This window comes from Paenibacillus caui, from assembly GCF_019904135.1.
Lineage (GTDB): Bacteria > Bacillota > Bacilli > Paenibacillales > Paenibacillaceae > Fontibacillus > Fontibacillus caui.
This window is the reverse complement of sequence record NZ_JAIOGQ010000001.1, coordinates 115,343-230,685: the sequence shown is the minus strand read 5'-3', so window position 1 is coordinate 230,685 and position 115,343 is coordinate 115,343. Positions and strand designations below refer to the sequence as shown.

Genomic DNA, 115,343 nt, shown 5'->3' with positions numbered 1-115,343 from the left:
GGTGACGCCGCCTACGGTTACCCAACTGATCAAGAACCTGGAAGCGGAGGGGCTGGTAGAGCGGATTAACGACCGTAAGGACCGGAGGGTTGTCCGGGTGCTGCTGACCGAGCAGGGTAAGAACCTGGTGCAGAGAGCACAGGCCAATTTTGTACAGAGATTGAAAGGGCTGACTAATTACTTGGGAGAAGAGCAGACGGAGCAGCTCACGACTTTGCTTGAGAAGGCTTTGAAGTACTTGAACCAGAACAAGAACGAATCTGAAGTCTGAAGAAAAAGAGTGGAGATGATTGAGAATGTTTAAGCTGTTCCGCCTTTTGAGGCCATACCGGATTCCCGTATTTTTCACGCTGGTGCTGGTGTTCATTCAATCCTTGGCTGAATTGTATTTGCCGACCTTGATGTCCGATATTGTGGACGAAGGGGTAGTGAAAGGGGATACGGGGTACATCTGGCGCTACGGGATGTTTATGCTGCTCGTCGCTTTAGGCAGTATGGCCTGCTCCATTATAGCCAGCTATTACTCCTCCCTGTCTGCGGCCGGCTTCGGGAAGCTGCTTCGGGGGCGCGTGTTCAAGCACGTGACCAATTTCTCGCTTGAAGAGTTCGACAAGATCGGCACAGCCTCCCTGATTACTCGCACCACCAACGATATCACCCAGGTTCAGCAGGTGCTGGTCATGATGCTAAGAATTATGGTCATGGCGCCGATGATGGCGATTGGCGGCCTCATTATGGCGCTGTCCAAAGATAGCGGGCTCAGCCTGATCTTTGTTGTCATTATTCCGCTGATGGCCGCCTTGATTATCTCGGTGGGAAGCAAGGGAATGCCGCTGTTCAAGGTGATTCAGAAGAAAATCGACAAGCTAAACCTTGTTTTGCGTGAAAGCCTGACCGGCATTCGCGTGATCCGTTCATTCAACCGGATTGATTACGAGAAGAAGAAGTTTGAACAAGCGAACCTTGACCTAACGGATACATCGATTCGCGTAAATAAAATTTTTGCCGTCATGATGCCGGCGATGATGCTTCTGATGAATGTAACCCAAATTGCCATTGTCTGGTTCGGCGGACACCGGATCAATACCGGCCATATGGCCGTCGGCGATTTGATGGCCTTCATCCAGTACGCGATGCAGATCATGTTCTCGCTGATTATGGTGACGATGATCTTTATCATGATTCCCCGCGCTTCGGCATCGGCGGACCGGATCAATGAAGTGCTTGACCTTCAGCCGGTTATCAAAGACGCGGAAAGTACAGAGCAGCCTGCGGATCAAAAAGGACACCTGGAATTCCGTGGCGTCACCTTCAGCTACCCGGGAGCGGAGCAGCCCGCCATTCAGGATGTGTCCTTCTCGGCAAGACCGGGTGAGGTCACGGCCATTATCGGCGGAACGGGAGCAGGGAAAACAACGCTCGTCAGCCTGATCCCAAGGTTCTATGATGTTGACAGCGGAGAGATTCTGATCGACGGTATGGACATCCGCAATATGACCCAGTCCGAACTGCGGTCCAAAATCGGATTTGTTCCGCAGAAGGCGGTGCTGTTTACCGGCAGCGTAACGGATAATATCCGCTACGGCAAAGAAGATGCGACTGACGAGGAAGTTCTGCATGCCGCTTCAATCGCCCAGGCGGACGATTTTGTTTCGCGGATGGAAGAAGGCTACAATTCCTTGATCTCCCAAGGCGGCTCCAACGTATCCGGCGGGCAAAAACAACGCTTGTCCATTGCGCGCGCGCTGGTCAGAGAAGCCGGAATTTACATTTTTGACGACAGCTTCTCCGCCCTGGATTTCAAGACCGATGCCAAGCTGCGAGCGGCGCTTAAGAAAGAGACGGCTAACGCTGCCTTGATCATTGTTGCCCAGCGGGTCAGCACGGTTATGGACGCCGACCGGATCATTGTGCTGAATGACAGCCGAGTTGCCGGAATAGGCTCCCATCACGAGCTGATGGAGACATGCGACGTCTATCGTGAAATTGTTAGCTCACAGCTGTCAAAGGAGGAGATCGCATGAGCCAGACAAGCGGAAACAGCAGACCGGCAGCCGGGATGAACCGGGGACCGGGACCGGGCGGCCCGATGGGCCCTGGAATGAGCATGCCCGTGCAGAAAGCCAAAGATTTCAAAGGCACGCTGCGCCGCCTGATTCAATATTTGAAGCCTTACCGGGTCAAGCTGACCATTGTTGTTGTAACGGCGATCCTCAGTACGATATTCAGCATTTACGGACCGAAGGTTCTGGGGCGCGCTACGACCAAGCTATTTGATGGCCTTATGGGTATAAAGCAAGGCGTGCCGGGCGCGCATATTGATTTTGAATTCATTTGGCGCATCGTGCTGGAGCTGGTCGGCCTTTATGTAATCAGCGCGCTGTTTGGATACATCCAGCAGTATTTGATGGCGGGGGTCGCCCAGCGGACTGTTTATCAGCTCCGCCGGGATGTGAACGAGAAGCTGACCCGTCTGCCGCTGAAATATTTCGATTCGCACTCAAACGGTGAAATTCTAAGCCGGGTAACGAACGATATCGACAATATCAGCACGACGCTGCAGCAGAGCTTGACGCAGTTAATCACATCCGTTGTAACCATTATTGGCGTTATCATTATGATGCTGACCATCAATCCGTGGATGACGCTGATTGCCCTCGTCACCTTGCCAGTCAGCGTGCTGGCGATTACCCAGGTAGCCAAACGGTCCCAAAAGCAGTTCGCCCAGCAGCAGAAGGAACTGGGGATACTGAACGGCCATGTGGAAGAAATGTATACAGGCCATAAAATTATCAAAGCGTTCGGCCGGGAGCAGCATTCGCTTGCGAAATTTGATGAAGTCAATGAGCGATTGTTCAGTGCCGGCAGCAAAGCGCAGTTTCTGTCAGGCATGATCATGCCGATCATGAACTTTATCGGCAATATCGGCTATGTGCTGGTTTCGGTAGTCGGGGGCATATTTGTTACGAAGAAACTGATTGCGATCGGCGATATTCAGGCCTTCATTCAATACATGCGGCAGTTTACGATGCCGATTACCCAGACCGCCAACATCGCCAATATCATTCAGTCCACCGTCGCTTCCGCGGAGCGCGTTTTTGAAGTGCTGGACGAAGAAGAGGAAGTGCCGGAAGCGGCGAATCCCAAGAAGCTTCAGAATCCGCGCGGCGATGTTGTTTTCGAGCATGTCGGTTTCGGATATGACGACAAGCCTGCGCTGATCGAGGATATGAACATCGATATCAAGCAGGGCCAGACCGTTGCCATTGTCGGTCCAACCGGCGCCGGAAAAACAACGCTGATCAATTTGCTGATGCGGTTCTACGAGCTTAGAGGCGGCAAAATCAAAATTGACGGCGTTGACGTCACAGATATGAAGCGCAGCGATTTGCATCAACTGTTCGGCATGGTGCTACAGGACACATGGCTCTTTAACGGGACCATCCGGGATAATATCGCTTACGGCCGGGAAGGGGCATCCGAAGCGGAGGTGGTCCGTGCCGCGAAAACCGCTCACGCCGACCATTTCATTCGTACGCTGCCGGATGGCTACGATACGATTCTGAATGAGGAAGCGTCCAACATTTCGCAGGGCCAAAAGCAGCTTCTTACGATTGCCCGGGCGATCTTGGCTGATCCGGCCATCCTGATCCTGGATGAAGCGACAAGCAGCGTCGATACACGCACCGAAGTGCATATCCAGAATGCAATGAATGAGCTGATGAAAGGCAGAACCAGCTTCGTCATAGCCCACAGGCTGTCAACAATTAAAGGCTCTGACCTTATTCTGGTCATGAATCAGGGTCAGGTGATTGAGAAGGGAACGCATGAAGAACTGATGAAGCGGGGCGGATTCTACGCCGATCTGTACAACAGCCAGTTCAGCGATGACTCGCAGGCAAGCGCCGGTTAAATTGATGAACAATTGATGGACGGGGCTGTCCCAAAGGCAGTTCTCGCAGAAACGGAAACCGTCTTTGTAAAGGACGCCTTTGCCGTTTCTACTTGCTGCTGGAGGACAGCTTCTTTTTTTGGCAGTTGGCACATCAGGTAATGATCGAAATACGATAGTATTGTATGATATCGAAGAAGCTAAAATAAGCAATCAGTAAGGAGCGATTGAATTGTCATTACAAAATGTGCTGGATAAGGGATATGTAAGACTGGTGAATCATATGGGGTCCGATTTGACAGTAGTCAATTCAGCCAGAGTCTCTTATGCTAAGGAATCCAAAGAATTAAATGAAAAAGATATTCGGCTGTTAAAATTTCTGGCCAGAGAAGGGCACACCTCTCCCTTTAGGCATGTCATTTTACAATTTGAAATCTATGCTCCTTTAATGGTTGCGAGACAGTGGTGGAAATATATCGTTGGATCGGCTCATTACGAAGGTACGGGAGATAGCTTGGAAGCATGGAATGAATCGAGCCGGCGATACATTACCGAGGAACCCACGTTTTATGTTCCCGCATTCGACGAGTGGAGAAGTCAACCCGAGAATTCAAAACAGGGCAGCGGCGATATTGTCTCTTGGGAAATCGGAAAGAAATATACGGATGAATTATTTAAATACATAGAGTCCGGAGTTCAGAAGTATGAAGAAGCGCTAAAGGATGGAATATGTGCGGAACAAGCAAGATTGTTTCTTCCGGCATATGGCATGTATGTACGGTGGTACTGGACAGCTTCTTTACAGTCTGTGAGCCACTTTCTGAATCAACGTCTTGAACACGATGCTCAAAAAGAAATACAAGAGTATGCCAAAGCCATTCTTGAACAAAGTAAATCCATTTTCCCCAATGCGTTAAATGAACTTATAAAGAACAACCAAATCTGAAATAGTCGCTTTAAAATATATCCTGATCATCGCCGAAAAAAATCCTAGCCAGAATTCAAAGAAGAAGGTTCCCATGGAGGAGAGAACCTTCTTCTTGTTCAATGTCCCTTGTTTTCATGTGGCATCGTCAAAAATAGACGAAGATTTATTGCTCATCCGCCTGTCCGTATTCATCCAGACCCAAGCCGGAATCGACGAGCCCCCGATTGATCGATTCCCATAAGTAGAGAGAGGCGATTGTACCGTAAGGGCTCCACCGATGAAGCAGATGCTGCAAGTATTTCCGGTCCTTTCGCGGCTCCAGCTCATAGAGCCAGAGGGCTGCGCGCTGCAGCCCGGCATCGCCGCAGGACACGACATCCTCGCGCCCGAGGGCAAAGATAAGGAACATTTCGGCGGTCCAGCGGCCGACCCCTTTGACGGAGGTAAGCGAGGTGATCACGTCCTCGTTGCTCATGTCCGGGAACGCGGTGAAATCAACTTCCCGCAACAGGACCTTTGCGCTGAGGTCGCGCACATAGGCCGCTTTGGAAGCGGACAGGCCGGCTCCCCGCAGCGCTTCATCCTCCAGCCGGGACAATGCCTCCGGCGTGAACTCGCCGGCCAGCGCCCGCACGCGCTCCCGGATCGACGCGGCGGCCTTGACGGAGATCTGCTGGCTGATGATCGAGCGGACCAGCGATTCGAACGGATCGCGTTCAAGGCTGATCGTCAGTTCCCCGAGGCGCGCGATCAGCGCTCCCAGCCGGGGATCGGCTGCGCATAGCCAGGCTATGCGCGGTTCTTCCGGATGCAGGCGCAGCTGCTGTGTTTCCATACACTGTCAAACTCCTCTCCAATTGGTTTGATCATGCTTCCAGCATGGCGAAGTATCGGCGGTACATATCGTCGGCTTGGGACTTCAGCGCTTCCCGCTCCTGCTGCAGCTCCTGAAGCTTGCCGGCGTCGCAGGCGGTTTCGGGCTGCATCATCGCCTCGTCCAGACGCGCTATTGCGGCTTCCGCTGCTTCGATATCGCGTTCCAGCCGGGCGATGGAAGAAGCATTCGCTGCGGAGCGGCTGTTCTTGCCGGCTGCCTGTGGACTGCCGGCTTGGGCCGATTGCTTCCGGGATGGTCCGATGCCCGAGCCCGCAGCGGAAGCGGAGGCAGAAGAGGAAGAGGGCTTTGCCGCTGTAATGCTGCCGGTTTGCCCGGTTTGTCTGCCTGCCCCCTGCAGCTTCTCCCGCTGCTCCAGATAATCGTCATAGTTTCCGGCATAATCGCTTAGGCGGCCTTCCTCTAGGCTCCATATCCTTGAGGCGATCCGGTTGATGAAGTAACGGTCGTGCGATACGGCCAGCATGGAGCCGCCGTACTCCTCGAGCGCTTCCTCCAGCGCTTCCCTCGATTCGATGTCCAGATGGTTCGTCGGCTCGTCAAGCAGGAGCAGATTCGGCTTTTGCCGCATCAGCACTGCCAGCCTGAGCCGCGTCCATTCGCCGCCGGACAAATCGCCGACCCGCTTGAATACGTCAGCGCCATAGAACAGGAAGCGGGCGAGCTGTCCCCGGGCTTCCCCGCTCTCCATCGCGGCCTCGCGCCGGAAATAGTCCAGCACCGTATCCCGCATATGAGCCGGGACGCTTTCCTGGGCCAGATAGCCGATGTCCGCGCGGGAGCCGGCTTGGGCACTCCCCTCGTCCAAAGCCTCCTGGCCGACGACGCATTTCAGCAGGGTGCTTTTCCCGGTGCCGTTGCCGCCGATCAGCACGGCGCAGTCGCCGTAAAACAGGGTCGCGTTCAGCCCGCCAAACAGCCGGCGGTTTCCGTAGCTTTTGGCAGCATCCTGGATCACAAGCGCAAGCTTTCCGGTCCGGTCGTGCTGCTCCAGGCGGAGGTCGATGCTTTTACGCTCCAGTATCGGCTTCTTAAGCTTGACCATACGGTCCAGCGCCTTTTGCATCGAAGCCGCCCGGCGGTGAAAGCCGGCATTGGGCGGATTGGAGCGATTGCCCCATTCGATCAGTTGCTTGATCGCTTCCTGCATTTTCTTGATCTTCTTCTGCTGCTCCTGGTAGTCGGCGAACTGGCGGAGCAGCATCGCCTCTTTCTCTTTTTTGAAGTGCGTGTAATTCCCATGATACGTCAAAGCTTCTCCGTCCTCAATTTCGACGGTTTTGCCCGTAACGGCGTCCAGAAAGTACCGGTCGTGAGAGATGACCATTACGGTCCCGCCAAAGCTGCGGAGATATTCCTCCAGCCAAAGCACCGCCGGCAGGTCCAGATGGTTCGTCGGTTCGTCCAGCACAAGCAGATCCGGGTTTTGCAGCAAAACAACCGCAAGCCCGACTTTGGTTTTCTCTCCGCCGGAGAGGGAGGCAAAGGGCTGTTCATATTGCTCTTCCGGGATGCCGAGCCCCCTCGCCACACGGTCGATGGCGGACTCGATTTCGTATCCGCCGCCGCGCTCAAACGCATCCAGCAGTTGGCCGTACCTGCGCAGCATTTCCTGGGATGCCTCCGCGTCTTCGTCAGCCCCGCTCATTTCGGCGGCCAGCCGGTTCATTTCCTCCTGGCAGCACAGCAGATCCTCGAAGGCCTCCTGCAGCTTGCTGTAGACGGTCTGGCCCGGGCGGCCGGCAGGCAGCTGCGCCAGTACGCCGATCCGGGTTCCTTTCTGAATGGCAAGCTGCCCGCCGTCCGGCTTCTCGATGCCGGAGATGAGGCGGAGCAGCGTCGTTTTGCCGGCTCCGTTACGGCCGATCAGGCCTACTTTTTCGCCGCTGCCGACTTCAAACGATATATCGCTCAGCACCAGCTCGGCTCCGTAATATTTTTGGATATGTTGACATTGAATGATCATGGTTTCAGGTTTCTCCTTCGTCCCATGCCGACTACCCGGGAAAAGAACCCAAAAAGGCTGCAGGAAATCCTGCAGCCTCTTCACCACGTGCTGTTGCAAAAGTTATACCCGTGAGGTTCAGATAGGAGCGGCATTTCGCAATTTTGGTATGGATATCGGTTTCAGGAAAATAGGCAGACTACCCCCTTTAACGGAACCTCTGTAAAAAATGCCGGATAAAATCATGGGAAGACACTTTATCCGACTCCATACCAGCTTGCGATCCATTCCTACCCTCACCACCTTTCCAAATTCCAGATATTTTGATTCTATAGAGATAGCTCTGCAATTGCAAGCAGAAGATGAAAAACTCCGTATTTGCCCGCACGCAGCAAGACATTAGCATCCCGTTCATAGCTGTTTGAAACGACCGATACGGGTCATAAAGGGTTTGTGGTTTTATCAGCCTTTGTTGTCCAGTATAATAAAACATACACAATATATAGAAATCAGGGATTGCATTTGGAGAGAACAACAGCAAAACGCATGGTGAAGCAGTTGGTGGAGCGTTCAGGCAGCAAAGTGGCGCTGAAGATGGAGTCGAGGTTCCCGGGGGGCCGGAATGTTGGCGGCAAATATACGATGAAGGATCATTCAATAACCCTGTATCTCGAAGAAATCGACAAGCAGGCCTTGCGAATTTTCGGTACGCTTGACGTAGCGCAGGATGTTCTCAAAATTATCGCGGCTCATGAGCTTGGTCATGCCGAGGACAAGGAATTGTCCGCGCTGTCTGAGCAGCTCGATACGTGCGAGAGTGAGCTTGAAGGAAAAAGGATCGCTTTGCGCATTGAAGAGAATGCCTGGGGCTTCGCGCGGGAATTGGTGCCGGAAGTTGACCCCGTCCTGATGGACACGATGGTCTATTGTTCGCTCCATTCATACCGTGAAGCCATTGCGGAAGGTATTGCGTAAGAGTTTAATTTCCAACTTTTGTCATAATAAGGACATGGAGACGAACGTACTGAAACGAATCTTTCTGGGGTACTGGCCCATGCCCATTAAGCTAATGTTTTCTAGTACCCCAAAAACAAAAATTTTGTGCAATTCTCTCCACGATTTATGAATCTATGTCCACTTAGTTCTTTGGCGTTTTTCACCAAATCACCCATTAGTTTGAGTGGACTCCTTCACAAAGGGAATCAGTAATTTTTACATTTTTTGTATACTAATGGTGTCATGTTCATCGACTTTCGGAATTTATCAATGAAATAGCTTGTGCTATTAAATCCTACTTGATAGGCAACATCTGTGACATTGGATTCTGATTGTTGTAGTAAAATTAAGCTTTTTTGAATTCGATAATCGGTTACGTAATTCAAAGGTGTTGTCTTTAAAATTCGCTTGAAATATCGACAGCATTCGGAACGGCTTAAGGCATTTTGTGCATCTTGCGCGGTGACCAAGTTGTTCTCCTTGATGAAAGCCCGTAGTTGTTCTTTTGACCAAAGTCCCATGTATTCTCCCAACCTTTCTATGACTTCCATTTTACTGGGTTTAGGAGTTTACACAAACTATTTTACAGACTCCTACATTTATGCAAATTTCAATCCCAAATACGCTCAATATGCATTGACAATTCTGCGAACATTCTATAATTTTTGTCTTCCATTCCGTTCGTGGGATAAGCAAAAACTGACTCCTGCTCAACGTTTGGGTTTAACAGATAAACAATACACCATTAAGGATATTATTTATTTTATGTAAAGAAAGAAAACTGTGACATTCTTCCTCTACGTGGGAAGTCGTGGTAAAATTTACTTGTGTTTCTGAAAATGCTAATATTGGCATATATCCGAAAGGTAAAGGTGAGGATTTCAATGTTGCCTATGAAATTTACGACAGAAGAAGCAATTCTATTTTCCAAAAATGGATGTATCGAAGAATGGGTGCATATTTTTTTGAAAACTATTGGAAATAATCCGCCTTTTTCTGATGGTTTGAAACTTCAAAAAAGGTATTGGCTTGGTCCCATATTACTATCAATAAATGAACTTCAAAGATGTTGTGGTCCTGAAGAAAATATGGAATATCATAATCCGTTAGATGATTGGGAAAAACGTATTGGAAAGTTATCTGATTTAATTCAGAAGGGTTGGGAATACCCTCCCTTAATAGTTCAACACCATGAGGGGAAATTGATTATTAGTGATGGGAACGGCAGACATGAAGCGTTGAAAAGACTTAATCACAAAAATTGTTGGGTAATTCTGTGGGATAGTGATAATCTGAGTAATTTAAGCAGATGGAGTCAATTGGATGGTAGCTTGTAATGGAATATATTTATGAAAGAATCCAAAAAAACTATGAAGACTTTGCAAGTGGAAGGGTACTGTATAATGCACATGGAACAACTGCGTTTCCTGTAAGGCTTGCAAATGAGATTATTCAACGGTGCTTTCAAATACTCGAAGCAAAAGGAAGCAAAGGTCCATATTCGCTATACGACCCTTGTTGTGGCGGGGCATATTTACTCACAGTAATTGGAATACTTCATAGCGATAAAATTAGAAGTATCTTTGCATCCGACATTAATTGCGATGTGCTTGGGGTAGCTGAAAAAAACTTGTCTTTGCTTTCAGCTAATGGGTTAAATAAACGGAAAGAGCAAATTAAAGAATATATCCAATTGTACAATAAAGTATCTCATATTAAGGCTTTGGAAAGTGCAGAAAGATTAAGCGATTTTATTTTAGGTTCGATTATTGAGAAGGTGACTACGTTTCAGAGTGATGTCACTATTTCAAATCATAAAAGTGAAATAAGCAATAAAATTAATATTGTCATTACAGACCTTCCTTATGGTGACATTGTTACTTGGAGAAGCAATAGCTCAGACCCGTTAATAGACTTTTTTGAAAATGTGTTTGAGATTTTAGACCATTCGCATTCTGTCTTAGCAGTAATTGCGGATAAAAGTCAAAAGTTAAAACACGAAAAGTTCAAAAGAATCGAATTAGTCAAAATAGGGAAAAGGCAATTTGGAATTTTTGAACCCATAATCCATTCGAATTGAAATAACTATAAAAGGACAGCCGATTGGCTGTCCTTTTATTTGGTTTTCTCCACCAAAAACACGGTCAATTTCATTGTCAAAACAAATTTTGCACCCGAAAAGAGAACCCGTTAGGTATTTCCGGACGGTTTGTCTTACTACTTCACCGTGATATTGCCTGAATTCGTACGAATTTTGATGACATCATTGGTCTTTTGCGGAGCTTCGGGAGCGTGAACGCTGCCGTCATCGGCCCGAAGGTCGTACAAGCCTTGAAAAGCTTCGTCCTCGGACAGCTTCACGTTGCCGTCAACTACGGTGATATCAAGCTCATCCGAACGCTGGTTGCTGAGTGTCACATTGCCTGAAAAGGTTTTAAGCACGCCCTCCCCGGTAAAGTGGTCCATCGTGATGTTCCCATCGGTCGTTTCCATGTTGATATGACCCGAAATAAAGTCGGTTTTAATGTTGCCGGACATAACCTTATACGTGCCTTCGCCGGTAATCTGTTTCAAGGTCATGTTGCCGTCTTGCACGCTGGCGTCAAGGGCTGCCTGAATATTTTCGGCGGTAACATTACCCGAGGCTGATTCGAGTTTCAACTGCTCCGCCGCGGCATCCGATATATTTAAGCTGCCCGAGTATACTTTAAGTTCCGCGTGCCGCGCCTTTAAGCCACTGACTTTGCCGCTGCCGGAATGAAAGTCGAACTGAACATGATCGAACTGTCTGGAATCGGGGAGGGCTACAGTAATATGCGGATTGGCTGTTTGGAAGTCGAGTGAAAGAAACTCAAAATTACGATCTGTTAAATCCAGTTGGAATCCATTTCCGGCCGGTTCAGCTTTTTGCAGTTTGTCGATCATTTCCTGTTTCAGATTGCCGCTAAGTTCGATATAGCTGCTTCCGTCCCCGCTAACAATGAATTCGATGTCGGTAGGGGAATCGGTGTCTACATTCAAGGCGCCTAACTGGGAAGCATCAAGGCTCCAGCGGTGCTGATAGGACTTAAGCGGCTCACCGAAGCTGAAATTTTGATAGGCCATTCCGGCGAGTCCAATAACAATGAGAATGATGGCGAGCAAAGACCATTTTCTAGTCACGATTCACGTTTCCCTTCATGAGACGGACATTCCATCCCCTATAGTTTAATGTTAATTTCAGCAATCCTTTAAAAATATACCGGGAAGACAAAAGAAGCAGAATGCCGATGCCGACGAGGGCAACCGAAGCAAAAGCTTTGGCCGGGTAAAATACAGGGTCTTTCAGATAGTCGAGCAGAAGCAGCACGGGACTCAGGATACCGCTTGCGGCTCCGGCTGCAATCCCAACCCCTGCCGACCAGAAAGCGATCAGCAGCGGGATCATCACCAGATTGAGAAAGAACAGGCCGGTATGTAGGGCTGCCGAAACCCATGCGATTCGCCGCCGCAAGGGAGTTTCAGGCCCTTGACCGGTTTGGCCGGCATATCCTTGCGCCTGCTTCTGTTCCTGACCGTAGAACCAGTATAAGGGCTGCTCGTTTTTTGGCTCGGCGCGGTCTCCGAGCACCTCTTTGGCGAGCTCGGCGGGATCGCCAAGCTCGGTGACGATTTCTTCCTCGGTCTTGCCGCTTTGCAGCCCAAAGGCAAAATGGGCTTTGTAGTCGTCCATCAATTCGTCCCGTTCTTCAGGGGGCAGTGCCGTCAAATGAGACTCCATCACGGACAGAAATTCATTTTTTGTCATGGCTGGATTCCTTTCTGAATTAATCTCGTAACCCCGATGGAAAATTTGTTCCATTCTGCGACGAGCCTGTGCATATGGACTTCTCCTTCGGGAGTAAGCTTGTAATATTTCCGCGGGGGGCCGCCGCTCGATTCCTGAAGATAGGTCATGCAGTAGCCTTCCTTGACAAGCCTGCGCAGCAGCGGGTAAAGCGCCCCTTCAGCGACCTCGATATATTCCGAAACCGATTGGGCAAGCTCGTATCCATAGCGTGCCTGCTGATGGATGAGCACCAGCACGCAAAGCTCCAGCGCGCCTTTCTTGAACTGGATACTGATATCCAAATAGCATCCCTCATTTGCAATTGTTAAGTGATGTATCGCTATTATCGCTATGTTCTGTACTGAATATTAATTAGTACTGAAGTAAGATTAACATGTAGTATTGAATAATGCAAGATAGTAAGTGATATAATTCTGAAAAATAGGCTGCCCCTTCCCTTGAAAGGGTTTGCTGCTAGGCAAGTGCTTGGCTCTATGCCGCAAACCTGATCCTTAAGGGCAGAAAGACCCCGGCCCAGCCTTGAATTCTGAAGGCTAAGGGCCGGGGCCTTTCAACAGCAGTGTTATTCTTTTTCCTGAGCCAGGGAAGTCAGCGGCTTTGTAGCCGGTCCCTCAATCACTTCGCCTTTATAATTGTACCGGGAACCGTGGCAGGGGCAGTCCCAGGTACGTTCGCCGGCATTCCATTCCACCTCGCAGCCCATATGCATACATGTCGTATCGACAAGGAACAGCTGCCCCTGCCCGTCTTTGTAAGCGCCGGCCCGCTTGCCATGGTGCCGGACGACGGCGCCTTCATCGTTTTGCAGCTCGCTGGCTTTCCGTTGGACGAATTCCACCTTGCCGGTCACCAGTTCCATGGCGACCTCGGCGTTCTGGACGATGAAGTTTTTAAGGGTTGGATCGGCTTTAAACCTTTGCGGGGTGAACAGCTCCTCGTACCGGTTCTCCCGTTTCATAATCCGGTCCCGGATCATGTTGGCGGCCAGAGTCCCGGTGGTCATGCCCCATTTGGCAAACCCAGTGGCGATTAGAATATTGGGATCATCCTTGGTGGCGGAGCCGATATACGGTACCCGGTCCAGCGTGGTCAGGTCCTGGGTTGACCAGCGGAAAGGGATGCTTTTGATGCCGAACAGCGAACCGCCAAACTGCTCAAGCTCTTCATAATTTTTGATGGTGCACTTGCTTTGGCCAGTTTTGTGGTTTGCGCCGGCGACCAGCACAAGGTTCCGGCCATTCCAACTGGCCGCCCGCAGCGATCTTCTCGGCGATCCGCAGTTTACATACATGCCGCCTTCAAAGGGAGTCTCCGGCTCCATGGCGACCACGTAGGAGCGCTCGGAATACAGGCGGGAGAAATACATGGCCCCGTCATAGAAAGGAAAATGGGAGGCGGACACAGCGTAGGCGCATTTGATCGTATCGCCCTGCTCCGTACGAAGAACGAGGCGTCCGTTCTCCTTCTCTACCTTTTCTCCGACCATGGTGTTCTCGTAAACTTTTGCGCCGCCGGCCACGATTTCATTCACCATGAACTGGAGATACTGAAGCGGATGGAACCGGGCCTGGTTCTTCATCTTGATCGCCCCCTTAACCGAAAGCGGAAGGGACAGTGTATCGAGCCACTCTCCGGGGAGCCCCAGCTTCTCATAGGCTTTCCATTCCTGCCCCAGCTTCTTCAAATCCTGATCGGAGTCGGCATACAAATAAGCATCTTCCTGCAGCATGCCGCAGTTGATTCCGTGTTCTGCTGCGAAGCTGCGGATGAACTGCAGCGCCTCTTCGTTGGCCTCAAAGTAGGCCCTTGCCTGCTGCTCGCCGAAATGGCCGATTAACGAATCATAGATCAGCCCCTGCTGGGACGTTATTTTTGCGGTTGTATAGCCGGTTGTTCCGTTCAGAATGGGGCCCATATCTATCAATGCGACAGACATGCCTTCCTTCATAAGCAGATAGGCAGTCGTAATGCCTGTAATGCCGGCGCCGACGATGGCTACATCGGCTTCCGTGTGTCCCTTTAGCCTAGGAAACTCGGAAAACTGGACGGTATTTCGCCAAAGCGATTCCGGAAATTGCGGGAGCTCGCTCTCGCGGGGAATTTGGCTGCTGGTCATAGAGAATCCTCCTAAAGGTTTGGTTGAAGCATAGGCTTCCGTCGGAAGCTTAAGCTATATGGAAATCGAATCGTTCATGATTGGCTGCCCGTAAACCACGGGTTGCGATCGCCGGGGTACCTTTTCAATTATTGCCACTTAAGCGGGAATAAAAACGAAGGGATGGGGAGAAGGAAGAGGCTGGGTCTCTTTTTCAACTAAGGAGCAAATTGACGAAATCTAAATCAGGATTTATACTTATTCTAAAATCAAATTGAAGGACGGGTTTAACCATGAAAGGTTTAAATTTAACGACACAACGGAAAGCTGTTTACGATATAGTGCGAAATTCGAATGACCATCCGACGGCTGCGGAAGTAATGAACCGTCTTGTTGAACAGGGTTACAATTTTGCATATGGTACGGTGTACAACTCTCTGCGTTATTTGACGGACAAGGAACTGATCCGGGAACTGAAGCTGGGGGAATCGGCCAGCCGATATGACGCGAAGCTTGATGAACACCAGCATATTATTTGCGTTTCCTGCGGTCGTGTGGATGAGGTTATGTCATCGGTTCCTGAGGATTGGAAGCAGGCGGTAGCCAAAGAAACCGGCTATGATGTGCATCACGCAAACGTAGTATTCGGAGGGATGTGTCCACAGTGTTTGAAGAAGAGAACAAATTAAGAGCTGTTACCCCTGACGAAGATTTCCCGCCTTATGCGGAAGCCTGCCCGGTGACCCAAAGGGTCATTGTGGTCAGCCCGTTTCCAAGCGCTATTCATGAGCTTGTCCGCGATCTGTCGGAGGGCTGTTTTGACGTAATGGTGTTTCATCACCGGGAAGAGGGGATCCGGAATGCCCTCTCGGCGGATTTGCTGATCTTTGATCTGACCCGGTACAGGGAGCAGGATTCGGTGGTGATCAAATCGGTGTTATCCCAGGATACGGGCGGTGTGCCGGTTTTGTATCTGATCAAGGAGCAGATGCTCTCGCGTCTGGATGCCGATCTTAGCCGGCAGGAGCTTTTGATATGGCCTTCGCGGCCTCAGGAGCTGGTCTACCACGCCCAGCGCATTATCCGCAATTATGCGGGCAAGCGGCCTGTGGCTTCACGCCTGCTGGCAGGCACTTCGCCGGCTATATACAAGGATTTGTGGATCGACCGCAAGAAGATGGCGGTATACCGCAAAGGCGAGCAAATCGATCTGACCAAGACGGAATACGATCTGTTCGTGCAGCTTCTGGAAAGCGAAGGCAGCGTAATGACCCGCGAGGATCTGCTGTCGGCCGTTTGGGGCACGACTTTTCTGGGAGGCAGCAATGTGGTGGATGTCCATATCAAAAGCCTTCGCAAAAAGCTGGGAGACCGCGCAGCATCACCGGAATATATCGCTACGGTCCGGGGCGCTGGATACCGGCTCGCCGATTGATTGTTCCTTATCGTTAGATACATGCCGAGGAAGGTTTGCGGATTTACAGGCGCTCGGTCTGTCCTATAAGCTAGGAATCATAATGCTAGATCGGCTATGCCGCATCACTGGGAGGATGAAAGATGGGTGGAAGACTGGAAGGAAAGCGGATTGCGTTAACGGGTCCGCGCCGTTCTCAGGAGCTGAGCAAGCTTGTAGAAAATATGGGAGGAATTCCTCTGCTGCGTCCAAGCCAGGGTACGGTTTTCCTGGATGACACCCGGCTGAGGGACGGGATCGTATCCTGGTTGTCCAAACGTCCGGAATGGGCGGTGCTTACGACAGGCATGGGTCTGGAAGCGTTGTTTGGCATGGCTGAGGATATGGGGCTTGCAGCGGATTTATGGGATCTCCTAAGAGACTCGCGTATTGCAGCAAGAGGCTATAAGACCGTTAACGCCTTGAAAAAGAGGAAGCTCGAACCCGTGGTCAGGGACGATGACGGAAGCTCGGAAGGCTTGATCCACTCGTGGGAGAGCTTGGGCCTCGCAGATTCTCTTCAGGGCGCAAGCGTGATGCTTCAGCTTCACGGCGACCCTGCGCCAAGGCTTAACAGCTGGCTGGAGGAGAAAGGCGCAAGCGTCATACAGCTCCTGCCCTACCGACATGTTTCCCCACCGGAAGAGAGCCTGGAGCAGCTGCTTAAGGATATTCTCGGCGGCGCTGTCGATGCCGTTACGTTTACAAGCAGCCCCCAGGTGCGTTTCCTGCTGGAATATGCGGCGAAATCGGGACGGTCGGGGCAGTTGCTTGAGGCTTTGGAGGGTCCGGTTGTCGCCGTATCCGTGGGCAAAGTGACTGCGCAGGGACTGAGGGAAGCGGGCCTTACGCGGGTTATTGCTCCGCGGGAAGAACGGATGGGCAGCATGATGGTTGAGCTTGCGCGGTATTATGCCGGACAAAATGGAAAAGAGTAAGCGAGGGACCGTTTGAGGAACCTGAAGCTAAGCAGTCATACAATAGAACTAAGCCGTTAACGGAACAATAACGCTTCGATTGGGAGGCCGGAACGCTGGAAAGCGACCGGCCTTTTGATTTGGGACATTCCTTGTTACAATGTTTCTACGGGCCGGAAGGTTCAAACCATAATGAGGTGAAGTGATTGTCAACTTTTGAAGCATTCGGGTTATCGCCCGAGATACTTAATAATTTGAGAAGCCAGGGAATTGTGCAGCCAACGCCTGTTCAGGAAGCGGCGCTTCCGCCGCTGCTTGCGGGCGAAGACGTCATTGCGCAGGCCCAGACGGGAACCGGGAAAACGCTGGCTTTTCTGCTCCCGATCATGGAGCGGATTCAGCCGCAGAAAGCACATCCGCAGGCGCTTGTCATTATGCCGACGCGGGAGCTTGCGATCCAGGTCACGGCTGAAGCCCGGAAGCTTGCGGCGGGGAAACCGGGAATTCACATCCTGGCCGCATACGGCGGGCAGGATGTGGAGCGGCAGCTGCGGAAGCTGGAAGGCGGAAGCCAGCTCGTCATCGGGACGCCGGGCCGGCTGCTGGATCATATGAGGCGCGGGTCGCTTGCTCTTGGCGGCGTGACCATGCTTGTGCTGGACGAAGCGGACCAGATGCTGCACATGGGCTTTCTGCAGGAGGTCGAAGAAATCCTCCATGCGATTCCGCGCAGACGGCAGAGCATGCTGTTCTCGGCGACGATGCCGGACGGCATCCGGCGGCTGGCTAAAAACTACATGAACGCTCCCCGGGATATCCGCATTTCTTCGGATTCGGACATTCCGCTGGACAACATCCGCCAGCTGGTGGTGGAATGTACGGACCGCACGAAGCAGGACGCTCTGATCGCCATGATTGAACGGGACCGTCCTTACCTGGCGGTCATCTTCTGCCGCACGAAGCGCCGCGCCAAAACGTTGAACGAAGCTTTGCAGAGCAAAGGCTACGCTTCGGACGAGCTGCACGGCGATTTGTCGCAGGCGAAGCGCGAGCAGGTGATGCGCGCCTTCCGCAGCGCGAAGCTGCAGCTGCTGGTTGCCACGGATGTGGCGGCGCGCGGCATCGATGTCGAAGGCGTGACGCATGTGTACAATTACGATATTCCGCAGGATGTGGAATATTACATTCACCGCATCGGCCGGACAGGGCGCGCCGGCGGCAAGGGCCTGGCCGTCACCTTCGTTGCGCCGAAGGATCTGCCGGAGCTGCGCGACATTGAGCGCGGCATTTCGCAGCGGATCAAGCGTCAGCGCTACGAAGCTTCCGGCTTCGCCGAGCGGGAGAAGCCCGGCGAAGAGGCTGCCGCCAAGAGCGGCAGACGCGCGGGCGAGCGCGGAGACGGCCGCCCCAAGAAAGGCGGGGCGGCTTCGCGCGCCGGCAAATCCGGCGGCCGGGCTGCCGGAGGCGGGCGTGCCGAAGGACGCCGCGGCGAGGAACGCGCAGGCGGAGGCCGCCGCGAAGGCCGGTCCGCAGGCGGCAGAGGCGGCCGGCAGGACAGCCGCCCTCAGGGGCGGAGCGGTTCGCCCGGCGGCCGTGGCCGAAGCGGGGGGCGCCGCGGGGGACGGCAGCGCTAAACGCCCGGCATAACTAGCGGGCGGGTGCTACCGGCAGCTCCATCAGCAGCCTCGGCGGGAGGGAAGGCCGGTTGCCGTTCCTGCCCTGCCTTGCTTGCCTGCGCTTTGGGCTGCTGGAACCAAATGGGGCTGTGCTGCCGCAACATTTTACCGGCAAGATCCGTTATATCGTTATAGAAGATAGAAGGTAACGTAACGACCGCCTGGAACGGTCGCTTGGAAAGAGGAGGAACACTAACGCATGAACCGAACATCAGGGAGAGCAAAAGCCGCTTTGGCAGCTTCAACTCTTACGCTGCTGCTGACAGCTGTATTGTTGGCTGCTTGCGGCAATGGGGAATCGACTACGGCTACGAGTAATAACGTGGGGGAAGCTTCTTCAAGTCAGGGAGGTATCACTGATCCGGCCACGGTTTCAAGTGATCCCGTAACGGATTCGGGCAATCCGGACGAAGCTGTTTCTTCGGACGGGACAAGTGGTGCAAGCCCATCGGCAAATACCGGCATCACCGATCCGGGAACAAGTACGGAGAGCCCTCCAGTTTCGGGAACAGGTGGTGGGAGCCCTCCCGCTTCGGGAGAAGCGCAGCCGGATCAGGCTGTGGCAACGGATCCCGACAGTATCGCGGTGCTTGTCAACAAGCAGTTAGGACTTCCAAAGGATTACGAGCCCAAGGATCTCGTTTATCCGGATGTGACGTTCACGTTTAAGGAGAAAATCGAAAAGCGCATGATGCGCAAAGAGGCGGCTGAGGCGCTCGAAGAGATGTTCGCAGGCGCCAAGAAAGACGGGATCTATCTGGCGGGCGTTTCGGGCTATCGCTCTTATGCCAGACAAAAAGCTTTGTTTGAGAGCTATGTGAAGAAAGATGGCGAAGAGAAGGCGAAGACCTATAGCGCCGTTCCGGGATACAGCGAGCATGAAACAGGGCTTGCGATCGACGTATCGGGCAGCGACGGCAAATGTGCGGCGGAGGATTGTTTTGCAGACACGGAGGAAGCGGCCTGGATTGCCAAACACGCGCATGAATACGGATTTATTGTGCGTTTCCCGAAAGGTAAGGAAGACATCACCGGTTATAAATACGAAGCTTGGCATATCCGCTTTGTCGGAAAAGAGATTGCGAAAGACATCGCAGAGCGGGGAATTACGCTTGAAGAATACTACAACGCGATCCCGGTTTCGAAATAACGTGGTCTGTTTGAAAGAAACGGCTGTACGGTCCTGAAAAGGACGGGGCAGCCGTTTTTCTTGTCCGCCGCAATCATAAAAAAACTACAATAATTTGAAATAAGTGTTGACAAATGATAATGATTATCAGTATCTTTATACATAGAGATTGATAATGATTATCAAAGGGAATTTGTTGAACTTGAATAAATACAGATTTTAATGGGGAAGGAAGTTGTGCCATGGTTTCTCTGCGGACGGCCCGTCTTGATATTGCTTACGAAGACCGGATGATTGTCGAGGATCTGAATATTCAGATTCCGGATGGCCAAATTACAGCGCTGGTAGGGGCGAACGGCTCTGGTAAGTCCACTATCCTCAAGACAATGGCCCGGATTATTCAGCCGAAAGGCGGAAGCGTTCTGCTGAACGGCAAGTCTATTCACAAGCAGTCCACACGGGAGGTAGCGAAACAGCTCGCTATTCTGCCGCAGAACCCGACGGCTCCGGACGGGTTGACGGTATACGAGCTTGTGTCTTATGGCCGTTTTCCTTACCAGAAGGGCTTTGGAAGCCTGAACGCGGAGGACCGGCGGGTGATTGAGTGGGCTATCGAGGTGACCGGAATGTCCGAATTCGCGGATCGTCCGACCGAGCAGCTGTCAGGCGGACAGCGTCAGCGCGCCTGGATTGCCATGGCACTGGCACAGGAAACGGGAATCCTGTTCCTTGACGAACCGACCACCTTCCTCGATATGGCCCACCAGCTTGAGGTGCTTCAGCTGCTGGAGCGGCTGAACGTGGAACAGAACCGGACGATCGTCATGGTCGTGCACGATCTGAACCACGCATCAAGATATGCCCAGCATATGATTGCCATCAAATCCGGCAAGGCTGTGGCTTCAGGAACACCGGCGGAGGTCATGACCCCGGAAGTGATGAGGGATGTTTTTGGCATTGAAGCCGATATTATCATAGATCCCCGTACAGGTGTGCCTCTGTGCTTGCCGTATGAACTGGCCGGCCGCAAGTCCGAGGTACGCGTTAAAGCGGCAGACAGGGAGCTGCGTCCCGCACCCCAGGTAGCTGCAGCGTTTCGTTAGTCATCCAAAGCTTGCGACACTTGGCTGCCGCTCTGTCGAAGGAGGATACCCTGCTTGAGCATAAATTTCGAACTGTTTGATCAGTATTTATGCCTGGTCAGATGTGACCCAGGCGGCTCCGCTTACAGCGTAAACGCCAAGGAACTGCTGCAGCCGGAGGCAATGGAAACTTTTCTTGAAGCCTTCCGATTGCAGATTAAAGGGACGGATGTTCAGGTGGCGGGCACTTATTTTGCCGCATGGTGGCGAGGGGTCTGTGTCGCTCTACAGTATATGATCTCTTTGACGGACCGAATGCTTGACCTTTCACTTGATAATATCAAGCTTCATCTTGCGTTTCGCGACAAGTATCCAAAGATCGTGTTCAGGCTGGCAGGTCCGGAGGAACTGCCTTGGCCGGCCGGAAGCCATGAAGAGAAGAGGGCTGCCGTACTGGAGCATTTCTACGCGGGTCAGCTTCGGCCGCTGTTTCAGACCCTCGCCGCTTCTACCGGCCTTTCCTTGGGTCAGCTTTGGGGACAATTGCCGCTCGGCATTGAATATTATATGAAGCTGATAGAGGGAATGCTCGAAAGCGAGGGTGACAAGCTGCGCCTTCGCGAAGACCACCGCTTCCTTGCGGAGAGTCTCGATCCGGCGTTGTTCGGGCTAAAACGGAACCCTTTTACATATAAAAAGGTCATGATCGACGATCCCCGCGAGCCCGGCAAACAGCTGGTGATGAAACCGACATGCTGTCTTGCTTACCGTACGGATACAGGCTACGGCTGCTGCATCACATGCCCCAAGCTGACCGAGGAACAAAGAGCCCAGAAGTTTGCGGATATGGCAAAGCCCTCTACCTGAACTGAAGCAGAACTTGGCACATTGCCTTTTCGGTTGGCTTTTCATACAGCGTCAAAAATCAGGGTTAGAAGCTGCCGGGCATAGGCTAGCCTTCTTTCTTGTACCTAAAATTCTCAGTATTCCGCTATATAAACTATTATTTGCGTTGTTGATTATTATATTTGGAGGGATTCATTTATGAAACGATTGGGAAAATGGCTGCTGCCGCTTGCAGTCCTTGTCATATTCAGCTTTGCGCTATCCGCTTGCGGAGGGAAATCAGCCGTCAATAACGAAAGCGGGAAGGGAAACCAGGCTGCGAAGGCAAACGCCTCATCAGCAGCGCCGTCCTCGCAGGAACCTGCGGCTTCCGGGGAGACAGCAACTTACAAAAATCCGCTGGGAGAGGCCGTCATTAAGGGGACCCCGAAACGAATCGTAGCTTTGGATTGGACCTACGCGGAAGACCTTATAGCTTTGGGAATCCAGCCGGCGGGGGTTGCCGATATAAAAGGGTATAAGCAATGGGTTAACGGTGACACGCCGCTTGGCAGCGATGTTGTCGACGTAGGGACGCGTCAGGAACCGAATCTGGAGGCCATCGCCGCACTTGAGCCGGATTTGATTATTACGGCCGATTACCGGGCTGAGTCCATCTATGACAAACTGAATGCCATCGCGCCGACACTGGCGTTCAGCCCTTATCCGAATGACCCGAATGTTGACCAATATCAGGAAATGATTGATACCTTCAACACGATCGCAAAAAATTACGGGCAAGCAGTCTGAAGCAGGCAAGGTTCTGGCGGACCTGGACCAGACCTATGCCGATGTGGCGGAAAAAATGAAGGCGGCCGGAAAAGAAAACGCGGAATTTACGCTGGTGCAGGCCTGGAGCAGCGATAACGTGCCGCAAATGCGGATCTTTACGAACAATTCCCTCGCCGTCAAAACGCTGAATAAAATCGGTCTGAAAAACGCCTATTCCGATCCGGCCTTTGAGCCATACGGATATTCCGAAAAAACGGTTGAGGCTCTGCCTGCCCTGCAGCAGTCCAATTTGCTCTACGTAGTACCTGACAATGACAATGTGTTTGCGAGCCAGCTTAAAAACAACGCGGTATGGAAAAATCTGCAGTTTGTCAAAGAAAATCGTACCTATTCGCTGGGCGGCGACACGTGGTTTTTTGGAGGACCGCTGTCGGCCAAGGTGCTTGTCGATAAAGCGGCCGAAGTTCTTGCGCCATGATCCGGCGTAAGCTCGAAGTTGCTGCGGCATCCGGGACTCCTGAACAGGCACAGACTCCGTCTGTGCCTGCAGGTCATGCGTCACGCGGCGTTCTATTTATTGTATTTCTTGCGGGTCCCTTGCTGCTGTTATTGATCGGCATGGTTCAAATCACGCAGGGAACGGCGGATGTGCGTCTTGGTACCATCCGGGAAGCCCTCTTCCATCTGGATCCGGAGGACCCGCTTCAGCAAATTGTCCGCGGCGTTAGAATGCCGCGCGCCGTAATGGGACTTGTGGCGGGAGCGGCACTGGCCGTATCCGGCGTCCTGCTTCAGACGCTTACCCGCAATCCGCTAGCTTCAGCCGGTACGCTAGGCATAAACAGCGGGGCTTATCTGGCCGTGATCGTATCGGCGATCTTTTTCCCTTCGCTTGGCAGCTCATCCCCGCTGCTCTCTGCTTCGCTGGGCGGTCTGCTGGCCGGAGGGATCGTGTTCCTGCTAGCCGGGAGCAAACGAATATCCCCCATACGGCTTGCGCTCGGGGGCATGGCCCTTTCTCTCGTGCTTTCGTCCATCACGGGCACATTGCAGCTTCTCTATGAGAATGAAACATCCGGTTTGTTCCTGTGGGGTTCGGGGACGCTTGTGCAGAATGACTGGCACAATCCTGCCTCCACCTGGGGGTGGATCGCCGGGGGGATCGCGATATCCTTGGGGTTTAGCCGTAATCTGGACATTCTGCTCATGGATGAGGCGGTGGGGCGCTCCCTTGGCCAGCGCATCGCTCTGACCCGGACCTTGAGCGTCCTGCTTGCCGTGCTGCTGGCTTCGGTGGCGGTAAGCGCGGTTGGCCCCATCGGGTTTGTCGGCCTGCTCGCTCCGCATCTGCTGCGGCTGATGGGCATCCGCCGCCACCTGCTGCTCCTGCCGGCGGCCGCCATCTGGGGCGGGGTCGTCCTGATGACGGCCGACCTTGGCGTCCTTGTGCTGGAGCCTGTCTTTGGCATTCTTCCCGCAGGGGCAGTGACGGCTTTGCTTGGCGCTCCCTGGCTGGTCTGGCTCGTTTACCGGATGAAGCCTTCCCGGGGAGACGTCCAGGGCAGCGGCTCCGGCATGACCCTCGGCTGGCTGCGCCGCGTGCCTTACGGCGCTGCCGTTCTGACGGCAGTGTTGCTGCTCGCTGCCGGATTTCTGGCTGGCCTCATGCTGGGCAGCAAAACGTTAACGCTCCCCGAGACACTCTCCGCTCTGACGGGAGGCGGCAGCAAGCTGGTTCGCTACATGGTGATCGATACCCGCCTCCCGCGGCTGCTTGTCGCCTGCCTGGCCGGCGCCTCGCTCGCGGTCAGCGGGGCTCTGCTGCAGGGCGTCGTCCGCAACCCGCTGGCGGATCCCTCCGTCATCGGGATTACATCCGGCGCCGGTCTCGGCGCGCTCACCGTCATGATGCTGGTTCCGGGACTCTCCGCGGCGTTTGTTCCCGGAACAGCATTTCTGGGAGCAATGGCCTGCGCGGCCGCGATCTATCTGTTCACCCGAAAGGGAGGGGTGGAACCGGCCAAGGTGGCCCTGATCGGCATGGCCATCTCAGCCTTTTGCGCCGCCGGCATTCAGGCGCTGGTCGTGAAGGCGCAGCTGCGCGTGGCGTCGCTCCTGGTCTGGCTATCCGGCAGCACCTACGCTCGCAGCTGGGATGAACTGCAGATGCTGTTTATCTGGCCTCTTGCCCTGCTGCCGCTCGCCTGGTGGATCGCCCGCCGGCTGGATCTGCTGGCGCTCGGGGACGCGGCGGCCATCGGCCTAGGCGTAAAGCCGGACCGTGTGCGGGCACTGGCCGGGCTGATCGGCGCTGCGCTGGCCGCTTCGGCGGTGGCGACGGTCGGCACCGTCGGCTTTGTCGGCCTGCTCGCACCGCATGCCGCCAGAGTGCTGGCGCCATCCGGCACCCGCAAGCTGACCGTGCTGGCGGCGCTGCTGGGCGCGCTGTTCCTGCTTCTGGCGGATCTGGTCGGCCGCACGGTCCTGGCGCCGAAGGAGATTCCCTCCGGGCTCGTGGTAGCCGTACTCGGCGCGCCTTATTTTCTGTGGCTGATGAAGAGCGCGGGCAGCCGCCGCACCTGATCTTCCGCCTGCCAAGCGGCGGAAAGCCCTCTGGACGAATCGCCGCCCCGGTTTTATCATAGGAAGCGGAAGCGTAAAATCACGGTCCGGTTGGTAGTCCGGACGTACCTGGCTTAAGGACGCAAAAAACCGCATTTCCGGATTTTGGCGCGCAGCCGGGTATCAGTAACCTTCCCCCTCGGGATGTCCGTCGCTTCTGTATGTAGACAGAGGGGGATTGACTATGAAGTTGATCGTGTATTATGAAAATCCGTACTGGGTTGGCGCAGTTGAGGCCGAGGAGCAGGGAATCGTGAAGGCCGCACGGCATATTTTCGGTCCCGAGCCCACGAATCCGGAGCTGCTTGCTTTCGTCCAGAGCGGGGAGTTCAGCAGACTGATTGAAGGCATGAATTCCGTTGTTGCGACAGGAGCGGGGCAGATCCGCAAAATCAGTCCGAAACGGCTTCAGCGCGAGGTTTCCAAGGAGATGAAAGCCAGAGGCATCGGCACCTTTGCCGAGCAGGCAATCAAGCTTCAGTACGAGGAGTGCAAGCGGGAACGGAAGAAGGAAAGCCGCGAAATGCGCGAGGCGCTGAAGGAGAGGAAACGGGAGCTTGCCCGCCAAAAAGCGAAGGCCAAGCACAAGGGCCGTTGATGGCAGGACCCTGCGATGCGAGCTTTGCCGCCCGAGCCCCGAGCTGAGTTTAGAACGGATCGCTGAAAGAATCTTCAAGCGAGCTCTGCCGAATAGGAATTGAATACAAGCGAGCGGCTGCGCTGTACCTTCAGAAGGAGCGCGGCCGTTTCTTTTTCTCCCGAAATATACAAAAGTTGGCATTCTATCCTTTGGATAAGTATACTGGTTTTAGTCATGATAGATTAATCTATCACTTATCAGATCATCCATTAAACAAGCTCAGAATCCCCATAAATACTGACTTTTCTCCACTCACCTTTCAAATTTATGATTGCAAATTTTTATTTTACGATTAACTAAATGCCAAACCTTTATGATACATTTATACTTCCAAGAAGTTACTCAATTACAGTTAAACCTATAATATATCTGACTGTAGGGTATATCTTAGAAATAATAGAATACTCATATTTAGTTCATTGCAACTAAATTCCAGTTATATACATTAGTTCTTGATTGTTGTTTAAACCAAATGATATAATACAATTAATCGGCCGGTTAATATTTTGCAAATTAGGAGTAATTATGAAAAAATAGCACTTCTATCCATACTATCTATTTTGCTCCTTATTCCTAATGCAACTTTTGCCCAAAATAATGCACCTCTTAAGAACGATAAAAAAGTAGTAAGAGCCTTTGTTTCTACTGATGGATTTCTCAAAGAAATATCTCTGGAAGAATACGTCAAGATGAAAGAAGATGCAGAAAATCTCGAAACAGAAAAAGCAAAAAACCTTGCAAAAGAAGCAATAAAATCTCTTTATTCTCCTTTAGCATTTGGAGATCAAGTGCTTTATAGATCTTATGTATATAATGAATCCGGTTATATCTATGCTACTCCTCGCCCAACGCTAAATAAAAGAATTTCTGTTGCTGTTCGCAATCCAAACAATTCGGCAGTTGATAGAACAATTAACTATACAGCTTCCCAATCATTTTCTGCCAACATAGGTGTTACTGCAAGCTCCGATATTGGTAAAGCAATTTCACTTGGTATAACAGGCGGTGCTTCTTGGTCTGAAACGTATTCTTCTTCAGATTCTGTTGTGCATCATATACCTCCTCTAACATATGCATGGATGGATTATTATCCCATTATGAATAATACTTATGGATATACACAAGAAACAATTCATTATTATAATCTTTATACAGGGTTCCAACATTCAGAACCAGGAAGCAATATCTGGACTGATATATTTGTCGCAAGGGAAATGGCTGGTGGACTACCAGATGGTGTTTACACTGTAGTGGAAAGCGGCTCTCTTCCAGATTATTAAAAAATATTGAAGAGGAGGATTGAACATTGAATAAGCGAGGAGCTGGAATGGTATTTATTACATTAGGAGTTTTATCCTATATAGTACGGGAATCTCTACATCATTTAGTTGCTTCCATTCTTTTACTACAGGGAAAATCCTTTAGTAATACCATTTATAAGACAGCATTAGAATGGACAGAGGTTCCTTATTCTATGTTCATCATCTATCTCTGTTTAATACTTGGTTTAATATATCTGATATGGGAAGAGATTTCCAAGAAGAATAAGAACTAAAAAACTAAGTTCAAAGAATGTAGCGAGGCGTTTATTTGCGCCTCGTTCATAGTATTCCTAACTCAGTTGGATTTGGTAAAATATTTGTCTCCGAAATATGCTGAACATTCGGATTCGCTTCTAATCTCCTCATATTCTCTTCCGTAAATAATGTACAATTTAAATTCCCTATCTTCTTCTCTCGCTCCCTCATCGTTACTCTGATTAAAACACTAATGACCCACAAGAGGGTCATTTTTTCAAAGTGTCCTTCTTGTGGGTCGCTATACCTTCAGAAGGAGCGCAGCCGTTTCTTTTTCTCCCGAAATATACAAAAGTTGGCATTCTATCCTTTGGATAAGTATACTGGTTTTAGTCATGATAGATTCATAGTTTCATAGAGCGAGGGGACAATAAGATGAAGTTGCAATCTGCAAGCCTGCGGCGTCTGCTGCTGGCATCTGCAGCCTCCTTCCTGCTGCTTGGGGGGAGCATGGGGAATATTGTTGGAGTGAAGAGCGCAGCCGCGGCTTCGGCTACCGCGAAGGCAGCTCCGGCAATACTGCTCGACGGCTATCCGCTGCCGTTGTCAGCGTCGCCGGTGGTCAGAAACGGCACGACGATGGTGCCATTCAGAGTCATTGCCGAAGCCCTGCATATTACCGTTTCGTGGGATGCCAAGACGAAATCAGTAATCGCTTCCAAGAAAGGCAGTGACGGTACCGTGCGGAAGATTGTGCTGCGTCAGGGCAGCAAGCAGGCGCTGGTGGGCGGGCAAACCGTGCCGCTGGCGGTAGCGCCGTTTGTTCAGGGCGGAAACGTGTTGGTGCCGCTGGGCTTTTTCAGCAGCCAGTTTGGGGCGACAGTGAGCTGGAATGGCGCGGCCCGGACGGTGTCCATCGTGTCGCCGGCCGAAGATCTGTACACGCAGGTGTTCTATGCGATCGATTCTTTCTCCAAACGAAGCTACATCCCGCGTTTCGATGCCGTTTCTTTCGGATGGGCCCGGATTGGGGAGGACGGGAAGCTGACTCTGCAAGGAAGGGACTTCTACTGGCCTAAACCGGCCGGAGACGTAACACCGGAGTCGATTGTTGACGACGCGGCGGCAGCCGGACAAGAGACGCAGCTTATGGTTGTGTCGACAGACGGCAAAGGCGAGCTGACGAAGCTGTTAGGGGATGAAACGCTGCGCTCCGCGGCTATTTCCGAAATGGTGGGCCTCTCGGTAGACAAGCATTTTTCCGGGATAACTCTTGATTTCGAGGGCCTGGGATTAACCGGGGACTCGCTTGCCGTGCAGCAATCTTACAATTCTTTCGTCAAGGAGCTTTCGACTGCCGCCCGGCAGGCGGGCCTGAACCTGACGCTTGCCCTCCATCCGCTGAACGGCTCTTATAAAGGCTATGATTACAAAACGCTCAGTTCTTATGCTGATGAAATTATCATTATGGCCTATGACTTCAAAAGCGAACGAGGGCCGGAGCCGCTGAAGAGCATTGACGCCGCCATTAAGCTGGCTTTGCAGCAGGTGGATAAGAGCAAGCTGGTGCTCGGGATTTCCCTGTGGAGCGAAACGGCTCAGTCGCTGAACGGACCGGTTGGACTCGCCAAGCGGTATGGCTTGAAAGGCATTGCCCTGTGGCGGCTTTCGCTGGTTGGCGATGATACGGTGAAGGCGCTGGAGAAGAGCGTTGTTTTGAACTAGAACCTAAAATGTGATTTTTATAGCCGAAGTTATATTCTTCTGTAAAAAGTTTAGGGGCCATGCGGCTCCTTTTTTTTGCGCTCGTTCGCGCCCTGCTGAGTGGATTGTCCGCTTAGGTAAAGTATTGACCCGAAGTCCTCCTTTTATGAATTTTCCAGTAAACGCTTGAACAGGATATAAAAAAGCCGTTTCCGAGAGGATACTGCCGCCGCCGGAAGGGAAAAATTATTACGATCACTTCCGCTCTTAATTAGCATCGGCAATGATTTTATTCACAGCCTAATCGATTTGAATGTGAACAAATTGTGAAAAGTGAAAAAAATCACTTGATATGTGAAAAATGTCACACTATAATAGCGGTATAAGGTGAACATTTTCACAAAGTAAACAATGTAGTCCATTCATTGCTTTTAGCGATTTTTGAATTTTATATTTTTGAGGAGGAATTGATAATGAAAGTAGCGGTTATCGGATGTACCCATGCAGGAACGGCGGCGATTATCAATACGGCGAAATTGTATCCTGAGGCTGAAATTACCGTGTATGAACGCAATAACAATATTTCATTCCTCTCCTGCGGGATAGCTCTTTATGTAGGCGGAATGGTCGAGGATCCTCATGACTTGTTCTATGCTACGCCGGACCAGCTTAAAGAGCTTGGCGTCACAACGAAAATGCTTCATGAAGTTGTAGCTGTAGACTCGGACAACAAAGTGTTGACCGCGCGTAATTTGAACACCGGAGAAACCTTTGAAGATACGTTCGACAAGCTGATTGTCACCACCGGTTCGTGGCCGATCGTTCCCAAGTTTGAAGGAATCGAGCTGGACAACATCCTTCTCTCGAAGAACTGGACCCATTCCAACACCATTATCGAAAAATCCAAGCAGGCGACCAACATCGTCGTCGTGGGCGCCGGGTATATCGGCGTTGAGCTGGTGGAGGCGTTCCAACTAAACGGAAAGCAGGTCACTTTGATTGATGCCGAACAGCGCATCCTCAGCAAATATCTGGACCCTGAATTTACAGACAAGATCGAAGCATCTTTGCAGGAACACGGGATCAAGCTGGCCCTTGGCGAGAAAGTGACCCGTTTTGAAGGCGAAGGCGGAAAAGTCAGCAAAGTCATTACCGATAAGGGTACCTATCAAGCGGATATGGTCATAATGTGCATCGGTTTCCGGCCGAATACGGAGCTCCTGAAAGGCCAGGTCGACATGCTCGAGAACGGAGCCATTATGGTCGACGAATATATGCAGACCAGCAAGAAGGACATCTATGCGGCCGGCGACAGCTGCGCGGTATTTTACAATCCGACAAGAAAACATGCGTACATTCCGCTTGCCACCAACGCCGTACGCATGGGTACGCTCATTGCCCGCAACCTGCTCAAGCCTACGGTTTCTTATATGGGAACACAGGGTACCTCGGGGATCAAAATTTATGAGGATAACATTGCCACAACCGGCCTGACGGAAATTTCGGCCAAGGATGCGGGACTGAATGCGGACTCGGTAACCATCAAAGAACATTATCGTCCGGTGTTCATGCCGACACATGAGGAAGTCACGCTTAAGATTGTATTTGAACAAGATACACGCCGCATTCTGGGCGCCCAGCTCATGTCGAAGGCGGAATTAACCCAGTCGATCAACACCCTCTCGGTATGCATTCAGAACAATATGCGGATGGAAGAGCTGGCCTTTGTTGATTTCTTCTTCCAACCGCACTACAACAAGCCTTGGAACTTCCTGAACACGGCTGGACTTCAAGCACTTCCCAAAGTTCCTTCTCTTGAGAAAGTATAAATAAACAGGCCGAATAGGCCGCAGAAAGCATCGGCATCGTGAGGATATTGCTCCTCGCGATGCCGTTTTTTGCTCTTTGGCGAACTATTTTTTGACTGCTGAACGGGCAGGTTATATGATTAGGACTGCAGAAAATCTAATAATGTGAATGGAGCTTATCATGATCATCGATCACCATGAATTTGATGTTAATGGGTTACATTATACGGTTAGATCGGCAATCGAGAAGGATGCAAAAGATTTGTCTGAACTACGATTACAGATTGATGGAGAGACCGAAAATTTGGACAGGGAAAAAGGGGAGGCGTTCATTGATACACCAGGGTTTGAAAAGCTTATCAAAACGGACACTGAGAAGCGAAGAAACTTATTTTTAGTTGCTGTAGTTGATGATCGGATCGTTGGGTTTTCAAGATGCGAAGGCATTTATTTAAACAGATTTTCCCATAAATCAGAATTTGGAGTATGCGTATTAAAAGATTTTTGGGGATATGGCATTGGGAACAATCTTTTGAAGGAATCGATTTCCTGGGCCGACTCCAACGGCATTACAAAAATGACTTTGAATGTTTTAGAAACAAACGATAAAGCCATTGAATTGTATAAAAGGTTTGGCTTTGAAATCGAAGGGATATTAAAAAACGACAAAATCCTTACGGGCGGCAAATACTATAACACCCTTATTATGGGGAGATTTAATGAATAATATCATCAATTTGCGATCAAGCGAAATTCAGGTTAGCAGGAGTGAAGAGTTCGAACTATGAAAGCTGGCAAAATGAAGAAAGGACTGTCTGCAGCCTTCCTGCTCAGTCTGCTGTGCGCTTTCCTCTTCGGAATGATAGCGCTGTCGATCAAGCGAGAATGGATCTTCGGTTTTGATAAGTCTGTCATAAGCGCGGTCCAGGGAATGGAGTCGCCGGGAATCACCCGCTTTATGGAACTGCTTAGCTGGATCGGGACGGCGAAAGTCGTGATCGTCCTGCTGGTGGTCGCCATGGTGATTCTTTATTTTGTCCTTGGACACCGCCGCGAGCTGTTTTTTCTGGCTTTTGTTTGCGCGGGATCGTATGTGCTGAATACAGTGTTTAAGCATGTTTTCAAGCGGGAGCGCCCCGATCTGCACCGTCTGGCGGAAGAGACCGGATACAGCTTTCCCAGCGGGCATTCCATGGTAGCGTTCGCCTTATATGGCGTTCTTGCTTATCTGCTATGGAAGCACACCGCTTCATGGATCGGGAAAACATTGCTTTTGGTCTGCAGCGCCATTATGATTGCCGGCATCGGCATCAGCCGGATTTATCTTGGGGTTCATTATCCGAGCGACGTTCTCGGCGGATATTTGGCCAGCGGCTGCTGGCTGGCGCTCGCCATCTGGCTTGGCGGCAGATGGATCAGAGGCACGGAGTAACCTGCCGGAATCCGGCAAGTGATTTTTGTTACTTTATTGTTGCAAAGGCCGAAGGTACAATGGAACCAGGGTAACAGAGCAGAGGGAAATATAAAAAGGAGAGATTGTTATGGCTTATAATAAGCCCGCGCAAATTGCAGAAGTGACGGTGGAGAACGGGATTAAGAAGGCACACAACAGTTTGCCTGCTGTGCTTATTCTCGGTTTCCTGGCAGGCGCCTTTATCGCCCTGGGATTCCTGCTGGATATTCGGGTTAGCGCAGGCGCTCCCGAAGAGTGGGGCAGCATTGCCACCTTTATCGGTGCCGCCGTGTTCCCCGTCGGACTCATCCTTGTCCTGCTGGCCGGCGGAGAGCTGCTGACCGGCAACATGATGGCCGTGCCTTTGGCACGAATGGCCAAGAAGATCCATACGGGCGAAGTAGTCAAAAATTTGCTTCTGATCACGCTCAGCAATTTTGTGGGAGCGCTCTTTGTAGCGTTTTTCTTCGGACATGTTGTAGGATTGACCTCAAGCGGGGTTTATCTGGATAAGCTGGTCGAGATGGCGGGACACAAGCTTGACGACAACTTTCTTCAGGCGTTCATTTCCGGCATCGGCTGCAACTGGCTGGTAGCCCTCGCGGTATGGCTCTCTTACGGAGCCGACAATATGAGCGGCAAAATACTGGGGATCTGGTTCCCGACCATGTCTTTTGTCGCAATCGGATTCCAGCACGTGGTCGCCAATATGTTCCTGATCCCGGCGGCGATTTTTGAAGGCCACTTTTCGTGGGGGCAATATTTGATGAACTTTATCCCGGTCTGGCTCGGGAATCTCGTCGGCGGCGCGCTGTTTGTAGCATGCGCCTATTGGGTGGCTTACCTTCGCCAGGCGCCCGGTGAAGCCAAGAGTCCCGTCCAACCCGCCAAGGTGGGCAAGGCGCGGGGGGAACATGCTTGAATATTGAAATCTTTCTTGGAAAGCTCCGGACAGCAGAGAATCCTCTGCTTCCGGAGCTTTTTTTTCGCAAGGATGGAGACAGGCGGGCGTCATCCCGGGTTTGAAACAACATCGGGATCAAGTACAATAAGGAATGTAAAAGTTGTACGGGAGGGATAAGCATGAAGCCGGAGAAAGGTGCGATCGAACTGGAAAACGGGGTTTTTCCAGCAGTCTGTCCTTTGGACTGCCCGGATACCTGCGGTTTGCTGCTGCATAAACAGAACGGGCGGATCGTGAAGGTTGAAGGGAATAAGGGCCACCCGATTACCGCGGGGGCCATATGCAACAAGGTCCGCAATATGACGGAGCGTATTTATCACACGGAGCGGCTTATGTACCCGCTCCGGCGGACCGGTCCGAAGGGCGAAGGGAAATTTGAGCGGATCAGCTGGGATGAAGCGATCCGCGAAATTGCGGACCGGTATCAAAGCCTGATCCGGGAGCACGGCCCCGAGTCGATTCTGCCCTATAATTTTTATGGCAATATGGGAGTAATCGGCGTAGAGGGGATGGATCGCCGATTCTTTAACCGGCTGGGCGCATCCCAGCTATTGCGGGGCATTTGCAACGCCGCAGGGACGGCAGGCTGGAAATCTACAATGGGCTTTGGCGGAGGGACAAGCCCCGAAGAGGCGGCCGAAGCGAAGCTGTTCATCGTGTGGGGAGGCAACATTGTCAGCACCAGCATGCATATGTTCACGCTGATCGAAAAGGCGCGGAAGCAGGGGGCCAAGCTTGTCGTTATCGACGTGCACAAGAACAAGACAGGCGAGCGCGCAGACTGGTTTATTCCGCTGTATCCGGGCACGGACGGAGCCTTGGCGCTTGGGCTCATGCATGTTCTGTTCGAGCGGGGGCTGACCGATGGTGCGTTTCTTTCCCGCTATACGACCGGACATGAGGAGCTGCGGGAGCATGTAAAGCAGTATACGCCTGAGGTTGTCGCTGCCATCACTGGCGTACCGGCCGATGACATCGTGAAGCTGGCGCTCATGTATGGAGAAACCACGCCGGCCTATATTCATATCGGGAACGGGCTGCAGCATCATGATAACGGAGGCATGATGATCCGCACCATTGCCTGTCTGCCCGCGCTTACAGGGCAGTGGCTCGTTCGCGGCGGCGGAGCCTTCAAATCGAACGGCGCCTATGGGAGTTTAAATGGCGAAGCGCTGGAAAGGCCAGATCTGCGGGCGAATCCCGAAGCCCGGATAATCAATATGAGCCGGATCGGCGAGGCGCTGCTGACCGAGCAGCCGCCGATTCGCTCCCTGTTTGTTTACTGCTCGAACCCGGCCGTCGTAGCTCCGGATACGGAGAAGGTGCAGCGGGGACTGATGCGGGAAGATCTGTTTACCGTGGTGCATGATCTGTTCATGACGGATACCGCGAAATACGCGGATTTGGTGCTGCCCGCCACCTCGTCCTTTGAAAATACGGATTTGTACGCCTCCTACTGGCACCATTACGTTCAGCTCCAGGAACCGGTTATTGCGCCTGTGGGCGAGGGGAAAAGCAACTTCGAGCTGTTCAAGCGGCTGGCGCAAGCCATGGAATTTACGGAGGAAGCCTTTCAGGAAAGCGAAGAGGACTTGATCCGGCAGGCGCTTTCGTATCCGGACAATCCTTATCTGGATGGCGTTAGTCTGGAACGGCTGCAGGAAGAGCGGTTTGTGAAGCTGAACATGGAGCCTCAGCGCCGCTATCTGGAGAATCTGGGTACACCGTCCGGCAAAATCGAGCTGTTCTCGGAGCGCATGGCGGAGGCGGGGCTACCGCCGCTGCCGACCTACATCCCGCTTACCGAAGGCTATGACGGCCGCAGCCGGCCGGGGCAGGGCGATCCATACCCGCTCATGTTCATTTCTCCTCCGAACCAAAGCTTCCTGAATTCGACCTTCGGCAATGTGGAGAAGCTAAAGAAAATCGAGAAGGGCCCGATTTTGCAAATTCATCCGCAGGATGCCCGGGATCGGGGAATTGCAGAAGGGGACCGGGTAGCGGTTTGGAACGACCGGGGAACTTTTGAAGCGAAAGCGATGGTGACCGATAGAATGCTGCCCGGTACGGTAGTCAGCCAGGGGCTTTGGTGGGGCGAGGGAGGCCGCCATCGGTCCAACGCACTAACGTCAGACAAGCCATCGGACATGGGCGGAGGAGCGACCTTCTTTTCCACCGTTGTTGATGTAAAGCGTCAATAAGTCAATAAGTGAGCTTGCTGCTTCCGTACATTTAAGACATACTGGAATCTGGAAATGAGAACATAGATACGGGAGTACAACAATTATTATGAGATGGCTTCAGTCTTACCCGCGGGAAGTCAAAATCTTTCTCGCGGCCAGCTTGATTAATTCCGCCGGCGGTTCGCTGATGTGGCCGCTGATTACGATGTTCGTTTTTAAAGAGCTTGGCCGAAGCATGACCGATGCCGGTCTGGTCATACTGGTACAATCGATTGGCGGAATCGCCGGCCAGGTACTGGGCGGAGCGCTTTATCACCGCGTCGGCGTCAAACGGCTCATTGTGGGCGCGCTGGCCGTCAATGCGGCTGCTCTGCTTGCCCTTCCCGCAGGTGCCGGGAACTGGCATGTCTTTATGCTTCTGATGCTCGCCGTCGGCTTTACCAACGCTTTATCCATGCCGGCCATTCAGGCTTTTATAGGGTTCAGGTTCACCGAGCGGAGGGCGGAGCTGTTTAACATTGTGTATGTGGCCAATAATATCGGCGTTGCCCTCGGAACGGCCATGAGCGGGGTGCTCGCCCGGATCTCGTACGATCTCAGCTTTGTGGTGAACGGGATCACTTCTCTCGTGTTTGCGGTATTTTTCTTTGCCTATTTGACACGGGTCGAGCATGCGCAGGGTAATTTGGAGATACATAAGCGAAAAAGGGCGACAGCCGGACACAGTCCGTTTGAGCTGCTGAAGCACGGCCGTATTTACTTATTCATGGGAGCGGGCTCTTTCTTCCTTTGGCTCGCCAATTGCATCTGGAATAACGGCGTATCGCCTTATACGATTACGATGGGAATGCCGGAATGGAAGTACAGCATCCTGTGGACCTTAAACGGCCTGCTTATATTCGCGGCGCAGCCGCTTGTCACTTTGATTCGCAGAGGTTTTGCGGAAACTCCGCAGCGGCAGATGGTTGCAAGCGGGCTATTTTACCTGCTGGGCTATGTCGCGATTCTCGCGTTCCACAGCTACCCGGCCATGGTGGCGGGAATGGTGCTTGCGACGCTCGGCGAGATGCTGATTTCGCCTGCGATCCCGTCGTTTATTTCGGAGTACACCGGAAAGACCGCCCCGTTTTACCTTGGGCTGGTTGGCGGGATTGGCGCGGCGGGACGGGTGTTCGGTCCCTATGCCATGGGCATGCTGTATGACTGGGGCGGACTTGCGCCGGTAGCCTGGCTGTCGGTCGTCATCGCCTGCTTGTCGATTCCGGGCTTTGCCATTCATGCTGCGATGAACCGCGGCGGCCAGGTACTGGAAGAACATTTCGCATTCGGAGGTGATGAATCAGGTGTCAAACGAGATATGGATCAGGCCATCTGAACTGAAGGATGCCTGCGCCATAATGGAAATAGATTCCAAGGTGTGGACGGAGGAGACGACGCCGTCTCCGATTCACTGGCGCTCCAGAGAGCAGTTTCTGCAGAGCTGTCCTCCGGGCAGCCAACTGGTAGCCGGAATCGGCGATCAGGTTTGCGGCTATATCGGCTTCAGCCATCCCACCGGCTTAAAGAGCAACGAACATGTTTATGATATTAATATTGCAGTCTATCCTGGTTACCAGAAACGCGGAATCGGAAAACGCCTGATGGAAGAGATAAAGAGAACAGCGCGGCACAATGGTGTGCGCAAGCTGTCGCTGCGTGTTCTTGAAACCAATGAAAAGGCGATTGCCTTCTACGGTAGCTGCGGATTCATTGTGCAGGGCCGCCTGGTTGAAGAATTCCTGCTGAACGGGCGGTACGTGGACGATATCCTGATGTGGTGCTCTGTTTGACGTCAGAGTTCAATCCGAGCAATAGATGCCGGTCAAGCGTTCGGGCATTGAACTCTTCGCCGGATACCGGTATATTTATATAAAATGAAACGGATCTATTCGGACAGAAAGGTTGATTAGCGTGACACACGCAAGTACACCCCCAAACTTTATTAAAAATATCATTACGGAAGATCTCAAGAGCGGCAAGGTGGACAAGGTCATTACACGGTTTCCGCCAGAGCCGAACGGCTATTTGCATATTGGACATGCCAAAGCCATCTGGGTCAACTTCACGCTTGCCGACGAATTCGGCGGATGCACCAACCTTCGATTCGATGATACGAATCCGCTTAAGGAAGATGTGGAATACGTCAATTCCATCAAGGAAGATGTGAAGTGGCTCGGCTTCGACTGGGAGGAGCTGCACTTTGCATCCGATTATTTTGAAGAGATGTACAATCGGGCCGTCGTGCTGATCAAGAAGGGCAAGGCATACGTGGACGATCAAAGCGCGGATGAAATCCGCGAAACGCGTGGAACCCTTACCGAACCCGGAAAGAACAGCCCGTACCGCGACCGCAGCGTGGAGGAGAATCTGGATTTGTTCACACGCATGCGGGCCGGAGAATTCAAAAATGGTGAAAAGGTGCTGCGCGCCAAAGTGGATATGGGCTCCCCGAACATCAATATGCGTGATCCGGTCATTTACCGGATCGCCCACGCGACTCACCATAATACGGGAGATGCCTGGTGCATTTATCCGATGTATACTTATGCACATCCGCTGGAGGACGCGATCGAAGGCGTCACCCACTCCCTTTGTACCATTGAATTCGAGGATCAGCGCCCGTTCTACGATTGGGTGATTGCCGAGACGGAGGTAGAGGCCGCCCCGCATCAATATGAATTTGGACGGCTCAATGTCGCGGGAATGGTGACCAGCAAGCGCAAGCTGAAGCTGCTCGTAGATCAAGGTATCGTGGACGGCTGGGACGATCCCCGCATGCCGACGATATCCGGGCTTCGCCGGAGAGGCTATACGCCTGAAGCGATCAAAAATTTTGTGTACGAGGCAGGTATTTCGAAGGCGCAGGGGACGGTCGAAATTGCGATGCTGGAGCATTTCATCCGCGAGGACCTGAAGCTGAGAGCGCCCCGGACAATGGCCGTGCTTGACCCGCTCAAGGTAGTGATTACGAACTATCCGGAAGGCGGGCCTGAGCTGCTCGAAGCCGAGAACAACACCGAAAATCCGGAAATGGGCAGCCGGCAAATTCCTTTTTCGCGGGAGATTTATATCGAACGGGATGACTTCATGGAGAATCCGCCGAGCAAGTATTTCCGCTTGTTCCCGGGGAATGAAGTGCGCCTCAAGCACGCCTATTTCATCAAGTGCAATGAAGTGATTAAGGACGAAGAAGGAAATGTCGTAGAAATACACTGCACGTATGATCCGGAAACAAAGAGCGGCACCGGATTTACTGGCCGTAAAGTAAAAGGAACCATTCACTGGATCGATGCTTCCGCTGCGGTACCGTCGGAATTCCGGCTGTACGAGCCTCTGATTTCCGCTGATAACACGGAAGAGGAAGAAGAAGCGGAGAGTGTGGAAGAGAAGACTTTCCTGGACCAAATCAATCCCAATTCCCTGCGCGTCGTTCACGGGTATGTGGAACCGGGGCTACAAGGCGCCAAGCCGCACGATAAATTCCAGTTTTTCCGCCACGGCTATTTCAATGTGGATTCGAAAGACTCCAAACCGGGCTCGCCCGTGTTCAATCTGATCGTTTCGCTCAAGAGCTCGTTCCAGCTTCCCAAGAATAAGTAAGGAGATGCACCGGAAATAAACCGGCAAGCAGATTCATATAATAAGATAGTCGTAAGCGCGGGCGCAGCAGAGGTGCCTGCGCTTTTTTTCCTAGGGAATGAAAGGAGGATTATAATGATTATCGGCGTTGTTTCAGATACTCATATGCCAAGAGCGGCGGGGAAGCTTCCGTCAAAGCTGGCCCAAGCTTTCCGGGGCGTGGATCTTATTCTTCATTTGGGGGACTGGGTCACCATGGAGGTTTATGATCAGCTTTCAGCTCTTGCTCCGGTGGACGGCGTTGCAGGCAACAACGATGGTATGGACATCGTCAGCCGTTTTGGAAAGAAGAAGGTGCTGACGCTGGAGGGATTCCGTATAGGTCTCGTTCACGGGCATGAGCCGGTTTCCCGCCTAGCAACACCGGAAAAGGCCTTGCGGGCTTTTGAAAAGGAACAGGTGCAGTGCGTTTTGTTCGGCCATTCGCATCAGCCTTATCACCTTGTGCAAAACGGGGTGCTGCTGTTCAATCCGGGTTCCCCGACCGATAAGCGCCGTGAACAAAAATACTCTTTCGGGCTGCTGCAGATCAGTAACGGTGCTCTGACAGCACGGCATATTTTCTATGATCATAAAAAATAATGCAGCTTCCGCAGGGGAACCGCCGCAAGAATCGAATCAGGAATGGTGCCGGCTGGGAACATAGCCGTTTCGAACGATATGAGCCCACATGAGCCCAAATCCGAGGGCACCGAAGAAGGTCATGGATACCAAAGTCTTATAGAAAATGACGGAGCCGAAGCTTTGAAACAGCCAGCCGCCGAGCAGTCCGGCCATGACTCCGGAAAGCCCGCTCCAGCAGATCACGCAAACGGTTTGTCCAGCTGAACGAAAAGGCTTCGGGAGGAACAGGGAAGTCAGCCGAATGCCGGTGTAGAAGAAACCTCCCAGCGTCGCAGAGTTCAACAGCTGAACGAAAATGACCTGAACAGGAAGCGTTGCTGACGCCATATAATTCCAGCGCAGGGCAAGCAGAAGGCTGACCAGTGTCAGGCAAAGGATTAAGGAGGATATATTTTGCTTCAGATACCGGTTCAGCAAGTACATGACTGCAGTTTCCAAAATGACGGAGAGGAAGATCGCGAATGCGACATCCAGTACGGAACCGCCCAAATCCGTCATAAAAAGCGGCATAAACATCAGATTTGCCGTATTTGAAATCGAGACGAGCATGCCCAAAGCCAGGAAAATGGTAAAATATTTATTCAGCAGTACACCGCCGATTTCTCTGGTTGTCAGAGGAGGGGCTATGTTCTGCCTCTTCAGGGCAGGCAGTGAGATACATAAACCAATGGCAAGCGCGACAATTAATGTGGACACAATCGCAACGGGTAATTTGTGAAGGATACCGTCTTTATACGGAAAGCTTACAGCAAAAGGCAACAGGGCCCAGCCTGCAGAGCCCCAGTACCTGTTCTTGCGAAACCCGGCCTTTAAATTGGATTGATCTGTGTATTCAAGCGTTAAGGTGTTGTTCATGGCCACAAGCGGCGTTAAAAAGAAATAAAGAAACAGACTGCTCCAAACTATATAATGAGGCGAACTCTCCCAGAGCAGCAGGTTAATGGAAAGCAGGATGCCGGCTAGCAGAAGCAGCAGTATGGTTCTGGTGCCAGTTTGCCGGGTTCGGCAGTAATTCCAGAACGGGTAAGCGATCAGGGAAATAACAGGACCTGCCGCCAAAAGGAGCCCGATCTGAAGCTTATCCATCCCTGTCGACAGATAGTATAATTGGAGATAGGATGTAAAGATCGCAGCGATTCCATAAATAAAAAAGTTTAATAGGTGCAAGGAAAGTAAAGGGTTTGCTCTGTAATCTCTCTGCTCCAATCTGCGCCACTCCTTTCTATAGGCAGAGAATGCCTTCCTTGTCTGATAGGAGGCGTTTGCATACAATGTATCACGGCTTGAGTCTTGATTCAAACCAACTTTTTAATTTAATACCATATATTAGATTCGGGTGGTGCATTGATGGGAATACAGGGTATTATTTTGGCCGGCGGCAGGTCCAGAAGGATGGGAACAAACAAGGCTCTTCTGCCTCTTGACGGCAGGACCGTCATTGAAGGAATCCTTCGGGAAATGTCAAAGTCCTGCGAACATCAGGTAATTGTCTCGTCGGAGCAGGAGATTTACAGGTTTGCGGCCGTTCCCGTCATTCCGGATCTTGTTCAAGACGGAGGACCGCTGGCCGGCCTTCATGCCGCTTTATTATATTCTGAACAGGAATGGAATCTGGTATGCTCCTGTGATCAGCCCTTTGCATGCCATGCTCTATTTGAAGTTCTGCTGCAGGCTGCGGAGCAGGCGGACGAAACCGTACAGGCCATCATCCCGCTATATAAAGGACGGGTGCAGCCACTCGTTGCGGTTTATCGAAAAAGCTCAGCGGGGCTGCTTGAACAGTCTCTCCGGCTTCGGCAGCTCCGCGTGATGGACTGGGTCCGGAAACTGACGGTTCAATATGTTCATATGGAGGATATTGGTCTTCGGCCTGGTTTGAACCCGGAACAGGCTCTATTCAACATGAACACGCCGGAGGATTATGAGGCTGCGCTGCGAATGGCACAAGAACAGAGATAAAGGCTTCATCATGCTTGAGATCTGTAGAAAAAAAGGAGGGCCGCTGTTCTCCATGGCAATTCGAGGATTTTTCATCAATTAGACAAAATGCAGGGTATTAAGCGCTTACAGTGGAGGATATAATAAAGATGCGGCAAAAGCTGCCGGAAATCGCATCGCATTCCAAACCGGGGTAAAACTTCGGGTAGATCATAGGTGGGAGCTGATCATAATGAGCACACTTTCTGAAGATGCCTACAAGTTGACGGAACAACAGAACCGCTGGCTGATGGAGCGGGAGGTGGTATATCAGCTTCTGATTGATTTTCTGGAGCGTTCTCCGGAGTTGTCCTTGCTTGCAAGATACCGCAATATAGTCAAGCTGAGAGGCTCGATTACCGCCTGGGAAGGCGGGGGAGAGCTCACGAATTATTTTAACAGCATTCAGGATCATGAACTGCGCCGTATAGGCATGGACGAAGCCGAGGAGTACCGCCGTTTGTTCACGGGAGAGGATGCCAAGCTCGCCGCTTCGGAATCGGCGGTACGAGCAAGAACGGAAGGAGTTCAGACGAACGCCCAAACGGGGCAGGTCGGCGGCTTCTATTCCGATTGCGGCGTTGTCTTCAACAAGGTGAACGGGGAACGGGACGATTCGCTTACGATGGAGCTGGAATTTATGGCGGTTATTGCTGACAGAATGAAGTGTGCCGGATTCCTGTCCTGCTCCCGCAGCAGTCTGGTGGAAATGCAGATTCGTTTCTTGGAAAATCATTTGCTGAGATGGGCGATAACGTTTGCGGATGAACTCGCGGCGGCAACGCGAAGTCAATTATATGCTGCGCTCGCCGCAATGCTCAAACAGTTTTTGCTGTGGGATTTGGCCATGCTCTATCAATGGAGAGAAGGGGTACGGCAGAGCTAGCCGAGAATGTCATTCGGACAATTCGCTGTAGTTGAATAAGTTATAAGGGATGTTCCCGCCAGCTGTAATGCAAACAGCCCGGAACATCCCTTTTTAAACAATAAAGCACTTATTTGGCGGTCAGGAAGAAGGCATTGCCGTTCCTGAATTGATATGGCCCCGGAGGAGCCGGATCAAGAGGTTTAATCTTGCTGTGACAGGCTGCGGCGGCGGAATTTCGCAAGAAATTCATAGACCACCGGGACAATCACCAGGGTTAACAGCGTAGAGCTGATCAAGCCGCCGATGACGGTAACGCCGAGCCCCTTGGAAATGACGCCCGCACTGTTTTCAAAGCCGGATACGAGCGGCAGCAAGGCACCGATAGTGGCGATGGCCGTCATCAAGATCGGGCGGAGACGGGTACCGCCGGCTTCAAGCAGCGCTTCGCGGGTCGATAGTCCTTCGCGTTCCTTGTGAATGACGCGGTCGATCAGCACGATGGCATTTGTAACGACAATGCCGATCAGCATCAGCGCTCCCATCAGGGAGGACACATTGAGCGTATCTCCGGAGATGAGCAGTGCAAGCAGGGCGCCGATCAACGTAAATGGCAGCGAGAACAGGATGGCGAATGGAGCCAAACCGCCGCCGAAGGTTACGACAAGGACGAAATAGACAATTGCAATGGCGGCGCCCATGGCCAGTCCAAGCTGGCTGAACGTATCATTGATCTGCTGGGTGGCACCGCCGAATTTGACGGTAACCCCATCCGGCTTCTCCAGGCTGTTGATCTTGTTCTCAACCGTTTGGGATGCGCCTCGGACATCGCTGCCCAGAATATCGGCGGATACGGAGACAACGGTCTTGCCGTCAATACTCGTGATCGTATCCGGCGAGGTTCCCGGTTCGACTGTGGCCACACTTTTGATCGGAACCTGGATTCCGAGCGGCGAAGCCACCGTCTCGTTTTCAATGTCGGCAATGCTGCCGTAAGCTTTGCCGTCCGTTTGAACGTGTACCTCGTACTCCTTGCCGTCAATGCTGATGTTGATCAGCACCGGCTGTTCGGCGGCAGGGCTGAGCGCCATGGCGAGCTGTCCGGCTGTCAGGCCGAGCGAGCTGAGCTTCTGCTGGTCGGCTACGAGGGTATATTGATCGTAAGCATGGGACAGGCTCGACTCCGCCTTGTCAAAGTTCTTGGTGTCTTCCTGAACCAGCTTCAGCACTTGATCCGCAAAAGGCTTGATTTGTTCCAGATTGTCGCCGAAGATCTGAACGTCCAGCTTGCTTCCGCCCATGCCGCCCGTTTGGTCGGACATATCGGCCCATGTGCCTGAAGGGATCTTCTCTGCCAGTTCTGCAATCAGGTTTTTCTTCACGTCGGCGAAGTGCTTGGTGTCGCTGTTATATTTCGCATAGAAAAGAGCCGACTTGGATGGACCCGGACTCAGCGGGTTCCTTCCGCCTACGGAATACTGCATATCCTCCAGATCCGGCTGCCCCAGAATAATCTTCTCGGCGCTCAGCGCCTGCTGCTTCACATCCTCAAGCGTATCCCCCGCTTTGGGTGTGTAGGTGATCATTACATATTTATCTTCCTGCTCCGGAAGAAAGCTGCTGCCGATAAACGGCGTGAGGAACAGGCTGCCGATCAGAAGGATAACCGCAAGTCCAAAGGTAATCAGCTTATGCGAAAGGGACCAGCCCAGAATCCGTCTGTAGCCGCGGGCCAGAGCTCCGGGCTTCTCGTCATGATCATGCTTCTTCTTTATGCCGCTCCGGAAGAGCGAATGGGCGAGCGCCGGAACCAGCGTAATCGCTACGAGCAAAGAGGCGAGGAGCGAGAACACCATGGTCAGGGCAAAAGGCGTGAACAGCTCGCCGACCATGCCGGTGACAAAAGCGAGCGGCAGGAACACCGCGATGGTGACGATCGTGGATGACATAATCGGCACGAACATTTCGCGTGTGGCTTCCATAATGAGCTCGCGGCCTTTCAGCTTTTCGCCGGTCAGCGACATCCGGCGGTAAATGTTCTCGATGACGACGATGGAATCGTCAACGACCCGGCCAATGGCAACGGTCATCGCACCAAGAGACATCATATTCAGTGTGATCCCCATCTGCCGCAGCGCCAGAATCGCGATCAGAAGCGAAAGCGGGATGGAAATGATGGCAATGAGGGTGGAACGGATGTTGCGCAGGAAGATCAGGATGATCAACACGGCAAAGAGCGCGCCAAACAGCGCCTTGAACAGCATCGTATTGACAGAATCCTCAATCGGTTTTCCCTGATCGAGCAAAACCCTCAAATCGAGGTCAGGGTACTGCTTCTTCAGTTCCTCCGTGGCATCCTTCACTTTATTTACAACATCGACGGTATTGGCATCGTTGGATTTCACGATTTGGATGCCGATTGATTCTTTCCCGTTCGTACGGGAGATGGATTCGACGTTTCCGATCACATCGATCTTGGCAATCTGATCCAGACGAACTGTTGGGATCCCGCTCTCGCCCCCGGCTGCCCCCTGTCCAGCTGCGGACGGGGCGGCGCTAGCGCCCACTCCCGTGGCATCCGGCCCTTTGACGCCGGAGCCTTCCGCGGCTGCCGCATTCCCTGCAGCTCCTGCAGGAGAAGCGCTGCCTGGAACAAGCGGAATAGCAAGCTTGTTCAAATCGTCGAGCGTCGTAATGTTGCCGTCGACGACAACTGCCTTCTGCGCGTTATCCAGTTGGAATAAACCGAGCGGGACGCGAACGGCCGAGGCTTTAATGATATTTTTAACCGTATCTTCGCTAAGGCCGAATCCGGCCATTTTAGCCCGGTCAAAGGTTAGCTGCACTTTACGCGCATACTGACCGGAGACTTGTACGGAAGCAACCCCGGCCAGATCTTCGAGCGCAGGCTGAACGTCGTTCTCGGCAATCCGGGTCAATTCCTCAAGGCTGCTTGCTCCATTGCTGGCCAGGCTAAGCGAGATAACCGGCATGGAACTCAAGCTGAATCTTGAAATTTGCGGCTTCTGCGTCCCCTCTGGAAGGGTGACCTCATTAAGCGCTTCGCGGACGGCGGCTGACGCGTTGTCCAGGTTGGCGCCGTAATCAAATTCTACCTGAATGGAAGCGACGTTCTCCATGGAGCTTGAAGTTACCGTCTTCACGCCGTCTACATTTCGAAGCTTCTGCTCGAGCGGAATGGTCACTTCGCTCTGGACGCCTTCAGGGGCGGCTCCCGGATATACGGCGGTCACATTCAGAAACGGAATGCTGATATTGGGGATGGTCTCCTGCTTCATCGTAAGTCCGCTGTACAGACCCGCGACAACCACAACAATGGTCAGGAACCATACCGCAAACTTGTTCCTGAGCGAGAATTGAATAACACCTTTCATTGCAGGTTTCTGCTCCTCTCTGTTCTTTCTCTAAATATTTACTTGGTTTAGCGGTCACGTTCCGGCAATAGATGCAAAGTGACCATTTGCTCCAGTTCCTCATAGCTGTCTTTGAGGTCGGTCTGCTCTTGAAGCGGCTTCAGGTTATGAAGCATGCCCTGCAGTATGGCTCGTCTGGGTTTCGGCTCAATCATCTCTTCCTCCAGAATGGACAACGATTCATTCGCTTCATCGCGAAGGTGCGCTTCAATATCGGCCTGCTGCAGCTCATGTTTAATCTGTTTGATCACCAGAAGCGGATGGCGCGGCGTCTTGGGAAAAGAAAAGGCGTCCTGCTCCATCCAGCGGATCACCGCATCGTCCGGAATGAGCGGGGCCGGGGCTGTACGCATATAGGTTTCCGCCGTACTGTCCAGCAGACCCAGCAGGTGATCCGGTATCCGCTCGAAAGGCAAGGGCAGCTGTGGCATAAGCAGCAATCGGATGTATGAACCGAGCATGCCGTGGATCAGCAGCAGCAAATCCCCGGTATAAGGCGTTATCTCCGGTCCGTATATTTGCTTCAGCTTGACCTCGACCATTTTGATCAGCTTGATATTGTTCTGCCGCACAGAATCGGGCTGGGTTGGCATTTTGCCGCTTCCGGCAAAGTCGAGGAACTGCATAATGAGATATTCACGGAGTTCCATCACCTGGCTTAACAGTACAGCAAGCTGCTTGCGCAGCCGGTCTTTAGGCGACAGATCCTTGTCCTCGTCAACCTGCATGAATTTGTCTTCAAAAATTTTATAGCAGTAGCTACAAACGTCCAGCTCAAGCTCCTCTTTGGATTTGAACTGAAGATACAAGCTTCCTTTCGAGATCCCGCACAGCTCGGCAATTTCCTGCATCGAAGTGGCCCTTGCGCCTTTGGTCGAAAACAGCTGGAACGCCGTTTGCAGAATCAGTTTTTTCTTGTCAGCAGATTTTTCCGCCAAAAGCAATGTACACCCCTTTCTGACCTATCAGTTCTATAAATGACCCATTAGTCAATGCAATTATAATATAAAGAAAAGCCCATTACAAATTTCATGTAATGAGCTTAAGTCCGGTGGCGGAGCCGAGAATGACGGCGATGCAAAGCAGCCGCGGCCAGGCCCTGGATTCATGGTATAGGAGCATGCCGACCAATGCGCTGCCGACGGTCCCGATTCCTGTCCAGACCGCATAGGCCGTGCCCATAGGCAGCGTATTCATGGCATAAGTGAGCAGGGAGAAGCTGCCCGCAAAAGCTGCGCACAACAGCAAATAAGAGGACCATTCTTTTCGGCGGGCCACCCGGTTGATGGCAACAACGCCGAGCACCTCGAAGCATCCGGCCAGAACGAGCGCAATCCAGGCCATATTAAGTCACCTTCTCCTGCTCTTGCTCTTGCTTTTGGCTGTCCGTAATCAGCTTTAGTCCAATTACGCCGCTCAGAAGCAGGGCGATCAGCAATATTTTAACCGGCTGAAACGGTTCCCGGAACAGCAGCATTTCCGCAATCACTGTGCCGGCGGTGCCCAGACCTGTAAACACGGCATATACGGTGCCGACCGGGAGCCGTTTGGAAGCCTTGATAATCAAATAGAAGCTGAAGGCGATCGAGACCAAGGTTACGAGCCATTCCCATCTCTTGGAGGCATGCTTCAGGCCGGTTACCCACACCACTTCTCCGATCCCGCCGATCAGCACATAAAGCCAGTTGCGATTCATATTTCATAAACTCCTTTGCAATCCTCATATGCAGCTAACGCTGGATTCCTTTCCAGTAAACCGGCCAGGAAAACTGAAGCCTTCTACGTGAACGGCCTGGACATTCATCCAGCGTATCAACAAGTATGCCATCCGTTAGCGCGTCAGCTCCCGGACTATTCTTTCACCTTCGGTGTCTGTCTGTCAACAATTCCGGATGCATTCCCGAGGCTATCTGACTAATTTTGTTAGGAAGAAATCATTTGTTCATGTAATATAGACTAAGGAAGAACTTCCAGCATTGATTTAGAATCAATAGAAACAAAGGGGAAACGTATGAGAAAAGGGATTCAAATTTTGATTTTAACCGTTATTATCATAACTTTTTATTTATTCGGTTTTAATTTCTTCGGGAAGTTCGGCGGCACGCTGCTCAGTATTTTCCAGACGCTGACCGCCATTACCATCGGACTTGCCATCTTCATGGATAATCGCAACCCGTCCAGTACGCTGGCCTGGATTCTGGTGCTTGCTTTGTTTCCCGTTGTAGGCCTTGTGTTTTATTTCCTGTTTGGACAAAATTACTTCAAGCGCAGGAAATACGACAAGAAGGCGGAGCAGGATCAGGAGGCTTATGAACGGATGGACAGAAATGGCCGGGCTGCTGCCGGTGAATTGGCGCAGTTTTCCCCGGAACATCAGAAACTGCTTCGCCTTTCGCAAAAAGTTGCCCGCACGCCCTTCTCGATGGCGACCCGAACCCGGGTGCTGACGAACGGTGAGGAGACCTTTTCTTCACTGCTCAAGGAACTCAAGGAAGCCCGGCATCACATCCATATGGAATATTACATCTACAGGGCGGATGAGATCGGGCGTGAAATTCAGCGGACGCTGATCGAGAAAGCCAAGGCGGGTGTAGAAGTCCGGTTTATGTACGATGCCGTTGGCAGCATCGGCTTGTCCAAATCGTTCCTTAAGGAGATGGCGGACGCCGGGGTAGAAATCGGAGTCTTCGGGGCTGTCCGTTTCCTGGCGTTATCCAGCCGGGTCAATTACCGGAACCACCGGAAAATTGTCGTGATCGACGGTAAAACCGCTTTTATGGGCGGGCTCAATGTGGGAGACGAGTATTTGAGCCGAAATAAAGCCTACGGCTTTTGGCGCGATACGCACATGCTTGTGAGGGGCGAGGCGGTCCGCTCGCTGCAAATTATTTTTCTGCAGGATTGGAAGTACGTCACCGGCCGCACGATCATGGGGCTAGAGTACTTATCGCCGGATATTGAACCAAGCTGCTGCGGAGCGGTGCAAATTTTGCCGAGCGGACCGGACAATGAAACGAGTTCCTTGAAAAATATTATTTTCAGCATGATCACCTCGGCCAAAAAATCGGTTTGGCTGGCAACGCCGTATTTTATTCCCGGAGACGATATATTGACGGCGCTTCAGGTTGCGGCCGATTCGGGGCTCGATGTGCGGATTCTGTTTCCAGCCAAGCCGGACAAGTGGCTGCCTTTTCTCGCTTCGCATTCGTATTTTCCTGCACTGCTTGCGGCAGGGGTTAAAATTTATGAATATGAAAAAGGATTTTTGCATTCCAAGCTGCTTATCGCCGATGGCGAAGTGGCTACGGTCGGAACGGCCAATATGGACATGCGGAGCTTCCACCTGAACTTTGAAGTAAACGCCTTGCTGGTAGGAACAGACAGTGTGAACAAGATTGTCAGCGATTTTGAACGCGATTTGCTGTCGACCAAGCCTATGGAACTGCGCGCATTTATGAAGAAAAAAATCATCGTGCGCTTCATGGAATCGGCTGCGCGGCTGATGTCCCCACTGCTGTAAAAATCCGGCCGAAAAGCGCCGCGGGTTGGAACGTTTGGGCCGAATCCTATAGAATGAAACCAGACTTTAATAAGGAGCGAATACAAGAGTGGAAGAACGTTTCGGGCTGTCCAGATCTTACAGCGGCAGACGCCATGGACATATAAATCATTCCGGCCGCACGTCAAAGGGAATCCGCCGGAAACAGAAACTGAACCGGGGCTGGAGCACTGGAGGTTTTCAAGCGGCGGGGGAGAGCGCTCAGGCGGATGCATCCCAAGCGATGAAAGGATTCCCGGGCGGTATCCCGGGGACGGTAACATCCGAACGGAAAACCGAGCATATTCGCATTTGCCTGCAGGAGAATGTGGAGGGACAAGGAATCACGAACGGACTTGAACAGTACCGGTTCAGGCATAATGCACTGCCTGAGCTTCATTTTGACGACATAAGGCTGGATACTGTCTTTCTGAACCGCAAGCTGCGGACGCCTCTCCTCATCAGTTCCATGACCGGGGGCAGCAAGGCGGCTGCATCCATTAATGAAAGATTGGCGGAAGCGGCCCAGCGCAGGGGCTGGGCGATGGGGGTCGGCTCTGTCCGCGCTGCCGTAGAGCGGGAGAATCTGGCGTCCACCTTTGCCGTTCGCCGCTATGCCCCGACCATTCCCGTCATTGCCAATATGGGAGCCGTACAGTTGAATTACGGGTATGGCCCTGAGCAATGCCGGAGAGCGGTAGAGATTGCGGGAGCGGACATGCTGGTGCTGCACCTGAACAGCTTGCAGGAGGTGTTCCAGCCGGAAGGGGACGTGAACTTTGCGGGACTGCTCAGGGCGATTGAGCGGCTGTGCGCTGAAATGGATGTTCCGGTCGGGGTAAAAGAAGTCGGCTGGGGCATAGATGCCGAGACGGCGAGACGCCTGCATAACAGCGGCGTTGCCTTTATCGATGTAGCCGGCGCAGGCGGCACGTCCTGGAGCCAGGTCGAGAAGCATCGCTCCAGCGATCCGGTACGCCGCATGGCCGCAGAGGCATTCACCGATTGGGGCATCCCGACCGGGGAATGCATCCGCGAGGTGCGGGCGGCTTTGCCCGAGGCTCAGCTTATAGGCAGCGGCGGGCTCCACAGCGGCGTGGATGCCGCCAAGGCGATTGCCCTCGGCGCCGATCTTGCCGGCTTCGGACGGGCCCTGCTCGCCGCGGCCGTCCAGTCGGAGCAGTCCGTGGAGGTGCTGCTCGCCCGTGTGGAGCTGGAGCTGCGGATCGCGATGTTCGGGATCGGCGCAGGGGACATAGCTGCGCTGCGCGCGTCAAACAGGCTGGAGCGGCGGTATTGAGCGAAGTGGGGCTGGGGTGAACTCAGGCGGATCCAGTCGGGCTCAGCACAAAAAGGAGGCTGTCCCGGAAAGGTAACGGGTTCTCTTTAAGGGTGCAAAACAACTAATCACAACTCAAATAGAGTACGAAATCGCCATGATTTCCGTACCCTATTTTTTTTCAAATAACCGCTTCCAAGCGGATAATTTTTGTGCTAAATAATATTAACAAACAAATCATAAAATGAATGCAATAATTAAAGAAGGGGGCTATCCCTCAGCCAATTCACGGCTTCTGGGACAGCCCCACTGCACAAGACTTCTTCTCAGAGAGCCTGGTCTTAATTCACCCATTCCACGATTTGTTCCATGGATTGTCTCGTTTTTTCACGAGGATCCCTTACCCGGTATCCAAAAGCGACCATGCAGGAAACGCCAAATCGATCCCCGTCAATAATGCCTTCTTCCCTCAGGATTTGCTCCACTTTTTCTTTATCAAACCCTTCAATCGGGCAGGAATCAACGCCGATCTGCGCGGCTGCCGTCATCATATTGCCGAGGGCGATATAGGTTTGCCGGCAGGCCCATTCAAACGTGACCCGCTCATTGTCAAGCAGTTTGAAATCCGACTCGAGAAACTTCTTGTAGACGCTCCCTTTGCCTTTCACGACTTCCTCTGGAAGTTGCTGGATGTCTTTCATCATGTGCTGGATATGGTCTGAGTCGGCAACCATCTCTTGTTTGGTACGAGACAAAATAATAACGAAATGGCTGGATGTCGGCAGCTGCTTCTGGGCTCCCCAGGTGACCGGGAGCAGTTTTTCACGAACGTGAGGATTTTGCACGACGATGAATTTCCAAGGCTCGAAACCAAAAGAGCTAGGCGAGAGTCGGCCTGTTTCAAGAATGAACTGAAAATCGTCCTCGCTGATTTTCTTTCCGCTGTCAAATTCTTTGCAGGCATGTCTGAATTGATAGGCATCGATAATTTGTTGTTTATTCATTGAGAGAATCCCCTTTCCTATTCCTTAACGTCAAAGCGTTTTACTTGCAGCGGCTCGAGCAACAGCTGTTTTGATTCGGAGACAAATTGGGTGAAATGCGCCGTTTGGTTGTGGAAAGAAACTGCTTCTTCGTCTTTCCATTCCTCTACCATGATGAACACGTTTGATTGATCAATATCCCGATAGAGGGAATAACTGATGTTTCCCGCTTCATTCCGTGAGCCGGCGATCAGCGGAGCCACTTTTTCTAAAAAGATGTCCGTGTATGCAGGCTGGATTTTGATATGGGCATGGATTACGATCATGGACATTTTCCTTTCTTCGTGAGCGGTCATTTTTATTTTATACCAGTAACTTCCCTGAGGTAAGAACGCACATTTTTGTTATGTAGTATAAATCTGTATACCACCTGTTGTTATTTGGCGGGCAAAAATAGAAGGAGGCTATCCCTTAGCCGTGTTCACGGCTAGGGGATAGCCTCGTTATCCGTTATTCGAATGGTTTGCGCGTTGCCTGCAAATTCTTGTTAGAATCCCCACCAGTAACGGTGCATGCCGACAGCGTATTCGTTAGCAAGCGTTTGACGGAACGAACTTTGCGCAAGATTGGATGCGTCACCCGCATTCGTAATAAATCCGGTTTCTCCTAAAGATGCCGGCATGTTTGTGTATTTTAATACGTAGAACTCAGCTGCTTTGACTCCCCTGTCATTGGCAAACGAATTTTTTAATTGATTATACGTTTCCGTAGCCAAATGCAAGCTGGTTGACGAGCCGGGGTAATTGTAAGTTTCCACTCCATTGGCCGAGGAAGCGTCTGCGGCATTGATATGCATGGAGACAAAAAAGTCGGCGCTTACGGAGTTGGCATAGGAAGCGCGGTAAGACAGGGAAGTAGTTGTATCAGAGCTTCGCGTCATGTAAACTGTGGCCGGATAGTTGGCAACGATGTAATTTTTGGCCCGAAGTCCGATGTCCAAAGTCAAGTCTTTTTCCCGCAAACCGTTGCCCAATGCGCCTGGATCTGTCCCACCATGCCCGGGGTCGATTACGATAATGGGATTCGCGGCAAGGGCGTACACATTTCTGTCAAGCCCTTTCGCTTCCACCGCTTTCTTCTTATTCGGGTCGTAATTTTTGGGTGCGGGCGCGCTGTCCCACATAGGCTCCTTGGCGATTTCCTTCTCTGCAAATGCTGGAGTCACCGCCAAGCTGCTGCAAATGAGTGCTGTCAACAACAGTTTTACCGTTTTCATTGTGAATCTCTCCTTTTAAATTTTTATCTATTCGATACGACTTACGTCTCGGATAGCCAGTACTTACTGATTGAAAAGAATGCGAAAAGTAACAGGTAAGTCACTCCAAAACGCTAAAAATTTATTCTTATGTAAATTTTCTGATAGAAACAGGTAATGGTTTGCTTGTTTTTGCGACTTGAGCCATTTCTGGTACACCGCCGCTTCTTTCTCGAGATAAAGGGTTTGCTGTATTTTATTGCTTACTTCCGGGAGACTTTGTGTTTTTGCGGGCATAATTTCAACAGGTAAAAACCAATAAGTCCACTGTTCGTTCTCTAAAGGGCCTACGACCCGCTTTGCGGGAGATTGAAACACGGCATTCGCGATGATCTCGTTATGATGAGAGGACAGATAAGATTGCGAAACAAGTTCGTAGAAGCCTGTACGACCCTCTGCATCATCGCCATATTGTTTCAATAGGGATTGAAAACGTTCCGCAGAAACGTTTTTCAGCTTGTCCATCATGTGCTTGTCACCATTGTTAACCCGCAAATAATAAATGGTGCGCAATTCGGGAATTCGAAACGACTCTATTTGTTCCCGGTAAAATCTGTCTACTTCTTCTTGTGTCACCGCAACATCCCGAGTCACGATCTTCTTCACTTCAAAACCGATCATCGCCCGTTTTATGTTATTGATGCTATCTGCTTCCGTCATGTTCATCTGGCGCAATGTTTCTTCGCGCTCCGCTTTCGTGCTGCCCAGTTGCTTCAGTTGTTCTTCAATCAGATTCTCATCTGCCTTCACCCCCATCTGTTTTCCTTTATAAAGGATCAATTCTTCCAAGCTCAGTTGTTCCAGCAGCTTTACCTCCTCGGCTGATGAGTAAGCGATCCCCCGGAAATACGTAGGCTTCATTCTTTCCCAATCGTCTCTGCGAAAGAAATGATCATCGAAAGCAAAAAGAAGGGGTTGGTACATCAAAGCCGCATACAGAAAAATGGCTCCCAGGAAAAAAATCGGTAAAGACAGATACATCCATTTTCTTCGTTTTCTCATCCGATCACCTGTCGCAAAATTTATTATTTTCGGAATCTATTATACTGATTTGAATATATTTCCAATCCGACTATAAATCCACATGAATAAAGAACTATTTATTGGATTTTTTATACAGTGCTTAGGACTCATTTTTTATACAACAACCAGAAAAAAAGGGATAATCCCCATAAGGATTACAGTATTTTCCAGATTCGTGTAGCGCAACTATTCAATTCGCGAGACGCTACTACGGGCGTATGGGCTGCTGCGACCATCACTTTTTCGTACAGAATTTGCTGCCGGTTTCATTCTCTTCACAGGTCACAGCCCGGGGCGGCATTGGCGGAAAGAGACGTCTGGCAGCGAATGATCGCCTTTTTGCGAAACTGAGTTCTTGCCCGTTCTTGCCCCTGAAATTGTTCTAATATATAATGAATAGGATTATTTGTTATTCATTAAGATACGTTGAGGAGTTGTCATATAAATGGCTTTAAAAGCAGGAATCGTGGGCCTTCCGAACGTCGGGAAATCCACGCTGTTTAACGCGATAACGCAGGCGGGGGCAGAATCCGCCAACTATCCTTTTTGTACCATTGACCCAAATGTCGGGGTTGTCGAGGTGCCCGATGAGCGTCTGGACAAATTGACCGAGCTTGTCGTTCCGAACAGGACGGTGCCTACAGCATTTGAATTTGTCGATATTGCCGGACTTGTGCGGGGGGCCAGCAAAGGGGAAGGGCTTGGCAACAAATTCCTGGCTCACATCCGTGAGGTGGATGCCATCGTTCACGTCGTCCGCTGTTTTGAAGACGAGAACATTACCCACGTGGAAGGCAAGGTGAATCCGGTCAGCGACATCCAGACGATCAACCTGGAGCTGATTCTGGCCGATCTGGACAGCGTCGAGAAGCGGATTGAGCGTGCCCGCAAGAACATGAAGGGCGGCAACAAGCAGTACGCGCAGGAAGTGGAAGTGCTGGAGCGTTTGAAAGAAGCGCTTTACAATGATCAGTCGGCGCGCAGCGTGGAGCTGTCGGACGAAGAGAAGCTGATCGTGCGCGATCTCCACTTGCTTACCATGAAGCCGGTGCTGTACGCGGCCAACGTAAGCGAAGACGGCGTTGCTGACACGGATTCCAATCCGTATGTACAGCAGGTGCGGGATTTCGCGGCTGCGGAGAATGCCGCCGTCGTGCCGATCAGCGCGAAAGTAGAGGCCGAAATTGCCGAGCTTGAAGGCGAAGACAAAGCGATGTTTCTTGAGGAGCTGGGCCTCGAAGAATCCGGCCTCAACCGCCTGATCAAAGCGGCGTACAGCCTGCTTGGCCTGTATACCTACTTCACGGCCGGCGTGCAGGAAGTGCGCGCCTGGACCATCCGCAAAGGCATGAAAGCGCCGCAGGCTGCGGGTGTGATCCACAGCGATTTTGAACGCGGCTTTATCCGCGCCGAAGTGGTATCCTACGACGATCTTGTAGCAGCCGGTTCAATGAACGCAGCCAAGGAGCGCGGCCAGCTGCGCCTGGAAGGCAAGGATTATGTCGTTCATGACGGAGATGTTATGCATTTCCGGTTTAATGTTTAAAAGGATATTATAATAGACGGCGGTTTCAGGATGTTTCTCCTGAAGCCGCCGTTTTCTTTTGCAAAATGAAGACGTCTCTCGCTTGGGTGAATCGACAGCAATCTCCAAATTTTTTTATATTTGACCGGTGTAAAAATCAAGTGTAACCTATGTATATATAAATCATTTATTGAAATATATGGATTTGTCCCAGAAGGAGTGGTGAACTTGCAGGCGACAACCACGATCCAGGCAGAAATAGAATCTTTTATATTTAAAGAAGGATTAACAATCACTCAGTTTGCCGAACTGACGGGCATTAATTCAGGAACAATCAGCAGTATACTGAATGGGCGTCGATCGGTTGCCGTTGGACAGCTCGATAGAATCACCGCTGCTATGGGACGCTCGGAAGGGAGTTATTACGATTTATACGTAGATGAATGTCTTGTCCATTCCAGCCCCAATTGGCGGCGTTTGGGTCCCTTTCTCATGAGATGCGCCGAGCTGGACAAGCTGGAGTACATCAAGCGGACCGTTCATTTGCTGATGGACAACCTGTCCTATGCGCCGATGGTTTTTGAGGTGGCAGAACGCTTGTTCAAAGACAATAAATGGACCTCAGCGGCGATTTTGTACGAAAGCGTGGCTGAAAGCGAAAGGTACCAGCATTCCGAACGCCTGGCCTTGTGCCAGTACCGCTTGTTCAAGATAGCGCTAAGTGAGGATCAGGATGCCAATTTGCGGGCAGCGGTAAAATTTGAACCCTATGTGGAACGATTGGACGAAATTGACCAGCTCGACGCTCTGAAAGATTTGGTGAATACATACTCTGCATTACGAATATGGGATAAAATGGACAAGACGGCCGAGGAAATGGGCCGAAAAGCTGAAATTCAATATTCTCGCAAACACAGTTCGGAAAGAAAAAATAAGCCCTTCAGAGAGCCGTCTATACCAATTTTTTGTTATGTTTTATACTCCAATTTAATGCGTGGTGTAGTCTGTGAGGAATATGGTCAATATGAACAAGCGTTGCACTATGTGTCGTTGTATTCCAATATGGATTGGGTAAAAGAAAACGACGACGAGGCGTTGTTTTTTAAACAAAAGTTTCGAGTATGGGCTACGGCAAATGAATTTGTGAGCAGACTTATGGCTGGAGAGATAAGGGTTCTTCAGGATTATGTAGACTATATCACTCCAATGGAAAATGAAATATTCAAGGCATTATTCAGAATTATTGAAGCAGCTAACCGATATCAAATCGATATTGATGAGATTTTGAAGTATTTTGAGCAACAAATTGCTGCTGCATGTATTACCGGGCCTAAAAGCAGTTACAAGAAACAAGTTATGGATAACCGTTTTGCTCATTTTTTGTCGGATTTGGCGATCTATCATCTGAATAAACAAAGGTATATGATTGGGATAAAATGGGTTCTTGAGAGTTTGGCTTATGCGCTTAAAACTAATAATGATATATGTATCATCCGCTGTGTTGGTTTGTTTGAACAATTTCGGCGTGTTGCTTCTGAGGAGCAGCAAAAGCAATACCACAAATTAATTGGTGAGGTGCAACTACAAAATGAAAAAAAAATTAGCTTTGTTAATCGCAGCAATTAATCTGATTATCGTAATGAGCGCTTTTCCAGCCGCTGCTGCCGATACGGATGCTGATACAGGATCGTCATCGTGTATTATAACAACTTATAACCATGGTGATGGAGGGCTATAGATTTTTATAGCGTTAATATTTGGGTAAGCCCTATGCTCACCCTTGCTGATACATAATAGAGAAGAGAGGAAGAACAAGGCCATTTACTGAGACTCAAAAATTGCAGTCAAATTCACCACATTACATATTTGTTGGTTTTTATGAAAAAAAATCTGTCTCGTCCTTTCTCTTATGCTTCAATTCATAGTGATACATGAAAAAGTGTTAACGAAATGAAGAAAATATCGTTAACACTTTTTTGCTTTATTCAAATCCTTTGATTAGCCAGTCTTTTACTCTGAGTTCAGTATTGTCAATTGTCCTATAAAGCATTTGTGGTGTCCAATCCCAGAATGGTCTCCCATTCGCTTGAATTATAGCACTTAACCACTCCGTGAAATTCTGCGAAAAAAAATTAAAATCTGGACTTGATTCGTTGGAAAATATATATTTTTTCTCTCTTGTTAAGTCCAAGTAGAACATTATTGAAGGATAAGAAGCAAACGGAAGTAAGCTAGACGAAATTTCAGGCATTGTATTTGCAACATCATAAACCTCTTCAATACTAAAGATACGAGTACATTCACCATATCCAATATCAAAAAGTTTAGCGCCATTATGAATTTTTAAAAATTCTTTATATTCTTTAGGGAGAACGACTTCGTAATCATTTTCCAATTGTTTAATTTCTTCATCTGTGGCTGGTGAGTTGAAATCAAATGAAGCCAAATAAACATCACCGTGACTTACTTGTAACTCAACTTTCCCTTGCATTCTATTTCTTCGCTGATTAAGCCCCTCAAGTATAAATTGAATAGCATCCACTGTGGTTCCTTCTCCTTGATTATTAATATCTTTTAAAAAATGTGGAATAAGCAGTATGCTCGGGAAATGGTAGTGAAATTAAATTTGAATAGTCATTCGTTCCGCCTTACTCTTGGGTTGAATGTGATGAATTTGATACGCATCTCACTGGAAGTTGGTAAGCTTATATAAGCCGAGTGGTTATGACTTCCTATTTGGGCAATATAGCAAATTAAAGAGAGAAAATGCAAGTGTCAATGACACAAATTATGCATCATTGACACTTTTGTCTCTTTATTGATATCCGTTTAACAACCAGTCTTTTAGCTTTAATTCAGGATCGTCAATTATTCTATAAACCATTTGTGGCGTCAAATCCCAAAAAGGACTGCCATTAGTTTGTATTAATGCACTAAACCACTTTGTGAAATTCATGGCAAGAAAATCAAAATCTGGTCCAGATTCGTTAGAAAATATATTATTATTCTTTCGTGTTAAATCCAAATAGAATTTAATGCCGGGATAACGTGCAATGGGCAGTAAATTGGGGGCTATTTCCGGCATCATAATTTCTGCTAAGTTATCCACTTCATCAATACTGTATATTTGTGTACAATCACCATTACCTATATCAAATAGTTTAGCGCCGTTATGAATACTCAAAAAGGTAGCATAATCTTTTGGAAGTCTGATTTGATACTTATTTTCTAGTTGTCGAATTGTATTTATTGTAGCCGGAGGATTGAATACAAAGGAAGCCGAGTAGATTTTCCCATCACTCCCTAGTATTTTTATTCTGCCTTCTTCCAATTCTATTCGCTGATGTAACCATTTAAGGATGAATTGAAAATCATCTTCCATAAAGTTCAACTCCTTTTTAATAACCGGAAAAAAATGCAGTGTATGAAGAATGAATGCTAGGCGGTAATGGAATCAAGTTGGAGTTATCATTTGTTCCACCGTATATTCTTGGCCGAATATGATGAATCTCGTATGCACCCCACTGAAAATTTGTAAGATTATAAGTTCCTTCATACCAAGTTCTAAATCTGTTTATATCAGTTTGAGTCCAACTTACTGGACTAGAAGTTTTTGTCCAATCTGCACTTGGTTCAGAAACAGATTTACCCGAGATTGGGTCAGTATATATAGTTGGATACGGTCTGGCCATTCGGTTTAATAATACTGTATCTGAACTTGCGTTGTAAGATTTTTGTGTACCATTTGAGAAAAATACATCTAAAGTAAACTTTACTTGATAGTAGCCAGTTTGGGTGATACTAATTGTTTTAGTGTTTGTACTTCCGACAACAGGAAGAATTTTGCTATCAAATGCATACCCGGCATTCGATTTAGAACTATACCTTGTAACTCCACGTTGCAAGTCATAAGAAATACTAAGTGATGTTGCCGGGATTCCTGATGCTGTTGCAACATAGTAACCAACAGTAATAGTCTTTGAGCCAATATTAGGGTAAATAATTGTCTGCACACCTAATTCCCCTGCTACTTCACCCCTAATACTAATCTCATCACTATTCTTAGTATTAGGATCGACAGCTTTGAAACTATTGATATCTCCGTTGGAATCAAAAGTGAATTCTAGTAACGGCCCATTGAAGCTCTGAAGCGGCACTTTCTTATTAATATCAATTCTTACGTTATTTTGATCTTCCCCTTCAGCATACCCTTTTACAGGTAAGTAAGAAACAGCAAGAATAAGTAAAGACGCCAGAATGAATAATTTCCTAATTTTATTAAACATACTTCTCCCCCTAAAATAGTCTTTAAGATAAAACCGCTTCCCTCCTTCATTTGAAAAAAAAGGTATAAATCCCTACTTAAATATAATATACCAATCTTTTGTTTTCAACATATATTGGAAAGAGTGATGAGAGTTACGCCTCAGTAGCTCTATATTTTTTATGCTGAGCGACAAATCAATACGGGATTAAGCAGCCCTGAGTACTGGACAAACTGCTTATTCGCTATGTAGAACTTCAGAGCGGGAAGAAAAAGGCCTCCCCCTAATTTGGTAATTTGGGGCGAGACCTTTTTAGCCATTATTGGGCCATCAATGAACTATTTATTCATACGGCAGGTAAGCGTAAATTTTCCAGTTGTTATCTGGCATCTTTTTCATTTTGTAGAGCCCGTCTGTTTTGACGGTATCTTCGTAAGTGGAGGAGCCGTTGCTAGATTTGATTTTGATTTCCCCGCCCGTGCTTTCCAGAACCGCGAAGCGATCGGATTGCTCGATGACTGTAAAGGTTGGAGCGGTTACGAGCTCATATTCGGCCACTGCACCGCCGGCAATCATTTCTTGAAACTCCCTGAGGGAAGAAAGATTGTAAGCTAGCTGATAACCGGTGCAGTACTTCAGATAGCTTGCTTCGAGTTCGCTGTATTTCTTGTCTTTCAGAAGCTGCATCTGTTCATTGTTTGCGGCAGCGGCAATATCAATCAGAGCTTGTGCGTCAGGGATGTTCTGCTGCTGAAGCATAAGCGCGCGCTGCAGCATGACGACCGACTGTGCCCGGGTGGCGCGGTCAAAGGGTTTGAATTGCCCGGATGCCATTCCATTGACGATTCCCGCTGCGCTGGCCTTCTGGATGGACAGCTTGGCATAGTAGTCCGGGACATCGGAAAAGTTCAGGCTTTGTCCGCTGAAGTCAACGGACGATGAAAAGGCATTGACGACCATAACCGCAATTTCTCCCCGGGAGATCGGCCGGTCCGGACCGAACTCGGTGTCTGAAATTCCGCTGACAATTCCGAGCGAGCTTGCGATCCGGACGGGCTCGGCGTACCATTTGCCCGTATGTACGTCGGTAAAATTTTTGCCGGGTTGTTCGCTGGCAAGTCCCGCGGCATTCACCAGAATGGCAACGAATTCAGCACGGCTGATTTCGCGATTCGGTTTAACGGTAATATTGCCGCCCGAATCCGCGTAACCCTTCAGCAGATCCGCATTCATAAAATTATCAAGCTCATCGTAAGCCCAGTGGTCCTCAATGTCGGATGGATAGTACTTGTCCAGCGGGTCGGCTTCGGCCGCTTGGGCAGGTGAGATGGGCGGGGTGAATAAAAGGAATAAAGGCAGAAGCAGCAGGCAGCATATAGCCCGGTAAACGTTTTGTCTCATCTTGGGTGTCCTCCCGAATGTTAAATTGTCGTTAACCAGAATAGCAAATGTATGGGTGTGGCGCTAACGGTAATATCTGCCTAACGGGAAGCCGCGAATGATAGGGACATTTATTGGAGCAAACGGGCTTCCGATTGGCTGGGAACTCCGTGATCTCGCGCTTTTTCAACCCCCCTTTTTGACTTCAGTTCACTAGAAGTAGGACTGTTCAAATTTTTCATATCATGCTATAATAAAAAGTCGTTTACCATTCAAATCAATGAACTGAATATACATGGATTGTAAAATGAAACCTGATACAAGAGAGGTGACTTGCCTTGTTGGATAAACTTGAAGCCCTGATTGACCGCTATGAGAAGCTGAGCGAGCTGCTCTGCGACCCCGATGTGGCGAGCGACCCGAAGAAACTGCGGGATTATTCCAAAGAACAATCGGATTTGCAGCCGACATACGAGGCTTATAACGAATATAAACAAGTTGTGGAAGAGCTCGAAGCTGCCAAGGAAATGCAGGCAGAGAAGCTTGATGATGAAATGAAGGAAATGGTTAAAGGCGAGATCGACAGTCTGACGCAGCGCAAGCAGGAACTGGAAGAGAACATTCGGATTCTGCTGCTGCCGAAGGACCCTAACGACGACAAAAACGTGATTGTGGAAATTCGCGGCGCGGCCGGCGGCGATGAAGCAGCCCTGTTCGCAGCGGATCTGTACCGGATGTATACGCGTTACGCGGATACGCAGGGCTGGCGCGTAGAGCTGATGGATGTCAATGAAAGCGACCTTGGCGGCTTCAAAGAGGTCATCTTTATGATCAATGGACGCGGCGCATACAGCAAAATGAAATACGAGAGCGGCGCGCACCGGGTTCAGCGGATTCCGGCGACAGAGTCGGGCGGCCGGATTCATACTTCGACTTCGACGGTTGCGGTGATGCCGGAAGCGGAAGATGTGGATATCGAGATCCTTGACAAGGATATCCGCGTGGATACGTTCTGTTCCAGCGGGGCGGGCGGACAATCCGTCAATACGACGAAATCCGCTGTTCGGGTCACGCACATTCCAACAGGTATTGTGGCGACGTGCCAGGACGGCAAATCTCAGAACTCCAATAAGGAAAAAGCGCTTCAGGTGCTTCGGGCCCGCATTTTTGACATGATGCGCCAGGAGGAAGAGGCGAAATACGCCGGCGAGCGCAAGAGCAAAGTAGGCACCGGGGACCGCAGTGAACGGATCCGGACCTACAATTACCCGCAAAGCCGTGTGACCGATCACCGGATCGGCCTTACTCTCCACAAGCTGGACCAGGTGATGAACGGCGAGATCGAAGAGATCCTATCGGCGCTGACCATAGCCGAGCAGTCCGAACTGCTGGAAAAAGGAGAATAAAGCTTTGAACAGAGACACCTATGTCATGTCCGCAGCGATGAATGTAAAGGAAGCCCTTGAAGAGGCTTCTTCTTTTTTGGCGGCGGCGAATGTGGCGGAGCCGGAACCCAATGCGCGCCTTCTCCTTGGACATGTGCTCGGATTATCTCCGGCTCTCCTGCTGGCTGCCGGGCGGGATCTCTTTCCGGCAGGCCGGATCGATGAGTGGGAGGAGGTTATTTCCCGCAAGGCCAAGGGGGAGCCGGCCCAATATATTATCGGGGAGCAGGAATTTTACGGCCTCCCTTTTACGGTCAATCCGTCTGTGCTGATCCCGAGGCCCGAGACCGAACTGCTGGTGGAACGGATCGCCGAGTTGGGACAGCGGCTGTGGCCGGAAGGACGGCTGCTGGCCGCAGATATCGGCACAGGCAGCGGGGCGATAGCCGGAGCGCTGAAATTTTTGCGTCCAGGCTGGAACGTCATGGCGAGCGACATTTCCCCGGCTGCGCTTGAAGTCGCCAAGGGCAACGCTTCAAAGCTGAGGCTTGAGATATCGTTTCGCGAAGGCAACCTGCTGGAACCTTTTGCCGGGCTTGCTCCCGATATTATCGTTTCGAATCCGCCTTATATTCCGGCGGAGGTGATTGAGGGGCTGCAGACCGAGGTCAGGGACTTCGAACCCCGCTCCGCGCTTGACGGCGGCCCTGATGGGCTTGAGCCCTACCGCATCATGATGCGCCAATTGCCGCTGCTTGCGGCTCCGCCAGCCTTAATCGGTTTCGAACTCGGCATAGGGCAGGCCGGCGAGGTGGCGGAAATGCTGAGGGAAGCAGGCGCCTGGAGCCGGATCGAAGTGGTGAAGGACTATGCGGGCATCGAGAGGCATGTCATCGGTATATTCTGATCGTCTGCCGCATCCGGATGCCATACGTCAGAACGCCGGATTTCGGGCACCCCGCGGAAATTTGTTCTCGGCCGGATGGATGGTGTACCATAGAGGTATTCCATCATTTTATTACTCAAATCATCTGTATCCGTCAACCGTTACAAGAACTTTGCGAAAGACAGAGTTCGGGCTAAATGGACTCTGGGGGGATCCGTGTACATGATCAACAAGCTGAAAAAAATGGACTGGACGATTGTCGTCATTCTCGTGATCTTTATGGCGCTCAGCATAATTCTCGTTCACAGCGGAACTGCCGCCTGGAGCGACTACAAAGGCTCGGATAAAAAAATGGTCTTTTTCTATATTCTGGGCTTCATAGCTTTTTTTGGAGTAGCGCTCGTGGATTACCGGTTCTTTATCAAGTATTATCTGTACATTCTTGGCGTTGGCCTGTTCCTTCTGATCCTGGTTATTTTTATAGGGGGAAGCGTCAATGGCGCTCAGGGGTGGATAACAATTCCAAACGTCGGTCTCAGCCTGCAGCCGGCCGAGCTGTTTAAGCTGGTGCTTATCATCACCCTGACCGCGCTTTTGGTGAAGAAATCCAAATCCAAGCTTTCTTTCTGGAAAAATGTTGTGCCGCTTTTCTTGATCACGATGGTTCCGCTGGGGCTTGTTCTTAAGCAGAACGACATCGGAAACGGTCTCAGCTACCTGGTGATCCTGCTTGGCCTTCTGTGGATCGGCAATCTGAAATATTCGCATACCCTGATTATCCTGATCATATTCGCGGTCTCTGTAATCGTCGGGATTAAATCATACATCTCCTTCCATGATCAAATTGAGGCGGCATTGAAGAATACGAGTAAGGAACACTGGCTGAACCGGATCGACCCGTGGCTGATGCCTGAAGAAGCGGACAAGAATGCGGCTTACCATACCCGGAATGCGAAAATTGCCATCGCCTCGGGCGGCATGTTCGGGAAGGGCTACATGAAGGGGGACTTTGTTCAGAGCAACCGGGTCCCCTATACGTATTCGGACTCCATTTTTGTAGTGGTTGCCGAAGAATTCGGGTTTATCGGCTGCTCGGTGCTGCTGCTCTTATATTTCATTCTGATCCACCGGATGATTCTGATCTCGCTGGAGGCCAGGGAGCGAGGCGGACCTTACCTGATCGTGGGGATCATAGCGATGCTGCTCTATCAGATTTTTGAAAATATCGGCATGTTCATCGGCATTATGCCGCTGACCGGGATCACCCTGCCTTTTATCAGCTATGGCGGCACGTCGCTGCTGATCAATATGGCCAGCCTCGGTCTGGCCATGAGCGTACGGCTGCATGGCAGGGACAAAGACACAGGGACCCTCATGCAGCCAGGAGCTTCGGCTTGAGGAAACCTTATACGCTGCAAGCATTAGATCGCCTTCATTTCGAGCCGCCTGTGCCGGGAATGAAGGCGTTTTTTTGGAATAACGGAATTTTAAATCCTTTACAGTGTAAGGAACAGAATAAAACCTGAATCCTGTTGCTTGTCGCGTAGTCCCCTTATTAAGTGGTGCTTTTTATTATGTTTAACTGGAGTTATGTTATTTATTTACAGTATAGGTAATTTGTTGTATTTTATTAATGTAATCTCTCTATTATTGTATTTATGAAAATCTAATTAACACAAAATGGAGGTTAAACTGGTGTTATTAAAGGATAGCCCCAATATTCAGGAAATTAGGGAGAAATACGACCAATTATGGGGGAAATTTCAGGATGTTAATGAATTGAAGGTAAGAAAAGCAATCGAAAAAGCAAGCTTCGAAATACTACCCATTAAAGAAAAGTTTAGTGTAGCAACAAGACCATTTAGAACACATCTTATTTGGCTTATTCCTCTTTGTGTGATTATATTTATGATTTTAATTTATATTTTGTTTGTTTGGGTTGCATTGATTGTTGAATAAAATCCAATAAATAAGAATTCAGGTGAGACATCGTTAGCAGTGTCTCTTTTTTTTGTTTCCAAATTTGCTATATATAATTTTACTAGATTATAGGTTTATAGAATAGAGAGTCCGGACATACTGGCTGATAGAGAAACGACAGATTCAGCGAGGAGGACGATTCTATGGGGAACCACCGAAAGCATGGAAACGGCGGCAAAGGAAATGTGGTGAGGGCGGCAGCGCTCCTGCTGTTCAGCTTGATGATTCTGCTGATGTCCTGGGAGAATCAGAAGACGGATGCCGCTGCGGTGCAGACGGCCATTCCCCAGGAGTCGATCCGGCTTCGCATTTTGGCCGATTCGGATAAGCCGGCGGATCAGCTGGTCAAGCGGAAAGTTCGCGATGCGGTTGTCGAGCAGATGAACAGCTGGGTCAAGACGCTGGATAATCCGCAAAGTCTGGAGCAGGCCCGCGCCGTCATCCGGGAGCATCTGCCGCAAATCGAGGAGCAGGTGGCTAAAACCTTGAAGGAGAACGGGGAAAGCTACGGCTATAAGGTTGAGCTCGGCGTAGTCCCGTTTCCGGCCAAAATGTACGGCGGCGAGGTTTACCCGGCCGGCAACTATGAAGCGCTGCGCGTTACGCTCGGTTCGGGACAGGGGAAGAACTGGTGGTGCGTGCTGTTTCCGCCGCTCTGCTTCATCGATGGAGGAAGCGGCGAGGCGCTGGCCAAGGGCGACAATGGAGACAAGGCTCCAGCGGCCGCGGGAAATGGGAAAGATGGCGCTGCGCAGGGGAAGGCCCCGGAGGTTCGTTTTTTCCTGTGGGACGTGCTCCTCGGTTTTTGGAACTGGCTTACGGGGTTGTTTAGTTGAACGAAAAGAGGGGAAGGCTGCCCGGCGCTTTGCTGAATTAGCCTTTTTTGGCGTTTCGAACGAAGGGCTTCTTCCGCAGCATTTTACGGGATTCGGGTTTAGGACTACAATATAAATGATTTATAAAGTAAATGTTAAACCAAATTAAATATAGAAAGAATGGGCTGAAGATGATGAGCGATCAAGAGCATAACCAGCATAAAATGAGCAAACCGGCTAAAACCCGTTTCTGGGATGCCCGTGCCTTGATGGAGGAACAGGGTCCGGAATCCGAAACGGAAGAGCAAACCCGGCGGCAGAAGCGGGCCGAGCAGGCCATTGAGGAAGCAGGAGCCGTACTGGCTGCTGGGGGAACGGTGGCGTTTCCGACGGAAACGGTATACGGTCTTGGCGCGGATGCCCGCAGTACGGAAGCCGTGGAGCAAATTTTTGCCGCCAAGGGCCGCCCGTCGGATAATCCGCTGATCGTGCATATTGCGGACGAAAGCCAGCTGGACGAGCTGGTGACGGAGGTTTCTCCGGCCGCCAGAGAGCTGATGGCGGCCTTCTGGCCCGGGCCGCTCACGCTGGTGCTGCCCGTGCGGCCCGGCGCCGTCAGCCCGCGGGTGACGGCGGGGCTGTCCACCGTGGCCGTGCGCATGCCGGCCCACGACATCGCGCTGCGGCTGATTGCCGCAGCGGGGTGCCCGGTTGCGGCGCCGAGCGCGAACCGGTCGGGACGGCCGAGCCCCACGCTGGCGGAGCACGTGGGCGAGGACCTCGCCGGCGCCATTGACGGCATCGTCGACGGAGGGCCCACGGGTGTGGGCCTGGAATCGACGGTGGTGGAATGCGGCGCAGGCGGGGAAGTGACCGTGCTCCGCCCAGGCGGGATCACGGCCGAGGCGCTCGCCGGCGTTGCGGCGAGCGTGTCGCTGGACCCGGCCCTGCGGGGCGGGTCCGCGGAAGCCCCGGCGCAGCCGCGCTCGCCGGGGATGAAATACACGCACTACGCCCCGAAAGGGCGGCTGTGCGTGGTCAAGGGCTCCGCGCGGGAGGTGGCCGCCCGCATCCAGACGGAGCTGGATGCGGCCGCCGCGCGCGGCGAGCGCACCGGGGTGCTCGCATTCGACGAGCACCTGGCGCAGTACCGGGCCGACGCCGTGCAGTCGCTCGGCAGTCTGGCCCGCCCGGGCGAAGCGGCGCAGCGGCTTTACGCCGCGCTGCGCCGCTTCGACGAAGAGAACATCGGCTTCATGTTGTCCGAAGCCTGCCCGGAAGAAGGGCTGGGAGCAGCCGTTATGAACCGGCTGCTTAAAGCGGCGGGACAGAAGGTAATCTACGTATAACGGCGCAGAGGATCGAGTAAGAATCCGAGGGAGGCGAGGCAGACATGATAACGGTCGGACTCACCGGCTGGGGAGACCATGACGAGCTGTATCCTCCGAAGACGCCGGCGAATCAGAAGCTGATGATGTATGCGCGCCATTTTCCGTGTGTTGAGGTGGACAGTTCATTTTATGCCGTTCTCGGAGAGGCGACGTATCAGCGCTGGATCGATCAAACGCCGGACCATTTCTCGTTCATCCTTAAAGCTTATCAGGGGATGACGGGCCATGCCCGCGGGAAAATTCCTTTTGCGAGTGCAGGGGAGATGTATGATGCCTATCTGAAATCGATCCGGCCTGTGGTGTCTTCCGGCAAGCTGAAAGCAGTCATGTTCCAGTTTCCGCCCTGGTTCGACTGTTGTCCCGATCATGTCCGGCAGCTGAAGGCGGTCAAGCGGAGGATGGGGGATCTCAAGGTCGCACTTGAATTTCGCCATCGCAGTTGGTATGCGCCCGATCTGAAGGAGCGCACCCTTGCGTTTATGAAGGAAGAAGGGTGGATTCACATTGTGTGCGATGAACCGCAGGCTGGGGAAGGATCGGTGCCCACGGTGCTCGAACCGGCCGATCCCGAGCTTGCGATCGTGCGTCTTCATGGCCGCAATACGGCAGGGTGGACCCAGAGCGGCGCCCCGAACTGGCGCGAGGTTCGCTACTTGTATCGCTACAGCGACGAAGAACTGCTGGAATGGAAAGACAAGCTGAACCTTCTGAAGTCAAGAGGAGCCAAGGACATCTGCATGATCTTCAACAACAATTCCGGCGGCGATGCGGCTCCAAACGGAAAGCGCATGTTGGAATTGCTTGGGTTTAAGCCAGCCGAATTGCCTCCGAAACAGATTGATCTTTTTTCATAAAAGCCGCAGTGGCTCGCGGGACCGTTTCTGCCCCCGTGTCATGATTGCCTCCTTGTCCGCATATGGTGGTACAAACCCTATTGCAGACTTGGAGGGGTGCATCATGCATCATGCTACTGCCCAGCTTGGGCAGCTTGTTACGATTATAGTGATGGCCATTGCGCTGGGCATGGATGCCTTTTCTCTCAGTGTCGGGATCGGTATGAAAGGCGTGCGGCGGCTTGATATGGCGAGGATCGGCGGGCTCATCGGGATTTTTCATATCGTGATGCCGCTGCTCGGGATGTTTACCGGCTTATATGTGGGAAGGCTGCTCGGTGAAATTGCCCGGTATGTGTCCGGAGGCTTGTTGCTTCTGCTCGGCGGGCATATGGTGATTACCTCGTTCCGGGATGAGGGGCCAAAGCCTGTGGATCATCGCCGGTTTCTGGGCGTGCTGCTGTTCGCCATGAGCGTCAGCGTGGATTCTTTTTCAGTCGGGGTATCGCTGGGCATGTTTCAAGGCAACCTGCTGCTTACGGTGCTGACCTTCGGCTTGTTTGGGGGAATCATGTCGGTGATGGGCCTGTGGCTCGGCAGCCGGTTCAGACGGAACCTGGGAGACTACGGCGAAACGATGGGCGGAGCCATCCTGTTCGCGTTTGGCCTGATGTTTATCTTTTGATACAATGATAAAGAAGAATACACCATTCGCTGAGTGAGGGTAGAGAGATGCGCATATTGTTTGTTTGTACAGGAAATACTTGCCGCAGCCCGATGGCGGAAGGCATGTTCAGGCAGATGGCGCTGGCAGCCGGTTTATCGGTTGAAGTCCAGTCCGCAGGTGTTGCGGCTATCCCCGGAATGTCCATTTCCAGGCATGCGGAAGCGGTTCTCCGGGATCGCCAGATTGAAGACAAACTGACTTCAACCCCCATGAATGCCGAACTCACGGATTGGGCGGACCTGATTCTGACCTTGACCCAGAGCCATAAACGGCAGCTGATGCAAGCCTTTCCTTCTGCAGCCGGCAAAACATTTGTCCTGAAGGAATATGTGGAGGACGCGGAGGACGTAGCTCAGGATCTGCGGGAACTGGATGCCCTGCTGGCAGACCGGGCTTTGCGGACCGCGCTGGGTCAAAAGCTTGAAGATACGAATCAGCAGCGGATTATCCGGCTGCAGCAGCGTCTGCCCGGCTATGACATATCGGATCCGTTCGGCGGCAGCCGGGAGGACTATGAACGGACAGCCGCGGAAATCCGGACCGCTTTGGATAAGCTGCTGCACATGCTGAAGGAGCAGGCTGGAAAATAAAAATTTGATCTTTTTTTCAAGTTGCAATTCCGGTAATTATGCTATATGCTTAAAGGCAACAACAGCAGTTCCGGTGTAACTGGCGACAGATGTGGATGAAACCACGGTGGAGCACCGGAGTATACGGCCGGTCGCCTGGGCAAAGAGCAAGACGCATGAAGAAATTGCGTTCTGCTCTTTTTTTCGTCTTTGGTCAAAAATCATTATATAATGAGGACAAGGGTTCGGTCCGCGATTTTAGTTTTTGTTAGGCGACAGACTGATGCCGGACTAGAGGAGGAAATGGCTGTGGAACATCAATTTCGCCAGGAGGAGCTTGCGGCGCAGGCGGCTGAAGTGCTTGAGGAGCTTGCGGTGACTGCGAAGCTGGGACCTGGCAAACTCGTTGTGATTGGCGCAAGTACAAGTGAAGTTGCAGGACAGAGAATCGGTACCGCAGGCGCGCAGCAGGTAGCGGCGGAATTGTATGCAGGCCTTGAAAGGGTGCGCGCCCGTTACGGGTTTGATCTGGCCTTTCAATGCTGCGAGCATCTGAACCGGGCGCTTGTCGTCGAGCGTTCCGTGCTCGAACGATTGAACCTGACGGAAGTGAGCGCCGTCCCGGTGCGCAAAGCCGGCGGTTCAATGGCAGCGGAAGCTTATATCCGCTTTCGGGAGCCTTGTCTGGCCGAGAGTCTTGAGGCCCACGCCGGAATCGATATCGGCGAAACGCTGATCGGCATGCATCTGCGCAGGGTCGCCGTACCGCTGCGTCCTGCCCGCAGGTATATCGGGATGGCCCGTGTGAACGCCGCTATGACCCGGCCGAAGCTGATCGGCGGAGAGCGTGCTGTATACGCTTTGCCGCAGCAGGAAGGTTCGCAGCCTTGCGATTAAGCGGACCGAATCAATGGCAATTTTTCAGGAAACAATAAAATTTCTATACATGCAGGGAGGATAATGAAAAACATGGATCATTTGAGAAAGCATGACCCGGCCGTCCTGGAGGCCATGAACCTGGAATTGAAGCGTCAGCGCAATAATATTGAGCTGATTGCGTCCGAGAACATTGTAAGCGAAGCGGTTATGGAAGCTATGGGTTCGGTATTGACGAACAAATATGCCGAAGGTTATCCGGGCAAACGGTATTACGGCGGCTGCGAACATGTGGACATCGTTGAGGATCTGGCCCGCGATCGCGCCAAGGAGCTGTTCGGTGCCGAGCATGCCAACGTTCAGCCTCACTCCGGAGCCCAGGCGAACCTGGCCGTGTATTTGGCAGCTTTGAAGCCTGGAGATACGGTGCTCGGCATGAACCTGGCCCACGGCGGACATTTGACTCACGGAAGCCCGGTCAATGCTTCAGGCCTGCTCTATAACTTCGTAGCTTACGGAGTTCAGGAAGACTCCTTCCGGATTGATTACGATGAAGTCCGCAAGGCGGCCTTCAAGCATCGCCCCCGCCTGATCGTCGCCGGCGCCAGCGCGTACCCGCGCACGATTGACTTTGAAGCGTTCGCCTCGATTGCAAACGATGTAGGCGCGTTGTTTATGGTGGATATGGCGCATATCGCCGGTCTGGTTGCTGCCGGCGTTCATCCTAGCCCTGTGCCGCATGCCCATTTTGTAACCACAACGACGCACAAAACCCTTCGCGGACCGCGCGGCGGCATGATCCTGTGCAAAAAGCCTTGGGCAGCCGCAATCGATAAAGCGATCTTCCCGGGCACTCAGGGCGGACCGCTGATGCATGTCATCGCCTCCAAAGCCGTTGCGCTTGGCGAAGCTCTTCAGCCTTCCTTCAAGTCTTATGCCGAGAACGTGGTGAAGAACGCGCAAAAATTGGCGGAAACCTTGCTCGAAGAAGGGCTTAATCTCGTTTCCGGCGGTACGGACAACCACCTGATTCTGATCGACACGCGCAATCTGGACATTACCGGCAAGGATGCCGAGCATGTACTGGATTCCATCGGAATTACGGTCAACAAAAATGCGATTCCGTTCGACCCGACAAGTCCGTTCGTTACGAGCGGTATCCGCATCGGTACACCGGCTGCCACTTCCCGCGGCATGGACGAAGCGGCGATGGTGGAAATCGGCCGCATCATCGCGGCGGCTCTGAAATCGCCTAAAGACGAAGCCGCGCTGGCTAAAGCCAAAGCCCGTGTAACGGCGCTGACCGACCGCTTCCCGCTTTATCCTGAAATGAAATACTAATTCTTGTAACGCTTATGGGGCCTGCACGATCCTTCGGGATGCTGCGGGCCCTTTTTGCTTTTTTTGTTCCAGAGCCGCTGGATGTTGATTTGCGGTGCAATCCATGCCGAACCGCCTATTTTCCCAGTTCTCATCCAAAACATGAACGGAACAGATGAAATGGTCCTCGGCAAGTGATATAATGGACAGGATTTACGTACTGCTACCGTAGTAAAAAGTGTTACAAAAGAGAAGAATGAGCAATAATACCGGAGGGACAATAATGGGAAAATTGATCGTCTGCGACCATCCCCTGATTCAGCACAAATTGACTTTTATCCGTGACATGCGGACAAATACGAAGGAATTTCGGGAACTGGTAGATGAAGTTGCCACACTTATGGCGTATGAAATTACAAGAGAATTACCGCTTGAAACGATTACGGTACAGACACCTGTTGCCGAAACGGAGGCTCGTGTCATTTCCGGCCGGATGCTTGGCCTTATTCCGATTCTTCGGGCGGGTCTCGGCATGCTGGACGGGGTTCTGAAGCTGATTCCGGCTGCCAAAGTAGGGCATGTCGGACTGTTCCGCGACCCCGATACGCTTCAGCCGGTCGAATACTACATAAAGCTGCCGACAGACGTTCAGGAGCGTGAGCTGATCGTGATCGACCCGATGCTGGCTACCGGCGGTTCGGCGATCGCGGCCATAGATGCGCTCAAAAAGCGCGGCTGCAGCCAGATTAAAATGATGAACCTGATCGCAGCTCCGGAAGGGGTCAAGGCCGTTCAGGAGGCGCATCCGGATGTGGACATTTATGTCGCCGCGCTTGACAGCCATTTGAACGACCATGGTTATATTATTCCGGGGCTAGGGGACGCCGGTGACCGGCTGTACGGCACCAAGTAAGCGGGCCCCGACCCAAAAAGCAGCTAGATAAGAGAGGGCGTTTACTTTGTGCAAGCCCCTCTTTTTTTTAGAAGACAGAAATGAGGGATAATCTTGTCTAAAATTAAAGTGATGACAATCTTTGGCGTGAGACCGGAGGCCATCAAGATGGCTCCGCTTATCCTGGAACTTACGAAGCATCAAGAGCATATTGAATCGGTTGTCTGTGTAACCGCACAGCATCGCGAAATGCTTGACCAGGTGCTTGATGTATTTAAAATTGAACCGGACTATGATTTGAACGTCATGAAGCAGCAGCAGAGCCTGAATGAAATCTCGATACGGGTGCTTCAGGGGCTTGAGGGCGTGCTGCGCGAAGCTAAGCCTGATATCGTGCTCGTGCATGGCGATACGCTGACAACATTCCTGGCGAGCTATGCATCCTTTTTGCAGCAGATCAAGATCGGACATGTGGAAGCCGGACTCCGGACGTGGAACAAATTATCCCCTTATCCGGAAGAGATGAACCGTCAGCTGACCGGGGTGCTTGCAGACCTGCATTTCGCGCCTACGGACTGGTCTGCGGGCAATTTGCGGAAGGAAAATAAGGCAGAGTCAAGTATATATATCACAGGCAATACGGTAACGGATGTGTTTCAATATACAGTAAAACCGGACTATAGTCATCCTGTTCTGGACTGGGCCAAAGGCAAGCGGCTGATTTTGATGACAGCTCACCGCAGGGAATCGCAAGGGGAACCGCACCGCAATATTTTTCGGGCCGTCAAACGGATTGCTGACGAATTCGAGGATGTGGCGATTTGCTATCCGGTGCATCCGAGTCCGGCAGTTCGTGAGCCCGCACATGAAATTTTGGGCAATCACCCGCGCATTAAGCTCATTGACCCGCTGGATGTGGTGGATCTGCATAATTTCTACCCGTATACGCATTTAATATTAACGGATTCGGGCGGTTTGCAGGAAGAAGCGCCTTCTTTCGGCGTGCCGGTGCTTGTGCTGCGGGATACGACAGAGCGTCCGGAAGGGATAGAAGCTGGCACTTTGGAATTGGTTGGAACAAATGAAGAGAAGGTGTATGAACGGACAAAATTATTACTCAGCGATTCGGAGGCTTATCAATCCATGAGCCGGGCCGCCAACCCGTACGGAGATGGTAAGGCATCAGCCAGAATTGTCAATGCGATTCTTCACCATTTCGGCGTGATAAGCGAACGTCCTGAACGATTTCACACAAAGTTCACAAATGAAAATCAAGCGCAGTTGTAAAAGAAAAACGTACAGCATACAGTTAAACTGTACGGTTTTCAGGGGTTTGCAAAAATGAAAATGAAAATCAGGTTTCACGGCTTTTTCTGACGGGCCTTTGCAGCGGGCCCCCTCAATTGACAAAGTTTATTTCGTATTAGTAAAATGAACTAGAATTCCGAGGGTGGGACAGAAAATGGACAAACCTGAACATTCTGAAAACTCTGGCGGAAAGAAGAAGCCGAGCGGTGCTGCCTGGCGAATGGCAGGGACAGTAAGTGTACTCGGCATTGAATTTGCCATTTGCACGTTGGCCGGTTTTTATTTAGGATCTTGGCTGGGAAGTAGGCTCGGTAACCAGGGGATTTGGGTGGCTGCAAGCGTTCTTGCTGGAATGGCTGCAGGCATTATAGGAGCTGTTGCGGTGATTAGAAGGATAATGAGGGAAAGCGATGAATAATGAACTGTCCAAATATCGAATAGTGGTAGTGCGGGTAGTTCTGGGCTTAGTCGCATTCTGTCTATTGGTGTCTGCTGCTCTTCCTACGCACCGCGCGATCGCCCATGGATTAATTCTGGGTTCGATCGTAAGCTGCATCAATGTGCTTCATATGGCTTACAAGGTGCGCCAGTTACTTGAAACGGCAGCTGCAGCGGGAACTGGCGAGAGACGCAGGAAGCGTTATGGTTTGGGCTTCGGGTTTCGTCTGGCGACTTCCATTCTGGCTGTAGTGCTCCCGCTGGAATTTCCGCATTATTTCAGCGAAATTGCCGTCATGGCCAGCCTGGTATTTGCGCAATTTCTGCTTCTGATTCTGGGCATTATTTATTCTCTTAAAGAAGAAAGAATGAGAGAAAAAGCCAAAAAGGAGAAAGCTGATCAAAGTTAGAAGTTCCGACTTGGAAAGGGGTGAAAAAACATGCATGAAGCTCCAATTATTGAATTGGGCGGATTCCATCTCGACCTCTCCATCGTCCTGATGATGGTCGTGACCTGCACCATCGTTTTTGTAATTGCCAAACTGGCAACGCGAAACCTGTCTGTCGAAAATCCGGGCAAATTGCAAAATTTCATGGAATGGACGACCGAATTCGTGAAGAACATGATCACCAGTTCCATGAATTGGAAGAAAGGCAAGCCGTTCCTTTCGCTCGCCTTGACCCTGATCCTGTTCATTTTCGTAGGCAACATGCTTGGCCTTTTGTTCGGCGTCGTAACGGAATACCACGATCCGGCGAAAGCGAAGATTTTTGGACAGGAAATAACGTCCGTAACCTCGGTTCTGGAAGAAGCGCACGCGAAGTATCCGGAAGAGGAAGCCCATGCGGAGGTGGCTTGGTGGAAATCTCCGACGGCTGACGCCGGCGTAACGATGGGGCTTGCGCTGCTCGTATTCGTGATTTCAAATGGACTGGGCTTGTTCAAGAACACGAGGAATTATCTCAAGCACTACGTACAGCCTTATCCGCTGTTCTTGCCGATCAACATCATCGAGCAGGTGTCGAAGTTGATGACGCACGGTATCCGTCTTTACGCGAACATCTTCGCGGGCGAGGTGCTGATCTCCACGATCATGACGCTCGCCAAAGCGAGCGTAGTGGGTACAATTATGTCGATCCCGCTGCTGATGGCTTGGGACGGATTCAGTATTTTCGTTGGCGCGATCCAGGCGTTCGTTTTCGTTACATTGATGATCGTGTATATTTCGCAAAGCATCGATACGCATGAAGAGGAACATTAGTTTTTAGGTCAAGGTGGAGCAAAGACTTCAACCGGGCTTAACAATAAATCATGAATTGACTTTTAAGGAGGATATAAAATGGGAGCATTGGCATTAATCGCGGCAGGTATCGTAGCAGGTTTGGGCGCACTCGGCGCTGGTATCGGTAACGGTCTCGTTATCAGTAAAACAGTCGAAGGGATCGCTCGTCAGCCTGAAGCGAAATCCACGCTGCAAACGACGATGTTTATCGGGGTTGGTTTGATCGAGGTACTTCCGATCATCGGCGTGGTCTTGGCGTTCATATTCTACGGCATGGCCCAATAATAAATTTGGAAAAAAAGAATGGCGAGGAAGGCCACAGCCGTCCACGCCTTCTTTTTAGCCCGGTAGAATAGAACGTACACGTTAACAGCGGATAGGCTTCGGAAAGGAGTGACTAAGTTTGAAATTCGTATGGGAAAACACCGTCATCGCCTTGATCGCGATCGGGATTTTATACTTCTTGTTAAACAAATATGCTTTCGGTCCGCTTTTTTCCGTCATGGAGAAACGCCGTGAGCTCGTTAAGCAGCAGCTGAGCGAAGCGGCGCAAACCCGCGAGCAGGCCGCCACTTATGTGGAAGAACAAAAAGCCGCTCTGCAGGAGGCCCGCAAAGAGGCGTATGACATCATCGAGCAGTCCAAGCAAACGAGCAGCAAGCAGGCTACTCAGATTATCGATCTGGCGAAGGAAGAGGCAGTGCGTCTCAAAGACGAGGCTGTTCGCGATATCGAGAACGAAAAGAACAAAGCGGTGGAGCAGCTCCGCAGTGAAGTGGGCGCCGTCTCCGTGAAGATCGCATCCAAGCTGATCGAAAAAGAAGTCAGCACGGAAGGCGTTCAAGGCGAGCTGGTCGACAAGTACCTTAAAGAAGTCGGTGGCCGGTCATGAGCAGCACGACAACGGTTGTAGCCAAACGTTACGCTAAAGCCGTCTACGAAATTGCAGCCCAAGAAGGTCGGACGCTTGAAGTGGAACAAGAGCTGAAAGCGGCGGTGGAAGCTTTTACCGCAGACAAAGATGTTGTGAATTTTATTGCATCTCCCAGTATTTCCGAAGAAGCGAAATGGAAAGCGATGGAGGCAAGCCTTGCAGGCAAGCTGTCCAAACCGGTTATTTCCCTGCTAAAACTGCTTGTAGAACGTGGCAGAATCGCGATTTTGTCCGAACTGCTTGACAGTTACATTCAGATTGCCGGAAATGAACTGGGACTTGCTACAGCGGTCGCATATACGACATACCCGCTGAACGAACAGGAACAACAGCAGGTTGCCGATGAATTCGGCGCTTTAGTTAAGAAGAAAATCCGCGTGGAAAATGTGGTGGATACCAGTCTGCTGGGCGGCATGAAGGTTGTCATTGGCGATACGCTGTATGACGGCAGTCTCGCCGGGAAGCTGGAACGGCTTGAGAAATCTTTTCGAAGACAAGCACTGTAGATAGGGGTGAAACACTTGAGTATCAGACCTGAAGAAATCAGCACACTGATTAAAAGTCAGATCGAACAATATAAGACGGAAATCGAAGTGGCCGAAGTCGGTACCGTTATTCAAGTCGGTGACGGGATCGCCCGTGTTCACGGACTCGAAAATGCGATGGCGAACGAGCTGCTCGAATTCGAAAACGGGGTTGTAGGCCTGGCCCTCAACCTGGAAGAAAGCAATGTCGGTGTCGTTATTCTTGGACCATACACCGAAATTCGTGAAGGCGACCAAGTGAAACGGACCGGCCAAATTATGCAGGTTCCTGTAGGGGACGCTATGCTTGGGCGTGTTGTTAACCCGCTCGGTCAGCCGGTTGACGGCAAGGGACCGGTCGCAACAACGGAATTCCGTCCCGTAGAGAACAACGCTCCGGGCGTTATTGACCGTAAATCCGTTCACGAGCCAATGCAGACCGGTATTAAAGCGATCGACTCCATGGTTCCGATTGGCCGCGGCCAGCGGGAATTGATCATCGGCGACCGTCAAACAGGTAAAACCGCAATCGCGATCGATACGATTATCAACCAGAAGGGTAATGGCGTGAAATGTATCTATGTCGCTATCGGACAGAAGCAGTCCACTGTTGTCAACGTAGTTGAAACGTTGCGTCGTCACGGTGCGCTGGATTACACGATTGTCGTTACGGCTTCCGCATCGGAACCGTCTCCTCTTCTGTATATCGCTCCATATGCCGGCGTGGCTATGGCCGAATATTTCATGTACAAAGGCGAGCATGTGCTGATTATCTATGATGACTTGTCGAAGCAGGCAGCGGCTTACCGTGAATTGTCCCTCTTGCTTCGTCGTCCTCCGGGCCGCGAAGCGTTCCCTGGTGACGTCTTCTATTTGCACTCCCGTCTTCTGGAACGTGCAGCGAAGCTGAGCGACGAGCTCGGCGGTGGCTCGATTACGGCTCTGCCGTTTATCGAAACACAAGCGTCTGACGTTTCCGCCTATATTCCTACCAACGTGATTTCGATTACCGACGGTCAGATCTTCCTGGAAGCCGACTTGTTCTATGCAGGTCAGCGTCCGGCTATCAACGTAGGTATCTCGGTATCCCGGGTAGGGGGCTCTGCACAGATCAAAGCCATGAAGAAGGTTGCGGGCACGCTTCGTCTTGACCTGGCCCAATACCGTGAGCTTCAGGCGTTCGCCCAATTCGGATCGGACCTCGATAAATCTACGCAGGCCCGTCTGAATCGCGGTGCGCGTATGATGGAAATCCTGAAACAGGGAGTTAACCAGCCTCTTCCGGTTGAGAAGCAGGTTATCAGCTTGTATACAGCGGTTAAAGGTTACCTGGATGATATTCCGGTTGGCGATATCCGCCGTTTCGAAGCTGAATTCCTTTCCTTTGTGGAGAACCAGCATGGCGAAGTGCTGCAGTCGATCCGCGATACGAAGGATTTGACGGCAGACAATGAAGCGCTGCTGAAGGATGTAATCGAACAATTCAAAAAAGGCTTTGCAGTCAAGGCTTAATAGATGATATACACGGGCTTTGGCGAACGCCAAAGCTTGCGTGTATTCGCCAAATGCTTACGAAGTAACTTTGAGCTCTTGCTCAAAGTTTTGAGGTGGTGAAATCATGGCAAAAGGAATACGCGAGATTAAGCGTCAGATCAAGAGTATTCAAAACACCCGCCAAATCACGAAAGCGATGGAGATGGTGGCATCCGCGAAGCTGAGAAGAGCGCAAGAGAAGGCGCAAGCTGCCCGCCCTTACGAACAAAAGCTGAAGGAAGTCGTAACCAGCATCGCAGCGGGCTCGCAGGGCGTATCCCATCCGATGCTGGAGAACCGTCCGGTAACAAGAACGGCCTTCATCGTGATTACATCCGATGGGGGGCTCGTAGGTGGATACAACTCCAACCTGCTCAGAAAAGTGACGGAACGCTTGTCCAGCTACAATTCCAAGGACGAGTACGGTCTGTTCGTGGCAGGACGAAAAGGACGCGATTATTTCACACGCCGCAATCTTCCTGTTGAGGCTAGTGTGGTCGAACTGTCCGATACACCTTCGTTTGCCGATATCAAAAGTGTTACAAGCGCTGCTGTGCAAGGGTTCGAGGAAGAGCAGTATGATGAAATTTACATCTGCTATAACAAGTTCATCAATCCGATTACCCAGGTGCCAACCATTGACCGTTTGCTTCCCTTTGAGCGGGAAGAAGCGCAAGGTGGAGAACTTAAGGCTTCTTACGAGTATGAGCCTTCACCAGAAGGGGTACTCGAAGTACTGCTTCCGAAATATGCGGAAACGCTCATCTATGGCGCATTGCTGGAAGGCAAAGCGAGTGAGCTTGGCGCCAAGATGACGGCAATGGGAAATGCGACAAAAAATGCAACGAAGATGATCGGCGAATTGACACTCACTTACAACCGGGCTCGCCAGGCAGCAATCACCCAGGAAATTACGGAAATTGTTGCCGGCGCAAACGCTCAGTCATAATAATCAAGGGTACAATGACAGTTTGCGGATCAGCGGTAAAAGCTCTGTTTAGCTTTCCGAAGCTGTCATGTCTGTGAAGCCGGATATGCACGTCAAGCAGTGCTCCGCAAACTTTGAGGAGGGAAACAAAAGATGAACAAAGGACGCGTTGTCAGCATAATGGGTCCGGTCGTTGACATCGAGTTCGAGCGCGGTCAACTTCCGGAAATTTTCAACGCAATTACGATTGCAGGCAATGCCGAGGCCGGTCGCCCCAACGATCTGACCCTGGAGGTTTCGAACCATCTGGGCGACAACCTTGTGCGCTGTATCGCAATGTCTTCTACCGACGGCCTTGTGCGTGGAATTGAAGCGAATGATCTGGGGGCTCCAATTTCCGTACCGGTTGGGGAAATTACACTTGGCCGCGTATTTAATGTACTCGGTGACACGATTGACAACAAAGGCGATGTCGAGGGAGCATCCAAGAATCCGATCCACCGTGAACCGCCAAAGTTCGATGAGTTGTCTACACAGGCGGAAATCCTGGAAACCGGCATCAAGGTTATCGACTTGCTTGCCCCTTATGCGAAGGGCGGTAAAATCGGTCTGTTCGGCGGTGCCGGTGTCGGCAAGACGGTTACCATTCAGGAATTGATCAACAACATCGCGCAGGAGCACGGCGGTATTTCGGTATTTGCCGGTGTCGGCGAACGTACGCGCGAAGGGAATGACCTGTATCATGAAATGTCCGATTCCGGCGTTATCAACAAGACGGCGATGGTATTCGGACAAATGAATGAGCCGCCTGGCGCCCGTCTTCGCGTTGCCTTGACAGGACTTACCATGGCTGAATATTTCCGCGATCAAGAGGGCCGTGACGTGCTGCTCTTTATCGATAACATTTTCCGTTTTACTCAAGCCGGATCGGAAGTATCCGCCCTGCTCGGACGGATGCCTTCTGCCGTAGGTTACCAGCCAACGCTGGCAACGGAAATGGGTCAGCTTCAAGAACGGATTACTTCGACGAAGAAAGGCTCCGTTACGTCCATTCAGGCGATTTATGTGCCTGCGGATGACTATACAGACCCGGCGCCTGCCACTACTTTCGCTCACTTGGATGCAACAACCAACCTGGAGCGTAAAATTTCCGAGAAAGGGATTTTCCCTGCCGTGGATCCGCTGGCTTCCAGCTCCCGGATTCTTACGCCGGAAATTGTGGGTGAAGAGCACTATAATGTGGCTCAAGGAGTTAAACAAATCCTGGCTCGCTATAGAGAGCTTCAAGATATTATTGCGATTCTCGGTATGGACGAATTGTCCGAGGACGACAAGCTGGTCGTGGCGCGTGCACGGAAGATTGAACGCTTCCTGTCCCAGCCGTTCCACGTAGCTGAGCAATTTACCGGAATCAAGGGTAAATATGTGCCGATTGCAGAAACGGTACGCAGCTTCAAAGAAATTTTGGACGGCAAGCACGACGATCTTCCGGAAGCTGCCTTCCTGTTCGTAGGAACGATTGAGGAAGCTGTGGAGAAGGCAAAGACCCTCTAAGCTAAAGCGGATGGGCATGCTTTGCAAAACGCCTAAGGAGTGATGAAATGAGTACTTTTTTGCTTGAGATCGTCACACCGGAGCACGTTGTTTTCTCCCAGCAGGTCGATAACGTTATCGTTCGCGGCTTAGAAGGGGAGTTCGGCGTTATGGCCGGACACGTACCTTTGGTTACACCGCTTCAGGTCGCTCCGATTGTCGTGAGAACCGGCAGCAATAGAACCACAATCGCTGTTCATGGCGGTTTTATTGAAGTACAGAAGGAGAAAGCGATCATTCTGGCCGAAAGCGCGGAGCTTTCGCAGGATATCGATGTGGAACGTGCCAGAGCGGCGAAAGAACGGGCTGAACGCCGGCTCGCTAACCGCAGCAGTAAAGACCACATTGATCATCGTCGGGCTGAACTCGCTCTGCAAAGAGCCGTTACCCGAATTAACGTGTCTTCGAAAAGCAAGGAATAGCGGAACTAGATAAAGGCCGAATGCCCTATTAGAGGGTGTTTGGCCTTTATTTTGCAATATAAAGTTTATAAGTTTCCGGGGTCCCCGCAAAGTACCTGACTCCGCCTCGAAGTCAAAGCCTCACTTTGTGGGGGGACTTGTCTAGGACCTCTGAAGCATAATTTCAAAGGTAAGTGCTGGATGGGAGGCTTAACCCTACAACTAAATGAACCGGGTTGGGCAAGCTATAGATAGCCCCGATGAGCCGATTAGTCCCTTTGTCAAAGGAAACGAAGTGAAAAAGTGGCAAAACCGTAAGAAATTTTCCGAAAAAAGGCGGATTTGTAACAATAAATCACTGGATTATTGGACGCTTGGCAAGTATGATATAGAAGGTCTATACTAACAGGGAATTGCCGCTATAATTTACAGGACAGAATTAACCGATTTATGTTCTGCGGCATAAAATAATGTACGGCAAGGGGGGAAAGCGATTGGATGCAGCTTTGAGCCAAGTCTCGTCTCAAGCCGCAGTCAGCGCCTTGACGGCTATTCTTGTATCCCTGATCTGTATCTGCCTTTCCTGGTGGGCTCTGCAGAACTTGAAGCTGGATCTTGTGGTCAGACATCCCAAAGGGCCGCAAGGAAAGCTGTTGCAGCTTTTGCTCGCCATTGTGCTGGGCAAATTTGTAGCTGATTTTATCATCGAGTATTTAGGATATACCCTTATGCTACGTTATATGTTTACTTTTTTATGACCTTGGTTATATGTGTGTTAGGCTAAGCAAGCAGTATTTTGTCGAATAACATCAAAAGTTTGTGTTAACAATGGTGAATAAGGGTCTTGTATATCGATCGATATCATAACTTTGGATGCAAGCGGTGGAGGTCCTCCATCTTCGGGTCCCCTCTGCGGCAAAAATACCTTGTGCGCCTGAAATTAACGATGTTAAGATGAAATTTAGCGGCTGCATGGAGCGGGTGCGCTAATTTCATCACGAGAATAAGAGAAAATGAACGCGCGGAGGGAACCGTAATGAATAAATTTATCGTCCGCGGCGGCAAAGTGTTGACCGGGAACGTTAAGGTTAGCGGAGCAAAAAACTCAGTGCTGCCGATTATCGCAGCTTCTTTACTTGGTGAAGAAGGGGTAAGCATCATTCGCGATGCTCCACCTCTTGACGATGTAAGGACGATCAGCCGAGTGCTGGAATCGTTGGGGGCAAATGTTACATATGACCAGGAGGTTATTACTGTAGATGCCCATCAGCTTGTTTCCTGTGAAGCGCCTTACGAGTGGGTTCGGAAAATGAGAGCTTCTTTTCTGGTCATGGGACCGCTCCTAACCCGGCTCGGACATACACGGATTTCGCTGCCAGGCGGCTGCGCAATAGGAACAAGACCGATCGATCAGCATCTGAAGGGCTTTGAAGCTATGGGGGCCAAAATTACATTGGGCCAGGGCTATATTGAAGCCAAATCGGAAGGCAGGCTGCGTGGGGCCAAAATTTATTTGGATGTCGCCAGCGTTGGCGCAACCGAAAATATTATGATGGCTGCTGCACTGGCGGAAGGAACGACCATTATTGAAAATGCGGCCAAGGAACCGGAAATTGTGGATTTGGCCAACTATTTGAACAAAATGGGAGCGGTCGTTCGTGGTGCAGGGACTGAAATGATCCGGATCGAAGGGGTGGATAAGCTTCAGGGGGCTGAGCATACCGTCATTCCAGACCGGGTTGAAGCCGGAACTTATATGATCGCTGCCGCAATTACAGGCGGAGACGTATTCGTCGAAGGTGCGATTGCCGACCATTTGGGTCCTGTCATCGCCAAGCTGGAAGAAATGGGCGTACAGATTGAAGTTCAGGAAAATGGTGTACGCGTAACAGCCAAGCATCCGCTTAAATCCGTTGACGTCAAGACGCTGCCTTATCCGGGGTTCCCTACCGACATGCAGTCCCAGATGATGGCGCTGCTTCTGACATCGGAAGGCACAAGCGTTGTAACCGAAACTGTATTTGAGAACCGCTTTATGCACGTCGATCAGTTCACATTAATGAATGCCCAGATTAAAGTGGAAGGACGGACCGCGATAGTGAGCGGAGCCTCCAAGCTGACCGGATCCAAGGTTTGCGCCACTGACCTGCGTGCCGGAGCCGCCCTCATTTTGGCCGGCCTTGCAGCAGAAGGTGCAACGGAAGTGAGCGGCACCCACCACATTGACCGCGGATATGTAAATCTGGCGGAGAAATTGGCCGGGCTCGGCGCCGACATTTGGCGGATCGAAATGGACGAAGAGAGCAAGCCGAAAGAGAAAAGCGCAGTGTCGGAAGAACTTTCTAAACTCAAAGTTCAAACCAGTTGGGCCTAACTGCATAAAGACAGCAAGAAAGGATCGTTCCTGAAGTTCAGGACGGTCCTTTGTTTTTTTTGGAGGCAGGAATGGGTGATTCCCGTTATAATAAAAGGAAAAGAAAGCGTGATCAATATATACGGGCTAAGAAAGGGTTGGGAAACGTGGCGCTGATTCAATGTCAATTTTTCTCCGAGGTGCTCAGCCTCAGCACGCAAATGACGGTCATTCTCCCTCAGGAAACTTCCGGACAAATCGGGATGAAGGGGGTAACAGCGAAGGGAAAACATCCGGTCCTCTATTTGCTGCACGGTTATAGTGACGACGATACGATCTGGATAAGACGAACATCGATTGAACGGTATGTATCATCGCTGGGTTTGGCTGTAGTTATGCCAAACGTACATCACAGCTTCTACAGCGATATGGAGTATGGGAACAGGTACTGGACGTTTCTGTCCGAGGAGCTGCCGGCGCTTGCCCATTCCTTTTTCCCTCTGTCGGATGCAAGGGAGGACAATTTCGTGGCAGGCTTGTCCATGGGCGGATATGGCGCTTTGAAATGGGCGCTGCGCTGTCCAGACAAATTTGCAGCAGCGGCGAGCCTTTCAGGCGTGCTTGATCTGGCTGCCCATATCAAGAGCAAGCCGTTCACGCTTCGCGGTCTGGAACTGGCTTTTGGCGGGAAGGAAGTTGAAGGAACGGAAGAAGATGTACTGTGGCTGCTGGAACAGACGGCAAAAGGACAGGGTGCGAAACCGGAAATATATCAAAGCTGCGGGACAGAGGATTTTCTGTATGAGGGAAACGTGAAATTTAAAGAACTCGCGCAGCAGGTTAACTATGAAACAACTACGGTGTTTGATGCCGGAGACCATACGTGGGAGTATTGGGATAAACATATTCAGGACGTACTGAAATGGCTTCCGCTGGCGAAACACCGTTAAATTTGTGTCCGGTTGCGGCAGGCGCACCGTACGCAGCTCACGGCGCACGGTGCGTCGTTGCATGCCGGTTGTCGGACAACCATAATACCGAAGCCTCTTGCCCCTAACGGGCCTGGGGTTCCGGTTTTTGTTTGGGCTTGGCCAACTTCCACAAGTTTTCTTATATAAAGATAAACGATTCTGTTATTTCCTCAGGGAAGCAGCTGATAGGAGTCTTTTTCATAACAAAGAAGGGCTTGCTTCGCATGATCCTCCACGCCTTTCGAGAACAAGGGATCAGGTGAGACAGAAGCTCTTTCTTCAAATCTTTCTTTCTGCCGACGAAGGTTCTAGCATCCGCTGAAAACTCATATCTATAAGTATACTGATTACCGGAAGGTAGAGTGGATGATGCTCTATTGGCAAAGGGTCCGCACCATGTTGACAACGGAGGTAGGGCAGTACGATGAAAGACAAAATGACTTCCTGGAAGATCAGGCTAACTGCAGGAGACGATAACGGGACAAGGGACTCATTGGAAAAGAGTAAGCAAGCTGCCGGAGGCAAGCTCATACACGAGCAGGAAGATGGGAAAACCTTGTTGGAGGCGGCGGGCCATACAGAGGTCTTTACCCGTTTAAGGATAAAGCCAAAACGAGGGGCGAAAGCATGCGGAGAAGAGGCGTCCGTACAGCCGGAGCCGTTCATGCCGAAGGCGCAAGCGCAGGCGATCTGGAAGCCTGCGAAGCCGCAGGGCCGTCCTGGGAAGGCCCTGCTAGGCTGGATCGGCGGCTCCCGCCGCCCGCCCCGCTGGGGCGGGGCTCGCCGCCGCAGCCACCTGCGGCTGCCTGTGGCCGCCGCAGTGCTTGCTGCGCTGGCCGTGCTGCTGCCGGCGCTGCTGGTCCACCGCGGCGGCTCGGACGCGCCGCCGCAGCCCGAGCCGGCGCCCCATGGCCAGGCGCCGGCCAGGGGAGGGCCGTCCGCCTCCAGCCAGGCGGACGGGGCCGCGCGGGTGTCCGTCTATTTGACGGACACCCGCGCGGTGGAGACGCTGCCGATCGAGCAGTACGTGCTCGGCGTGGTGGCCGCCGAAATGCATGCCGATTTCGGCCTCGAGGCGCTGAAGGCCCAGGCGATAGCCGCCCGGACCTTTATCGTGAAGCGCCTCGTCAGCGGCGACCGAAGCGGCGTGCCCGGCGGCAGGGCCGATGTGACCGATACGGTATCGCATCAAGCCTATTTATCCGAGGCTGAGCTTGCCTCCTGGAAGAGGGCCGGCAAGGCCCGGGAGCTAGAGAAGCTGCAAAGGGCAGTGGATGAAACGGACGGCATGATCATGACTTATCAGGGCAAGCCGATTACCGCCTTATTTTTCTCCGCGAGCGGGGAGTTTACGGAAAACTCGGAAGATTACTGGGATGAGAAAATCCCCTACCTGCGAAGTGTGGCAAGTCCGTGGGATGCCAGGATCGACCCGGTCTATAAAGAAACCGTCAGCCTTCCTTTATCCGAAGTGTTCACCAAGCTTGGCATCAGCTCCCCTTCCCTTCACGTAGCCGCAGGGGCGGGAACCGTCCCGGCTTACTCGCAAACAAACGGGCCCTTCAAGATTTTGTCCCGTACCAAAGGAGACAGCATCAAAGAGATTTCCATTGGCGGCCAAACGTTCAGCGGACGCGAGATCAGAGAGAAGCTGGAGCTTCGCTCAAGCCGCTTTGAGATTCAGGTGAAAGACGGCGAGGCAGTCATTACAACCTATGGATATGGACACGGAGTAGGGATGAGCCAATGGGGGGCAACCGGCATGGCCCGGGAAGGATATACGGTGCAGCAGATTTTGAGGCACTATTATACCGGAATTTCCTTCGAGCAAGCTTCCAAATTTCTGAAACAGAAATTTTAGAAAAAATTGCTATAAACCAAGTATAAAAGATTCCGCCCCGGTAACACTGTTACTGAGGTGATAATCATATGAATGAACAAAAACCTAAAAACCAGGAAGAATCTCCTAAAAATTTAATGGGAGAGCCGGTCGCTCCGGTATCTTCGTGGAAGAAACTTTTGTCGAAGAGATGGATCTACCCGGCAGCATACATGGCCGCAGCGGCAATCATACTAACGTTAGTGTGGGTCTATCAGGATGCCAGCCGCAAACCGATGGACAACAAACCCACAGCTACCGTAACGGATGATGCGAGCGCGGTTCAAACCGGAACAGATCCGGCTGCAGAGCAGAAAGATGAAGATGCGCTCGAAACGACGGCGGTCAGCGAAGATTTTGCCTGGCCGGTAGCCAATGCGTCCGAGGTCTCGGTCGTAAAGCCGTTCTACGATAAAGACGGCTCCACAGAGGAACATGAAGCAGCAATGGTACAGTACAACAATGAATTTATGCCGAACACCGGCATCGATCTGGCCCGCAGCGACAAACAGCCTTTTGAAGTCAAAGCTGCGCTGGGGGGCAAGGTGACCAACGTGGAGCAGCATGCGCTTAACGGTTATGTTGTTGAAATCACTAGCGCCAATAACCTGAAAACCGTCTACGAAAGCTTGGCGGACGTGAAGGTAAAGGAAGGCGCTGAAGTGAAGCAGGGCGACAGAATCGCTTCTTCCGGACAAAACGAAATCGGTAAAGCGCTCGGCAACCACCTTCATTTCGCGGTTTACGAGAATGACGCGCCGGTAAATCCGACTACTCTCCTTCCGCAAAACTAATCGAAAGCTGCCTCATAGAAAGGCCGGAGAAGAGCGACTCTCCGGCCTTTCTTTCTACTAATCATTCATCTAATCAATCGCCGCTAGTCCCCAGCTTCCGCCATCCTTGTTGAAATAATAGTACATAGAGTATGACGAGATCTCATTTTCACGAATCCTCTTGCCCTCGACGCGCATCATGATATTTTTGCCTTCCTGCTTGATGTCAGAGATGCTGGTTACACTAACTTCGCCTCCGAACAGATACATAAAGGCATCCGCAGTGGGGACGTTTTTAAAAGAATCGCGGTAGGCCGCTTCGTCCTGTCTGACCCACGCTTCCAGATTGTCCCTCAGCAGCTGCTTGATTTCATCGTTCAATAATGGATCCTTGAGCTCGTCCCAATCGATCAAGACACCCGTTTTCATATCTCCGGATGCTTTCTGGTCCGCAGCTCCGTTGCCGGAATGACTGAAACCCGTTGCTGCGAAGCCGGAAGAGGATTCAGCTTCCCCAGATTTGTCCCCGGGAGAAGCAGAGCGAGAGCAGCCTGATAAGGCCGCGACGATAATCAGAAGTGCCAGCGCGTATTTTCGTACAAGTACTGTCCGCAAGGATTTCACCCCTCGTATAATGATTGGATTTATTTGTAATAACGCGTTCACCCGTAAAAAGGTTTCGTTCCAGCAGGTCCAGTGAAATGTATGGGCGATGATTCCCTTGCTATCTATACTGCTTGTCAGCCTTCCGTTTGATATGGCTCAAAACCCTTGCCCTGCAAGGCTTTGAATCTTGTCCACGCCAAAGCTGTGCCCGGCCTGTCCGCAAAATAATTGGCCGTCCCCCGGCTTGTCAGGCTTGGAAACAAAGAATATATAGGCCCGCCCCTCATATAATGTACCAAACTATCTCGAGTAGGGAGGCGGGAGCGTGCACGATTACATCAAGGAGCGTACGATTAAAATAGGCCGCTGCATTGTGGAAACACGGCATACGGTCCGGACGATCGCCAAGGAATTTGGCGTCTCGAAAAGTACGGTGCATAAGGATTTAACCGAACGGTTGCCGGAGATCAACCCGGACCTTGCGGACCAGGTCAAGCACATTCTCGAATATCACAAATCGATTCGGCACCTGAGGGGAGGAGAAGCCACAAAAATCAAGTACAAAAAAGGCAGCCCCAAAGGACGTGAAATCGTTACATCTGCGAACTGAGAAGGAGAAATACGTCACCTAAGTCTGTTTCAAATTGGGTAATGGTTTAGTTTGAACCATGCCAAAGGTTCTATTTATGATTGAATAGGTCCCCCGAAGTATGATATTTTTAAAATATGGAAATCTAATGCTGTTTTTTACCATTGGATGCCGTAATTTGTCGAAGTTCCACGTATTTTTGTCGATTAGGATAGGGAATGTGCAATCTGGAGATACGGCTTCTTTTACCATCATTTTAAAAAATCGCTTTGGGGGATGCAGGAATGGGCAAGGATATCGGGATTGACCTTGGCACGGCAAATGTGCTGATACACGTAAAAGGTAAAGGCGTTGTACTGGATGAGCCTTCGGTAGTCGCAATCGAAAGTGATACCAAGCGCGTACTCGCTGTTGGTGAAGACGCGAGGCGCATGGTCGGTCGTACACCAGGCAACATCGTCGCCATCCGCCCGCTTATGGACGGGGTAATTGCCGACTTTGAAATTACAGAAACGATGCTGAAACATTTCATAGGCCGTGTTGGAGGGAAAAACTGGTACAGTCATCCCCGCATCCTCATTTGCGCTCCTACCAATATTACATCTGTCGAACAGAAATCGATTCGTGAAGCTGCGGAACGGAGCGGCGCCAAGGAAGTCTTCCTGGAGGAAGAGCCTAAAGCTGCCGCGATTGGCGCAGGTATGGACATTTATGAACCGAGCGGCAATATGGTTGTCGATATCGGCGGAGGAACGACGGATGTGGCGGTGCTCTCCATGGGGGACATCGTCACAGCCTCCTCCATAAAAATGGCGGGGGACAAGCTTGATGCCGCTATTATCCGCTATATTAAAGGAAAATACAAACTGATGATCGGGGAACGTACGGCCGAGGACATCAAGATCAACATCGGTACCGTTCATCCGGGCGGGCGCGAGGCGGCAATGGATATCCGGGGAAGGGATATGGTTTCGGGACTTCCGCTGACGGTGGCCATTTCGTCGGCTGAAGTGCAGGAAGCGCTTTGGGATCCGGTATCCTCTATTGTTGCCGCCGCGAAATCGGTGCTTGAGCGCACTCCGCCGGAGCTTTCTGCGGATATTATCGACCGGGGGGTTATCCTGACCGGAGGAGGAGCGCTCCTGCACGGGCTGGACGAGCTGCTGGCGGAAGAGCTTCGCGTGCCTGTGCTCGTGGCCGAAGATCCGATGCATTGCGTTGTAAAAGGGACGGGCATTATGCTCGATAATTTGGACCGTGCTGTAAAGAAAAAGTTTTAAATGCCGATATATTTATTAACATTAAATGATCGGAGGTTCTTCCATGTTAAGAGGGCTTTATACGGCTTCTGCCGGAATGGTGACACAGCAGCGAATCCACGATACGGTGACCCAGAATATTTCCAATATCAATACGACGGGGTACAAGCAGGTGAACAGTGTTGCGCGTTCATTTCCGGAACTGTTTATCTCGGCCATAGGAGGAGACCAGCCGGGGTCTAGACCGATCGGCAAAATGAATTCGGGCGTGTTCGCCGAGGAAAGCCTGTCCTCGTTCACTCAGGGAGATCTTCGTGAAACGGGCAAGAGCACGGATTTTGCCCTGATTTCTTCGCTAGGCCTTCAGAATCCGGCTACTGGGCAAAATTACGTATTTGATGCTTCAGGCAAATCGGTGCAGGATGACGGAAGCGTTGTGTACCGGCCGCAAGCTTTTTTCACGGTGCAGGACGATCAGGGCAAGGAGCTGTATACCCGTGACGGAAGCTTTCACGTGAATGCAGCTGGCCAACTGCTGTCTGCCGAAGGCTATGAGGTGCTTGGCGCGGACGGGAATCCCGTTACGATTGACGGAGCCGTCGACCGTTTGAAAGTGGACGAAGAAGGGTATATTCTAAACGATGATGGAACGAGAAGCGGGGTGCAGCTGAGAATCAGCGTGGCAACCCAGCCGAATCAGCTGGTGCGTGACGGCCACGGCGTTTTTGAAGCGCCCGATGCAGCCGCTGCAGGGATCAGATTGCTGCAAAACGGTGACGCTTTGCAGGTCCGTCAAGGCTCAATCGAAGGATCAAACGTCGATACGGCCCAGTCCATGGTCGATTTAATGGCTGCGCAGCGCGCTTATGAAGCCAATCAGCAGATCATTCAATATTACGATCGAAGTCTGGACAAGGCTGTCAACGACATAGGCCGCGTATAGGAGGTGTTATGATGAACAATTCGATGATAAGTTCCATGGTTGCTTTGAACAGTATCCAGAAACGGCTGGATTTGCTTGCTGACAATGTGGCCAACGTGAATACCGTCGGTTACAAGCGCAAGGAAGCTTCCTTTGAAGATACATTGACCCGTGTGCAGGAACAGGCCGCCGAAATGAAATTGCCGGGCCGTTCAATGCCTTCGGGATTTAATCTCGGCTTCGGTTCAAGGCTGACTCCGGTTTCGCTGAATTTTGTGCAGGGAACGATTCAGGATACCGGAGTGCCGACCGATTTGGCGATTCAAGGCAATGCCTTGTTTGCGGTAGAAGCTGGTGGGCAGAAAGCCTGGGTCAGAGAAGGGGATTTTCAGGTTCATCCGGATCCCGCTGACCCCGAGCAGGCCTATTTGACAACAAGCCAGGGATACTATGTACTGAACACGGATGGAACTCCTATCAAGGTTCCGGCAGGTTCCAAACTGCAAATCGACCGGGCGGGCTTTATTACTGCCGTAAACGGTTCTGTTACCTCTGACGCAGGGCGGATCAAGCTTGACTATATCCAGCGGGCCGAGGGTCTCGATCAGAAGGACGACAATCTGTTCACGATCACACCTGGCGCGAACGAACCGGATGTCCTGGAATCGCTGGCTACGATGGCGGAGGCCGACCCTAGACTGGAGTCCGTTTCGGTCAGACAAGGCGCCTTGGAGCAATCGAATGTTGATCTTACGCAGGAAATGACGGACATGATGCAGATACAACGCGCATATCAGCTCACGGCACGCGCTCTGACATCCAGCGAGGCCATGATGAACATGGCGAATCATTTGCGTGGATAGGTGGTGCTGAAATGACGGAACGAACGACGGCCGGGGAGGAAGAAAGACCGGAAAGACCGCGGCGGTCGCGGGTTCAGGATAAGAGCAAGAGCGTGAACAAAACGCGGAGGCCGCGTCGCAGACTACGCAGTCTGATCATCACGCTGCTTGTCATTCTTTTTCTGTTTGCTGCCGGTTTTGGCGGGATGGTCTTCGGCTATGTCGTGCTCGGCAAGCAATCCTGGACCGAGGTTTTGGAGTGGAGTACCTGGCGTCATGTTTATGATCTGGTATTTGCTCCATAGGATTGGCAGTTTGCAGCTTTATCTTCATTAATGAAATTTTGAAACCATGACCTCCGTTTGCCGGCCCGGCGCTGGCGATCGGAGGTTTTTTCGCGCTTTGCCCCCCGCTAAAGCATTAGGCCGGGTGGTACACCATGGAGGTTTCCTTTTTCTGCGCGGAAAATGCTATAATGGTGTGGGAATGTTCAAGAGCCCGCGTACGGCAATTCAAAAGGGCTTTATCCTTATTCGGCACAGCACATATGTACCGATTTAAGGAAAAGCCCCTTATCTTAACCTTCGCCTCTGCAGGGACGAAGGATAATTACAGTATGGCCCAATTTTCGAGTTTTATACGGGCCGCCTAATTGAAAGGGGTAACATTGAAACGATGATGGATGTTCGTGAAATTCAGGAAATTATACCGCACCGCCCTCCATTTTTGCTGGTGGACCGGATTCTCGAAATGAAACCGGGCAAGCGGGCTGTCGGGATTAAAAATGTTTCCATTAATGAGCCTTATTTTGTCGGGCACTTTCCGGAGTACCCTGTTATGCCAGGTGTGCTCATTACCGAGGCGCTGGCCCAGGTAGGCGCAGCAGCGATGCTGAAGCTTGAGGAGAATCGGGGCAAGATCGGTTTTCTGGCGGGCCTCGACGGCTTCCGTTTCCGCGGCCAGGTTGTTCCGGGGGATACGCTTCGTCTGGAAGTTGAAATTACCCGGCTGAAGGGATCGATCGGCAAAGGCAAGGCCGTAGCCAAAGTGGATGATAAAATAGTCGCTGAAGGCGAAATCATGTTTGCTTTATCCTAGAAAATGGGTATTACCATAAAAGAAAGTTAGCGTGAACCTAACTATTCCGCTTAAGTATAGGAGGAGTAATTGATGAGCGATTATGTGATGACTGTGCAGGACAAGGTAGAAAGCTGGCTTCAGGATGTGCATATTGACGAGGAGACCAAGCGTGAGCTTCGCTCTCTGGAGAACAATCCGGCAGAACTGGAAGACCGTTTCTACAAGGATTTGGAATTCGGCACCGGGGGCCTCCGCGGCGTGATCGGGGCGGGCAGCAACCGAATGAACCGGTATACCGTAGGAAGGGCTACCCAAGGCTTTGCCGCTTATCTCCTTGCTACCGCAAAAACATCGGACTCCGTTCCATCCGTAGTCATTGCTCACGATTCCCGGCATTTCTCGCCCGAGTTTGCGCTCGAGGCTGCGCTTGTTCTGGCCGGCAACGGGATTGCAGCCAAGCTGTTTAGATCCCTTCGCCCGACGCCTCAGCTTTCTTTCACAGTGCGCCGCTTGCATGCGGACGGCGGCATCGTCATCACGGCGAGCCACAACCCGCCGGAGTACAATGGCTATAAAGTGTACAATGCATCAGGCGGACAGCTCGTTCCTCATGAAGCCGAACAGGTTATCGCACACATCCGCCAGGTGGAGTCTTTCGCCCAAGTAAAGCGGTTGACCCGGGAAGAGGCTGAAGCGAAAGGTCTGCTGGTTTGGCTGGATGAAGCCGAAGATGAAGCTTTTGCGGGTACTGTGGCCTCTGTCAGCGTAAATCCTGAACTGCTGCGCAGCGGTGCAGGCAAAGACGTCGTGATTGTCTACACGCCTCTCCACGGGACAGGTAATGGTCCTGTCCGCCGTGTCCTTGATAAGCTTGGATTCTCGCAGGTGCATATTGTTCCCGAGCAGGAACAGCCGGATGCGGAATTTTCAACCGTCAAATCGCCGAATCCGGAAGAGCGCGAAGCCTTCAAGATGGCGATTGAACTGGGGCGCAAGACCTGCGCTGATATTCTGATCGGAACCGATCCGGATGCAGACCGGATGGGCGCCGTTGTCAGAACCAAAAGCGGTGAGTATGAAATTCTGACAGGCAACCAGTCCGGGGCCATTCTCATGTACTACATGCTCAGTCAACTGAAGGAGAAGGGAAAGCTGCCTGAAAACGGGGCGGTTGTCAAAACGATCGTGACCAGCGAGCTTGGGGCGGAGATTGCCCGCCATTACGGGCTTACCGTGTTCAATACGCTCACAGGCTTCAAATATATCGGCGAGAAAATGAACGAATTCGAGAAATCGGGCTCTTATACTTACGTTTTTGGTTACGAGGAAAGCTACGGTTATCTGGCAGGCAATTATGCGCGCGATAAAGATGCGGTCGTTGCCGCTTCATTGATTTCCGAAGCCGCGGCATATTACAAGCAGCAGGGCAAAACGCTGATGGATGTGCTTGAGGACATTTACCGTGAGTTCGGCTATTACCGTGAGGCGTTGTCTTCCATCACCATGAAAGGCAAAGACGGCGTCGCCAAGATCGGCGCATTGATGACATCGTGGCGGGTGAGTCCGCCGGACTCGATCAACGGCTTCACTGTAACAGAGGTTCTTGATTATTCTCTCGGTCTGGACGGTCTGCCTAAAGAGAATGTCCTTAAATTTCTGCTTGATGACGGCTCCTGGTTCTGCCTCCGTCCGTCGGGCACGGAACCGAAGATCAAGTTCTATTTTGCCGTAAAAGGTTCATCTGACGACGACGCCAAAGCGCGCCTTGCGTCATTGCAGGAACAAGTTCTGTCCCGGGCTAACTCTTAGCCCGTGGTGCGGGACTTGTCCCGCAGTTATTATGAGGAGGTCCATTCGTGTATTCAACATGGAAAAAGTGGAATAACACCACCCGCAAATGGCTGTGGATTTTGGTCGTGATCGGGCTGGTGGCTTCTTTACCTGTCATTTACGAACGGGTTCAGACGGAAAGCTCCGCGAAACAGGTTCAAATTGTGTTTAGCTATCGCAGTCTGCTTGATATTGCTTCCTATCAGGCAAATCCCGAAACGTTTATGTCCGAACAGCTGGATCGGCTGAAGAATGCGGGTGTCAATACGATTGCCGTATTTGAGAGCAGCCTCGATGAGCTGAAGAAAGCTCGCCGAATTATGATTTATACGTCGCAGGATATTGCCAATATGAATAAAACGGCCACATCTTCACAGGATAATGGAACCTATATTGCATTTACTTCAGAGGACAATGCAAGCGTGTATGAACCGATCATCAGGGAGACGTTCAGCCGCTTTGATATTGAAGTGACGCCATGGAGCATTAACGGGCTTCCGGGCCTCTACCTGAGAACGTCGCCGGAAGATGCCGGCATGAAGCCGCTTGCGATGGATCCGCTTGCCATGGAGATGATTCATGACAAAGGATTTACGATTTTGCCGCGCATGACCGACAACGGGCCTTATGATCAGGAATCCGTGGACAAGCAGTTGGATCTGTTTGTCAAGTACGGAGTGCCGCGTATTTTGTTTGACGGGGATGCGGTCAAAGGGTTTGCCGACAATGCAGAGAAGCACAGTCTTCAGGCGTTTGCGGATTCTTTGAACAAGAGGGGCATCGGCATCGCGGTTATCGAAGGCTTGAAGAAACAGCAGCAGGGCTTTGCCAAGCTTGCCTATCTGCTCGATTACAATGTGGTTCGCCTTCATTCCATCAGCGATGTTGACGCAAGCGATGATCAGCAGACGCTGGCCGACCGCATAGCGCTTGCGGTCAAGGACCGCAAAATCCGCATCATCTACTTGAATGCTGCGCCTTCCCGTAATCCGGCCAAAGCGATGGTTGCCGATCCGATCGACAATCTGGTTCATACGCTTCAGGAACCAGGTAACGCCATCAGCCGTATCGAGGATGCCGGATACAAGCTGGGAACCGCCGAAGCTTTCCAGATCGTAGATCATTCCTGGGAAAAAGCGGCTAAATTGTTTGTAGTTCTGGGAGCTGTGGCGTTTACGGCTCTGCTGATCTCCTATTTCATCCCAGGTTTTGCGCTGGCAGCGCTCCTGATCGGACTTGCGGGCTCAGCAGGATTGTATGTACTGAGACCGGTCATGCTGGAACAGCTTCTCGCTTTGGCCGCGGCCATCAGCGGTCCGTCCGTGGCAACTCTTCTCGCGATTCGGAAAGTCAAGGAGCTGCATGAGGTTCACGCCGGGATGAGCGCTTCGCGCCGGCTTTTGCACAGTATTGTCCTTTTTGTAAAAACATCATTAATCAGCTTGAGCGCCGTTCCATTTGTGATTGCTCTGCTTAACAATATTACCTACAGCCTGGTACTGAATCAGTTCCGGGGCGTCAGCCTTTTACATTTTGCGCCGATGCTGCTGGTTGCTGTTTATGTGTTCCTGTACCAGGGAGAGTCGGTGCTTGCCGAGCTTCGCAGATGGCTCCGCATGCCGATTACGCTATTGTGGGCCGTCATCGGAATCGTGATCGCCGGTGCAGGTTATTATTACTTGTCACGCACAGGCAACGCTGGCAGCCTGCTTCCCGGAGAAGCAGCCTTCCGTGCGTTTCTGGAAAATACGATCGGCGTTCGTCCGCGCAACAAGGAATTTTTGTTCGCACATCCGCTGTTCATTGTCGGCGTATTCGCGGCCCTGCGGTTTCCTAAAATCCTTTATGTCATGATTGTTGCCGTTATCGGTCAATTGTCGATGGTCGATACATTCGCCCATATCCATTCACCGGCCTTTATTTCCTTGATCCGGGGACTTTTGGGACTCGGGTTCGGTCTGGTATTCGGGCTGATCGCCATCGGAATATGGCAGATTATCGAAAGGTGCTGGATGAAATGGTCGCATCTGTTACGCGAACAATAGTATTATCCGGGTATTACGGCTTCCGCAACAGCGGAGATGAAGCGGTGCTGCGTTCGATTTTGACCGCTCTTGAGGAAGAGGGGCAGAGATCGGGCATTGCCTTTGAACCGGTGGTTTTGTCCTCCGATCCGGATTGGACTTCCCACATGTATGGGGTTCGGGCGGTGCCAAGGATGAAATTCGCGGAAGTCTGGAAAGCTATTCATGGCAGCGATGGTTTGATCAGCGGAGGAGGAAGCCTTCTTCAGGATGCGACCGGCCCTGCTTCAGTCCCTTACTATTTGGGTATTATCAAGCTGGCCCAGTGGATGGGCAAGCCTACCTTTGTTTATGCGCAGGGCGTTGGACCGGTAAACCGGAAGCCGTACCGGCGGCTCATTGCATCCGTATTCCGGAAATGCCGCTATATTTCGGTACGGGACATGGAATCCGCTGAGCTTCTCCGCTCCATGAGACTGCGCATGGAGAACATCGAGGTCGTGCCGGATCCGGTGATGGGGATGAAGCTGCCCGAAGAAAATGATCGGCAAAATGACCTTGAAGCGGATGCGCCTGCATCCGAAACGGCGAACCCGGGGGCGGATGCCGGATCGTTCGCCGGAGCAGGTGCTTCGAACGCAGCAGCCGATCCGGCTGCAGAAACGCCTGCCGTCTCGGATGAAGCAGCTGTTTCAGCTGCAGCAGAAACGCTTGCCGTTTCGGCTGCAGACGGGGCGCCGGTTGTGGGCGTCTCGGTCCGCTTCTGGAACAGCGAGCGGACCGAGCTGGCGGCCCTGGCTGCGGGCCTTGCGGACCTGGCCCGGCAGCGGCCCGTGCACCTGCGGTTCCTGCCGTTTCATCTTCCGTCCGATGAAGAAGCGTCCCGCTTCTGCATGGAACGGATCGGCGACCTGGCAGGAACGGGCAGCAAGATCAGCATTGCGCCGGCAACCGACAATCCGCAGCACATGCTGCGGGAAGTGGATGCCTGCTCGCTGCTGATCGGCATGAGGCTGCACAGCCTCATCTACGCTGCCTCGAGAAGCGTGCCCCTGCTGGGCGTGTCTTACGATCCGAAGATCGATCACTTTCTGGCACGGCTCGGCACCGTGCCGGTCGGAACGAGTGATCATCTTGATCCGAAGACGCTCGCCGCGCAGGCGCTGCACCATCTCGGCAACCCCGGGGAATGGCTGCGCCAGCACAGCGGCCAGATCGAGGCGCTGAAGCGGGAAGCCAGAGTGCCGGCGCAGCGAATCGCAGATTATTTTTTAAGGGATAAAGGGTGAAACACTTGATACAAAGCGAAACAATTCCTTCAGTGAACCTGTTCGGCATACGGGTCAGCAAATGGAACATGGAAGAGACGGTAGCCTATTTGACCGAAGCGGCAGAGTCGGATCGGCCGCATCAGGTGATCACCGCCAATCCGATCATGGTCATGGCAGCCCTTGAGGATCCTGCTTATATGGAGATCATGCAGAAGGCTGAACTCGTTGTGCCGGACGGCGCCGGCGTGGTCTGGGCCTCCGGCAAGGCCGGGAATCCCGTCAAGGAACGGGTTGCCGGGTTTGACCTGCTGCATCAGCTGATGAAGACAGGCGAGAAGCGGTCCTGGAAGGTGTACCTGCTTGGCGCGTCGCCGGAAGTGATTCAGGAAGCAGCAAACCGGTTACAAATGCAGTATCCGGGCGTGAAGATTGTCGGAAGCCGCGACGGCTATTTTGGCCCGGATCAGGATCTTGAGGTTGTGGAGGCCATTAAGGCTGCAGCGCCCCATATCCTGTTCGTCGCCAGGGGAGCGGATACCCAAGAGCCCTGGATTGCCAAGTATAAGCAGCAGCTTGGCGTTCCGGTTATAATGGGCGTGGGCGGCAGCTTTGACGTTATATCCGGTCGAAGCAAAAGAGCTCCAAAATTTATGCAGCGGCTTCGCCTGGAATGGTTTTACCGGCTTCTGAAAGAGCCAACCCGCTTTCGCAGAATGCTTGCGCTGCCGAAATTCGCCGTTAAAGTGCTGAAGGAGAAAGAAAACCTGGGATAGTTCACAGTAATTGAGCGAATATGGCGGAATATCGGCTAACAATTGCTGAATGATGAGGTTGGTCTTTAGGTGCTTTCGGAGTATAATTCATTCCGGTAGAACAAATGGGGGTTGAAATCGACATGTTGATGATTTATATCATCGGATTTATACTAACGCTTTGTTTGGCACTGATCCTGACTCCACTTGTAAAGAAATTCGCTTTTTTTGTGGGTGCAGTGGATAAGCCCAACGCTCGTAAAGTGCATACAACGATTATGCCTCGGCTAGGCGGGTTAGCCATTTATGCAGCAGTTATCGCCACTTTGTTAGCCGTGTTCCCGTTTATTCCGGAAGGCTTCCTCTCCGCTCGGGACGTAAACTTCGTAAAAGCCTTCGTGGTGGGCGGAACGATGATTATGCTGCTTGGTGCGCTGGATGACCGCTTCCAGCTGAACGCGAAGCTGAAATTTCTGGTTCAAATCGCAACAGCCTGCGTCGTGGTATTCGGTTTTGATATACGAATTGAATTTGCCAATATTCCATTTCATACTTATTCATCTGTAGAAAGCTGGATTGCCATACCATTTACGCTCCTCTGGATTGTAGGAGTAACCAATGCGATTAACCTGATTGACGGGCTGGACGGACTGGCGGCCGGTGTCTCGGCGATTGCCATCGGGACGATCTCGGTCATGGCCTTTATTATGGGCAATGAGATTGTTGCTGTCATCTGCATGCTGCTTCTGGGCAGTATCCTTGGTTTTCTGTATTTCAATTTCCATCCTGCAAAAATCTTCATGGGGGACTCCGGCGCGCTCTTCCTTGGCTTTAGCTTGGCGCTCTTGTCCTTGCTTGGGTTCAAGCAGGTTGCGATCGTGTCCTTCCTGACACCGCTCATTCTGATCGGGGTACCGCTGTCGGATACGATGTTTGCCATCGTCCGCCGCTGGATGCAGAAGAAACCGATCTTCTCGCCGGACAAGGGGCATTTGCATCACTGCCTGCGCGAGCTCGGCTTCAGCCACCGTCAGACGGTGCTGGTCATTTACGGGATTGCGGCCTTCTTCGGTATCCTGGCCATCATCCAATCGTCCGCTGCCATGTATTCGGCCAACTGGGTTACCTTCGTCGTCATCTGCATCATGGCCTTCTTCCTGCAGATCGGCGCAGAGGTTATCGGTCTCATCGGCAAAACGAAGCGCCCTTTGCTGAACTTCCTGGCGCGCCTGCGCATGAAAGTAAACGCAGAACGCGGATCGAAATAAAGATTATATAGGACAAGCCCGCTAACCATCCAAACCGGTAGGCGGGCTTTATTTTAAAATGAAGAATAACGTTTTCAGCCTAGTGGCTCATTTGCCTTATTCCATCCGGAATAAGGTTTTTTTATTCCATTTTTCTTCAAATTTACAGGGGCAAAGCCGATAAATAAGGTAAATGCTGACTGCGCCCTGAAATGGGGGCAGCGACGACGATCACAAGGAGGACATCATTTTGAAGAGAGTAATAAGCCTGCTATTGACGGTAGCCCTGATTGTGGGTCTTGTTCCCGTTTCATTTACGGAACGAGCAACGGCAGCATCCGAGGGAAGCTATTTTCTGTTTACTAACCAGCAGTATGATATTAATTCCCCGAAAATTGTAAATACAGACCGCGTTAGTTTTTCAGGTACCATAGCTAACGTATTGGGGAACACAGTAAACTACAGTGTTGAACAGATCAAAGTGGATTCCAGCGGGAAAGTAACTGTAGTCAACTCCAGCAAAGGTCAAATTGGAGGTCTTACCGTAAATGGCTCTACCATTACCGTAACCAACTTACAGCTATACGCGGGGCTGAACCGTGTCACCTTCAGCGGCTCCAAGGGCGGAAATACAACGGTGTCTGATACGATCTATTTCGATTACAGAAATAATCCGACGCTTTATAATCTTAAAGCTGTGATGAGCGGGCAATCGGTTGATTTGACAGAAAGTCAGCCGGCTACCATAGTCGCTACTTCAAGCAGTCCTTTTTATATGAAGGATTCAGCCGATATCACGATCACAGGTTATGCTCCAGGGGCGGAAGAAGTAACTGTGGAAGTGAACGGAGTTGGCAACAGCTTTACCTATCCGGTCAACAGCTATGATAAGTACAGCTTCTATGCAGCGCCTTTCAATGTGAAAAGCGGTAAAAACGTGATTAAAATTAAGGCTGTAAATAATGACCAAATGGTTGAAACAACTCGTGAGCTTACTTTTTACAATGGCAAAATTACCTTTTATGATGTTACCTTAACTGATGGCAGCAAAACGTCTGCGGATCTGGCGACATTCCCGGATTTTGCGAGCACTGCGACCAACGGGTTAACGGTCAACGGTAAAGTCATGATACCTTATGATCCTGCGAACCCTCAGGATCCTGCGGCTTATTACATTTTTAACGGTGGCGCAAAAACTTCGATTACCTCGATTAACAAAACAATATCAGGAAATTTTATGCTGGCTGATTATTCTTTTCAGCTCCCTGGACCCATTACGCCAGATGTAAAGAACTCTCTGTCGTTTATGTTGGATAATCAGGCAGCGTCTCAGACTTTTGGCTTTACCTTGAGAGATCCAAGTAAATCTTACATCTACCAGGTCAATTATTTGAGCGGGTATAGCGAGGGTATGAGTTCTACCGAAGTAGCCAATTTAAGCGGGGACAGTCTCGATGGCGCGAATATCTATTCGCTTCCTGCTGCCGTTGAGGTACTGATTGCAAATGGTAATGTGAACGACTCAGTTAAGATCAACGGAACGCCAGCAGATATGCTTGTTGTTCCGAATCAGTTGATCGTGAAGGATGTAAACGGAGCTTCCGTGACAATGGTCCGCGCGATTTTGAAAATATCGGCCCTCCCTAAGTCAGGTTCCCAGACCATAACTTTTGAAACAAGTTCGGGGAACGTCAAAAGTGTAACCGCAACCCTGCTGTTTGGACCTGATGTGAAGTTCAACAAGCTGTACACAGGTTTGGTCATGTATTTGGATGCCAGCGACACGAACAGAAAACAAACAGTTTTGACCGAACTGGATAAACTGAGAGGCCAAATTCTGAATGTTCCTGAAAGTGAAATCAAATACAGCGGATCAGGCCGCAGCGTGTTCCTGTATGTCAATAATACGCTTATTGATTTGCAGCAAGACAGCAGCACAACAAAGTTTGTTGTTACTGGCGATGCCGAGAATACTCTTTACAATGCGATTTTCCCTGGTGAGAATACGGTCAAGTTTGAATTCAACGGTTCGAGCAAATACACGAAAACGTATAAATTCAGTTATATTCCTAAAGATTCGCCATCTATTCCGGCGGCATCAAGCGACAGCGTCTATCCTTTTACATTTGTAAATCTGAATGACAATCTACCTTTAGGACAGGATTCCAACTTCACATCCAATGGTTCTGTATTTCTGACGAAGCAGAAGAAGATGAATGTGTATGGAACCTTTGATTTTATTAAGGATTTGGGCACGAACAAAACGGATGTTGAAAATTCGATCAATTCCCTGATTGTATCAGCCAACACATCGGAGCAAAAACAGGCCATTCTTAGCAACTATGTAGTAAGAATTACTTCACCTAGCGCAGATGGCAAAGATATAGTGAATGAATGGAATTTGGGTAACGAGTTCTCGCTTGTCGAGAACAATGTTCCTGTTTCTGGCGGTACAATTTCAATGGTAGGCCCTGCCTCCACAAGCAGTCCGCTTAGCGTGTACTATGATGTGGATAAGCAGTATTTCCGCTTTATCCTGAGAGATCAGTCGCTCCCGGAAGACGGTAGTCCAATCGTTTATAACATTTCGGTTTATAACACCGGTAAGGGCGGTGCAGTTGCGACCTACCGTCTGGAAGTAAATCCGGTAACGGAGCCGTTTAACATTGTTCGTCCGCTTCCACAGAAGCGCGTCGTGAACCAGAACTTTGTAGAAGTCGTTGTTTATTCACCGAATGCAACCAGCGTTGTCATAAATAAACAGCAGGCAGAGAAGACAAGCTTCCAGGACTATACAACCGGCGGGATTGTCGGCTATGATCCGGCTTACCGGGCCATAGTCAAGAACCTCAAGCCGAATAAAGATACCGTTATAAATGTTACCGTTACGGTCGGAACAACCACAACCACGCAGACAATCACGGTCCGCTATGTACCGACGAATATCCCTGGGGCGCAGTTTATGCAGACCATGGCATCAAACTCTAAAGTATTTAATGGAGAGCTGTCTCTGGCCTTCCCGAAAGGAACCAGTTTAATCCGCCGCGATTATGATGAAGCCGCCTCTTACAGAGGACAAGTCTTTGCGAATCATGATCTTCTGTTCGCTATTGCCAATAGAACGGACGGCATTGTAGACCGGCATGATTTTGAACAGGTTCCCGCAGGTTATGACGTTGATGTCGTTGGACCGGGTAAAATCATGTTCCAGAGCACCTTCGATACCCACTTTATCAAATCGAGTTCGGTCTTCTGGATTGACCCTGGTTTGGCAGATAATATCAATACATCAGAATACGATCCAGTTACCTATGGTTCAGATCCGTATCAATTCCGGGTTCCTGAAGTCAAGCACTTCTTTGACAGGGATCCGCTCAGAGAACTTGTTCCATCGAAGCGAGGTACATTGACCTTAACTTATGATCCGAATCTTTCAGAGGATGCAGGAAGATTGGTGACGGTATTCCATTACAATCCGGAGTTAAGACAATGGGAGAATGTGGGCGGCGTAGTTAACGCGAAGAAGCATACGATTACGGTTTCCTTCGACCGGTTCGGTTACTACGTTGTCGGCAAGCTCAGCTATTCCTACAAGGATGTCAACCAGCACCCTTATGCCCGCGATTATGTGGAAACCCTGTATGCAAAAGGGATCATGAAACCAATCGATCCGGCTAACCAGTTTGGTGTAGACAGCTCCTACGTTTCACGTGGTGAGTTCACCAGCATGATTGTGCGTGCAAAGGATCTGCCGTTAAACTATTTGGGTACACAGCACTTTGTAGACATCTCGAATGATATTACATCTGTGAAATCAACTGATTTGTGGGATTTCCGTTATATAGAAACGGCGGCTCGTGCAGGAATTACACGAGGAACCCAGCCTACCGTTTTCGAGCCAACAAGCAGTATAACTCGGCAAGACTCAGCGGTCATGATTGCCAAGGCGCTGAACTTGAAGATGCAAACAAACCGCGCCCAAATCATTAAAGGACTGCAGAAATATTATAAAGACTATGCATCCATTGATTATTATGCGCAGCCCGCTGTTCTGGCAGTCGCCCAGAAAGGCTTTATGACCGGATCGCCGGTTGATGTCAACGATCCAAAGCAAGGTTATATGTTTAACCCTAATGCAGTCATGCTTCGGGGTGATGCAGCGGTGTTGATGGGCAAAGTCATGATCAGCTTGAAGAAGCTGCCGAATATTCAGTAGCTATTAGATTAAGGAAAGGGCCGGAGGCATCCGGCTCTTTATTTTTAGCACGCAGAAGCAGTAAGTGAGATTGCATGTGGTTTCAAAGGGGGTGGTTTTTACAGCTGGAACTTACTGGTAACTTCTTGATTTTGTAATTTAATAGAATTTACGTTACAATAGCAGAAGCCAGACATTTTTTGCAAAAGGGTGAAGATGGACAATGAAACCGATTTTATCGAAACCTCAACTGGATTATATGAAGGCAAAGACGAAATTTGAGGATAGAGCGAAAGTATTGGAGAAGAGAATCGAAGAAACGCAGAAGCTGCAGGAAATCACTGAGGAAGTTATGGAAGGGCTTGTCCTGGAGACGGGATTTCATGATGCCTATGTTACGCTGACTAACGCTGAGAATGAGCTGATCGAGTGGTCACGTGTGACTATGAAGCATGAGAAGGAATATCAAGAACATAAAACCGAAATCGATAATTTCTATCAAAATGTTGGGGCAAATCCTGAACTGCGCGCCCAAATAATCCAATTGGCTTTGAAAGTTAGATAACCCTGTGTATTTAAAATAAGAAAGAATTTAAAAAGACATTCCAAATTGGGATGTCTTTTTTGATGTTCAAATGCATACATTTAGGTTGTTGCTCTGAAAAAGGTTGTCAGTTGATTGGAATATTCCGGAATTATTTACTGTGTACCTATAAAATCCATATAATAAAAAACACAGAAAAAAAGGCAGATTGTAACAGGATGAAGAAAGTGCAAATTTTTTTTCCAAGTCCGCAACTTTTTGAATTCTACTGCGTTTAAGATGTAGAGCATTACATAATGGTGACTAAATTAGACATGGCAGATTGTACCGATTGGGGAAACTTGTCTATCTATTAGAAAAATTAGCTTTACGGCTATAGTCACACATTGTATAATGTGAAAGGTAGGATTAGGAAACTACTCTATTTCTACATGTAATATTGTTTACAAGTTTCTGTGACGATCTCACAGACATCATTTATAAGAAGTTCGTTCGACTCGGGAAAGGGGGTGTATCGGCTAATGAGTAACACGAGCTACTCAACTAAAGAAAACTCTTTTAACATGAAAGTTAATCAAGGAGGAGAAAAAAAGGTTATGAAGAAAATTTTATCCGTAGCTCTGTCTACAGCAATGGCATTCTCCATGTTTGCTTCTGTAGCGTTCGGCGCTGACGCAACTTTGACGCCAGACCAAAAATTTGATGCTCTGAAAGCTCAAGGCATCGTATCCGGATTGCCAGGCGGTTTGGCTCACCTGGAGAAAACACTGACTCGCGCTGAACTCGCGAAGATCATCACTAAATCCTTGGGCCTGAAAGAAGTAACTGGCGTTTATACTTACAAAGACAAAAACTACGGTGCTAAACACTGGGCAGCTCCATTTATTGAAGCTGTAACAGCTGCAGGCATCATGAAAGGTTCTACAGTTAACGGTAAACAATTCTTCAACCCGAACGGCAACGTAACGGCTCAAGAATTGGCGATCGTTCTGACTCGCGCTCTGAAACTGGAAGTTCCTACAACTGGCATTGACAACAAAGCATCTGCATGGGCTCAAGGCGAAGTTCAAGCCGCAATCAACAAAGGCCTGCTCGAAGCTAGCCTGAACTGGCAAGCAAACGCAACTCGTTCCCAAGCAGTTGTAGCTGCGTACGCGATCTTCGATGAGTCGCAAGGCCCTAAAGTCGTATCGGCTGTAGCACAGAACCCAACTTCCGTTCTGGTTACTTTCGATGACAAATCAACTACAACTGTAACGTTGACTACTCCTTTGGTAGCTAACACTCCAACCGAAATTACTTTCACATACAAAGAAAAACAGTATAAAACTACTGTTACTCTTGAAAATGCACAAGTAACTTCTGTTGCGGCTACAAACCTGAAGGATGTACAAATCAAGTTCAACCGCGTGGTTGATCTGAAGGTTGCTTCCTTCAAAGTTACTGATGCTTCTGGCGCTGTTGTATACAACTCTGCAGAAACAGATCCAGTACTTAGCAGTGACGAAACAACCGTTACTTTGACTACTCCTGGACAACTGACTCAAAACGGTTACTACACTGTTTCTTTCAACGGTGTATATGTTGATGGTACCGAATTTGCTCCTTACGCTACAACGTTCCAAGTGAGCGATAAAACGGTTCCTACGCTTTCTTCTATCAAAGCTATAACTAAAGATACAACAACCAATAAAGTTAACGTTACTTTCAGCGAGTATGTTAACTTCGATATGGTGAAAATCGGTGACACGGTAGCAACTCCAACTGGATCCGGTAAATCTTGGACCTTAACGCTGCCAACCTCAGCTTTGGAAGCTGGTAAAGATTACACTGTAACAGTTAACGGATTGAGAGATTTGGCTGGCAACTATGCTGCTAATCCTTCTACTTTCACTGTATCCATCGTTCGTGATAACACTGCGCCAACTTATACTTTGGTTCCTGTTAACCCAAGCCAATTTGACGTAGTATTTAACGAAGATATGAGCAGCACGGTTCCTGTTGACGGCATTGTTGTGAAGAACAGCGCCGGAGCTATTCTGACTCAAAGCGGTTTGGCTAAACTGCAAGACGACGGTAAAACTTTCCGTGTATCGTTGGCTTCTTCACCTATCACTTCAGGAAACACTACGGCAGCGCTGTCTGTTACTATTCAAGGTCTGACTGACTTGGCTGGTAACGCAGTAACCACGGCTACTAATTCTGTAACCCTGGCTAAAGAAACAGTTGCACCTGAATTGACAAACGTTCGTCTGCTTCCTTATAACAACAAGCAAATTGAAGCTACATTCTCTGAATCTGTAACAGGTGTTGAATCAGGTGACTTTATCGTTACTGATCCAAACGGAGATAAAGTTGATGTTGCTAGTGTTACCTACAGCGGAACTTACGCTAGTGTAGTAACTTTGAATGTAGCTGGGCTGTCAGTTAACGGAACTTATAAAGTAGCTAGCATTGTAAACTCCGTTAAAGATACATCTGGCAATGGCAACGTTGCTAAGGTGTTGACTTTCAACTACAACGGTGCTGCAAGTGCTTCTCCAGTAACTGCAACAATTTCTGCTTACGGTGAAACGACAACTGATGGATTCACTTCTGCTAACCGTGTATACCGCGTTGATTTCGACCAAAACGTTGTTTTCGGCTTTGACGCGTCCACTGGTAACTACAAAGATGGTGCTGTAAACAATCCTGCTTACTACACAATCAATGGATTGGCACTTCCAACTGGTGCACAGGTGAAATTGCCTGTTGATACAAGCAAAGGTGTTAAAAACGTTATCGTTGATCTTTCTAAAGTAGCTGATGCCGACCTGCCAAGCGCTGTAGTTAACGGTGGTGAAGTAGTTCTTGCCGTTTCCAACGTTAAATCTACTGGCGGAGCAACGATCCAGTTTACTAGCAAAAACGTTACAGTTGCGGACGTAACTAAACCTTCTGTAACTGCTGCCTACCTGTCTGGTGACGTTAGTGATAATTCTTTGAAATTGACTGTTCAATTGAGCGAAAATGTCACTTTTGCTACTTATGCTGGTGATGCATTTACATTGACTGTGGACGGCAAGACTTACAAACTGTCCAATCCAGTATATGCTTCTAATGGCACTAACAAATCTCAAGTTGTATTCGATGTTGCATCTGCAGGTTTGGATGTAAATAAGGGTGCTAAACTGTCCGTTGCAGCTGAATCCGATGCAGTACAAGATGCAGCGAAGAACAATCTGAGCAAAACATCTTCAGATATTACTGTTGTAAACTATGGCACTAACTAATATTTAGTTAGTAAAAGAGGGCCACATTATGTGGCCCTCTTTTTTTACGTGAATATCATCTATTAAAACAACTTATTTTTATATTGCTGAACGAAACTTTCTTCCATTTTTTACGTTAATAAATATATAGAATGCGAAATGAGGAGGGGAAGTTTTGAAAGCAAATAAGTTAGCTTATGTCTTGCTGTCTGCCGTAGTGCTTGGAGGTAATACGGTAGGGGCGGCAAGTACTAATAAGTCAACGGCTGCATCTAAACCGACCAGTAACCAAAACATTGTACATACCCTAAACAATTTACCGTCTGTAAAATTAACATCGAGAAGCAGTATGAGGCTCACGGATGTTAATGTGTTAACACAAAATGACATTAACGTATTGACTTATACGTTAACAATTACTAACGGGGATAATACAAGCCTGAATCTTCTTGATTATTGGACTAAGGTCAGAACGACAAGCGGAACGGTTTATAGCGCGGTTCTCATCTCGGGCGACAAAGAAAAAAAATCTGTGGCGCCAGGATCCTCACTAACATTAACTTATGTTGTGAAAATTGCGAAGCATCTTAAACCAAGTGATCTGGCTTTTGAAGTCGTGAAGTGGGATTTCAGCAAACCTAATTATGAAAACAAGCTCGGACAATTCAAAATCCCGGCTTCTTATATGGTCTCTACTCCAGCTCATTATTCGAAGACACTTCGCATCAATGAGACGCCGGTTAAACTGAAAGTCAATCAGGTAACTTCGTTTCTGTCAGGGGATTACAATTATGTTGGTATAGATCTTAACGTTCAGAATATTGGCTACAAGTTATTTGAAGATCCAAAGCTCAAGTTCGTGATTAAGACATCGAGCGGATCGAATTATCCGTTGACACTAGACTCCTCTAGTGCAGATTACAAAATTCAGCCGCAGGATAACAAAATCCTGAAATTAATGGCTTCGATTCCCAAGTCCGTTGTTTTGAAGAATCTGGAGCTGCAAATTATTCAGGACGACGAAACAACAAAATCAAGTCTACCAATATCTACCCTGCAGCTGGGAGCGGCAAAGAATCAGTCTGTAGCTGTAAAACCCTATACAGAAAAATTGATTGCTGTTGGTGACGGCAAGCTTGCAGCAAGTGTGACCGGAGCATGGAGCAATCAAAGTTATGGCGAAAGTGATTTGTCTGTTCAACTCTCTTTTAGCAATAAGGGAAATCAAACCATTACCGTTCCAAAATACGAATTTGTTCTTCATAGTTCAAATGGCTATTCCGTACCGGTGTCAACTACCGCCTTGGACAACTTGACACTAGGACCACAGGAACAGAAGAGCATCAAGCTGAACATAACATTGAAAACGGATGTAGCAAGACAGAATTTACAGCTGTTCGTGAATGCTCCTAAGCAAGCAGCTTCGGATCCAAATGGAACCACACCATCGAATCCAGGATTTAGCTATCCAATTGGAATCTTTGCGCTTCCAGAAGCTGCGCAGATGCAGAATACGCTGGGCAAAGAACAATTTATGCAGACCAATAATGGATCGGTAGGTCTCACTCTATCGTCTATTCAAAGGTTACCTTGGAGTGATGGGAATTTGGTCAGTGCCAAAGTGACAATTGAGAATCTCTCTAACAAAACTATGGCTCTTCCTGAATTGTCTGGCCAATACAAAGTAGATTCGGTTAATCTTGATACCGATGTTAAACTGATCAACATGAATAATACTAAGCTATTGGGAACCGGTATGAGCACAGACCTCTATATCGTAACCAAACTTCCAGCATATCTGGATATTACACAGCTTCAAATTGCCTTAATGGAAAAAATCGGTGAGGGCAGCTCAGAATGGTTCAGATTTACGAACTTAGGCAGTCTCCCCGAACTTCCATCTATAGAAAAAGGTTCGGCTTACGAACTGAAGGATTCCGGCCATAATCAACGAATCAAGGAACTGAAATCGATGGTGTATTCCGGTTCTTCTTCTGATATTCTGTATACCGAGCTGGAAGTGAAAAATCTTGAGAATCATCAAATCGATCTTTCTCAACTCGTTGGATATTATCAAAGTGTAGGCGGACAGATTTACCAAGCTAATACGATTCAGGCAGATACGGCAGTGCCTTCACAAGAGAGCGGATTGGTCATTCTATGGTCCAAGCTGCCAAAGGCGCAGTCAATCAACGACTTGAAGCTTATCATCGGTGAAGGAATAGCAGATAACAAATTGACACCAATTAAAGGCGAATCGACGGGATATATCAATGCAGCTTCAATGGCACTTGATGTGAAACAGCCGGGGGTAAGTGGATGGCTTACAGAAATGAATATAACTCCATATACACTTGGAATCAGCAATGTAAATGCTTATCTTAACGGTTCGTCATCCGTACGGGTGAACCTCAATTATAATTTGCAAAGAAACCAGTCCTATTTGACCGGTGAATTTAATCATAAATATGTGATCGAATTGCATGATTACAATGGACATATTTTTGAGAAGGAAATTTCACCTGACAGCGATCTTAAACCAGGCAATGGAAGTTTTAGCTTTAGTATTGATGATCCAATATTTGAGAAGATGACAAGCGGAAGCTACATCCTAACAGTATACGACCGCTTCCAGGGCGCGAATGCAAAATTGGCCAGTCAAGTATTATATTACAACACCAGCCTGCTAGTTGAAGATAAAGAGGAGCAAAAACCGTAAAGATCCTAAAATCCCCTGTTTAGGGGATTTTTCGCTTGTTTCTCTCTATTAAACCCTCTATCATATGATTTAACTAGAGTTCATAGCGTTCACAGAACTTGTTGCATTCAAGGAGGATCATTTATGAACCGAACATGGAAAATAGCAATAGCGGCGGTGCTGGTCGGCGGCGGCCTGTGGGCCGGATCGCTGTTGAATAAAAGCGCTGAAGGCGCAGGTGTGACTTCTCAACCCGGGTCGGCGGATGATCCTGTTGTAACGAAGAGCTACGTAGATCAGCAGATTCAGCAAGCATTGGGCGGAGCAAAGGCTACACCACCAACGAGTTCATCGCCAGAAGAGGCCACGGTCCCTTCAAATAATAAAGTTGAAGTGGTCACGGTGAAACCAGGTGAGAAGCTAATGGCAGCAGCCGGAGCCGAGTTTATCGTTCGGGTAGGTAAAGGGGTGGTCTACAGTTCGGATTCCAATGGAGTGGCTGATCTGACAGACGGCCTTGATATATTGAACGGCAAGCCGGTGGGCAACAACCATTTGCTGTCTTTTCCCAGAGAAGGACGCGGTATAATGGTTGAGGACGGCAATAAGAATAATCTTACCGTTATGGTGCGAGGCGGTTACCGAATCGAAAAGTAGAACTGCAGCAGGGTTACTACTGTAAACCAGCTATTACGTTCTGGAAGTAAAGGGACTGGCCGCTTTGATGGTATCGGTACGCCAGGTATGTTTTTCCCCAATTAGCATTGATTTATACGAGTAACGGTTAAATGAAGCGGCATACTACTGATGCTGAATCAAATCATCAGGAGGTGCATCACAATGCCACGAAATAATCGTAAACTTATCCCGGAATCTAGAGAAGCTATTCAGCAAATGAAGTACGAGATTGCAGCCGAATTCGGATTGCCTGTTGGATATGGGGCAAGCAGCGGTTTTGGCGATACGGAGTTTGCAGGTGAACTCGGTACAGGTTCTTCAGGATCGTATACAAGCAGTTGGGGACATTTGACTTCAAGAGAGAACGGTTCGGTTGGCGGGGAAATAACAAAACGTCTGGTAGCGCAGGCGGAGAAACAGAGCCTTCTTTAATAAAGCAGCTGCCAAAAGAGACGAAATTCGATTAATTTTGGCCTTATTCCCTGAATCCCTTGATTGACAGGGGATTTTAAATAAGATAATATGACCTGTGAGGCTTGTACATCAACCTTTTCCCGTCGGAAAAGGTTCATTTTTTGTGTAGGATCGTGAGGCTTATGCCATACTATCCATATGGGGGGTTGAGAATTCATGTCCATTAAAGGGCGACATTTATTTACTTCCGAGTCCGTTACCGAAGGGCATCCGGATAAAATTTGCGACCAAATCTCTGATGCGGTTCTCGACGCTTTTCTGGCGAATGATCCAAACGCGCGTGTAGCTTGCGAAGTTTCCGTAGCAACCGGCCTAGTTCTGGTTATTGGCGAGATCAGTACGAAATCGGAGTATGTGGATATTCCATCGATCGTACGTAATACAATTAAGGAAATCGGATATACCCGTGCCAAATACGGCTTTGACTTCAATACATGCGCTGTGCTTACGTCTTTGAACGAGCAATCTGCAGATATCGCCCAAGGCGTGAATGCTGCCCTGGAAGATCGCGATCCTGCGCAGGTAGCTGAAGAAACTGCCAATATTGGCGCCGGCGACCAAGGCCTGATGTTCGGTTTTGCGACGAATGAAACGCCAGAGCTTATGCCGCTGCCGATCGCTTTGTCCCACCGTATTGCACGCCGCTTGTCAGAGGTGCGCAAGGATGGTACGCTTGATTACCTGCGTCCGGACGGAAAGACACAAGTAACGATCGAGTATGTAGACGGCAAACCAAAACGTGTAGATACCATTGTAGTGTCCACTCAGCATGCTGAAGATATCACACTTGAGCAAATCCAGGCTGATATTAAGGAACAAGTGATTCTTCCTGTTGTACCGGCTGAATTGCTGGATGGCGAAACCAAATATTTCATTAATCCTACTGGACGCTTCGTTATTGGCGGACCTCAAGGGGATGCAGGCCTTACAGGCCGTAAGATCATCGTGGATACCTACGGTGGATATGCACGCCATGGCGGCGGTGCTTTCTCCGGCAAGGATCCGACCAAGGTTGACCGTTCCGCTGCTTACGCGGCTCGCTATGTAGCGAAGAACCTGGTAGCGGCAGGCCTCGCTGACAAAGTAGAAATTCAATTAGCATATGCGATTGGCGTAGCCAACCCTGTTTCCATCAATGTTGATACTTATGGCACCGGCAAAATTGCGGAAGAGAAGCTGGTTGAGCTTGTTCGCAGCAACTTTGACCTGCGTCCTGCTGGAATTATCCGTATGCTGGATCTGCGTCGTCCGATTTACCGTCAGACGGCTGCTTACGGTCATTTCGGCCGTACCGACGTCGATCTGCCATGGGAACGCGTCGACAAAGCTGACGCTCTTAGAGAGCAAGCAGGATTATAAGCTGAAAATTTATATATGACTCGTGATCTGAAGAACAGATACATTCCTGATTTTGAAGGGAAGTATCTGTTCTTTTTTTAATGGTATGGTTGAAAAATCCAATTCCCTAAAGTTTATGGCGATTTATGCCGACAAAAGAGATAAGTATGCGCTTAAGTGCCTGCTCATGGCATTTTTACATAGTAGGGCTGCAATCAAGGAGAGAGGGAGAAAATAATATGAAAAAATGGCCGATATTGCTTGTTCTTGTGCTTATGTTTAATCTTTTCGCTGGAGCTGGAATTGGATACACTGCCGGCACCAGCAGCGTAACGCTTCAATCGACTTTACCGGTAAACGGATCTAAGGGAGTGCCGGTTGATACAAAGGTATTAAAAATGACTTTCAGTGCTGAAGTGAAGACGGGTAGCGGAGATATTGTAATTAAGGATGAACAAGATAACGAGTATGCACGAATAACGGTATCACCCGTAGGAAGTCTGAATGCAACCCAAGAGATTACCATTCCCTCTTCTACTAATAATATGGCGCCAGGAACGTTGTACAAAGTATCGGTAGCAGCGGGAGTGTTTGTGGACAGCAGCGGAAATGATGTGCCAGCTTTTGACTGGAGCTTTAAGACTCTGACCGATGGCAGCACCGCGCCAACTGCAACGCAAGAAGCTAGAGTTACAGATACTTCTGTAGAACTGAAATTGACGTTTAACCAGAAAGTAAATCAGTCGGCAAGTGGTCATATTTATATTAAAAAGGCGTCCACAAATGAAGCCGTAGCTACATACGCAGCTAAAGATGTAGTGTTGGACAGCAATAATACGGTAACGTTAAATGTTTCAAACTTGGCTCGAGGAGAAAGATATTATGTGCTGATCGACCAGGGAGCTTTCCTAAACGATGATGATCTGCCGTATGCCGGAATATCCAGCGCTCAGACCTGGTTTTTCAACATTGTTGGTGATGAAGTGGCTCTCCAAAGCACAGCGCCTGCTTCGGGCGGCCAGAATGAAGCGCCGACCGACAAGCTGCTGCTCAATTTCAGCCGTCCGGTGTATCCGGATAACGGTTTTATCAGCGTGAGAAAGGAAGACGGAACAGAAACAAACCGCATTTCGGTTACTTCTTCGGATGTCAGTGGCGGCGGGACCAGCAAAATAACGGTTAAGCTGACCTCAGCTTTAATAGCGGGAACGGCATACACAGTTACTATTCACCAGGGAGCATTTAAGGATACGGATAGCAACTCCTATCCGAAAACAGCTGACTATAGCTGGAATTTCAAAACGGGCACCGCTGCGCCGACTCAATTGTCGATCGATAGCTTGTCTCCTGTTGACCGTAGTACGAACGTTGGATTGAACATAGTACCAACTGCAACTTTTAATCGAAATATCAAATCCAACGGAGGAGCTGGAAGCTTTGCCAATGGTACGAATGGAATAACTCTCCGAAAATCGGGAGCAACCGCAATTCCGGCTGCTGCGATTTCGATCAGCGGTAATAGGCTCACGATAACGCCGGTCCAGGCACTGGATAATGGAGCAACTTATTACGTGAATATCGATAATGGTGCGATTCTGGATGCGGCTACAAATGCGGCTTTTTCAGGACTAAGCGGGGCTTCCAGCTGGAGCTTTACAACAGTAGTGCTCGACAAGACGCCTCCGGTACTTCAGAACGCACAAATGTATACTAACTCCGTGATTCGTTTGCAGTATGATAAGGCGCTTAACGCGAGTGTTAATTTATTGACCTCCAGCTTTGCCGTAACCGTTAATGGAGAAACACGCAGGCTGAGCAATGCCTATGTTTCCGGGGACAGTGTGTATATTACTTTGGAGACAGGTGTTGCTGTAGGTCAGGTAGTGAAAATAAGCTATTACAGCAGCAGCCTTCGCCCGA

At 50.5% G+C, this 115,343-nt stretch carries 102 protein-coding genes, 2 pseudogenes and 1 riboswitch (2 of these 105 running past the window's edge); of the genes and pseudogenes, 83 read left to right on the top strand and 21 right to left on the bottom strand.

Annotated elements, in window-relative coordinates:
* The 4 genes from K7397_RS00995 to thyX all read left to right on the top strand — a co-directional run.
* Positions 1-271, top strand: the 3' portion of a protein-coding gene (locus tag K7397_RS00995) for a MarR family winged helix-turn-helix transcriptional regulator (protein WP_223066063.1). Its footprint begins 188 nt before the window's first position; the window shows 271 of its 459 coding nt (coding positions 189-459); its start codon lies beyond the left edge, outside the window; the stop codon is at positions 269-271.
* Between the two features lie 25 nt (positions 272-296).
* Positions 297-2,024: an ABC transporter ATP-binding protein gene (locus K7397_RS00990; RefSeq protein ID WP_223066062.1), complete on the top strand. Its 1,728-nt coding sequence runs from the start codon at positions 297-299 to the stop codon at positions 2,022-2,024.
* Positions 2,021-3,913, top strand: a complete 1,893-nt coding sequence (locus tag K7397_RS00985; RefSeq protein ID WP_223066061.1) for an ABC transporter ATP-binding protein — start codon at positions 2,021-2,023, stop codon at positions 3,911-3,913. The genes K7397_RS00990 and K7397_RS00985 overlap by 4 nt, the downstream gene beginning before the upstream one ends.
* Positions 3,914-4,124: 211 nt before the next feature.
* On the top strand, positions 4,125-4,838 hold the full coding sequence (thyX, locus tag K7397_RS00980) for an FAD-dependent thymidylate synthase (protein ID WP_223066060.1): 714 nt from the start codon (positions 4,125-4,127) through the stop codon (positions 4,836-4,838).
* Positions 4,839-4,983: 145 nt separating this feature from the next.
* Here thyX and K7397_RS00975 read toward each other — a convergent pair whose 3' ends face one another.
* A complete protein-coding gene (locus K7397_RS00975) occupies positions 4,984-5,655 on the bottom strand; it encodes a DNA-3-methyladenine glycosylase family protein (protein ID WP_223066059.1) in 672 nt (223 codons plus the stop codon).
* A 31-nt stretch (positions 5,656-5,686) separates the two neighbouring features.
* Positions 5,687-7,681: a ribosomal protection-like ABC-F family protein gene (gene abc-f / locus K7397_RS00970; protein ID WP_223066058.1), complete on the bottom strand. Its 1,995-nt coding sequence runs from the start codon at positions 7,679-7,681 to the stop codon at positions 5,687-5,689.
* A 501-nt stretch (positions 7,682-8,182) separates the two neighbouring features.
* Between abc-f and K7397_RS00965 the strand changes: the two genes are divergently transcribed.
* Complete coding sequence (locus K7397_RS00965; RefSeq protein WP_223066057.1) at positions 8,183-8,635, top strand: hypothetical protein; 453 nt, start codon at positions 8,183-8,185, stop codon at positions 8,633-8,635.
* A gap of 227 nt (positions 8,636-8,862) precedes the next feature.
* On the opposite strand, the pseudogene K7397_RS00960 reads toward K7397_RS00965, so the two are convergent.
* Positions 8,863-9,099 (bottom strand): annotated as a pseudogene (locus tag K7397_RS00960) (helix-turn-helix transcriptional regulator); the annotation flags it as partial.
* A 148-nt stretch (positions 9,100-9,247) separates the two neighbouring features.
* Between K7397_RS00960 and K7397_RS00955 the strand changes: the two are divergent.
* The 3 genes and pseudogenes from K7397_RS00955 to K7397_RS00945 form a co-directional block, all read left to right on the top strand.
* Positions 9,248-9,427: pseudogene (locus K7397_RS00955) on the top strand (hypothetical protein); the annotation flags it as partial.
* Positions 9,428-9,540: 113 nt separating this feature from the next.
* Positions 9,541-9,993 carry a ParB N-terminal domain-containing protein gene (locus K7397_RS00950; RefSeq protein WP_223066056.1) on the top strand — a complete coding sequence of 151 codons (453 nt, stop codon included), beginning with the start codon at positions 9,541-9,543 and terminating at the stop codon, positions 9,991-9,993.
* A complete protein-coding gene (locus K7397_RS00945) occupies positions 9,993-10,736 on the top strand; it encodes a hypothetical protein (RefSeq protein WP_223066055.1) in 744 nt (247 codons plus the stop codon). The genes K7397_RS00950 and K7397_RS00945 overlap by 1 nt, the downstream gene beginning before the upstream one ends.
* Positions 10,737-10,873: 137 nt before the next feature.
* Here the strand turns inward: K7397_RS00945 and K7397_RS00940 are convergent, their stop codons facing one another.
* The 4 genes from K7397_RS00940 to K7397_RS00925 form a co-directional block, all read right to left on the bottom strand.
* Positions 10,874-11,818 (bottom strand): DUF4097 family beta strand repeat-containing protein, encoded by a 945-nt coding sequence (locus K7397_RS00940; protein WP_223066054.1) that lies wholly within the window; start codon positions 11,816-11,818, stop codon positions 10,874-10,876.
* The gene (locus K7397_RS00935) at positions 11,811-12,443 is read right to left on the bottom strand and encodes a DUF1700 domain-containing protein (protein WP_223066053.1); all 633 of its coding nucleotides are present in this window, start codon (positions 12,441-12,443) and stop codon (positions 11,811-11,813) included. Before K7397_RS00935 ends, K7397_RS00940 begins: the two co-directional genes overlap by 8 nt.
* Positions 12,440-12,766: a PadR family transcriptional regulator gene (locus tag K7397_RS00930; RefSeq protein ID WP_223066052.1), complete on the bottom strand. Its 327-nt coding sequence runs from the start codon at positions 12,764-12,766 to the stop codon at positions 12,440-12,442. Before K7397_RS00930 ends, K7397_RS00935 begins: the two co-directional genes overlap by 4 nt.
* Before the next feature lie 281 nt (positions 12,767-13,047).
* Positions 13,048-14,601, bottom strand: coding sequence for an FAD-dependent oxidoreductase (locus K7397_RS00925; protein ID WP_223066051.1), 1,554 nt, complete (start codon positions 14,599-14,601; stop codon positions 13,048-13,050).
* 272 nt (positions 14,602-14,873) lie between these two features.
* On the opposite strand from K7397_RS00925, the gene K7397_RS00920 reads away from it, so the two are divergent.
* The 22 genes from K7397_RS00920 (at position 14,874) to K7397_RS00820 (ending at position 39,605) form a co-directional block, all read left to right on the top strand.
* Entirely contained in the window at positions 14,874-15,269 is a 396-nt protein-coding gene (locus K7397_RS00920) for a Fur family transcriptional regulator (protein ID WP_223066050.1), read from the top strand.
* A complete protein-coding gene (locus tag K7397_RS21950; protein ID WP_337926655.1) occupies positions 15,245-16,015 on the top strand; it encodes a winged helix-turn-helix transcriptional regulator in 771 nt (256 codons plus the stop codon). Before K7397_RS00920 ends, K7397_RS21950 begins: the two co-directional genes overlap by 25 nt.
* A 122-nt stretch (positions 16,016-16,137) precedes the next feature.
* Positions 16,138-16,971 (top strand): uroporphyrinogen-III synthase, encoded by an 834-nt coding sequence (locus tag K7397_RS00910; RefSeq protein ID WP_223066049.1) that lies wholly within the window; start codon positions 16,138-16,140, stop codon positions 16,969-16,971.
* A gap of 185 nt (positions 16,972-17,156) precedes the next feature.
* The gene (locus tag K7397_RS00905) at positions 17,157-18,584 is read left to right on the top strand and encodes a DEAD/DEAH box helicase (RefSeq protein ID WP_223066048.1); all 1,428 of its coding nucleotides are present in this window, start codon (positions 17,157-17,159) and stop codon (positions 18,582-18,584) included.
* Between the two features lie 241 nt (positions 18,585-18,825).
* Positions 18,826-19,776 carry a M15 family metallopeptidase gene (locus K7397_RS00900; RefSeq protein WP_223066047.1) on the top strand — a complete coding sequence of 317 codons (951 nt, stop codon included), beginning with the start codon at positions 18,826-18,828 and terminating at the stop codon, positions 19,774-19,776.
* A gap of 221 nt (positions 19,777-19,997) precedes the next feature.
* On the top strand, positions 19,998-20,858 hold the full coding sequence (locus K7397_RS00895; protein ID WP_223066046.1) for an ABC transporter ATP-binding protein: 861 nt from the start codon (positions 19,998-20,000) through the stop codon (positions 20,856-20,858).
* Positions 20,859-20,912: 54 nt separating this feature from the next.
* On the top strand, positions 20,913-21,704 hold the full coding sequence (locus K7397_RS00890) for an IucA/IucC family C-terminal-domain containing protein (protein ID WP_223066045.1): 792 nt from the start codon (positions 20,913-20,915) through the stop codon (positions 21,702-21,704).
* A gap of 177 nt (positions 21,705-21,881) precedes the next feature.
* Positions 21,882-22,472: an ABC transporter substrate-binding protein gene (locus tag K7397_RS21215; protein ID WP_237690568.1), complete on the top strand. Its 591-nt coding sequence runs from the start codon at positions 21,882-21,884 to the stop codon at positions 22,470-22,472.
* Positions 22,426-22,932 (top strand): ABC transporter substrate-binding protein, encoded by a 507-nt coding sequence (locus tag K7397_RS21210; RefSeq protein WP_237690567.1) that lies wholly within the window; start codon positions 22,426-22,428, stop codon positions 22,930-22,932. The genes K7397_RS21215 and K7397_RS21210 overlap by 47 nt, the downstream gene beginning before the upstream one ends.
* Positions 22,929-25,037 carry an iron ABC transporter permease gene (locus K7397_RS00880; RefSeq protein ID WP_223066044.1) on the top strand — a complete coding sequence of 703 codons (2,109 nt, stop codon included), beginning with the start codon at positions 22,929-22,931 and terminating at the stop codon, positions 25,035-25,037. The genes K7397_RS21210 and K7397_RS00880 overlap by 4 nt, the downstream gene beginning before the upstream one ends.
* Positions 25,038-25,260: 223 nt before the next feature.
* Positions 25,261-25,674 carry a YjdF family protein gene (locus tag K7397_RS00875; RefSeq protein ID WP_223066043.1) on the top strand — a complete coding sequence of 138 codons (414 nt, stop codon included), beginning with the start codon at positions 25,261-25,263 and terminating at the stop codon, positions 25,672-25,674.
* A gap of 548 nt (positions 25,675-26,222) precedes the next feature.
* Complete coding sequence (locus K7397_RS00870) at positions 26,223-26,996, top strand: hypothetical protein (RefSeq protein ID WP_223066042.1); 774 nt, start codon at positions 26,223-26,225, stop codon at positions 26,994-26,996.
* Positions 26,997-27,668: 672 nt separating this feature from the next.
* Complete coding sequence (locus tag K7397_RS00865; RefSeq protein WP_223066041.1) at positions 27,669-28,958, top strand: stalk domain-containing protein; 1,290 nt, start codon at positions 27,669-27,671, stop codon at positions 28,956-28,958.
* A 452-nt stretch (positions 28,959-29,410) separates the two neighbouring features.
* Positions 29,411-30,766 (top strand): FAD-dependent oxidoreductase, encoded by a 1,356-nt coding sequence (locus tag K7397_RS00860; protein ID WP_223066040.1) that lies wholly within the window; start codon positions 29,411-29,413, stop codon positions 30,764-30,766.
* A gap of 160 nt (positions 30,767-30,926) precedes the next feature.
* A complete protein-coding gene (locus K7397_RS00855; RefSeq protein WP_223066039.1) occupies positions 30,927-31,472 on the top strand; it encodes a GNAT family N-acetyltransferase in 546 nt (181 codons plus the stop codon).
* Positions 31,473-31,529: 57 nt separating this feature from the next.
* The gene (locus K7397_RS00850; protein WP_223066038.1) at positions 31,530-32,177 is read left to right on the top strand and encodes a phosphatase PAP2 family protein; all 648 of its coding nucleotides are present in this window, start codon (positions 31,530-31,532) and stop codon (positions 32,175-32,177) included.
* Between the two features lie 109 nt (positions 32,178-32,286).
* The gene (locus tag K7397_RS00845) at positions 32,287-33,120 is read left to right on the top strand and encodes a formate/nitrite transporter family protein (protein ID WP_223066037.1); all 834 of its coding nucleotides are present in this window, start codon (positions 32,287-32,289) and stop codon (positions 33,118-33,120) included.
* A 161-nt stretch (positions 33,121-33,281) separates the two neighbouring features.
* A complete protein-coding gene (locus tag K7397_RS00840; protein WP_223066036.1) occupies positions 33,282-35,363 on the top strand; it encodes a molybdopterin-containing oxidoreductase family protein in 2,082 nt (693 codons plus the stop codon).
* An 88-nt stretch (positions 35,364-35,451) separates the two neighbouring features.
* Positions 35,452-36,720, top strand: coding sequence for an MFS transporter (locus tag K7397_RS00835; RefSeq protein WP_223066035.1), 1,269 nt, complete (start codon positions 35,452-35,454; stop codon positions 36,718-36,720).
* Positions 36,680-37,174, top strand: coding sequence for a GNAT family N-acetyltransferase (locus K7397_RS00830; RefSeq protein ID WP_223066034.1), 495 nt, complete (start codon positions 36,680-36,682; stop codon positions 37,172-37,174). The genes K7397_RS00835 and K7397_RS00830 overlap by 41 nt, the downstream gene beginning before the upstream one ends.
* 121 nt (positions 37,175-37,295) lie before the next feature.
* On the top strand, positions 37,296-38,984 hold the full coding sequence (locus K7397_RS00825; RefSeq protein WP_420488736.1) for a glutamine--tRNA ligase/YqeY domain fusion protein: 1,689 nt from the start codon (positions 37,296-37,298) through the stop codon (positions 38,982-38,984).
* Between the two features lie 114 nt (positions 38,985-39,098).
* Entirely contained in the window at positions 39,099-39,605 is a 507-nt protein-coding gene (locus K7397_RS00820; protein WP_223066032.1) for a metallophosphoesterase family protein, read from the top strand.
* A gap of 36 nt (positions 39,606-39,641) precedes the next feature.
* Here the strand turns inward: K7397_RS00820 and K7397_RS00815 are convergent, their stop codons facing one another.
* Positions 39,642-40,853 carry an MFS transporter gene (locus tag K7397_RS00815; protein WP_223066031.1) on the bottom strand — a complete coding sequence of 404 codons (1,212 nt, stop codon included), beginning with the start codon at positions 40,851-40,853 and terminating at the stop codon, positions 39,642-39,644.
* Between the two features lie 141 nt (positions 40,854-40,994).
* Between K7397_RS00815 and mobA the strand changes: the two genes are divergently transcribed.
* The gene (mobA, locus tag K7397_RS00810) at positions 40,995-41,606 is read left to right on the top strand and encodes a molybdenum cofactor guanylyltransferase (RefSeq protein ID WP_223066030.1); all 612 of its coding nucleotides are present in this window, start codon (positions 40,995-40,997) and stop codon (positions 41,604-41,606) included.
* 211 nt (positions 41,607-41,817) lie between these two features.
* Entirely contained in the window at positions 41,818-42,510 is a 693-nt protein-coding gene (locus K7397_RS00805; RefSeq protein WP_223066029.1) for a TorD/DmsD family molecular chaperone, read from the top strand.
* Between the two features lie 182 nt (positions 42,511-42,692).
* On the opposite strand, the gene K7397_RS00800 is transcribed toward K7397_RS00805, so the two are convergent.
* The 4 genes from K7397_RS00800 to K7397_RS00785 all read right to left on the bottom strand — a co-directional run bounded on the left by K7397_RS00800 (position 42,693) and on the right by K7397_RS00785 (position 47,619).
* Positions 42,693-45,884, bottom strand: coding sequence for an efflux RND transporter permease subunit (locus tag K7397_RS00800; RefSeq protein ID WP_223066028.1), 3,192 nt, complete (start codon positions 45,882-45,884; stop codon positions 42,693-42,695).
* A gap of 47 nt (positions 45,885-45,931) precedes the next feature.
* Positions 45,932-46,861 carry a TetR/AcrR family transcriptional regulator gene (locus tag K7397_RS00795; RefSeq protein ID WP_223066027.1) on the bottom strand — a complete coding sequence of 310 codons (930 nt, stop codon included), beginning with the start codon at positions 46,859-46,861 and terminating at the stop codon, positions 45,932-45,934.
* A gap of 91 nt (positions 46,862-46,952) precedes the next feature.
* Positions 46,953-47,267, bottom strand: a complete 315-nt coding sequence (locus K7397_RS00790; RefSeq protein WP_223066026.1) for a DMT family transporter — start codon at positions 47,265-47,267, stop codon at positions 46,953-46,955.
* 1 nt (position 47,268) lies between these two features.
* The gene (locus K7397_RS00785; RefSeq protein WP_223066025.1) at positions 47,269-47,619 is read right to left on the bottom strand and encodes a DMT family transporter; all 351 of its coding nucleotides are present in this window, start codon (positions 47,617-47,619) and stop codon (positions 47,269-47,271) included.
* A gap of 315 nt (positions 47,620-47,934) precedes the next feature.
* Between K7397_RS00785 and cls the strand changes: the two genes are divergently transcribed.
* Entirely contained in the window at positions 47,935-49,443 is a 1,509-nt protein-coding gene (cls, locus tag K7397_RS00780) for a cardiolipin synthase (protein WP_223066024.1), read from the top strand.
* A gap of 262 nt (positions 49,444-49,705) precedes the next feature.
* Complete coding sequence (gene fni, locus K7397_RS00775; protein WP_223066123.1) at positions 49,706-50,761, top strand: type 2 isopentenyl-diphosphate Delta-isomerase; 1,056 nt, start codon at positions 49,706-49,708, stop codon at positions 50,759-50,761.
* A gap of 320 nt (positions 50,762-51,081) precedes the next feature.
* On the opposite strand, the gene K7397_RS00770 is transcribed toward fni, so the two are convergent.
* From K7397_RS00770 to K7397_RS00755, 4 genes are all read right to left on the bottom strand, one after another.
* The gene (locus K7397_RS00770; protein ID WP_223066023.1) at positions 51,082-51,744 is read right to left on the bottom strand and encodes an NAD(P)H-dependent oxidoreductase; all 663 of its coding nucleotides are present in this window, start codon (positions 51,742-51,744) and stop codon (positions 51,082-51,084) included.
* A 17-nt stretch (positions 51,745-51,761) separates the two neighbouring features.
* Entirely contained in the window at positions 51,762-52,049 is a 288-nt protein-coding gene (locus K7397_RS00765; protein WP_223066022.1) for a putative quinol monooxygenase, read from the bottom strand.
* Positions 52,050-52,270: 221 nt separating this feature from the next.
* Positions 52,271-52,999: an N-acetylmuramoyl-L-alanine amidase family protein gene (locus K7397_RS00760; protein ID WP_223066021.1), complete on the bottom strand. Its 729-nt coding sequence runs from the start codon at positions 52,997-52,999 to the stop codon at positions 52,271-52,273.
* Between the two features lie 63 nt (positions 53,000-53,062).
* The gene (locus K7397_RS00755) at positions 53,063-54,040 is read right to left on the bottom strand and encodes a peptidylprolyl isomerase (RefSeq protein WP_223066020.1); all 978 of its coding nucleotides are present in this window, start codon (positions 54,038-54,040) and stop codon (positions 53,063-53,065) included.
* Between the two features lie 466 nt (positions 54,041-54,506).
* Between K7397_RS00755 and ychF the strand changes: the two genes are divergently transcribed.
* Positions 54,507-55,607 carry a redox-regulated ATPase YchF gene (ychF, locus tag K7397_RS00750; RefSeq protein WP_223066019.1) on the top strand — a complete coding sequence of 367 codons (1,101 nt, stop codon included), beginning with the start codon at positions 54,507-54,509 and terminating at the stop codon, positions 55,605-55,607.
* Between the two features lie 201 nt (positions 55,608-55,808).
* A complete protein-coding gene (locus tag K7397_RS00745) occupies positions 55,809-57,212 on the top strand; it encodes a helix-turn-helix domain-containing protein (RefSeq protein WP_337926654.1) in 1,404 nt (467 codons plus the stop codon).
* 355 nt (positions 57,213-57,567) lie between these two features.
* Here K7397_RS00745 and K7397_RS00740 read toward each other — a convergent pair whose 3' ends face one another.
* The 4 genes from K7397_RS00740 to K7397_RS00725 form a co-directional block, all read right to left on the bottom strand.
* Positions 57,568-58,128 (bottom strand): SMI1/KNR4 family protein, encoded by a 561-nt coding sequence (locus tag K7397_RS00740; protein WP_223066017.1) that lies wholly within the window; start codon positions 58,126-58,128, stop codon positions 57,568-57,570.
* Between the two features lie 273 nt (positions 58,129-58,401).
* Positions 58,402-58,968 (bottom strand): SMI1/KNR4 family protein, encoded by a 567-nt coding sequence (locus K7397_RS00735; protein ID WP_223066016.1) that lies wholly within the window; start codon positions 58,966-58,968, stop codon positions 58,402-58,404.
* Positions 58,969-58,984: 16 nt separating this feature from the next.
* A complete protein-coding gene (locus K7397_RS00730) occupies positions 58,985-59,872 on the bottom strand; it encodes an HNH endonuclease signature motif containing protein (RefSeq protein WP_223066015.1) in 888 nt (295 codons plus the stop codon).
* Between the two features lie 321 nt (positions 59,873-60,193).
* Positions 60,194-61,252, bottom strand: a complete 1,059-nt coding sequence (locus tag K7397_RS00725) for an S-layer homology domain-containing protein (RefSeq protein ID WP_223066014.1) — start codon at positions 61,250-61,252, stop codon at positions 60,194-60,196.
* A 317-nt stretch (positions 61,253-61,569) separates the two neighbouring features.
* Here K7397_RS00725 and prfA point away from each other — a divergent pair, with 317 nt between their 5' ends.
* The 28 genes from prfA to K7397_RS00585 all read left to right on the top strand — a co-directional run bounded on the left by prfA (position 61,570) and on the right by K7397_RS00585 (position 87,844).
* Positions 61,570-62,637 (top strand): peptide chain release factor 1, encoded by a 1,068-nt coding sequence (gene prfA, locus K7397_RS00720; RefSeq protein ID WP_223066013.1) that lies wholly within the window; start codon positions 61,570-61,572, stop codon positions 62,635-62,637.
* A gap of 4 nt (positions 62,638-62,641) precedes the next feature.
* A complete protein-coding gene (prmC, locus tag K7397_RS00715; protein ID WP_420488735.1) occupies positions 62,642-63,523 on the top strand; it encodes a peptide chain release factor N(5)-glutamine methyltransferase in 882 nt (293 codons plus the stop codon).
* A 201-nt stretch (positions 63,524-63,724) separates the two neighbouring features.
* A complete protein-coding gene (locus K7397_RS00710) occupies positions 63,725-64,900 on the top strand; it encodes an FtsW/RodA/SpoVE family cell cycle protein (RefSeq protein ID WP_223066012.1) in 1,176 nt (391 codons plus the stop codon).
* Positions 64,901-65,197: 297 nt separating this feature from the next.
* Entirely contained in the window at positions 65,198-65,461 is a 264-nt protein-coding gene (locus tag K7397_RS00705; protein ID WP_223066011.1) for a hypothetical protein, read from the top strand.
* Positions 65,462-65,625: 164 nt separating this feature from the next.
* Positions 65,626-66,318 carry a stage II sporulation protein R gene (spoIIR, locus tag K7397_RS00700; RefSeq protein ID WP_223066010.1) on the top strand — a complete coding sequence of 231 codons (693 nt, stop codon included), beginning with the start codon at positions 65,626-65,628 and terminating at the stop codon, positions 66,316-66,318.
* Between the two features lie 170 nt (positions 66,319-66,488).
* Positions 66,489-67,646, top strand: coding sequence for an L-threonylcarbamoyladenylate synthase (locus K7397_RS00695; protein WP_223066009.1), 1,158 nt, complete (start codon positions 66,489-66,491; stop codon positions 67,644-67,646).
* A 44-nt stretch (positions 67,647-67,690) separates the two neighbouring features.
* Positions 67,691-68,542 carry a DUF72 domain-containing protein gene (locus K7397_RS00690; RefSeq protein WP_223066008.1) on the top strand — a complete coding sequence of 284 codons (852 nt, stop codon included), beginning with the start codon at positions 67,691-67,693 and terminating at the stop codon, positions 68,540-68,542.
* A gap of 103 nt (positions 68,543-68,645) precedes the next feature.
* The gene (locus K7397_RS00685) at positions 68,646-69,206 is read left to right on the top strand and encodes a manganese efflux pump MntP (protein ID WP_223066007.1); all 561 of its coding nucleotides are present in this window, start codon (positions 68,646-68,648) and stop codon (positions 69,204-69,206) included.
* Between the two features lie 47 nt (positions 69,207-69,253).
* On the top strand, positions 69,254-69,838 hold the full coding sequence (locus K7397_RS00680; RefSeq protein ID WP_223066006.1) for a low molecular weight protein arginine phosphatase: 585 nt from the start codon (positions 69,254-69,256) through the stop codon (positions 69,836-69,838).
* Between the two features lie 65 nt (positions 69,839-69,903).
* A riboswitch (ZMP/ZTP riboswitch) is annotated at positions 69,904-69,986 on the top strand.
* Between the two features lie 134 nt (positions 69,987-70,120).
* Positions 70,121-70,714, top strand: a complete 594-nt coding sequence (locus tag K7397_RS00675; RefSeq protein WP_223066005.1) for a TIGR01440 family protein — start codon at positions 70,121-70,123, stop codon at positions 70,712-70,714.
* Between the two features lie 72 nt (positions 70,715-70,786).
* Positions 70,787-72,034, top strand: a complete 1,248-nt coding sequence (glyA, locus tag K7397_RS00670; RefSeq protein WP_223066004.1) for a serine hydroxymethyltransferase — start codon at positions 70,787-70,789, stop codon at positions 72,032-72,034.
* Positions 72,035-72,296: 262 nt separating this feature from the next.
* On the top strand, positions 72,297-72,926 hold the full coding sequence (gene upp, locus K7397_RS00665; RefSeq protein WP_223066003.1) for a uracil phosphoribosyltransferase: 630 nt from the start codon (positions 72,297-72,299) through the stop codon (positions 72,924-72,926).
* Positions 72,927-73,019: 93 nt separating this feature from the next.
* A complete protein-coding gene (gene wecB, locus K7397_RS00660) occupies positions 73,020-74,192 on the top strand; it encodes a non-hydrolyzing UDP-N-acetylglucosamine 2-epimerase (RefSeq protein ID WP_273545557.1) in 1,173 nt (390 codons plus the stop codon).
* Between the two features lie 175 nt (positions 74,193-74,367).
* Entirely contained in the window at positions 74,368-74,631 is a 264-nt protein-coding gene (locus K7397_RS00655; RefSeq protein ID WP_223066002.1) for an AtpZ/AtpI family protein, read from the top strand.
* The gene (locus tag K7397_RS00650) at positions 74,624-75,061 is read left to right on the top strand and encodes an ATP synthase subunit I (protein WP_223066001.1); all 438 of its coding nucleotides are present in this window, start codon (positions 74,624-74,626) and stop codon (positions 75,059-75,061) included. The genes K7397_RS00655 and K7397_RS00650 overlap by 8 nt, the downstream gene beginning before the upstream one ends.
* Positions 75,062-75,091: 30 nt before the next feature.
* Positions 75,092-75,913 carry a F0F1 ATP synthase subunit A gene (gene atpB, locus K7397_RS00645; protein ID WP_223066000.1) on the top strand — a complete coding sequence of 274 codons (822 nt, stop codon included), beginning with the start codon at positions 75,092-75,094 and terminating at the stop codon, positions 75,911-75,913.
* 78 nt (positions 75,914-75,991) lie between these two features.
* Positions 75,992-76,219 carry a F0F1 ATP synthase subunit C gene (gene atpE / locus K7397_RS00640; protein WP_223065999.1) on the top strand — a complete coding sequence of 76 codons (228 nt, stop codon included), beginning with the start codon at positions 75,992-75,994 and terminating at the stop codon, positions 76,217-76,219.
* Between the two features lie 118 nt (positions 76,220-76,337).
* The gene (gene atpF, locus K7397_RS00635; protein ID WP_223065998.1) at positions 76,338-76,826 is read left to right on the top strand and encodes a F0F1 ATP synthase subunit B; all 489 of its coding nucleotides are present in this window, start codon (positions 76,338-76,340) and stop codon (positions 76,824-76,826) included.
* Complete coding sequence (locus tag K7397_RS00630) at positions 76,823-77,374, top strand: F0F1 ATP synthase subunit delta (RefSeq protein WP_223065997.1); 552 nt, start codon at positions 76,823-76,825, stop codon at positions 77,372-77,374. Before atpF ends, K7397_RS00630 begins: the two co-directional genes overlap by 4 nt.
* 15 nt (positions 77,375-77,389) lie before the next feature.
* Positions 77,390-78,904, top strand: a complete 1,515-nt coding sequence (atpA, locus tag K7397_RS00625) for a F0F1 ATP synthase subunit alpha (RefSeq protein ID WP_223065996.1) — start codon at positions 77,390-77,392, stop codon at positions 78,902-78,904.
* A gap of 106 nt (positions 78,905-79,010) precedes the next feature.
* On the top strand, positions 79,011-79,874 hold the full coding sequence (gene atpG, locus K7397_RS00620) for an ATP synthase F1 subunit gamma (protein ID WP_223065995.1): 864 nt from the start codon (positions 79,011-79,013) through the stop codon (positions 79,872-79,874).
* Positions 79,875-80,006: 132 nt separating this feature from the next.
* Complete coding sequence (atpD, locus tag K7397_RS00615; RefSeq protein WP_223065994.1) at positions 80,007-81,407, top strand: F0F1 ATP synthase subunit beta; 1,401 nt, start codon at positions 80,007-80,009, stop codon at positions 81,405-81,407.
* 47 nt (positions 81,408-81,454) lie between these two features.
* Positions 81,455-81,868 carry a F0F1 ATP synthase subunit epsilon gene (locus tag K7397_RS00610; RefSeq protein WP_223065993.1) on the top strand — a complete coding sequence of 138 codons (414 nt, stop codon included), beginning with the start codon at positions 81,455-81,457 and terminating at the stop codon, positions 81,866-81,868.
* Between the two features lie 473 nt (positions 81,869-82,341).
* The gene (locus K7397_RS00605; RefSeq protein WP_237690566.1) at positions 82,342-82,605 is read left to right on the top strand and encodes a DUF1146 family protein; all 264 of its coding nucleotides are present in this window, start codon (positions 82,342-82,344) and stop codon (positions 82,603-82,605) included.
* A 278-nt stretch (positions 82,606-82,883) separates the two neighbouring features.
* Positions 82,884-84,221, top strand: coding sequence for a UDP-N-acetylglucosamine 1-carboxyvinyltransferase (gene murA / locus K7397_RS00600; RefSeq protein ID WP_223065991.1), 1,338 nt, complete (start codon positions 82,884-82,886; stop codon positions 84,219-84,221).
* A 146-nt stretch (positions 84,222-84,367) separates the two neighbouring features.
* Positions 84,368-85,150: an alpha/beta hydrolase gene (locus tag K7397_RS00595; RefSeq protein WP_223065990.1), complete on the top strand. Its 783-nt coding sequence runs from the start codon at positions 84,368-84,370 to the stop codon at positions 85,148-85,150.
* A gap of 445 nt (positions 85,151-85,595) precedes the next feature.
* Complete coding sequence (spoIID, locus tag K7397_RS00590) at positions 85,596-87,032, top strand: stage II sporulation protein D (protein WP_237690565.1); 1,437 nt, start codon at positions 85,596-85,598, stop codon at positions 87,030-87,032.
* Between the two features lie 68 nt (positions 87,033-87,100).
* A complete protein-coding gene (locus tag K7397_RS00585; RefSeq protein WP_223065989.1) occupies positions 87,101-87,844 on the top strand; it encodes a M23 family metallopeptidase in 744 nt (247 codons plus the stop codon).
* Positions 87,845-87,913: 69 nt separating this feature from the next.
* Here K7397_RS00585 and K7397_RS00580 read toward each other — a convergent pair whose 3' ends face one another.
* Complete coding sequence (locus K7397_RS00580) at positions 87,914-88,438, bottom strand: hypothetical protein (protein ID WP_223065988.1); 525 nt, start codon at positions 88,436-88,438, stop codon at positions 87,914-87,916.
* Between the two features lie 316 nt (positions 88,439-88,754).
* Between K7397_RS00580 and spoIIID the strand changes: the two genes are divergently transcribed.
* The 19 genes from spoIIID to K7397_RS00485 form a co-directional block, all read left to right on the top strand.
* Entirely contained in the window at positions 88,755-89,039 is a 285-nt protein-coding gene (spoIIID, locus tag K7397_RS00575; RefSeq protein WP_223065987.1) for a sporulation transcriptional regulator SpoIIID, read from the top strand.
* A gap of 263 nt (positions 89,040-89,302) precedes the next feature.
* Positions 89,303-90,298, top strand: coding sequence for a rod shape-determining protein (mreB, locus tag K7397_RS00570; RefSeq protein ID WP_223065986.1), 996 nt, complete (start codon positions 89,303-89,305; stop codon positions 90,296-90,298).
* Between the two features lie 43 nt (positions 90,299-90,341).
* Positions 90,342-91,220 (top strand): flagellar hook-basal body protein, encoded by an 879-nt coding sequence (locus tag K7397_RS00565; RefSeq protein WP_223065985.1) that lies wholly within the window; start codon positions 90,342-90,344, stop codon positions 91,218-91,220.
* Positions 91,221-91,231: 11 nt separating this feature from the next.
* Positions 91,232-92,062 carry a flagellar hook-basal body protein gene (locus K7397_RS00560; protein WP_223065984.1) on the top strand — a complete coding sequence of 277 codons (831 nt, stop codon included), beginning with the start codon at positions 91,232-91,234 and terminating at the stop codon, positions 92,060-92,062.
* 11 nt (positions 92,063-92,073) lie between these two features.
* Positions 92,074-92,346: a DNA-directed RNA polymerase subunit beta gene (locus K7397_RS00555; RefSeq protein ID WP_223065983.1), complete on the top strand. Its 273-nt coding sequence runs from the start codon at positions 92,074-92,076 to the stop codon at positions 92,344-92,346.
* 370 nt (positions 92,347-92,716) lie between these two features.
* Positions 92,717-93,139 (top strand): 3-hydroxyacyl-ACP dehydratase FabZ, encoded by a 423-nt coding sequence (gene fabZ, locus K7397_RS00550; protein WP_223065982.1) that lies wholly within the window; start codon positions 92,717-92,719, stop codon positions 93,137-93,139.
* A 72-nt stretch (positions 93,140-93,211) separates the two neighbouring features.
* Positions 93,212-94,930 carry a phospho-sugar mutase gene (locus K7397_RS00545; protein WP_273545556.1) on the top strand — a complete coding sequence of 573 codons (1,719 nt, stop codon included), beginning with the start codon at positions 93,212-93,214 and terminating at the stop codon, positions 94,928-94,930.
* 47 nt (positions 94,931-94,977) lie between these two features.
* Complete coding sequence (locus K7397_RS00540) at positions 94,978-96,996, top strand: DUF5693 family protein (protein ID WP_223065981.1); 2,019 nt, start codon at positions 94,978-94,980, stop codon at positions 96,994-96,996.
* Positions 96,969-98,264 (top strand): polysaccharide pyruvyl transferase family protein, encoded by a 1,296-nt coding sequence (locus tag K7397_RS00535; protein ID WP_223066118.1) that lies wholly within the window; start codon positions 96,969-96,971, stop codon positions 98,262-98,264. Before K7397_RS00540 ends, K7397_RS00535 begins: the two co-directional genes overlap by 28 nt.
* Positions 98,265-98,269: 5 nt before the next feature.
* Positions 98,270-99,019 carry a WecB/TagA/CpsF family glycosyltransferase gene (locus K7397_RS00530; protein WP_237690578.1) on the top strand — a complete coding sequence of 250 codons (750 nt, stop codon included), beginning with the start codon at positions 98,270-98,272 and terminating at the stop codon, positions 99,017-99,019.
* A 122-nt stretch (positions 99,020-99,141) separates the two neighbouring features.
* Positions 99,142-100,266, top strand: a complete 1,125-nt coding sequence (locus K7397_RS00525; RefSeq protein WP_223065980.1) for a glycosyltransferase family 4 protein — start codon at positions 99,142-99,144, stop codon at positions 100,264-100,266.
* A gap of 229 nt (positions 100,267-100,495) precedes the next feature.
* Positions 100,496-104,461, top strand: a complete 3,966-nt coding sequence (locus K7397_RS00520; RefSeq protein ID WP_223065979.1) for an S-layer homology domain-containing protein — start codon at positions 100,496-100,498, stop codon at positions 104,459-104,461.
* Positions 104,462-104,663: 202 nt separating this feature from the next.
* A complete protein-coding gene (locus tag K7397_RS00515) occupies positions 104,664-105,005 on the top strand; it encodes a hypothetical protein (RefSeq protein ID WP_223065978.1) in 342 nt (113 codons plus the stop codon).
* Positions 105,006-105,505: 500 nt separating this feature from the next.
* Positions 105,506-108,256 carry an Ig-like domain-containing protein gene (locus K7397_RS00510; protein WP_223065977.1) on the top strand — a complete coding sequence of 917 codons (2,751 nt, stop codon included), beginning with the start codon at positions 105,506-105,508 and terminating at the stop codon, positions 108,254-108,256.
* A 154-nt stretch (positions 108,257-108,410) separates the two neighbouring features.
* A complete protein-coding gene (locus K7397_RS00505; RefSeq protein WP_223065976.1) occupies positions 108,411-110,954 on the top strand; it encodes a hypothetical protein in 2,544 nt (847 codons plus the stop codon).
* Positions 110,955-111,077: 123 nt separating this feature from the next.
* Positions 111,078-111,590, top strand: a complete 513-nt coding sequence (locus tag K7397_RS00500) for a hypothetical protein (RefSeq protein ID WP_223065975.1) — start codon at positions 111,078-111,080, stop codon at positions 111,588-111,590.
* A gap of 183 nt (positions 111,591-111,773) precedes the next feature.
* The gene (locus K7397_RS00495) at positions 111,774-112,043 is read left to right on the top strand and encodes an alpha/beta-type small acid-soluble spore protein (protein WP_223065974.1); all 270 of its coding nucleotides are present in this window, start codon (positions 111,774-111,776) and stop codon (positions 112,041-112,043) included.
* 198 nt (positions 112,044-112,241) lie between these two features.
* On the top strand, positions 112,242-113,444 hold the full coding sequence (gene metK / locus K7397_RS00490; protein ID WP_223065973.1) for a methionine adenosyltransferase: 1,203 nt from the start codon (positions 112,242-112,244) through the stop codon (positions 113,442-113,444).
* 218 nt (positions 113,445-113,662) lie between these two features.
* Positions 113,663-115,343, top strand: partial view of an Ig-like domain-containing protein gene (locus tag K7397_RS00485; protein ID WP_223065972.1) — the start only. It continues 2,321 nt past the right edge of the window; the window shows 1,681 of its 4,002 coding nt (coding positions 1-1,681); the start codon lies at positions 113,663-113,665; its stop codon lies beyond the right edge, outside the window.

What these genes read in the sequence shown, in the direction of transcription:
- cls (WP_223066024.1), top strand. Translation starts at nt 47,935, where the DNA reads ATGAGAAAAGGGATTCAAATTTTGATTTTAACCGTTATTATCATAACT.
- K7397_RS00855 (WP_223066039.1), top strand. Translation starts at nt 30,927, where the DNA reads ATGATCATCGATCACCATGAATTTGATGTTAATGGGTTACATTATACG.
- K7397_RS00985 (WP_223066061.1), top strand. Translation starts at nt 2,021, where the DNA reads ATGAGCCAGACAAGCGGAAACAGCAGACCGGCAGCCGGGATGAACCGG.
- K7397_RS00895 (WP_223066046.1), top strand. Translation starts at nt 19,998, where the DNA reads ATGGTTTCTCTGCGGACGGCCCGTCTTGATATTGCTTACGAAGACCGG.
- K7397_RS00685 (WP_223066007.1), top strand. Translation starts at nt 68,646, where the DNA reads ATGCATCATGCTACTGCCCAGCTTGGGCAGCTTGTTACGATTATAGTG.
- metK (WP_223065973.1), top strand. Translation starts at nt 112,242, where the DNA reads ATGTCCATTAAAGGGCGACATTTATTTACTTCCGAGTCCGTTACCGAA.
- K7397_RS00545 (WP_273545556.1), top strand. Translation starts at nt 93,212, where the DNA reads ATGAGCGATTATGTGATGACTGTGCAGGACAAGGTAGAAAGCTGGCTT.
- K7397_RS00865 (WP_223066041.1), top strand. Translation starts at nt 27,669, where the DNA reads ATGAAGTTGCAATCTGCAAGCCTGCGGCGTCTGCTGCTGGCATCTGCA.
- K7397_RS21215 (WP_237690568.1), top strand. Translation starts at nt 21,882, where the DNA reads ATGAAACGATTGGGAAAATGGCTGCTGCCGCTTGCAGTCCTTGTCATA.
- K7397_RS00860 (WP_223066040.1), top strand. Translation starts at nt 29,411, where the DNA reads ATGAAAGTAGCGGTTATCGGATGTACCCATGCAGGAACGGCGGCGATT.
- K7397_RS00770 (WP_223066023.1), bottom strand. Translation starts at nt 51,744, where the DNA reads ATGAATAAACAACAAATTATCGATGCCTATCAATTCAGACATGCCTGC.
- K7397_RS00850 (WP_223066038.1), top strand. Translation starts at nt 31,530, where the DNA reads ATGAAAGCTGGCAAAATGAAGAAAGGACTGTCTGCAGCCTTCCTGCTC.
- atpG (WP_223065995.1), top strand. Translation starts at nt 79,011, where the DNA reads ATGGCAAAAGGAATACGCGAGATTAAGCGTCAGATCAAGAGTATTCAA.
- atpB (WP_223066000.1), top strand. Translation starts at nt 75,092, where the DNA reads ATGCATGAAGCTCCAATTATTGAATTGGGCGGATTCCATCTCGACCTC.
- K7397_RS00925 (WP_223066051.1), bottom strand. Translation starts at nt 14,601, where the DNA reads ATGACCAGCAGCCAAATTCCCCGCGAGAGCGAGCTCCCGCAATTTCCG.
- atpD (WP_223065994.1), top strand. Translation starts at nt 80,007, where the DNA reads ATGAACAAAGGACGCGTTGTCAGCATAATGGGTCCGGTCGTTGACATC.
- K7397_RS00975 (WP_223066059.1), bottom strand. Translation starts at nt 5,655, where the DNA reads ATGGAAACACAGCAGCTGCGCCTGCATCCGGAAGAACCGCGCATAGCC.
- K7397_RS00945 (WP_223066055.1), top strand. Translation starts at nt 9,993, where the DNA reads ATGGAATATATTTATGAAAGAATCCAAAAAAACTATGAAGACTTTGCA.
- K7397_RS00910 (WP_223066049.1), top strand. Translation starts at nt 16,138, where the DNA reads ATGGGTGGAAGACTGGAAGGAAAGCGGATTGCGTTAACGGGTCCGCGC.
- mreB (WP_223065986.1), top strand. Translation starts at nt 89,303, where the DNA reads ATGGGCAAGGATATCGGGATTGACCTTGGCACGGCAAATGTGCTGATA.
- K7397_RS00565 (WP_223065985.1), top strand. Translation starts at nt 90,342, where the DNA reads ATGTTAAGAGGGCTTTATACGGCTTCTGCCGGAATGGTGACACAGCAG.
- K7397_RS00555 (WP_223065983.1), top strand. Translation starts at nt 92,074, where the DNA reads ATGACGGAACGAACGACGGCCGGGGAGGAAGAAAGACCGGAAAGACCG.
- K7397_RS00710 (WP_223066012.1), top strand. Translation starts at nt 63,725, where the DNA reads ATGATCAACAAGCTGAAAAAAATGGACTGGACGATTGTCGTCATTCTC.
- spoIIR (WP_223066010.1), top strand. Translation starts at nt 65,626, where the DNA reads ATGGGGAACCACCGAAAGCATGGAAACGGCGGCAAAGGAAATGTGGTG.
- K7397_RS00845 (WP_223066037.1), top strand. Translation starts at nt 32,287, where the DNA reads ATGGCTTATAATAAGCCCGCGCAAATTGCAGAAGTGACGGTGGAGAAC.
- K7397_RS00500 (WP_223065975.1), top strand. Translation starts at nt 111,078, where the DNA reads ATGAACCGAACATGGAAAATAGCAATAGCGGCGGTGCTGGTCGGCGGC.
- K7397_RS00730 (WP_223066015.1), bottom strand. Translation starts at nt 59,872, where the DNA reads ATGTTTAATAAAATTAGGAAATTATTCATTCTGGCGTCTTTACTTATT.
- K7397_RS00735 (WP_223066016.1), bottom strand. Translation starts at nt 58,968, where the DNA reads ATGGAAGATGATTTTCAATTCATCCTTAAATGGTTACATCAGCGAATA.
- K7397_RS00840 (WP_223066036.1), top strand. Translation starts at nt 33,282, where the DNA reads ATGAAGCCGGAGAAAGGTGCGATCGAACTGGAAAACGGGGTTTTTCCA.
- K7397_RS00535 (WP_223066118.1), top strand. Translation starts at nt 96,969, where the DNA reads ATGGTCGCATCTGTTACGCGAACAATAGTATTATCCGGGTATTACGGC.
- upp (WP_223066003.1), top strand. Translation starts at nt 72,297, where the DNA reads ATGGGAAAATTGATCGTCTGCGACCATCCCCTGATTCAGCACAAATTG.
- K7397_RS00680 (WP_223066006.1), top strand. Translation starts at nt 69,254, where the DNA reads ATGCGCATATTGTTTGTTTGTACAGGAAATACTTGCCGCAGCCCGATG.
- K7397_RS00900 (WP_223066047.1), top strand. Translation starts at nt 18,826, where the DNA reads ATGAACCGAACATCAGGGAGAGCAAAAGCCGCTTTGGCAGCTTCAACT.
- K7397_RS00990 (WP_223066062.1), top strand. Translation starts at nt 297, where the DNA reads ATGTTTAAGCTGTTCCGCCTTTTGAGGCCATACCGGATTCCCGTATTT.
- K7397_RS00675 (WP_223066005.1), top strand. Translation starts at nt 70,121, where the DNA reads ATGGCTGTGGAACATCAATTTCGCCAGGAGGAGCTTGCGGCGCAGGCG.
- spoIID (WP_237690565.1), top strand. Translation starts at nt 85,596, where the DNA reads ATGAAAGACAAAATGACTTCCTGGAAGATCAGGCTAACTGCAGGAGAC.
- K7397_RS00950 (WP_223066056.1), top strand. Translation starts at nt 9,541, where the DNA reads ATGTTGCCTATGAAATTTACGACAGAAGAAGCAATTCTATTTTCCAAA.
- K7397_RS00830 (WP_223066034.1), top strand. Translation starts at nt 36,680, where the DNA reads ATGAATCAGGTGTCAAACGAGATATGGATCAGGCCATCTGAACTGAAG.
- K7397_RS00760 (WP_223066021.1), bottom strand. Translation starts at nt 52,999, where the DNA reads ATGAAAACGGTAAAACTGTTGTTGACAGCACTCATTTGCAGCAGCTTG.
- abc-f (WP_223066058.1), bottom strand. Translation starts at nt 7,681, where the DNA reads ATGATCATTCAATGTCAACATATCCAAAAATATTACGGAGCCGAGCTG.
- K7397_RS00630 (WP_223065997.1), top strand. Translation starts at nt 76,823, where the DNA reads ATGAGCAGCACGACAACGGTTGTAGCCAAACGTTACGCTAAAGCCGTC.
- K7397_RS00725 (WP_223066014.1), bottom strand. Translation starts at nt 61,252, where the DNA reads ATGAGACAAAACGTTTACCGGGCTATATGCTGCCTGCTGCTTCTGCCT.
- K7397_RS00790 (WP_223066026.1), bottom strand. Translation starts at nt 47,267, where the DNA reads ATGGCCTGGATTGCGCTCGTTCTGGCCGGATGCTTCGAGGTGCTCGGC.
- K7397_RS00835 (WP_223066035.1), top strand. Translation starts at nt 35,452, where the DNA reads ATGAGATGGCTTCAGTCTTACCCGCGGGAAGTCAAAATCTTTCTCGCG.
- K7397_RS00510 (WP_223065977.1), top strand. Translation starts at nt 105,506, where the DNA reads ATGAGTAACACGAGCTACTCAACTAAAGAAAACTCTTTTAACATGAAA.
- K7397_RS00560 (WP_223065984.1), top strand. Translation starts at nt 91,232, where the DNA reads ATGAACAATTCGATGATAAGTTCCATGGTTGCTTTGAACAGTATCCAG.
- mobA (WP_223066030.1), top strand. Translation starts at nt 40,995, where the DNA reads ATGGGAATACAGGGTATTATTTTGGCCGGCGGCAGGTCCAGAAGGATG.
- K7397_RS00880 (WP_223066044.1), top strand. Translation starts at nt 22,929, where the DNA reads ATGATCCGGCGTAAGCTCGAAGTTGCTGCGGCATCCGGGACTCCTGAA.
- fabZ (WP_223065982.1), top strand. Translation starts at nt 92,717, where the DNA reads ATGATGGATGTTCGTGAAATTCAGGAAATTATACCGCACCGCCCTCCA.
- K7397_RS00805 (WP_223066029.1), top strand. Translation starts at nt 41,818, where the DNA reads ATGAGCACACTTTCTGAAGATGCCTACAAGTTGACGGAACAACAGAAC.
- K7397_RS00785 (WP_223066025.1), bottom strand. Translation starts at nt 47,619, where the DNA reads ATGAATCGCAACTGGCTTTATGTGCTGATCGGCGGGATCGGAGAAGTG.
- fni (WP_223066123.1), top strand. Translation starts at nt 49,706, where the DNA reads ATGAAAGGATTCCCGGGCGGTATCCCGGGGACGGTAACATCCGAACGG.
- K7397_RS00610 (WP_223065993.1), top strand. Translation starts at nt 81,455, where the DNA reads ATGAGTACTTTTTTGCTTGAGATCGTCACACCGGAGCACGTTGTTTTC.
- K7397_RS00755 (WP_223066020.1), bottom strand. Translation starts at nt 54,040, where the DNA reads ATGAGAAAACGAAGAAAATGGATGTATCTGTCTTTACCGATTTTTTTC.
- K7397_RS00800 (WP_223066028.1), bottom strand. Translation starts at nt 45,884, where the DNA reads ATGAAAGGTGTTATTCAATTCTCGCTCAGGAACAAGTTTGCGGTATGG.
- K7397_RS00935 (WP_223066053.1), bottom strand. Translation starts at nt 12,443, where the DNA reads ATGACAAAAAATGAATTTCTGTCCGTGATGGAGTCTCATTTGACGGCA.
- K7397_RS00920 (WP_223066050.1), top strand. Translation starts at nt 14,874, where the DNA reads ATGAAAGGTTTAAATTTAACGACACAACGGAAAGCTGTTTACGATATA.
- murA (WP_223065991.1), top strand. Translation starts at nt 82,884, where the DNA reads ATGAATAAATTTATCGTCCGCGGCGGCAAAGTGTTGACCGGGAACGTT.
- glyA (WP_223066004.1), top strand. Translation starts at nt 70,787, where the DNA reads ATGGATCATTTGAGAAAGCATGACCCGGCCGTCCTGGAGGCCATGAAC.
- ychF (WP_223066019.1), top strand. Translation starts at nt 54,507, where the DNA reads ATGGCTTTAAAAGCAGGAATCGTGGGCCTTCCGAACGTCGGGAAATCC.
- K7397_RS00655 (WP_223066002.1), top strand. Translation starts at nt 74,368, where the DNA reads ATGGACAAACCTGAACATTCTGAAAACTCTGGCGGAAAGAAGAAGCCG.
- K7397_RS00820 (WP_223066032.1), top strand. Translation starts at nt 39,099, where the DNA reads ATGATTATCGGCGTTGTTTCAGATACTCATATGCCAAGAGCGGCGGGG.
- K7397_RS00875 (WP_223066043.1), top strand. Translation starts at nt 25,261, where the DNA reads ATGAAGTTGATCGTGTATTATGAAAATCCGTACTGGGTTGGCGCAGTT.
- atpE (WP_223065999.1), top strand. Translation starts at nt 75,992, where the DNA reads ATGGGAGCATTGGCATTAATCGCGGCAGGTATCGTAGCAGGTTTGGGC.
- K7397_RS00650 (WP_223066001.1), top strand. Translation starts at nt 74,624, where the DNA reads ATGAATAATGAACTGTCCAAATATCGAATAGTGGTAGTGCGGGTAGTT.
- K7397_RS00695 (WP_223066009.1), top strand. Translation starts at nt 66,489, where the DNA reads ATGATGAGCGATCAAGAGCATAACCAGCATAAAATGAGCAAACCGGCT.
- K7397_RS00515 (WP_223065978.1), top strand. Translation starts at nt 104,664, where the DNA reads ATGAAACCGATTTTATCGAAACCTCAACTGGATTATATGAAGGCAAAG.
- K7397_RS00495 (WP_223065974.1), top strand. Translation starts at nt 111,774, where the DNA reads ATGCCACGAAATAATCGTAAACTTATCCCGGAATCTAGAGAAGCTATT.
- K7397_RS00690 (WP_223066008.1), top strand. Translation starts at nt 67,691, where the DNA reads ATGATAACGGTCGGACTCACCGGCTGGGGAGACCATGACGAGCTGTAT.
- K7397_RS00585 (WP_223065989.1), top strand. Translation starts at nt 87,101, where the DNA reads ATGAATGAACAAAAACCTAAAAACCAGGAAGAATCTCCTAAAAATTTA.
- K7397_RS00765 (WP_223066022.1), bottom strand. Translation starts at nt 52,049, where the DNA reads ATGATCGTAATCCATGCCCATATCAAAATCCAGCCTGCATACACGGAC.
- K7397_RS00525 (WP_223065980.1), top strand. Translation starts at nt 99,142, where the DNA reads ATGTTGATGATTTATATCATCGGATTTATACTAACGCTTTGTTTGGCA.